This is a genomic window from Leucobacter chromiireducens subsp. solipictus (assembly GCF_016758195.1).
GTDB lineage: Bacteria > Actinomycetota > Actinomycetes > Actinomycetales > Microbacteriaceae > Leucobacter > Leucobacter solipictus.
On record NZ_QYAC01000004.1, the window covers coordinates 327,158 to 422,159 of the forward strand.

The following is a 95,002-nucleotide window of genomic DNA, read 5'->3' on the forward strand; positions in this document are numbered from 1 at the left end:
GCATCACCGCCTCCCGCTGGTCAGCCCGCACCGCCACATGACCCCAAATCCGGCGGCATGGCTCCTCCATCTTCGACATGAGCAAGACCTCACGCCACGGCAGCGGGAGAACATCGATCGCTACATCCCCTGCTGGCAGCTGGCACCGCGGGAGGTCGAGTGGTGGCGAAACCTCCGACGCGCACGCCGATTCGTCGAGCTACGCCACCGGCTCCCGATAGCTACCGAGAACGACGACGACCGGCCGGTGCTCGGGCCGTGGGTGCGAGCGCATGTGCTCACGGCGAGCCTCGGGACGCACACGCAGGATCAGTGGGAAGCGGCGCAGCATGTGTTGTGGCGGACGGGGCGGCTATGAGACGTTAGTAAGGAAAGTCGTCAACGACCAACCCAGGCTGGTCGGGCAAACTGCCCGTATTGATGACCTGGAAGACACTGCCGAACTGCTTTTCTATGGTGTCAATAAGAGGGAAGATCTCAATCTCCCTACCCCCTAGCTCAACTGCGAGCTTAAGAGGAAGAGGCATATGCGACTCCGCCCAGGCAATAGGTGAGCCAGTATTGATCCTAAAGACCGGCTGCCCCTTCCGAACCGGTGAACCGTCAGTTAACCATTCCTCAGCAGGCCGAGACTCATGGACGGTATTGGTGTAGCCCTCCTCTAGCCGGAAACTCGTGTATGTCGTGGCCCCTTGGCGTACTAAGACGCTGGCTTTCACCTGTCCCTTGTGCTTGTCTGCGATGTCGAGGCGGTGCAACGATACAAGCACGCCTTGCTCAACCGGCTCAGCATGAAATGGCTGAACAGCAAACAGTCGCCTAAGGATGTAGTGCGGCACAGATGCTAACGGCCCCTTTGCCTGCTTTTCCCATTGAGTCTTAGACGTGCAGATTGGGAAGTAGATGCGCGCTTCATCTTGTGGACGCGGTCGCTTCCCATCGAGATGTGCCATCTCCCATGCGAGCGCATCAAGTGCAGCTCGATAATTGTGAATCACGTCGGCAAACAGAAGAGACCACTCGTGGATCGGCTTTGGTGCTGCCTCACGGACTGAGAACGTAGCAGAGAGCTTGTCCTCTGAGATATCGACATCGAGCCCAGCCCGTGAACTTGCCGATTGCAGACTCACCGAGTGAAGTAGCTCGCTAGCCAATTGTCGAGCCCGCGCCCATTTCATGTTCGGCCAGAGTGAGTAGTCTTCGCCAGGCCGCAAGATTCTAGGTGCGGTGGTCTCAGTCATGTCTGCCCTCAGTAGTTCGAATGAATTCAACTATCCGAATCCTACGAGATAAGTCGGGGCAACGTGACTCTGCAGAAGCCCGAAGTACGCCCCGCCTATTCCGGCCAGCTCGAGTAGCACCGGGCGCAGCGCATTCAAGCGGTTGTGAGCGCTACTCCTCCGGCCACTCGTAGCCGGGCTGCAAGTAAGGCCGGCGGAGCTCATATCCCTCGGGAATCCAGCCTCGCCGAAGCCAATTGAACGCTAGGGAGTAAGCCTGCTCCCGACTGAGGATCTCGTCCGCGAGGCAGATCGTGGGCTGCGGCAAGCCCTCACGGACATAAGTGACCGGGAAGTGCCGGTACTCCGGGCTGTGCTCACCCCCACGCGCGACCATCCAGGAGTACTGGTGATCGCTGAGCTCGACGATGAGCTCGTCAGTCTCTGCGATACCGCAGATCATAGCGTCTCGGAATCCCGGTTGATCGCCCCAAGGCCGGTTACGAATCCGACTGTACGGCCAGCGATCCTGCCACCCGTCGGGCGACGCGATCAGCGCGCGCAACTGGGTACGACTATCGAGCGGGAGCTCTTCGGTCGTCCCAGCATCCTCGTCAACTAGATGGGCCGCGACCCAGAACCAGCCGAGGGAGCGGCCCTGTGTCCGCGCGGGCTCAGGTGCCGGCTTGGGGATGGGTGCGATCAGCGAGGCAATCAGCTCTGGGTCAATTTCTGGAAGCTCCATGCGTTGAACAATGCGCGGTCTGCCTTCAACTCCTGCGGACGCCAGTCTGCGCCTCCCGTGATCTCGGAGAGGTACTCGAACGCCGCGTCGCGGTAGGCGGTTGGGCACTGCCCAGAGAGATAGTAGACCTCGGTGCCCGGCGGTAAGGCGGCCTGCGTCGAGCAGTCCGCGATGGCTTCCAGGGCGAGCCACTGATCGCGAAGTCCGCTGTCCAAAAGCGGCCCCGCCCAGCCGCGGTCAGCCTCGGTGATCTCGAATACATCGCGCGGCGGGGTGCCGCCATCCCAAAAAATCGCGGAATGCGTGAGCTCATGCACGCTGAGAGCGAGAAGTCGCCTCCGTTCACCGAATCTCACCGATGCCACAAACTCACGATCCAGCCGAACAACGTCGGGCCGATCCACAGCCACGAAGCCGGCGAGGCGCTGGTGCGAGCCGTTCGGGAGCTCCCGCCCAGCGGAGAGATCGGTGATTTCGAGCGTCGCCCGATCACCGAAGGGCAGGCTCGGCCACAGATCGGTAAGCCATGTCTCTGGATCCCACTGAACAGTCTGCTGCGTGGCCTGCACTGACGCAGCGTCTACCGGCCCCGCCTGCGCGGGCGCACCAGCGCCGAGCACAATCGCGGCGAGCGCAGCAGCGGCCAACGCCGCACGTACAGTCCGGCGCTTCACTGCGCACCTCCGAGCCGTTGCACGGTCGCACTATGCTCACGAACCAGCGCAGCGACCTCCCGCTCCGCCTCGCCCAGCGCATCAGCAAGCGCAGAGTACCCCGCAGCGAGCGATGGGTTCCCGGCCGTTAATGCAGCTGCCGCGCACAGGGTCGCCTCCGCACCGCGCAGCCCGAACTCCTCGCGGAGATCGATTACAGTGCTGAGCGCCGCCTGCGCGAGGTCGACCTGGGTGTCGGCAAATTCTGTCATGTCTCTACTCCTATGTGAGGTATGAAGTCCTGTGCGGGGCGAGTTCTCCCCCGCCCGCTGGTTCGGCTACTCGGCTTCGACCGGCTCGGCCTCGGCGGGCGCTTCGTCTGGCTCGCTGTCCGGCGTATCGGCCTGCTCCGCGTCGGTATCGGTGCTCTCCGGCGGGCGCTTCACGGTGAGAGCGAGTCCTGCGTAGGCGGCGATGGAGCCGAGCACGGCGACGACGTAGGCAGGCCAGGCGAGACCCGCGAGTGCTGAAGCACCGAGGGTCAGCGCGGCGGTCAGAGCACCTGCGCCGATGGCAACCGGCGAACGAAGGCCTGCGACAAGAGCCTCCTGCGACTCGTGGGCATGCCCCCCGCGGAGACGAGCGGCGTAGACGTATAGTGTGGCGACGCTGAACAGGGCGACAGCGCTGGCGAGGATCGGTTGCCAGACCCAGACGAATGGGGCGGTCGAGACGGCCGCAATCGATAGGGCGAGCGACGCTGGTGCAGCGACGAACGCGATGGCGGTGCGAGCGATACCGGCGGGCGTAGTCAGCGCAAGACCTCGGGCTCTGCGAACGGTGAGGCTGAGGATGGCGAGCACGGCGGCGATGCCGGAGAGGATTGTCGAGGTGACCATAGCGCCGAAAGTGAGCGCCTTGCTGGATGCCTTTTTCTCGGCGACCTTGTCTCTCGCGGTCGAGGTAAGATCAGAAGCTTTCTCCTTCGTTGAATCCCAGGCTGATCCAGCTTTCTCCTTAACCTTGGCCCAGGCCGCACCGGCTTTCTCGGTATCTATCGGCTGCGCATCGCTCGGTGCGCGGAGCCACTCGCCGTCGCTCGTCAACGCCCAACCGGCGACGGCACGAGTCGTCTCGAACGTCTCGCCGGCATCGACATGGCGCTCTGGGCTAGCATCCGTCGGATCAGCGTAAAGCGTGTATCCGGCGCCGTCGATTTCGATCTCTGCGAACCGGTCGTCGACGGTTGGGAGCGGAACCAAAAATTCAGACGCCATCCATGCCACGACACCCCGGTGCTCGATCGGCTGCCAGGAGACCGTGCCTGCGAGCGCGGACTGCCCGACGGTTCCGAGGTCGAGATCGCCGGTGGAGCGGTAGACCGTCCCCTCAGCCATGCCAGTCTCCAGTGGGCCATCCGAGAATGGACCTGAGGCAGCAGGGAGAGCGAAAATCCCGCTTGAAGCACCGCCGAGCTTCCCGACCCAGTTCTCGGGCATCTCCTCCGAGGTCGGGATCGCAAAGAACGCGTCGAGCTGCTCGAGCGTGACCGAGGGGTAGGCAGCCACCTGGAAGTCTTCGATCAACCCCCGCTTCCCCTTGTATTCGACCTCGAAGCTCGGCTGCGCGGTATTAACTACTGGCGGTGCGGTCGCTTCCCCGGTGACAGCGCAGACCGGGGCCGTTAGCGATCCGAGCGGGGTGCGGCCGTCCATGTCGTAGACGGTCAGGCCGGTCGAGACCGGTGCGACGATCCGGCCGGACTCGCAGTCGAGATCGGTGGCATGTGCGGTCGCCGGTACGGCGAGAAGAGCTGCGCCAGCAATAACGGCGGTGGCGAGTGCCGCGCTGAGGCGGCGGGTTGGCTTGTTCATAGGTTCCTCCTGTGGGCGAGGGTCGTGCGGCTACTGGGGTGGACGTGGGTGTAGGCGGCGACGGGCGAGCACGGTAGATCGTGGCTCGCCAGGCGCGGTGCGGACAAACTCAAAGTCGGGGTCGTCGCGTCGCCCGGATAGCGAGCGCCACGCACGAACTCGGGCCGTGCCAATATGAATGCCCTCAGCTCGCGCGTACTCGGTCAGGGGCATCCAGTCGGCGAACGGCGAGGCGGGTGGGGTGTGGCGGGTCATATCTGGGCTCCTATCCGAAGAGGTCATCAAAATTTGGTTTTGCGCGGTTGCTTGTAATTACTGGCGGCTGCTCTAGCTGAGGTGCCTGTGCCGGGGTGTCGTAGGTGGTGGGCGCGGGCTCCACGGCATGCACCGGTGGCAGCTCGTCGGGCGACGCGGTGGTGAAATCTCCAAGATCAAGATCGCCAAAATCGATCTCACCCAGGTCGATCTCCTCCTCCGCGGCCTCGATGATCTGACCGAACTGCGGGCGCCCGGCAGCACTCTCGCGAGCCACCAGCTGTTCAACCGATAACAGCGGGGTACCGTGTGGAACACCTCGCTGCTCGAGCAGTTCCACGACCTCTCGCATCGGGGCGTACGCGACGCGGACACCGGCTACTCCCCCGCCATCGCCCGCTATAACCCCGAGACCGCGGGACTGCCCGTCATCGAGCGCGCGGAGAGCGTCGTAAGCCTCCTGCGCGGAGTCGCCCGGGAAGACCATCCTGATCGCGTCGAGCGTGGGCGGGCTGCCGGGCTTCGCGAGCTGGGCGGTCGATGTGAGATTCGAGCGTAGCTCTCCGCCGAGAATCGAGGCGTCGGGGCGCTGGGTAGCGAGGTCAAGGAAGATGCCGACGAAGCGCAACTCGCGGGCAATCTTGCCGATGTAGAGCTTGAGGAGCGCTTTCTGCCCAGCGAGTTCTTCGAGTTCGAGGCGCTCGGGATCATCCTTGGCCAGTGATCTCGGGATTTCTGGCTCGACTAGCAGCGAGCCAACCTCGTCGATGACTACGGTGAGCGGCGTGACACCCTCTCGCTCCCGCACATCGGACGGCAGGTCGGACCACTTCACCTCACCGTGCGTGAGCAGCAATTGCTTGCGGCGTTGGCCTTCTGCGTAGGCGGCTTTAATTAGCTCGACCGAGTCTCCAAAGGTTCGGGCGAAGCCGCTGGTATACGGCTCGAACGGCGCGAAATCGACGCCGCCCTTGGTCGGGTCGATGACGGCGATGCGGTGCCCGCGAACGAGGCGCTGAGCGAGCTCGGCGACGAGCGCAACGGTCTTTCCCGAGCCTGTCGGTCCCACGGTTAGCGCGTGCGGTCCGAGCGAAAGGTCAAAGCCCGCATTCTGGCCGGTCTCGCCGTGACCCACCGGGATCGTTGCCCAATCATCCGGTGCGAGCGCGGCGGGAAGCATGTCGGCAAGCGGCACCAGCCCGGGGAGCCGACGCGGCTCACCCCGGGTAAGCGTGATCGTGCCGCCGGTGTCCTCCTCCACGCCCCAGCCGTTATTCCCGCCGGGCAGCGAGAGGGCAACATCAGCCCAGAACGTGAGCCGGTCGGCGAGGCTGATTCCGCCGAGACCCGGCGGAAGCTTCCGGAGCACGATCTGGTCGATGCGTCCGTCAGCCGACGTAACGTCGGCGGCGAGTTCCCATGCGTAACGAATTTTCAAGACCTGAGCGAGACGCTGCCGTACCTGCTGTTCGTCTTGCGAGAGGACGCGAGCGACTGCCCGCGATTCGTACGGTTCCCACTCGACGAGCGCGCTCTCGGCACCGAGTATGGTGCGCGCGTAAGCTTGAACGCGCTCCGCCTGTGAAGGCGCGGTACCGGCGGCGAGCGTCATCGAGAGCACATCACCGTCGCGGCTCTGCCCGATAACGAGGCCATCCGATGCCGCGATCTGCGCGCGGCGGTCAGCCGTCTCAAGCGAGGCCTCCTGGATAACAAGGTCGCGCCCGTCCAGCACGATCTCGTAGAGGGGCATGATTGCGGCCACCGCCGCATCGACGCCCGCGGGATCACTAGCAAGCCGGGCCCTCGCAATCATGGGCGAGGGAGACAGACTCCACGAGCCAGCCTTGAATTTCAGTGACTCTGCGACCTCGGCATCTGAAACACCGCACGCCACGCGCAACATGGCAGCAGCTTCGGACGCGCGTGCTCGCCCGCGCCCAGCATGGCGAGCGGAGATCAGGAGAGCGACCCAGTACAGCACGCCTCCAATAGCGATCGCTGCTACAGGCATCCACCATGTAAGCGGAACGCCGATCTGCGCGAGCAGGTTACGGGTCGCCGGGATAACCGGGAGTAGGGCGATAGTGAAGGCGAGCAGCGTCGGGACCAAGAGTGCCGGGATCTGCCAGAAGGCTGGAATAGTAAGGCGGGTGGTCACGGCCGCCTGGTCGAGGTAGCGGAGGCGCCGGCCGATGAGGACGACGGCGACGAAGGTTAGGGCGATGGTGAAGATCTGCGGTGCTCCGAAGTAGCTGGCCACACTCGGAAGGAAAGCCCAGAGCGCGGCGCCTGCGATCTGGCGTGCCTCCTGGGCAGAACTCCGCGGCCGATGGCCCGAGACCTTCTCGTAGCGGGGTGAATCGGCCAGGACGGTGACTACGCCTGCCAGGAGGTAGGCAGCCCAGCGGATCGGTGTGAACAACGTGTTGAAGATCGCGCGCAGGGCGGATCGCTTGGCCTGAGCTACGGCCATGTCGCGCATTGATACTCCCACGGACTCTCCTCCTCCTTCGTTATCTACTGCTACACATACGGGTCATTTGATGGCGCTACGCCGCTAGTGCCCGCTCGCTTACCAGCGCATCGATAAGGTCAGGCCTGTAGCCACCCCACGCCTGCTGTAAAGCTCCGGCTCCGTCGCGCACGAGCACGAGCGGCGCCTGGATCGCGGCCCCGAGCGCCGCAGCCTGCTCGCGCAGTTCGTCGGACAGCTCGTCGGCGGGGCGAGCGTCGTAGGCGAGGTCGAGTGAAGCGAGGTACCTCTCGGTGAGGCGGCACTGCATGCATGATGTGCCGGCGATGAAGACGGTGATTTGGTGGGGCATGAGCGGGGCTCCTTATATAGAGGTGTGGGAGGTGGAGCCAGGGCGACGGGCGGACACGACTACGCCCGTCGCCCTGGCGGTCTTTGAACGAGTTAGCGGGCGACCACCAGCTCAGTGGTGCTCGACGGAGCGAAAGGAAGCGGCTGCATCGCGCCACTCGAGAGGCCAACGCTCGGATGAGCAACGCCGCCTCCGATAGCTGGGCTGACGGTCAGCTCCCCCCGGCTGTCGGTTACGACCTCGCGGACCTCCCGTGCCTGTGCCAGCATCTCTTTCTTTTCGACAGAGAGCGCCTGCGATGCCGCGCGGGACTCGGCCGCGAGCGGCGTACCGTCGTAGCACTTCTGGATCTCACGCATCTCCGCACTCTGAGCAGGCATCGTGGCGAGCCACTGCTGTGCAGAGCCGGTACCTGCGAGGTAGCGCTGGTATGCCTGGTCGTAGGCACGCTGCGCGGGGCGGTCCTGCGCGGTGAAGTAGGCGGCATCAGCGGCCTGCGCGCGGTCGTAGCGGGCCTTCGCCTGCTCGTAACTCGCGCTTTCGGTGTTCGACGCGAAATCCGAGCCGCCCGGAAGCAGCTCGGGCCACGCAGCGTCAACGAGAACGGTCTCGCCGGCCGCCGGTGCACCCGCCTCGGTGACGGTGATTGAGGCTTCGGTGGTCTGTGCGCCGGTGTCGGCGGCATGGGCGGTGGTCGGGATGAGAAGCGCGCCGAGAACGGCGGCTGAGGCGATACCTGCGGCGGCGAACCACTGCTTGATCTGGGGTTTGGTCTGGGTGGACATGTAGACTCCTAGTCTCTCTGGGATATGGGCGGGTGAGGCCGGGACTCCGGTTGTGGGACTTGAGATCCCGGCCTCGTAGGACCGCGGTGCTGGCCGAAAGTGGGTACCCCTACCCGTTGATTCCAGCTCCGCGGTACTTCTTAGGCGCTCCGGCGATGGATGCGGCGCAGCAGCGGACCGCTCGCGAGAACCCCGCCCGCGGCAGCGAGGATCGCGCCGAAAGTCAGCGGGGTGGTGAGATCGGTGCTGCCGGTCTGGATCAGCGGCGTCGGTGGCTCGACTGGCTCCTCAGGGTCTTCAGGCGTGTTCACGACCGTCACCGTCCAGCTACCGTCGTCGAGTTGCTCGGCTGTGTGTGGCGTCTCATCGAGCTGGAACCCGGCCGGGGCCTCAATCTCGGTTACGACGGGGGCGGTGATGTGAGCGAGGTCCTGGGCTCCAGTCGCCCCATCGGTGCATGAGGCGTAGCCGACAATCTCGACAGTCGCCTGTCCGCTTTCGTCGGTGGTCACAGTGCTATCGGTCACCTGCTCGTACGCGTCAATCATGATCGTCTCCGTCGCGCGAGCGGCGGTGATGGCTTCCTGATCCGCCGCGTCGTACTCGGCTGCTGCCTCCTCGGCTGCTGCGGTCGCAGCGGTCAGGGCCGTACGCGCGTCGGCGATCTCGTCAGCACTCGGCCCGGCGGCGATCAACGCATCGATCTCGGCGCGGATCTCGACGAGCACGGCCTCCGCGTCGGCGACAGCCTGAGTAGCGGCGTCGACCGCTGCCTGGGCCGCTGCGATCTCGCCGGCGTCACCCCACTCGGCGGCGGTGAGGTGTTCCATTGCAGTGGCGAGGACGTCCTGCGCGTCGCCGAGCTCGGTGTTTTGCGCATTCTCCTGCTCGTAGAGCGCAGCGAGCTCGGGTGACTGCGCACCTGCCTGGTCGAGCAGATCAGTGAGCGACTCCTGTGCAGCGGTCTGCGCGGCCTGGGCGGCGTGGAGGGCCGTACGGGCATCGTCAGCAGCTTGGCGCGCCTCATCGGAAGCAGCAGAGGCGACGGCGTAGTCGGTGTGGAGGGGGTTCTGATCGAAGCTCTTGCTCAGCGGGCTGTTGACCTGCCAGTGCTGGGCGTCAACCTGGAAGGTAGCATCAGCGAGAGGCATGCCATCCGGATCAGTCTTCTCGATGATGAGCGTCGTCGGGGCTGCGGTGCAGCCGCCAGCAGCGGCCTGCGCGGGGGCGGGCTGGGCGATGAGCGGGATGGTGATGGCAGTCGCTGCGACTGCGAGAGTCGCGAGGCCGAAAGCGGTACGGCGGGCGGGGGTGGTAGTGATTGACACGATGCGTGTCCCCTCTCAGGATCAGTGCCTGCAAGCCGCTTATCCGTCTGAGGTATGGTGTGAAGTTCTTGAGCCTGCCTAGCCGTCGTATTAGGGTTGTTACCCCGGGGCGCCGCGGCTTGCAGGCTTTGTGGAGCGCCCCGGGGAGTTTTAGTACTTCGCTTCGTACTTCTTTCGGAGCGCGTTAATGCGCTTCTTGAGCTGCGCACGCTTCTCGCGGCAGCGCTCGCTTGACTTCTGGCCGGGGATGTCGATCCCCACGAAAACCGCAGCGGTTGGGATCAGGTCGATGATCTCCGCGTCACTGACGCGAGATTCGCACTCGCCGAGCTGGAAACGGATCGTGCGCTCGCTATCAAGCAGAACCCGCTGCGCAATCGACATATGCTGGCGCTCATCGAGGTATGAGCTTCGCGAGTTCCGCGATGCGGCGATAATCGCGTGCGCGTCTGGGCCATGGACACCCACTACGCGACCTAGGTCGATGACATCGGCGTCAGTCGGATCGATGCCACTGAAATGGCGGACAGCTTTGCTGCTTGTGAGGGTGATAGTCATGGTGTCGTGTCCTATCTTTACACCTTGTTGCTTATGATTACATAATAACACGCACGTGCTTGACTTGCTAACTGTAAGTGAATGAACTTTGAGGTATTTACGCCACTTCCTTAGACTCACAGCTAGGACCCAGCTGTGCCGCAAAACCCGCGAGAGCAATGGTGTCGCCGCGGCGCACCGCATCGAGGTACGCGGCTGGCACGTAGAGCTTCTGCCGCCCAATTCGAATTGCCGGGACCTCCCCCTCGCTGACGAGATTCCAAAGAGCTCGCTTCGACATGCCGAGTAGCTCGGCGGCTTCTGCTAGATCGTAGGCGGCTCGCTCCCCCGTATCTTCGAGGGAATGCTCGCTAAGCAGGACTTCAGCGAGCTTTGGGTTGAGGTGTGCGTAACTGGACATCGGGATCCTCCTTAGAATCCGGCATCGGGGTCGGTTGAAAACGCGAGTGCACTGGAACCCTCGGTTGGGAGTACAAACAGGCCGGCGACCTGAGCGAACTGATGTGTCGTTTCTGCAGAAATGGCTGGAGTTGACTGAGCCCCAGACTGTGCAGTGCGCTTTGTAGTGATCGGTGTCACATTCGACAGAACGCCCTCTTCGAGCAAATTCTCGGCCATCTCCGCCGCAGACTCGATGCCAAGCAGAGAGGCACTTACGGTGTATCCATCGGTGCGAGGCGCTTCAGGATCGAAGTGCTTGCTGCTTGGCTTAGAACTCCATCCGGGCGTGATCTTCTTCTGTCGCTGAGACGGGGTTAGGGCCTCGTAGCGGTCGCGCGCTTCTACACGCTGGGCCAGGAAGCTCGGCTCGAGGAATTCACGCATCGCGCGCTCAAGGGACTCATCATCGACTGGGTGCCCGAGGGCCTTCGCGGCCTTCTTTACCGAAGAGCTCTTGATATGCACGAACCGAGCATCGGCAGAGACGATTCCAATGGGGATCACATCTGAGCCCTGTGTGGTCTTCAGATATGCATGGTCGCCATCGAGGTACCAGCCGTAGTCGGTCCAGCGAGTGTCTAGGGCCGTAGGGGTGAACCCTTTTCGATCTGGACTCAGGTAGGCGCGCTTGTCGCCCATGCGATCTCGCAGGAGCCCCAGAATTTGAGCACCGATCGACTCCCCACGGACAGCAACTAGCGCCTCACGCGCGACGTTCAGCAAAGCTCTACGGCGATCTTCACGCGATGGCAGCTGCGGGGCCAGCGATTCACCGAGAGGTGTACCGGCGAGTGCGGCCACGGCGTCTTCGAGAAGGTCCCAGCCAACCTGGCCGGAGCAGGCAATCGTCAGAACACGGTCAGCGCCAGTGTCGCTCGGCACCTCGATCAAGTCTGCGTCCAACTGCTTGCGCCAAGCTGCGCGCTTCGCGCGGAGCTGATCGATAACAGCTGCATGCCCGAATTCATCCATCAGGCGAGCGAGGCGCTGCACTACGAGAGCACTGAGCTGGCGTGCGACGTCATGTTCCTCGACCATACGGGTCCAGGCGGTCAACGGTGAGTTCTGGTCGTCGCCCAAGCCAGTGATGGTTGCTCGGTCGAACTTGAGCAGAACCATTCGGGTCATAATTGCAGTTCCAGCGCTCACAGGTGGCACCTCAGCAGTGAAAATCGCGTTACCCTTGGCGCCAGCCTTGCGAGTGACGCCGCCTTCCTTATTTGACTGCGCGCCAGTGCCGCCATCGTATGTGCCCTGCAGAATCATGGTTGCGTGGCGAATGACTTGCTGCGATTTTTCGCGGTCACCGTCAAGACGGAGATCGTCGACAGTCACGGTACCGTTACCGCGCCATGCCACCGCGTTCGCCACTCCTGCGTCGGTGTTGCGGCGCGGCAGGGTGATGTCAAAATCATCCACGGTTGAGGCCAACCCGCTGAAAAACGAGCGGACAACTCCCGACAGGAACGGCGTCTTGCCGCTGTTTGGCGCGCCTACGAGAGCCAACGAGCCTTGGTGGTCGAGCGGCGAGAAGCCAGCAAGCACGTGCCCTACCGTCGAGAGAAGCATCTCGGGCTTTGCCACAGTCTGCAGCACACGAAGTGCTTCACCCAGACGCCGGGCGTTCGCGGCATCATCATGCGCAGGGCACGACGGGAGGCCGATGAAAGTTCGGGAATCCTGGATCTCTGCCCCCGATTCGCCGATGTCGCGCACATCAAAGCCCTCAACAGCACCTCGCGCTGCAATCGCGCCTGCTGGGGCAATGTACGTGTAGCCAGCCTCGGTCTTGAGCCAGCCGCACGAGGTGTATCCCGTATGCTCCTGCTGCTCAAGCAGGCCGTACTGGGCAACGCTCAGCATGTCACGGAGCTGGAGCAGCTCCGCACCTGAAAAACCCTTGGCGATTCCGAAATCCAGGGCGTCAAGGAAGGTGCCGGGATTCAGTGCAGTGTCCGAATCAAGGTCTGCCATCAACTTCTGGCGTCCATCACGGCGAACGACTCGCACATCGTGGCGACCAACCTCAGCACCTTTCTTCGTCTTGATCGGCTCAGCATTGAACTCTTCGTCGATGCGCATCACCATCTCGCGGCGCTCGCGGAACGCGATGAACGGAATCGTTGGTGTTGCTGTGGAGTCAATGGGGCGCGAGTAGTGGAACCCGTGCTGCGGGTCACCCGGATCGCAGATCAGGTAGCCGGCACGAGCACCGTACTTTGTGAGATCCTCGCTCGCGCGAACGCCGCGAGCGAGCGCTTCGGCGAAGCTGAGCTTGCTCGGGTCCACCGCTTCGGCGTCCTCACGCCGTTCGGCATTTGCGGCAGCTGCCTGCTGTTCAGCAACAGCCTGATCTAGCTCAGCTTGCACCGCAGCCTGCTCAGCCGCGCGGGCTTCCTGCTCGACCTTCGTCTTCTCCATGCGCTTCTCCTCAAGCACTGCCTCGCGATCAGCGAGTTCCATATTCACAAGCTCTTCCAGCAGGTCGAGATCAAAGCCATCAGGGGTATCAATCGCCTCAATGAAGTTGCGGAGCTTCTTCCAGTCGCGTGGAGCGACCGCGACACTCAGCAACTGAGCGCTGTCGAGTTGTGGAAACGTCATTGAGGTTGCAGGCTTTTCAGCCGCCAATCGCTTCGCGTTCATCGCCTCGTGGCGCTCGTACGGGTCATCAAGTAGGCCATCAGCGACGACCTCATTCAGCCAACGGTCGCCGTAGAACACGACGCGGTCGCGGTCCTTGCCTTCGATGGTGTCCCGCTTGATTTCAAAGCTCGGCATGTCGCCGTACGACCCATCCTCGCGAGGGAAGTTTCCGCTATCCTCGGTGAGCATTTGCGCGGCGTGTGCGATTTCAAGGACAAACCCGGGGTCCACGGTCTGAGCGAAACGAGTAACTGCTGAGCCCTCGTATTTGTTGTCGCCACCCCCAAGGCTCATTGCGCCAGCAGCGCCGGCGACGCGATTTCGCTGGGCGACCTTTGGCTGTGGCCTCGGGTATAGCTCCTCAAGCGTCGCCAGCAACTGCTCAGCATCGTACTGCGGGCCGGCATCCTGCACCGGGTAAACATCGACCGGCGAGGCCTTGCGATTCAGCGAACCCGGCACACGGCCAATGCGGGCTGGGTCAGTGGTTGGTCCAACGTCTGCGTGCCGCCCCAGCTTCTCAGTGAGTTCAACCAGGAGTGCGCGGCGCAGAGAGTCTCGCAGACGGGTCGCCGTCTCAGAGGGAGCGTCAATCGGCTCAGCCAGCGTCCAGTAAAGGTGCAGCCCGCCGCCAGTATGGAATGCTGCGGTTGCCTGCGGGAGCGTGGCGAGGAGTGTCTGCACCTGATCTTGTGTCGGGTTTGGCTTGCGGCGCGCCTCGATCTTCGGGTCCGTCGAAGGGCGATCGGTTGAGTGGCGCTCCGGATCGAAAAGGTCGAGATCCACAAAAAGCATGCGCATCTGGTCTGCGCTGGCGACCTTGCGGCGGATGAAGTTGTTGCCGTCTTTGTCCTCGTCAGCTTTGTTGAGCTGGAATGTTGAGAGGGTGAAATACAACCCCTTGGGGTTATTCCTCTCGTACTCCTCGCACTGCGCAACAAGTGCTTCAACGTCGCCTGCTGAGTGCCAAACCACATTCTCCGCAGCGATCGGTCGATCACCGAAAAACGGGATGACCGCCACAGAGCCAGTAGTTGACTTATTTAGCCCCATTGCGTGGAAGCCAGCACGGGCAGCATCAGCGTTGAAGCCGCCGATTGCGGGGCGAGGTGCGAAAGCCTGAGGGTGCGTCATACCCCAAGCTTACCAAATGACTACTAAGGCATTACGTTGCTGTAAGTAAGTGGAGCGTTTTCACAGGTTCACGCTTTCCTTGCGAGCGCCCATCGCTCCGCTTCACCCCTGCGAACCCGGCCCGAAGCGTCACGCGCAAGATCACCGCGGCGGGCGGCATAAATAACAGCGGGCCTAGACACCCCGACGAGTTCAGCGACCTGCTGATCCGTCAGGAGGTCAGGATCTGCGTCTGCTTTGCGCTCAGCATCAAGCTCGGCCTGCACCCGGGAGAGCTCGTCGGCACCAATGCGCCCCGGTGCAGCCTTCGGGTCGCCGCCATCTGCTATTGCACCAGCGAACACGGCGGGGGTCACCCGCCCTGCGCGAATCCAGCGATCTACCGTGGTGCGGCCTACCCCCCACCTTTTGGCGGCGTCCTCAATGGAGTGCGACTCCGACAGGAATCGATCCACGTCGCGCAGTGAATCGGAGGTCACCTCCCCTTCGTGATCCGCGTGCAGGTAGCCCGCGGCGCGCAAGCGCGCGTATGGCTGGTCCGCAATGTCCAAATAAGCCTGCGCGACATCGGCCGGCACGGTGGGAGGCAGGCCTTCTTCGCTCACCCGGTACTGAGCCGCAAGCTCCTCGACCGGCGGGGCGTTATGGCGCGCAAGGTACGCGGCAATCGACTGAGAAGTCACGGCAGCTCGGCCAGTCACCTCGTTCGCTACCTCCACAAGCTCGCCAGCGGCGATCAGGGCAGCGATCTCCCCCACCTTGAGCCCAAGCCTCGCGGCGGCTTCCGCGGGCGTTACCGGGCCGATCTGCGCACCTTGAGGCGCACCCTGCTCTGCAGCCCACTTCATGTGCCGATGCTGCAGAGCCCGTTCGTCCAGACCTGTCACAAAAGAAATCTCAGCCCATTTCATCTTCGATGAACGAGCTTCGGCGATCACGCGGTTCAGCAACTCAGTTGCGGCGTCGAATTCCGCGCGCTTGATCTGCTCGTGGGTGATTGCGTCGCGCAGACGATCGCCGATGTCGTGGGTCATGATCCGATCCTATCCAGGTGAGTTGCATGATGTAACCAGTGAATGCGCGGCGGTCGAAAATGGTTTGTCCTGTTTTGAAAACAGGGAAAATACCTGATCAGAATAGTACTTTGCTCACGCGATCGGAATTCTGTCCTACTCTGTCCTAGCATCAGGACAAGCTAAAACCCCTGTTCAGAGCGAAGTTTTGAGCGAAAATTCTCGATTTTGTCCTACTTTCAAACACACACACTTCATGCGTGCGTGTGCGAGCGCGAGCGCGAGCCGTTTCGAGAGTGACAAATAGGGAGGGTCGCGCACGTAAGTGTATGGGTTTGAAAGTAGGACAAAATAGGTGTTTTTAGAACAAAAGAAGAAGAAGAAGGGCCGTTTAGCCGCGGAATCATGCGGTTTTTGCTCCTCAAAAATTCTGTCCTAACCCCAGGACAACGCAGGACAAACGGCACTTTTTTAGGACAAATGACCTCGTTTTGTCCTGATTTTGGCTGGAATTTGAGGTGAGCTGAGGCGAAGCTGCATCTGCGAAGGCAAATGCAACTCCCGCACTTTCAGCGTCTGCGACTTGATTAAGGACTTGAGCCAGGACAAACCAGGACAGAATCGCGACCTGATGAGCCCTCGCGTAGCATCAAATCATGTCTGCACCTCCGCCCAAGCCCACTGCGGGCACTTCGCTTTTTCCAGTTTTTCTCACCGACTGGGAGTCGGGTCGTGAGTATTACACGCCGGAACTCTATGGCGTTGACGAAGATTTCCACCCCGACTTGGAAGTCTCAGTGAATGGCAAACTCGCGATTAGTTGGGAGGAGTCTGGATACATCGGAATCGGTATTAGGCGCGCCTTGAATGAAACCACCGTCGGTTCGCTCCGCATTGCGCTTCAGATGATGGTTGAGCGACGTGACGTTGATGAGAGGGTACTCCTCACTGACCACTCAGAACTGATCCCTGAAGAAGCCCGAGAAACAGACAGGCACGTCAGTCTCCTCTCGAAGGATGATCTTCTGATTGCCCAGGCATCTGCTTCATGCTCGTTGGAGCCGAACATCTCCCACTTGGACATGCTTTCTCTTGTATCTCCATTAGCTGCCGCCCACGGCGTGACTATTCATTCGCTCGGGCAGAGCTATTTCCTGGAAGAATATGACGGCGGGGATGTCTCCTACTGGAACGTAGATTCCTCGCAGCTCGGTTTTGAGGAGCACGACTACCTGCCTGAACCGGTCTTAACTGATTTCGACGGGGCATTTAGGCACGTTCGCTTATCTGCTCCTGATGAGATGCCTCTAAAGAACTTCCTGGATGTAGCGCACTCAATCTCGCTGCTCATGGGGGCGTTTACCGGCGGTCAACCAACGGCCGAGGGAGTCCTGCACCTCGTCAAGAACAATCGGGCTGACTTGCTGGTTGGCCTCCCTGAGTCCAACTGGTTCGAGATCAAAGAGGGGCTTTACCAGTTCACTCATCCCCAAGTTCCTGAAAAGACGAAGCTTGCGCAGAAAGTCGAGTTCGCTCAAGACGTCGCCTCGTTCGCAAACAGTGGCAAGTCCGCAGTGATCGTTCTGGGCATCAAAGAGGCCTCCGAGGATCTTCCAAACCTGTTGGCACCGCAGAAGGTTCCACCTCAATTTCGAAAGAGCGCTTTCGATGTGCTCGACGCGCGGGTGTACCCGCCACTCGAAGGCGTGCAGATCGAACTTTCGTCAACTCAGGGTCGGCAATTCGTGGCTGTCTATATTCCAGCTCAAGACGAGACCAAGCTGCCATTCCTCGTCCGTGGCACCGTTGTCGCAGACCTGTATGAGGACACATTCATCAGCATCCCGCGGCGACGTGGTGAAACGAAGATCTCGCAGTCGGTCGAAGAATTCCATTCTCAGGTTCAGGCTGGCAGAGCGTTCCTGCATTTCCAGGAGTCACGGCAGTAGCCGCCAACACGAAAGGCGCCCCCGCCAGGCCACCTAGACCCGCCGGAGCGCCTTCCCGTCTCTAACTCGCGTCACTCCCCCGCGTGCGTCGCGACCAGCGCAGTGGCTTGCTCCAATAGCACCTGGCGCGCGATGCGCTCCGCACCTGCGAGAGCACCTTCGGGGTCGAGGCCTTGCCCAGCCAGTAACATCCGGATAGCCATCTCACGAGACGAGATCTCCACCAATTGCTCGACGGGTTCACCAGCGTCGATCACAGCAGCCAAACTCTCAATCCGCATCGCAAGCGCTGCGTTAAGTTGCCCAACGCGCGGCGCTACTCGTGCACGGTTCAACGCATGCTCCGCAGCCTCGACACGCTCATCATGCTCCGCCGCAGCACGCCCCCACTCCGCGTCCGTGCGCCGCTCAACCACCTGCGACACCGCGGCACTCAACCGATCCCTGAGCTCTACCCACGCCTCCGCGAGCGACACACGCCCTTCGTCAGATTGACGGGTCTGCCGGATGAGCAGCCCGCTCCACTCCGACACGAGCCACGCCGCGACCGGTGGTTCGGCTGAAGGGTCGTGCCACACGGAGGCGATGCTCTCGGCGGCTCGGGTGATGCGGGATTCGTAGATGTCTTCTGCCATGCAGTGAGCAATGCGCGGTGGGGGCAGAAACCAGACGCCACGCCACCTTGCCACCTCCCCAGATAGTCATTGCCTGCGCATAAGATCAGGGAATGGCGCAAAAGAAGTTCCCACCTTTTGGACAACTTGAATTCGGAATGCTTGACGCAGCATCAGAGGCTGCTCACTCTCCTGAACTGCTGATTGGTGGCTATTACGATTGCAAATCCGCTGCCAAAGACATTTCAATGATGCGAGGTTGGGTTCTGGTCGGAGCCAAGGGCGCCGGAAAGAGCGCCGTGCTCGAGCATCTAGCGCTTCAATGGGCAGGTAGCCCGATGAACTTTATTTCCAGGTGGGCGCTAACAACGTTCCCAATTGCAGATGTGACGAAGCTACAGGTCGGGTCAACGCCTGGACCTTCTGCAACATGTGCCGCATGGCAGTTTCAGCTCCTACTAAAGGTTTTTGCCTCATTGATCGGTGACCAAGGCGCATCCTACGGCGGGCAAGTAACTACTTTCCACAGAGACTTAGTTCGACTAGGCCTGCTTGAGGGTGAAGATCTGCGAACCAAGTTCTTCGACTGGTCGAAAACGACGGTCCGGTTCCAAGTCCAAGGCATTGGAGCTGAGGGTGGTTTTGGCGATGCAGGGGCGACTGCTGTTCAACTTATCGAACTCTTGAAACGTGCAATTTCAGAAATCAGCACCGACTCTCAACATCTCCTTGCGGTTGATGGCTTAGATTCATTCTTCGCTTCTTCAGATGATCAGTGGAACTCGTTTGGTGGACTCTTAGATGCCACCAATGAGGTAAACGTCTTTCTTCGTGGTACCAGCCTGCGAGCCACTGTATTGATAGCCGTTCGGGAAGACATGTTCACTTCTGCAGAAAGCTTTGACTCAGCAAAAATGGATGATCAAACCATTCGGTTGAGTTGGAGCCAAGATGACCAAGCGGAAGGCGAGTCGCTCTGGGGAATGATCTCGCAGAAGGCACGAGTGTCTGTCCGCAACCCCAACGACTGGCTCACCCTTGGGGACATCAGGAAGGCATATTTGAGCGAAATGGTGAATCGCCACCTATCGGTGGCCGACTATCTGCTTGGCTACACCCGCTACCTTCCACGGGACATGGTCGCTTTGATGAACGCTGTCAAAAAGGTTCATGGAGGAAGCGGTCAAGTGCGGGTCGAGCAGGCGCGTCGTGCGGTGCGAAGTTACTCCGAGGGGTACTTCTTGGCGGAGATCAAGAACAACCTCACAAAAGCCTTCACAAGTACGGGCGGCACAAAGACCAATGATTTCCTTGAAGAGCTCAGCACACTTGATTCCCCATACTTCACTAGCGCTGAACTTGAGGAATCGCTTGAGGGTGTACTCACATCCACTGAAATACGTCAGTTGCTGCGCCAGCTTTACCGCGCCGGTGCAATTGGCGTTATCACTCGCAGGAACTCTGTCCAGCACACCAACTTTAGCTACCGGCGAGCCGCTGGTGGTGGCTTCAAATACAAAGGCAGGTTCCTCCTGCACAGGGCTCTGATTGAAGCATGGAACATCCCGAGAGCATGACAAACGATGGCGGCCCACCTCCCGAAGTGTTCGACACATTTCGCTCCCAACTTGAACCTGCCTACCGTCACATCGGCGTAGCTGCGGTATCTCATGCTGCATTCGAGGCGCGTATGAACCAGCTGCTGGAATCGCTCGATCCCGACGGCAAACCGCTCCCAACCGCTGATGGTCGGCCATATCTCCCACGCCGCAACATGGAGATGTCGAAACGTCTTGAAACCTTGGTTGCCGCCAATTTGGTTACTGGGAACTTGCAAGCGCAGCTCATGCAGCTGCAAACCGCTGAGCGTGAACTCCGGAACCTCCGGAACTCTGTCGTGCATTCATTTGTCTCCGACCCTGATCCGGCCGATCCCGCTGTTGTCTACTTTGAGGATGCTCGCACCGAGTTGGGACCCGACCGCGTTCGACGCAGCGTTCAGGAGCTATGGGAGGCCACAGTTCGGATCGCGGATGAAGCAGTGATCCTTGGAGCGATCGCTGGTGTGATCATCGACAGGATCTTCGCAACGTTCGAAGAGGAGGCCGACACCGTTGCACCGGCGGTCGGCGTGAACTCTAGCGATCCAGACTTCGCAAGGAAGTTCCTCTCTTACGTCAAGGAAGGGCGATGGCTCGGATGGTCCAATGGCGGCGACGAACCGGATCCAGCTTGGTGGCGCTCCTAACCCCGCACCGCCACTCCGGAGCTGCCGAGCAGCTCAAACAACTCCACTGGCTCCCTAGGCTGCGTCACTTCACGCACCAGCTCGCCAGCCTTTGCAACCGCGCGTTCCATCTTCTCGCGGCTGATCGACCGCCCCGTGGGCACCGCGAAGAGCTGCATGCGGCGATCTCCTGTTGTCACGCCTCCTGCAGCGACCACGTCGACGATCATGCCGCCAGCGTCGACCAGCACGAACCCGCCGCGCTTCTCACGGTTTGCCACGCGCACCAGCTGGCCGACCGGGTCGTCGAAGTCCGGCTCCGGCACGACCGCGCGTTTCACTTTCGCGGGCACCACCAAGCGCGGTGCGGGCTCTGGTGCGGCCGCGAGTTCGGCGCGGTACGCCGCCCACTCCTCGTCAGTAGCTGACAGATCCCGGGTCTTCATCCCACCGAGCGCCACAGCGAATGCGGCGGTCTGAAAGTCACCGCCAGATACCCGGTTCAGCGACAAGTCAGGATCGACCGAAGCGGCCATGCGTTGCTCCACGAGGTTGCGCTCGTACGGGTCATCGAGCGGGTCTCCGGTGACAGCGAAAACCCGCGTCGTATCCAGTGCCCGGAAGGCATCAATTGACAGGATCGACGACTCGGCATCACCGAATATCAACCGATCAAGAGGCTTCGATTTCGACCAGTGCGCCCGTATCCGTTTCGTCACGTCCACGGATTGCCCGACATAGAGCTGCCGGTAGCCGTCGAGCACCATCACATAAATGCCCGGCTCGCCTGCGACCGTGCGCAGATCCGTAACCTCGCGAAGCTCAGGGTGTGCGGCGAGCAGCTTCGCGACCTCGTCATTGAAGCGCAGCTGGTTGAGACGGCGAAAGAACAACATGTTCAGGTCGAAGTTCCTGAGCGCTGCTTCGCGCTGGGACGCTACCCATTCAGGCGAGTACTCGACGCACGTCTCAGGATCCACGAATAGCTCTGCCATACGCGCCGCCGTGATCTTCCCTTCGGACGCCATCTCCAAATACACCCACGGCTGCGTGGCCTTGGTCGAAGCCTGTACGAGGTACTCGCTGCGCACGAGCATGGGCGAGCGCTTGCTTGTCCTGACTGCTACGCCGAAATGCTGAATCGAACTCACGCCGCCCGCACCTCCCCCACCATCCGCCCGCGACACAGTGGGCACTCGGCCACCGTAAGCTCCGCTCCCGGGGCGTCTTTGATCCTGCGCGGAGTCATCGCATTGAACACCGGCTCTTGACCAGCTTCGACCCGGTGCTCTTCTAGAAAGCCGCACCCGCCGCAGGTCATCGAGTAGGTCTGTGCGCCGGTCACTCCTGCTCGTCCTCCGAAAGCCGCAGCGCCTCATGAACACCGTGGGCTTCAAGCGGCAGATACTTACCGTCCACAATTCCGCCGCCACCGTAGACTCTCACGAGCTCAGCTACCAGCTCCGGATCAGCGGAAGCAGCGCCTGCTTCGATCTGCCGGTTCACATCGGCGATCATCGCCGGTGACTCAAGCGCTGCACGCAGTTTCTCGACTTCGAGGTAGTCGTCCGGGGCTTCGATCCGCGCGTTCTGCAGCTTCCGCAGACGTTCGGCAGCGTAGCCCACCGCCGTCATCATTTCGAGGTAGAGGATCAACGCATCCTCATGGCTAAGTGTCTCAATCTCCTGGCGCACCGCGAGTTCGACTTCGGTCGAGGACGCAGTGGTGACCAGTTCCTGCTCCGTCTGCTGGGTGGCGAGCGCCGCGCTCTTCGGGCGGATCCGCGCCATGATGCGCTGCCGTTGCGTCTCAATCACCGGGGCGACCTTCTCACCCCACAGCCGCTTAACTACCGGTGCGCTCTTTATTACTCCGTAAGTGACCGCAGCAGAAGCGAGGGCAACCAACAGATATTTCGACGCATCGGAGTTAGTGGCGCCACCGCCGTCACCCTCAGGTGCTTCATCGCGTTCGTCATCGTCATCGTCGTCATCCTCGACGATCCTCAGATCCTCAACGAGTTTTGAGATCGTGCCATTGTCGCGCCGCGAGCCGCCGGCGCCGAGCGTCTCGTTTGTGATCGCGTTCCCGTCGAGATCGACTTTTGGCATCCACCCGAGTACCCACTGCCCGTCTTCAACTTCGCCCATATCTAGATCGTAGACGCCGCACAGACGAACTACTCGCACGGCTCAGACGTACCGCCACGACAGGAGCAGGCCGAGCCTCTGTTGCAGCGCCCGCACAATCACCCGCCACGCCTCTCGCCCGCCATACGGCTCATTCCCGTCAGCAGCCCGCGCCGCGTAGAGCGCGCCGACGCACTGATCCGCCGCCCGCCGTGCAGCGTGTTCGTGGCGTGCACGGTAGACGAAAGCGACATCGGCTGTCACCTGCCGCAGCGTCCGCAGCTCGTGCTCGCCAGCGCCGGCGCATTGCTGCTCGTACTTTTGGCGCTCGTCGCGCATTGCGAGCTTCCAATGCTCGAGCGTGAAATTCTCGTCACGCCAGCCGTCCGCGCGGTGCTCAGGGAACGGCTCCGCGGAATCATAGTCGGCGGCGGCATGTTCCTCCGTCCAAAGACGCAGGGCGTCTCGCTCCCATTCGATGTCGCCCGGGACTACCTCCGTCTGCACCCGCCGCCCGCGCAGTTCGGCCTTCGCGTCACGCTCGTCGGCGAGTACCCACGCTGTCGCACGCAGCTGGCCGCGGAGTTCAACTTGGCCACCGGCACCCCACCCTGCAAGCGTCTGCGACCAACCGGCGAGCAGCTCCTCAACCACTGCCGGCGGCTCTGCAACACCGCGAGCAGGCCAGCAGCGCGAGATCGAGATGGCGACCGACTCGAGGACGATCTCCCGAAGGCCTTTAGACGGGATCATTTTGCCATCACTCACAACGCACCGCCCTCGACCGCAGGTACGTGCTCGATCCCAACCACCATCGAAGTTTTTCGTACGGTGCCGGCGTAAATATCGCCGGTGCGCTGCACGCGAATCCGGCGCTCGTCAGACCAGTAGACAAAGACCGCGCCAGCGTCGCGACCCAGGCGTGCACTCCACGAGACCAGATTCAGCTGCTCCCCGTCGCCATGCAGCGCAATCCCCGGCAGTCCTCGCTCCGGATCCACCGGCGCCTCATTACGCCCGCGCACCATCGTCGCACTGCCGTCCTCGGCCACCGTCACGCGATATACGCTGCCCGACACCGTCGTTACGATCCACAGTCCTGGCTCCGCCTCGCAGCCTTCAACAACTTGAATCGGCTCACCCATCACCATCTCCTCACACCGCCGGACGGCCCGACCGCAGATAGGCAATGCGCGGTGGGGCTGTGTTAGAGCCGCTCTTCCGCCGCGCGGCGTGCGCGAACTTCGGCAGCCCATTCACGGGCGGCTTGCGCTTCCCAATCCTGCTCGCGGTCATGTTCCACCTGCCAGAGCCGCAGATCCTCGCGGGCGCGCTCACGGGCGGCAGGGAGATTGGCCAGGAGTGCCGACTCAAGTTCGGGGTCGCGACTACGGACGATGGCCCCAGCGCCCTCCCGCACCTCGTAGAGAATGTGTGACGCCAGCCACGTCCCCATCCACGCCAAAGGCAACTCTTCGCGGAGCCACGCCGCGAGCGCGTCGCCCCAGTCGCGAGCCAGTTCTTGCACGGCGGCGGGCGTTGATCGATGGCGCTGCGACCAACACGTGGCGAGCGATGCGGCGACGACGTCTAGCTGCGATTGAATTTCGTGTTCAGCGATCATGGTTACCAAATGCGCGGCGACCGCGCCCTACGCCACCGCCCGCTCGGCCGCGATCTGCGCGCGTGCCTGATCCACTCCGGCGCGCTTCTGCAGCACGCCAGCGACGCCGCTCCGGAGCGCCGACTTCTGCGCCAGGCTCGCGCGATCTCCGATCTGTGCCCATGCACCAGCCACCTGCCCGAGCCATGCCTTCGCATCACCCTCAGTCTCTGGCGCAGCGCCGACCCGCTGCAGCACCGCTACGGCGACCTCTTCTGGAGTCTTGTACGACCTGATCTGGCCGGTGACTCGATCTGCCTCCCGCCGGTTGGCCCGCCGCGCCGCGTCAGCCGCCAGCTTCCGCTCATCAGCCGCCGCGGCAGCGCCAGTCGCTTCTGCCACTCCGGCCAGCCACTCGACCATCGGCTGCTCGGCTGGTCGATCCGCAAGCCACGCTCGGGCGGCGGCGGGTCGGGCAGGTGAGCCGAGCATCTTCGGCCAGGCCTGGAACAGCTCCAAGTCTGACGCCAGCGCACGGCGGCGGCGCGTGGCCTGTTTCGGGTGGCGCAACTCCTTGGCGATCTGCCGGGCTTCGCGGGCGCGCGGGGTCATAGCGTCGCGCAGCGCCGTCAGCCATGCGCCGTGGACGGCAGCACCGGGGTGGGTGAACACAGGCGAGCCAGCGGAAGCCAGCACGTCTGCGAGACTGCCAGGCGTTGGTGCCACACCCTCCGTCACCCACGCTACGAGTTGGTCAGCATCAGCAGCCCACGCCAGCTCGCCTGCGAGGCGCTCGGGGCGGTAGAGGTGGCGGAGGCGGTAGGCACGGGTTCTACCGTCGCGAAGTTTTTTCTCGCCGACGAGGATGCCCTCTTGGCGGAGGATCTTAATGACGTTCAGAGCATTCTGCTGGCTGGTGCCGAGCTGACCAGCGAGCCAGCGGCTGGACACGATCACGTGGGTCATAGTTTCGCAGCGCGCGGCTTCGGCGATCCAGGTGAGACCGATCACAGTGATCGCTCTCCTGACGATCTCCTGGCGTCCTTTTGCCACCATGTTGTGGGGCACGATTGCCAGCGCCACCACGCGCCGCGCCGCGCGCGCCGGGGCAGGGAGCGAGTGGACGGAGCTCCGCTCCGCGGCCAGCCGGGCGACAGCAGCCCTGACGCTAGATAGGGAGAACGCATCGCCTTTCAGCACGATTTTCTGCGCGTAGTACAGATCGACAGCAGAGAGGTCAGGCATCCGAGCGCCAGCCCAAGCGCAGGCGGCGTAGAGCAGCGCCTCGCGAGTGGAGTAGCGGTGCGCAGCACCAGCGAGCCAGGTGCGAAACGGGGCGGTGTCCATCGGAAGTCTCCTCCAGGTTTAGGTAGTCGCAGTTGTCGAACATACTTTTGGCGCGTGCGGAGCGGAGCGCCAAAAGGGTTTAGTTCGTATTACGTGCGGCGCTCCGCGACCCGGGCGGTGCTGCCGGGGCACGCGAGCAACCAGGTCGGCAGACCGATGATCTAGATGGCAGCGAGCTCCCGGGCTTCGCCCTCCCGCTGCGCCGCAAGCGGATCGACAGCAGGCGCGGGCGCGGGCACAGCAGCGAGGTAGCCGTAGCCGTACCGGCGGGCAGACCGTAGACGAAGCGCCCGACAAGCGGTGGCTGTAGTTTGCGACGGCGGGGTGACCTTGGGCCGGCGGTGCCGGGGCTGGGTGGTTGCCGTAGGCGTAGGTACGGGCGGCGGGGTGGCGGACATCTCGATACTCATACTGTTTCTCAAGTAGTTCACTACTCCCCCACCTCTCCTACTCGTCACCCGCCGCCGACGCCACACGGCCGTACCTCAGAACCGCCACGCAACGGCGTGGAACCCTACCGGCGGCTGCGGTGTCCAGCTTTCGTCTGCGCTCACCAGCCCGGATCCGCCGGGGTTGTTCGACTCCACGATTCGCAGCGTGCCGTCGCCGTTCAACCCGGTCACCAGCACAGTGTGCACACCGACCGCCCACGCGCCTTCAGCCCCGTCGGCGTGGTACTGGATCACGTCGCCAGGCACGGCTTCGCTGACACCGTGCCTGCTCGCCGCTGCATAGTTGTCGAGCACGCTACCCCCGCCGTCCCAGCCTCCGCCCCCAGCGTTCACCCAGCGGCGCGCGCTCTCGATGCACTCGCCCGGCGCAGCCCACCCAGTCGGCCGAGCGGTACCAACCTCGGCGTATGCCATCTCCACCGCCGCTCGCCAGTCGTAGTCCGGTTCGACTAGCGCCACGGTGGGCGTGGACAACGGCACATCGGGCGCCGATGCGTCGGCCGTCGTGAGCGTTTGGCGGAGCGGGATGTCGAGGCACTCGATCCCGAGGTTAGGCTCCGCCGCGTGCGCCGCTTCGGCAACGCCAGTCGGGAGGAGCAAGCCAGCCACAAGGGCGATGGCTACGGGGATGGTCTTCATTTACGGCACTCTTCCTTTTGTCGTAACGGCTGGCTTACGCCGCCAGGGCTGGCTGGTCGGTGGCCTCAGCCGCGGCGCGCTGCTTCAACCGGGTCTCGATTTTGCTCCGGGTTGTCCCCGCCAACTCGGCCGCTTTGCGCTGGCCGTAGCCGTGTTCAAGCAGGCGCATGGCGTAATCGAGGTCTGCCTCGTCTGCCAGCCGCTCCGGCAGATCAGCGGGCGGCGTAGGCTTCGGCGCGGCAGCGGCAGCGGGTTTTGGTGCGGCGGGCTTGGCTGCGACCCCGCCCGACGTACTGGTATGCGCAGCAGTGGGCGCAGGCTTCTGTGCCGCACCAGCGTTCCGGCGTGCACTCCGAGAGCGCTTCTGACGGGGCGGGGTCAGCGTGCGGATCGCTGCGTGCGATGCGAGCAGGACAATTACCGGCGCGCTACCGAGGGCGGCGGCAATGATCACGGTGCGCGGCTCCCACACACCGCCCTCAATCTGCCACGCGTGCACGACCTGCGCGCACACAGACACGACGACAGTCAGCAGCAGTAGGGCTGTCTCAAGCGTCGCGCGCTGTCCCCGGGTGTGACGCACGATAGCAGCCAGCGCCGCCGCCACTGCACCGGCGTCGAGCACGACGGGCAGCAGTGCCGCTACACCAGTCGGGAGGCCCGCCCACTCCTGTGCGATCGAGATCAGTGGTAGCGCGCCGAGGACAAACGCCGAGACGGCAACGATCATCAGCGTGATGGTCAGTGCGACCTGCACACCGCGACCGGCGTGGTCGAGCGAGAGGGTTTCCGCGCCGGCGGTGCCGGTGGTCATGTGTTGCCTCCTCAGGGCTGGGTATTGACTGGTTCCACAAGTGATCCACTCTCCTTGCGACCTTATAGTTGCAAGCTTAGTCAACGTTCGGTAATCTTGCAACTATAAGGTCGCAAGAAAGCGGCCCCAAGCCGACCCAATCCCCAACCTCGAGGAGATTTAAGCCATGCCCACCCTCACCCCCACTTTTGACGCCGAGACCGCGCGCAACCAGGTCGTCGACCTACAGTGCGCCCTCGCCGACCTCGTCAGCTTCGAAACCGGCACCCCCGCCACCGTGGCTCGCGAAACCCTGCCGGACGCATCCACGCTCGAAACCTGGCTCCGCGACCGCGACCAGCATCCACTCGACGAAGCCTCGGCCGAAGTCTGGCTCGACCGCATCGTCGAGGCAGGACTCCTCCCATAACCGCCACCAACAACCGGTGGCCTCGCCGATTCGCTCCAAAGCCACCAAAAAACCAGAAGCCCTCCCGGCAAACCAACCGAGAGGGCTTCACAATTCTCCGCGCTACTTTTTCTTCCGCGGGGCGCGCACGACTTTCGCAGCCTTGAATTCGTCGGCGATGGCTTCGAGGGCGGCACGATCCCAAACGAGCGTGCGAAATACTTCGCCCTCGGGCTCCGGAAGCATCCCGGCGCGCACACTTAGCGGCACCTCGACCTCCCTGTCTCCCTGCACGAATTTTCGCCCTCCCTTCGACTTCTCCGAGCGCAGGCGCTTCAGCGCCTCGGTCGAATCAAGACCGAGGATTTCGGCCGCTTCAGCCGAGCCGACATAGCGCCCGTCCGTGAGTTCGCCCACCTGGAGCGCATCGGTCGAGCCATTTTGGGCGCGCGGATTCTGATTGGCAGTGGTCATGCACCGATTTTCGCACACTCCTCGCCTAATTGCGACCATAAGGTTGCAAGAAGTTAAATGACGCCATATTCTTGCAACTATAAGGTCGCAAGAAGCACCGCCTCCGATACGACACCAGGAGTCACCATGAGCATCATCACCCTCTCCGAGATTCGCCAGTCTCTTCGTTACTACGCCGGCCACCGCGTCACCCGCGGCATCGCTTACGCCGCCTCCGCCTCGCTGATCGCGACCGCCGCCATCGGCATCCCGCAGTTCGTCGACGCTCACGCCACGCAGACCGAGCGCGTCGCCACCGCCCACCGCCTGATCGACGGCCAGCTCGATGCCACCGCGACCATCCGGTCGGAGCTGGTAGACCAGATCACAGCAGCGGAGAAGGTGGCTGCGCAGGCAGGCAAGGAGGGTGCGCTCCCTGAGAAGTACAGCCTCGCCGATCTCCGCGACGCCATCGCCGGCGCTGAAGCCCAGCTCGAAGCACTCGACGCGCAGGCCACAGTGACGAAGAAGGCCGACGCTATGGAAGACAGTGACAGCTGGCTCCCCCACGTAATCGGCGCACAGGCCGATAACCTCGGCGAGGCTTTCAATGATCTTCGCGTAGAGACTGTCACCGCGGGCAAGATCAGCCTCGACGTGATCACCGGCACCGTGCGTGCGGAGATTGACGAGAAGGCCGCTGCCGACAAGAAAGCCGCAGACGAGAAGGCCGCAGAAGCCGCCGCCGCACTGGCAGCCGAGGAAGCGGCCGCAGCCGAAGGCGCAGCCCAGTCCGCATACGCCCCGAGCGCCGAACCCCAACAGCAGACGCCGAACCCCGGGCAGGCTACCGGTGGTAGCTGCCGCGCCCAGGCCGAGGCACTGGTCGCGGCACTCTCCGGGGCACCCGTTATCTGGGTAGACCTATACGGGGCACGCGGCATGACCGGCGGCGGACAGGTGACGCTCGGCGACGCAGCGGCCGGAGTAGCTCTGTCGAGCGGCACAGACGATGCCTTCTGGTGCACCGGACATGGCCAGTATGTCGCCGCTCACGAGGCAGCCCACGCCGTGCACAACGCACACCTCTACCGGCTCATGGACGCCGGGTACCGGTTCGACTGGCAGCTCGCCCGCGCCGAGCAGGCCGGCGACTGCATCGCACACCAGTGGGGCTACACGGCCGGCGCGACCTACGGCTGCGACGCCGGCGGTCAGGAGCTGGCTCGCTTGATCCTCGGCTAGCGCTGACCCGAATCCATCCACCGCCGCGCATTCACACACAGGAGGTATTCATGAAAACCAGGACGCTCGTCGCTACCGCCGTTACCGGTGCGCTCATCGCCGGGGCGGTGGCGACGAGCGTGATCATCCACCAGCACAACCAAGGCGTCGCGGCGTTCGACGAGGCCAGCGACAATCTCGCCGCGAGGATCAAAATCATCACCACCGCGCGCGACACCGCTACTGCAGACCTTGCGGAGGCACAGAATCTCCTCGACCGCGCCAGGCAGCCCGGCGCGCTCGCCCGCACCTATGTGCTTACCGACCTCGACGCTGCGGTCAGCCTTGCCACAGAGCGCATGTCTGTATATGACGAACTACTCGCAGGGCCACAGAAGACGCTGGCCGAAGCTGACTCGGAGCGCGACAGTCTCTTCTGGCGTTCAGACCTCGACGAGGCCACCGCGGCCATGCGCTCACAGGTTAACCTAGGCAGCGCCGCCGGGGTGCCGGGGCTAGATCTAGAGGAGGTCGCCGCGGCGACAGAGGAGCTAGAGCGAACCAGCGAAATCGTCGCTGCCGAGAAGCGGATCGCCGACACCCCCGCAGCGCAGGACAGCTCCGGCTCATACCGGCCCGCCGTCGAAAAGCTCATAGCTGACGCCGGTTTTCACGTCCGCCACACCACCACCGAATCCGCAGCTTGCGGCGATCGACCGATACGCGGAGCAGCGGCCGCTTTCGTCTGCCCGGGCTCAGACGACGTTTGGATCGTCACCGGAACTATCCCCGACGACGACCCTTACCTCGACGCGGCGGTGCGCCATGAACTCGCCCACCAGATGATTTTCCGTCGATGCGGAACTCCGGACCCCGCCGAAGCCGGCAGCCAGCATGAGGCTGTCACCAGCTCATACGCCGTCCTCTACTTGGGAGCCGACCGGGCTGAGCTGGCTCGCCCCGGCGAGGTGGATCCCGCCTACAACATGACCTCCGAATCCGACGCCGCCGCCCGCACCATCCACGACCAGGGCTGCGCCGCCTAACGAGAGGACTCACTATGTGCCAATCCAAGAAGCATGGCGGTCGCCGCTGCACGCCGCACACTGCGCAGGCAGTCACCGCTGCTACCGACGCGATCTACGCCGCCATCGCTAGAGACACCGGCAGCCTCAATCAGCGCGGCGCGGCACTCGATGCAGCGCTCGTTCGAGGGCGACTCGCCCGCCGCGCGATGGCTGACCGTGAGGCTGAGATCGCCGGCGAGCTGGGTAGCCTCGCAGATGCTAATGCGCCACCGCCAGCTGCTCCGTGAATCACAGGAGCCGTACGAGGAGTCCGTGCGCGAGGCTGAGGCTCGGTACGCGCTACTCATGGCAGAAGCGCCAAGCGGAAAGCAATACGACCTGCTGCGGGATTTCTCGACTGGCATCACCGCACGCGAGGCACTCGCGCAGCGGCTGCTTGAGGAGCACCCGGAGTGGTCGAGGCCGGGCGCGAAGCCCACCCCGGAGGTTCGCGCAGCGCAGGAGGCGGAGCGGATCGCTCACGAGCGGGCGATGGCAATTGCGCCGCTCGTAAATCCTGCGAACCTGGAGGCGCTCTCCGCCGCTCTTGCCGGTGCCGGGATGTCGCCCGCTGAGACCGCACCGCATGACCGCGGGATGTGGCTCCACCGGCAGACCATCGCGGCCGAGGCTGAGATCGCGAAACAGGGTAAGCGCTCGGCACAGATCGGCAGCACGTTCGTCATCCGCCCGCCTCATGGACGAGGCACGGTCACGCTGATCCGCAGGCCGAGCGGTTGGGCGCTATGCGACTACGCCACCGAGTTCGACTCGCGCGCGCCGATCCTCGGCCTTCACTCGGCGCCACGGTTCGAGCGCCTCACGTCGGCAGACGCGACAGCACCCGGATTCTTCGAACAGCTTTTCGCCACCTAGACAAACCACCTACAGAGAGGAGACATCTTGTCTCGATCGTCCCGTCACCTACCTACTGCAGCGGCACTTGCAGCCGGAGTAGCTCTGCTGATTGCCGGATGCTCGTCCGGCGACACTGAGACATCCGGCACTCCGGATAAGCCAACGGCTGAACCTTCAACACCGCCCGCGCATCCCCAGGGAAACTCCGGGCGTACACTCCACACGCTCACAGCAGACGACATCGCCGCTTTCGATGCCGCCGTAAGCGCGAAACTCGAGGAGTGCGGCGGCGCGTTCGACTTCGCCGGCCCGGGCGAATTCGACATCGGCTGCGCTACCGATCCTTCGGCTGCCGATTTCGCTGGCTCTCTGACTGATGCGCCCGTTGTCACCGACGCTGGGGATGGCTCCGACGAATACTTCTCGGTTGCCCCTACCCGTGAAACCGGCACTGAGCTTTACCTCCCAGAGCCGGATGTTGTGGGCTGGAAGGGCGGAATCTTCCTCTTGGGTGCTGGTCAGAGCGGGGAGGCAGCCGGCCTCGTAGATCTGAAATCGGGCGAGCTCATCAACATTGCACTCAACTACTGATCTATTTCTTCCCGTATGAACCCCGCAGCTCCTCTTGAGTTGCGGGGTTCGCTGCTTCAAACAGCGGTACGGCAGGAACGCGTCATAGCGCGTGAGAGCTTTCGGCCACAGCTCCGGTTCATTACCCCAGCTAGGCTTATAGACATGGTGAGTCCGTTCCTTGCTGAGGCAAGTTGTGCCTGCTGATGAACGCATCGAGCGCGCGCTCGGCCTGCTCGCAGGTACTGTCGCAGCGGTTGCCGTGTTCCTCGCGAGCTTCTTCACCCTGTTCGGCAGTGAGGCACCATCGGGCATGTTCCCGGTCTTCGTGACCGTTACCGTGCTCGTCGCATCGATCCCCGGCATCACGGCCGCTGTGCGGCTCGCAAAGGGTGTCAGCGCAACAAAAGGCACGCTTTTGGACGCGCTCAACACGTCCGCAGTTGTCACCCGATCAATCTGGAGCGGGATTGTGATCAACGCCGTTTTCGCGGGCCTCGGCATGGTCGCGTCGATGGGGATGCTCATTGTCTTCCTTTTGCCATATCTTCTCGTAGGTTCAGCGATCGTCGCTGCGGTGGCGGCGCTCATGGGGTGGGGGTCGACGCGAGTAACAGCCCGGAAGCTCGCGGGTTAGCAAGAGAAGGATGGCGAATGGGGTCGCAACGGCATTCACCACCGAGGCCGCGTTTTTGGGCGCCTGATACGGTTGATCTGTTGTTCGTACCGGTGGTTTGAGACTTTTCTCCTACTCAGCGACGACTTTGGCGGCTGGAAACGATGTGCGTATCGTGCCCTGTGTTGCCGATCTGCTTGGTCTGAGATAGGCCCGTTCTGCCCGAAGCGAGCAACAGGCTACGAGATGAACTGAGTGAGGAATATTACTTGAGCGAAAAACAGAGAGTAGCAATTATCGGGGCTGGTCCGAGCGGCATGGCTCAGCTTCGCGCGTTTGAATCTGCGGAGCAGGCTGGTGCTGAGATCCCGGAGATCGTGTGCTTTGAGAAGCAGGCGGACTGGGGCGGCCAGTGGAACTACACCTGGCGCACCGGCCTCGACGAGCACGGCGAACCAGTGCACTCCAGCATGTACCGCAACCTGTGGTCGAACGGACCAAAGGAGGGACTCGAGTTCGCGGATTACTCGTTCGACGAGCATTTCGGCCGACCGATCTCTTCCTATCCCCCGCGCCCGGTGCTGTGGGACTACATTGCCGGCCGTCTTGAGCGTACCGACGTGCGCAAGTACGTGCGCTTTGAAACCGTGGTGCGCATGGTCACGTTCGACGAAGGTACCGCGCTGTTCACAGTGATCAGCGAGCACCTGCCGACGAAGGCCACCACCACTGAAACCTTCGACAAGGTGATCGTGGCGAGCGGGCACTTCTCTTACCCGAACATGCCTGAAGTGTCTGGCATCGAAACGTTCCCGGGCGCGATCATGCATGCACACGATTTCCGCGGCGCTGAGAGCTTGAAGGATCGGAACGTGCTTGTCATCGGTTCCAGCTACTCCGCTGAGGACATCGGCAGCCAGGCCTACAAGATGGGTGCCGCGTCCGTCACCGCGTCCTACCGCACCGCACCGATGGGGTACGAGTGGCCGGAAGGCTTCGAGGAACGTCCAGGCATTGACCATTTCAACGGCAGCACTGTCGTGTTCGCAGACGGTTCATCAAAGGACATCGACGCGGTCATCTTCTGCACGGGCTACCAGCACAAATATCCCTTTCTCCCGGAGAATCTCGCACTCAGCGGCCCGAATACCGTCTACCCGGAAGGGCTGTACCGGGGCGTCGTCTGGCAGGACAACCCGTCACTGTTCTATGTGGGTGCGCAGGACCAGTGGTTCACCTTCAACATGTTCGACGTGCAGGCATGGTACGTGCGCGACCTCATCCTCGGTACCGCCCCGCTCCCCGACGCGACAGAACGTGAAGCCTTGATCAAGTCGTGGCGGGAACGGTTCCTCGCGATCCCCGATGCTGAGGCCGAGATCGCGTTCCAAGGCGACTACGTGCTCGACCTGCTGCACCAGACGGACTACCCCGAATTCGATGTCGCCGAGGTGGTGAAGATCTTCGTCGCCTGGAAGCATGACAAGAAGCAGGACATCATGGGCTACCGCGACCGCTGCTACCGATCCGTCATGACCGGCACGCTGGCGGTACAGCACCACACTCCGTGGATCGAGGAACTCGACGACAGCCTGAAACGCTACCTCTCCGAAGATGTGACACCTACTCCAACAGCCTCATCACGCTGACGGGACAATGAGTTCTCATACCGGCGGGGCCGGCCAGCATATCTGCTGATCGGTCCCGTCCGACGGGCGCTGCCTCAGTGAGCACAGCTATGACAGAGCCCGGCGCGGCGGTACCGTGGTCGGCAGGACTAGGGTCGAGTTGAAGTAGTCGAAAGGTTCGCGACAGGTTGGAGCCTCTGATGCGTTTTCAAGAAGCAAAGGGATTTGCGGTGTTCGCTGGCTCAGGTCTGGCTGCGGTTTGCCTTGGACTCGTTGCCTTCGGCGCGCTCCCGATTGGCATAAACGACCCTTCGAACAGTGCGGAGGTCTCTTCAGCCCAGGAGCAGAACCCCTGGGATCCTCCGGCTGAACCCTGCGCAGATGCATCGGTCAAGACCGCCGCGCAGGAACGCAGAGCGGCCGGGTTCGAAAGTCTCGACAACTCGACCCTGGCCCATCCTGACGAGGTATCGAGCGAGCGAAGGACCTATCAAGAGCAGGCCTGGCGCTCGCTCCAACCCCACGAACGCGAGGTACAGCACTGTCTCGCCGCGCTCGGAGCAGAGGGGTAAGCGACTCGCCCCGGGTGCGGACTATGATGAGGCCATGAGGATCCGTTCAACACTTGTCGCGGTCGCCGCTATCTCACTGTTCGCTATTACAGGCTGCGCTGTCGCCTCCGATTCCCAGCAAGCGGTGGATGTGCAGCCGCGAGACGTGGATGCGGTGTTGCCGATCCTCGAGGAAAGCACAATCAATTTCGATGTCGATTCGGCTCGCCTCGTCTGGGAAGGTGAAGACGCCTCCTTCTATACCGCCACCGACACCGATAATCCCGACTTCACTTGCCTCTTCCCGGTCTCCCCCGAGGGGCGGGACCTCGTTGGCGGTTGCTCCACCGACACGTACTTTGCGGTCAGTATTGGTGAAGAGTTCTATGCTTACGGAACCAAGCCAGACTTCGATGACGAGGACTGGAAAGAAGTCGCCACAGACTTTTGGCTTCGGGACGCCTGATCCGCTCAAGACATGACATTGATTAAGATTCCCGCCGCGCTCACAACATGCGTCCTGGCCGCGGTGGCGCTCTCAGGTTGCGCTCCTGAGCCTGGCGCCTCGGTTTCTAGTGACAGCACTCAGCCCTCCCCTGCACAGACCAGTTCGCCAGCGACACAGAACCGCACAGCAACTGGCATTCTCACCTCTGTTGACAGGCAAACGACGGGACGGGTTGAGGTGCAGATCGAAGAAGTCACCGATGACTCCGGGATCACGACTCCGCTTGCGACGGTGGAGTTCTTTGATCTTGTCACACCATACGACCATTTGACGCCCGGCGGTGCCCTCGCTCCCCGAGGCGACGACCCGTGCTTTGACACCGGGATCCGGTCAGCCGGTGGAACAATCACTCCCGACGGGGACGGCTTCGCGACCGCCACCATGCCTGCAGCGGACAGCGATTACTCCCTTCACGAGATCGTGCTGCATCTCGACTGGACCCAAATCGATGCCGAGACTGAGGCGTGCATGCAGCCGGTCGTGGCCCGCGCTCCGCTAACCTGGGCTGAGTAGTCAGCCAGGAACAACTGACCGGTTTCCGCCGCAGGCGCGATTGGTACAGTACCGAGATGGGTGAGCAATTAGATTTCGTCGAGACGACGGTTGAGCGCCGGCCTCTCAACCGGTCGAGGGTGCTGGTCACCGTTGCTCTTTCTGTCGCCGCGATCCTCGCTCTAGTCGGGGCAGGGAGCCTAGCCTGGAACTTCTTGGTGTATCACCCGACTGAACGCGGCTCATGCCTCATCTCCAACCCTCAAGAGTGCAAGAGCCTCACCGTTGAGACGATCGAAGACATGGGCCACGTGTCGCTGCCCCAGGATGCGCGAGTGCTTAGATCGGGTTCGAGTAAGACGCTGAAGTCGGCGACCTCGTACGCCGTCGTCGAGCTTCCCGGTGACTCGGAGCTGATCTTGAATAGCAACTATCGAGAGACCAAATCGGATGGCACCGCTCCTGCGTACGTTCGCGATGCGGGCCTTGTCTCCGTAGATACTGCTGCCGCGTTCACGGAGAGTTCGAATGTCATCCGCAAGGTGTTTGTCGGCAGCGGCGAGGGCGGGGAACGACTGGCCTACATCGAGGAATGGCGAGACTTCTGATTCTGCATGGCACCACACTCACCGAGGCGCAGTCGAGGTGTCGCGCCTCTCCGCGGGAAAATTGGCAGTCCTCTGCCCGAGCAAGTCTGGCACGCTGATCACCGAAGGAGACCTGATGGCTGATCTGCCTGACGTTACCCGTCTTCCGGTGAAGCAGTTGCTGCGCCTGGAGGCCAGCATCGTGACCGAACTGCGACGCCGCGACCTCGTGCGCACCAACAATAAGCCCCTCGGAGACATCGCTGAGCACGTCGTCTGGTTGGCACGCGGCGGAGTGCTCGAGCCCAACTCTACGAAGTCGCATGACATCACAACTGGGGCAGGTCAGCGCATCCAGGTCAAGGCAATGGCCAACCGGGCAGCCGGAGCCGGGGCGCGGTTCAGCCCGTTCCGTAGCGCGGACTACCACACGGCCGTGTTCCTAGTTTTCGACGCGGAGTTCGAGATAGTAGAGGCCTACGAGGTCGTGGCTGACCACATCGAGCAGCACGTCAGGTTCGTGCCTCACGTTGCTGGACGGCAGCCAAGCCTGACGCAAGTCCGATCCCTGGGGACGGACGTAACCGCCGAGATGCAGGCAGCCTATGCGCGTATCGATGGAGCATCACCCCAGCTGAACTCCCCCGCGCTGTGAGGTTGGCTTCACAGCTCTCTCTACTGCTTCTACGCCCGTAATCGGCACCCCGCCGACAATAGCCGCCGTCACGTGCGGCAGCGTCGATCCCGTGCTCCGCCCGGCCAACCATCCCTGCACCTGCGGCGAGCGCAGCGTCTCAAGCAGCGTTGCCGCATCAACACCATCCCTAGGCCGAACCCGGATCACCGATGTCCCGTAGACAGCGCCGGCGTGCTCTTCACCGACGAAAGCCACCCGGTTCAGCCTCCCCCGCCGAGCGATCAGCACATCCCCTGGTACGACCCGATACTTCGCCAGCCGTTCCGCATCTTCAGCAGATACCCGGCGCATCTCTCCTATAACCAGGCCGTCAAGGTTGCGTGCCTCCACGACGGCCACGCCTTCCTCTCCCTCCGGTAGCCAGTGCCGCGACCCCAGAATCTCGCCGCTCGGCGACGGCTGCACGTCCGCTACGTCGCGCAGCACCTGCTCCGCCGGTGTGTCACCCGAGTACGTTGCCGGATTCAGCTGCCATCCGCGTCCGCCGATCTCCTCAGCGCTCACAAGCACACCAGCGGGTAGCACTCCGCCTTCCCAGTTGCGCGCGTCGACCATCAGCACGCCGTCCGCCGGAGCGCCGCGTTCGATCACCCAGATCACGCAAGGCGTAGCGGTGCCCCTGAATTGGTCTCGCGGGAGAGCAAGGACTGCCCGGAGCAAGCCAGTAGAAACCAGGTTCGCGCGATATTCCGTCCAACAACCCTGCTGATCGGTGCATACGCTGGCCGGCAGCAGAAGCACTGCGCGGCCGTCGGCGGCGAGCGCAGAGATGCAGTGCTCGACCCACGCTCGGTTCGTCGCCCGCTTCCACGGCGGGTTCGCCAGCACCAGGTCCACTGCGAGCGCATGGTGCTGTGGCTCAGAGAGAGTGTCACCCGGGCGACCGAGGTTGATCTCTACGCCTGCCAGTTCGGCACTGATGAGAGCGGCTGCATGACTAATCGGGTCGATCTCCTGCCCAACCAGGGTGGTGGCACCAGGGTGACGCGCGGCGGCCGCGAGCAGCAGACCACCGGTTCCAGCCGCACGGTCGTACACGGTTCCTGTGACCTCACCCGCAAGGTCGAGCATGAGCCAGACGAGCGCGGGCGGCGTGTGATGGGTAGTCCTGTGCGCGCGCCGGCCTTCGAGAGCTTCGATCGCCCAGGCCAGCGGGTCGTCGTGGCCGGAGGGCAGGTGCCGATCGAACAGGGCGTCGAGTTCTGAACGGCAGGCTGCGGAGAGCTGCTCTGGGTGCAGCCCTGCCACCGCGGCTGGCCCCGGCACACCGAGGTCTCGGACGAGCCGCTCAGCCAACGCGCCGACAATCTGCGCGCGGGGTGCGCGGTGTCGCTCGGCGAGCAGGTAGAGCTTTCGCGCGGGAGACGGGGCAGGCATCTGGCCAGCGTATCGAGGGACCGCGCATTGGGTACGGCATGACACGAAAACGATGCACCCCTCGCTTCACCCCGGTAGACAGCTCCGCCCCGCCGGAACGGCACACCGTACCGCGTGGACGACTTACGCTCGTCGCTGACGGTGGTGCTGCCGTAGTGCCTGACTATGACGACTGGCCACCGGATTACGAGCGCTTGGGGTTCGACCCTGACGAGATCGTACCGCGACCGGAGCGCGCGCAGATCGTGCGCGAGGTCGTTGGCGACGACGACGCAGCGTTCTTCGAGGCTATGCGCGGCTGGCAGGCAGACGGATGGCGGCGAGGTGATGCGCCATTCTGACTGGGGTCAGCTCCCGGTGAGCGAGGCCCAGTCCTGCGCAGCAGCAATCTGTGCTTCAGAAAGCAGCTTGTATCGCCAGGTGCCGAACATGTGTGCCTCGTTTACCCGCTGAATCCACAACTCTGCATCAGCAGCCTTCTCTTGTACGTCAGCGGAGTCCTGAGCATCACGGTTGCTCTTCGCTTCCAATACCCAGTACACGTCATCAGAATCAACGACGACGAAATCGGGGTAGTAGTTGCCGCCCTTTGATTTCGGGATCTTCGCTGCGCCGTGCACGTAGATGCGCTGCCACCGGCGAACTTCGTCGAAGTCATCGAGCTTCTGAGCAAGCGAGTACTCGCCGGACTCGGAATCGAATTGGGCGTATCGCTCGATGGACTTATCCCACAGGCCAATCCACGCTCCGGCTGTGAACCCGGCCCACCTATCTAACGGGTTCGCAGGCAGGGGCTTCGGTGCCGGGATCTCAGTCGGTGCCCACCGGTATGTGGTGACCGTGTCCAAGCCCCGTCGCGCAGCCTGCAGAATCTGCAGCAATGCTGCCTGCGCCCGGGAAGCATGATCGACTGACCACGACCAGTCGCTCTCATCGTCTACATCAGCACCACGCAGGAACGCGTCGACAAGGTCGAGTGCCCAGCCCTGCTCAGACACATCCGGCTCGACAAGCCCCGAGCTCAGGATGCGACGCAGCAAACTCTGCCTAATCTCCTTCGCGCTCCATGTGACGCGCGTAGCTTCATCACTCTCAACCGCTTGCTCACTGACAATGATCTCGCCGGTGGTGTCACGCTGCACGGCGAGCGCACGCCGCTTGAGGACAATCTTTGGGTCGTGCTTGAATAGCCGTCCTTGCTCTTCCGCGAGCAACGGCTTTACCACCGAGAGAGTAAACTTCGCCGCCTCGATCTGCGGGACCATCGTCGGGAACGTGATCTTCGGCAGGCTCTCATTCAGCGGCATCGACTGTCCCAGCATCTGTGCGCTGCGCTCGATGGCTGCTTGTTGCTCCCCCATCTCCTGCGCGAGCAACAGCTCCGCGGGTCCCACACCGTCGAGCGCGGTATCGGCCGTTGTGCCGGGCGGCGGCGTAACCGCCCAGCTAAACCCTTCCGTACTACCGCCGCCCACAGTGCTGATGATGTCCAGTTCCACGGGAATACTGGATTCAGCGCCCGGCTGTGTTGGCTGCCCGGCGAGCTTCTGAAGCAGCACGTCACGGTTTCTCAGCAGCGTCTCATATGACTCATGAGCAACAATGTCCACCATATCGATCGCCGGCACACCGACCCGGCGTCCGAACGGCAGACGCAGCCCACGGCCGAGAATCTGCTCGGTGAGCGCTTCGGATGCGAGTGCCCGGTGCGCCATAATCACCGCGATGTTCTTAACGTCCCAACCTTCTTTGAGTTTGTCCACGGAAACGATGGCGCGCACTGGTGATTCAGGCCGCTCAACGTCAGCGAGCATGCGCAATGCTTCGTCGCTTGACTCAGAGGTAATGAGTAGCACCTCGCCGTCACCGGGCAGCATGTCGTCGCGGCGCAATGTAGTGGCAACAGAATTCGCGTCAGCGATCGACTGACAGACGATGAAAAGCACTGGGTGCACCTCGGGCACACCAGCTGCTTCGGCGTACTGATGCCATAGCGGCTCACGGTTCGCTCGGAGTAGACAGGCATCTGCCAGCTGCGTCTCCAGATCGCGCCGGCCGTCGCTGCGGTAGACCACGGCGGGCACCTTCACGTAGTGGTCAGCGATAGCCTCGGCGAGCGAATACGAGAAGACCACCTTCCCCGCGTCCACGTCTTTCTTATCTGGCGTCGCTGTCAGCCCGACGACGGTGCGAGCGCCAAGATCGCTAATGGCGGCGTTGAACTTCTTCGCTGACTCACGCACGACGTGGTGCTCATCTACGATGACCACGAGGTCATCCGCAGATTGCAGGTGCTCGTACAGTGCACCACCAATTGCTTCGTTCTCTAAGTACGTGCGCCGGTTCGCTTTCACGGTCGGCTTAATCAGCGTCTGCACGTTGAACACAAACAGCTTCAGCCTGTTGGGGTCGTGGAGCGCATCGCCGACCTCACCTCGGTTGAAGTTGTCCGCAGTCACAAGTAGCGGGCGCGCGACAGCGCCACTCACGTACTTAGAATCACCTGGCGTAAAGTTCCGAAGCGTCTTCTCAAGGACCGTCTTACCCGGCGTGACCAGTAGAACGTTTCGTACCCCGGACTGCGCAAGGTAGTCGATAAGGGCTGCCGCCAGGTAAGTCTTGCCCACCCCGGTCGCCAGGTCGGCGATAACCTCGCGGCCGTCGCCATGCGACACCTGCTTCGCGAGCTCATGCAGTGCCAGCATGTTCGGGGTGCGCAGATCCATCTGCTTCCCAACGGCTTCGGCAAGGTCTTCCTGGTACGGCAGCCAGTCGCTCATCGAATTACGCCGCCCTTCGGGAACAAATCGTTCGGGATGCTGATGATGCGTGAACCCTTGCTTTCGGACCGAAGCGCAGCCCTGGCGTCGTCAGCAACGGTCGTCGCAGCAATCACCACGGTCTCTTGCTCGTCAATCTGCGAGAGAACTCCGGCGACCGCTTTCGCGTCAACGGTGCCATCAATCACCGCAAGCCGAGACTTCCCGAGTGCACCGACAATCGGCCCTTCGAGCGAGTCCGCAAGTCGGTAGCCGAGCTGTGCAGCGACAGAGCGCGCGAGCTGCTCGTAGCTGGTGCCAGGCGCGACCGACATGATGGTCATCCCCGCCAGCTCGCTCACTTGGAAAGATGCCGGGTCAACGACGAGTTCACGGAAGCCACCACCACCGGCCCAACGGGGCGCACCGGCTTTGCTTATCTTTGTCAGCGCCTTCAGAGAACGAAGAGTGTCTGCATCGAGTTCGTCTTCCACTTCGAGCTCTGAAGCCGCTGAAATAACCCGTTTCAGGAGATTCTGGAACTGCTTTGCGTCCTCCGCTGAGATATCGAACTCCTCGAGCCCTCGCTCAGTCATTGGTGTCGCAGGCCCCGAAATTCCAGTGGTATCCGAGCCATCAATTACCTTTAGCAAGCGAGGTCGTATGAACTTCTCAACTGTTTCAGTTTCGATTTCAGTCGTCACCCACCGACGTCCCATCTTGTGCGCTACCGCGGCCGTAGTTGCTGAGCCGCCGAAGCAATCAAGGATGAGATCCCCCGGATTTGAACCGATTTCCAGCACCCGTTCGATGAGACGTTCAGGCTTGGGTGTCGAGAAAGCCTCATCGTCTGCGAACACTGTGAGGTGCTGCTTCTTGGCTTCATCATTCGTGCCTGTCTCAACAGCCGGCCAGAGCGTGAAGGGAACCAAACCGTCTACCTCATCCGGGTAGCGCTTTACACGAGGACGACCGTTTCCATTACTTGGCCAATAAATCCGTCCGGCGGCAACAGCTTCCTCGAATCGTTCCTCAACCATCCCCCAGCAACGTCCTTTGGGCGGGAGATGACGCGCACCAGTGGGAGTGACTATCTCGTACATTTGATTCGCTCGGAATCCCTGCGCGGTCATGGGGATCGAGCGCCACGGCCCCTTTGGATCGTTATCGGGGTTAGAGAATCCGCCTCTGTCAGCAAGGCGGTTTCTTGTATCGCGCCACGCTTTGCCGTTCATCGCGTACACAAGAATGAAGTCAATGCTTGAACTAAATGTGGCACGATTCTCGCGAGTAGTTCGCTTTTGCCATACTACGGTCGTCACATAGTTCGTCCGGCCGAAGATTTCATCCATCAGAACTTTCGCGTAATGGACTTCTGAGTCATCAAGGTGTACCCAGATGGAGCCTTCCGGCAGCAGGAGTTCCTTAATCTGCACGAAGCGCTCACGCATCAACCCGAGCCAGACTGAATGCTCAACCCCATCCGCGTAATGGTCGAAAGCTTGCCCAGTGTTGAATGGCGGGTCGATATAGACCATTTTCACCTTGCCGCGATACTTGTCGGCAAGCTCAGGAGTACGGTTCATCGCTATGAGCGCATGGACGCTGTCGCCTTGGATCAGCAAATTATCCCCACCGTCACCGTTCACGTCACCGTGGGTTGCAACCTCATTAAGCGTACGCACCTCCGCGGCGCGCGGATCGCTCGGGTCGACCCAGAGGTATCCACCTTGCCCGTCGCCAATGAGGGCTTGGTCTTTGTTGCGCCACGAAAGTGTAAGTCGGCCGGTCATGGTGCCTTTCGGTCGGGGCGGTGTTGCTTCATACATCGTATCTGTGGCCTCAGCCGGTTCGTGCTTTCTCTCCTTCTTATGCTGTGTCGTCATCGCGCCGTAATGCGCAGCCGCGCGTGTCACCGGTAGTTACTACAGTGCGAGATGTGAGCTTCCAAGATCCCGCTGATGAGCAACCCGCCGCCCAGGACGGAAAGAGTGTCCTGCATCAGCTCTGGTTCCACACGTCAACGCAGCCTGATTGGCCGAGCAATAACTGGGATCCGACAGCCGGCTGGAACTCTGAGAGCTTCGAGCGGATGGAGAAGATATGCGGAAGTGGTTCCACTGAACGCTGGCGCGTCAACCAGCTCATAAAGTGTCTGCACGTCGGAACGCTCACCTCTGCGCTCGAAAACATGGAGCGCCGGCGCCGTAAGCAAGCCGATGACGACAGAATGTTCTGGCTGTACCGCGTGAAGCTCTCGCCACTGGTAGCGGTTCGCGCAGATAAAATCAGTGACCCCGGCGGGATGGTCGGCGACGTGTGGCCTGACGACGTGATGCGGCCTGCGGAGTCAGTCGTGAAATACACGAATGATCACGAGGATCGCGGCTCCGTATCGCTCGCCCTCCGCCGAAGTGCGATTGCTGCAGTGCAGCGAGTTCCTCTTTCGGCTGACTACGACGAAGCCGCATTGCTTGCGGCGCTCGATGCGGCGGAGTGGGAAGACCGATCAGTCTGAGGGTCCCAAGTGTCGCCGGTCGCCGGTAGAGTCCGAATCATGAGCACTACTGATGCCGAGTCGCTACGCGCGCTGCTCGACGAGCTTCTGGAGATGTGGGAGGAGCACGGCGACCCGCGTGACCTGGCTCAGCCAAAGGCGCGTCGTGGTCAACCGATCACTTCCATCGATGTCGCTCGGATGGAGTGCGTGCTCGGTCTAAGCCGCCACACCTACGAAACGGCCTACGCAATCCGACTCCTCCTTGACAATGCGCACGTGCTCAGCGCAGTTCCTCTCATCCGCTTAGCTTATGAGTGCGCACTCACATCGGTGTGGCTCGTGCAGAGTGAAGGTACGGAGGCGGTCAAGGCGTTCATGCACGAGTACGCGCGGAGCAATCGCAGCATGCAGCTCAGCCTCCGAAAAGCAATGTCGGCAACGTTCCGTGAGAACGCTGACTCAATTGCAGATTCAGATGTCGCGCCCTACCGTGATGCTCTTGACAATGCCCAGCGCTTCGACCTGATCTGTGAGGATCTCACGCCTGGCGGCGCGGACGCTTATGTGTACTACCGCGCTCTGAGTGCGTTCAGTCATGCGGGTGTTCGCTTGCTTGACCTCTACTTCGAGCCTGATCCAGCCGGGGGCCCGATGCCAGCAGTTCGACCTGCACCTCGTGAGCCGTTCGGCGATAACTACTTGCTATTCATGACGTGCGCTTCGCTGGTCTGGGCTGGCAGGCCGATCACGTACCTCGCCGAAAACAAGGTCTACCGGAGTTTCCTTCGCCGCGTTGGGAACCAGATCGGCGTGACCTCAGAACTCAAGCTGAGCCAGAAGTACTATCAACGCCACGCGACCGCGAAAGCTCGTAACCCGAAACACTGACGCTTATCTACAGACCCGTTTCTCCCGCTTGACAGCCCTCAGTTCGTCCGTGCGATCATCAGCTCATGACCGCCGATGACGCTGATCTTCTAGAGCTGCACCTCGCCGCCTGTGTTGCCCAGCTCGCCTGGTGCCTCGTCCCGCATGAAGAGCCGCCTGCTGATCTTGCACTTCTTGCTCGCGCCATGATCAGCGACGCAGCGAAAGCGTTCTCTGTACCGACAGAGGAACTGCCTTCAGTCGCCCAGTTGCTCTATGAAGCGCGGGCTCAGGCTGTCTGGCGCGGCGAAGTGGACGCCTCGGAACGCGCGGAATGGCAGGGCGAGCGCATCCAGGAAGCGTGGGCGGAGCTGCTGGCATATCGAGAACTGGCGGCGCGGAAGTAGACCGCGCATTGCTCATCCGGCCACGGTGAGAGACGCTGCGGCCGAGATTGGAGCAGCGCTGATGACACGACCCACACCGGAACAGTTGGAAGAGGCACTCACCAGCAACTTCCAACACATCCGCTCCCAACCGCGCACGGTGGTGAGCGTTGGCGCTGGATGGTTCCCGCTGCTTCGTGAACTCGACCGAATACTCACTCAACTTTCATGCACACCGGAGATGTATTCCTACGAGCAGGTCAAGGAAAAGTTTGGTGCCCTCCGCTGCTACGCCTCTATCAGCAGCGATCTACCCGAAGACACCCGCGGTCAGATGCACGCCGCCATCTTGGACGCGGAGAATCGTTCGCTCACGATCTGCGAGGAATGCAGCCACCGCGGAAAACTTCGCAACGAGACGTGGCAACGGACCCTTTGTGATGCATGCTTTCAGGAGAGTAACGCCCGTCACCGGAGCCAGCAGTGAGCCTCATCACCGTCCGCATACCGCCCCGCCACCGGACGTTTCACCGGACTAGCTATACGGACACGTCACCGCGAGTCACCGACTCAACCGCCCGAGCGCTCCCCCATCGTCCGTTTGGCGATCGGCTTACGGACGGCGGTGTCACGTGCTGATCGGCTACGCCCGCGTCAGTACAGCTGACCAAGATCTAACCGCGCAACGTGAAGCGCTCGCGCAGCTCGGAGTTTCGCCGGGTGATGTTTACACCGACCACGGGCTAACCGGTACGAACCGCGAGCGGCCAGGACTCGCGAAGGCTATGGCAGCGGTGCGCGCCGGCGACACTCTCGTGGTTACGAAGCTCGACCGCCTAGCTCGCAGCGTTCGCGACGCATCCGACATCGCCGCCGAACTCGGTGCGCGCGGAGTGGCGTTGTCGCTAGGTGGTGCGAAGCATGATCCCAGCGATCCTATTGGCAAGCTGCTTTTCAGCGTGCTGGCCATGGTCGCGGAGTTCGAGGCTGACTTAATCAGGCAACGCACTCGCGAAGGTATGGCTGTTGCGCGTGCGAAGGGGAAGTTGCGTGGGAAACAGACCAAACTCACACCGGCGCAGGACCGCCACATCGCAGGGCTGCGCACGGGTGGGATGTCCATCACTGAAGTAGCTGACCTCTTCGGGATCGGTCGAGCCTCCGTCTACCGTGCCATCGAGCGGGCGGAGGCGGCAGAATGAATAGGAATGCGCAGAAGCAGCACATCACCGGCGTGCACCGCGCCGCCGCGGTGGTCGAGATCCTTCTGGCTACCGGGGTTACAGATGACGGGGTGTGTACGGGCATGGGAATCAAGCCCGAGGAGCTTGAGTACCTGCGTGAGGTGTGTGAACGTTATCGCCGGCAGGTTGATGCTGCGCATAGGCAGCTCACTGATACTGAGAGACAACAGGAGGACGCGTAGTGGCGAAGAAGATAGTGGTCCGCGACCGCGGCGTGGTCATCGGCTCCGTCACCGAGGGTGGCACCTGGCTTGACGCGCCGGGCCACCGCTCCACCGACATCCTGCTCGCTGGTGGAAGCTACGCCCAGATTGAGCAGTTCTTCTACCAGCGGTCGCAGTACCGCAGTCCTGAGGTCTCCGAGGGGCGCACGTATCAGGACGAGTACTCGTTCCACTTCAGCGACGTGTAGCCCGCCGAGCGCACGACGCGACGCGGATCGCGTGATCTGCGTCCTCCAGCTCCCAATCGGTGCCCAGCTCGGCCACGCCAGCCCGCCAGTCAGCGCCGAGGAGTTCAGGGTCGACCAGGTGCCGGCAACCGGCGCGATGGCCGACGCCATAGCGGTCTGCGTCGACGTCGTCCATCTCGATAGCGAACTGTGTGGCCATGGCGCTCCTCCTTTAGTCACCGCACTGTGCGATGGCGTAGGGAGGTTATGCGCGGTGACGTTGCGAAGCCTGATCGAGTACTCCTACTCAGAATCGTTGAACTCTTTGGAGTAACCGAGGATTAGAAGCCACTTTCACCTCTCGCAGGAATGGAAGGTGGGTGAGATTTGTTCAGTTATGTTGGTACCCCCGTAAAGGAGCCGTTCACCAAAGCACCCAGACGAGCCGCTTGTCGTGGGTGACTGGCCAGTATCCGCGCTGACTACCGGCCGCAACCAGCACTAGACCGCTCAACATAATGAACGATGGTCTGGCGCGGCCGGTAGTGAAAACAGGGTAGCTGTCACAGCCAAAGAGAACCGCATGAAGTCATATGGCCCCGGCATCCGGTTCTTCGATCCGAGATGTCTAAATTGCGTTCTCCAGTATCATTCACCCTCGTCTTCAGCCAACACGTAAGTGTGGTCAGGTGAGCATCATCATTGTGTCGGCCTAGCGTCGTAGGTCACCCAAGTGGTTCGGGTGGCGAGGGTGTCGTATAGAGCTTGGGCCTGGTGGTTATCCTCCGCTGTCATCCACTGCACCCCCGCGCGCCCCTCTGCGGCTGCCATGTCGGTGAGGCGTCCGATGAGTGCCCGACCGACACCGCGGCCGCGAGCAGCGGGAACCGTGAAAAGGTCGTCGAGGAATATGTGACTCGTACCGGTGTAAGGCGAGGAGAATCGGCGGTGGTGGGCGAAGCCGAGGATCTCGGCGCCTTCCACGGCCACGATTGCCTTGCATTCATGGGTCGGATCCATGAACCAGCCCCACGCGCGGGAGACGACTTCTTCAGATGCTTCGAGCTTGTAGAACTCGCGGTAGCCACGGAACAGGGCGCGCCACTGATTTTCGTCTGCAGGCGTGAGGAAGCGAACGGTGGGTGCGATCTTGGTAGTCATTGAGGTGTCCTTAAATCTTAAGAATTGGAGAGCCGGTGTTGCTGCATCCCACGGAAGGTCCCCGTGGTGTGCGACGGCTCTTCGAAGTGGCAGGGTGGACGCTTGCCTATGAGGTCACGACGGGCTCCTCTCTCGCGGATCTGCTGGACATTTTCCGGCGTGGGGCGAGTGAAAGGTATACGGCGGTGCCCGCGAGCAGGCCCCAGAACGCCGCGCCCACGCTGAGGATGACGACGCCCGACATGGTGACTGCGAGAGTGGTGACCGCGGCGAGGCCAGTGCGAGGGTCACCACTCATTGCGCCGGTGAGCGCCGTGAGTGATGACCCCAGCAGCGCGACAGCGGCAACGACAGCGACTGTTTCGCTAGGGATCGCTTGGAACCCAGCAACCAGGATGCCGCCGAACGAGCCGACCAACAGATAGGTGAGGCCGCCTGAGACGCCAGCGATGTATCGTTTGGTGCGGTCGGGATGAGACTCCGGGCCGAGCGCGATTGCGGCAGTAATCGCCCCAAGGTTGATGCCGTGGGCACCCAATGGCGCCAACACTGCCGACACTGCCGACACTGTGCCCACGATCAGGCGGTCATGTGGTTGATAACCCTGTGCATGAAGCAGTGCGAGACCGGGTGCATTTTGTGACGCCATCGTGACAGTGAACAGCGGTAGCGCGATACTCACCAGCGCGGCAGGGGTAAAGACCGGCATCGTGAACACCGGCACACCCAGGGTGATCGAGGGCGTGATTTCGTGAAACGATCCGGTTGCCCAGGTCGTTGTGAGACCCGCGATAAGCGCGCCCAGAACTGCGAAGCGGTCAAAAAAACGTTTACCGAGGAAGAACGTGACCACGATGCTGGCCGCGATCAGTGGAGCGCTCGCGAACGCGCCAACTGCGGTCATCACAAAAGGAAGCAAAATGCCAGCAAGCAACGCCTGCAACACCGGGCCGGGCACCTTGGAAAGCAGTAGCCCAAACCAGCCCGTGAACCCCACAATTGCTGCAGCAACCGACGCCACGAGGAACGCGCCCACGGCCTCGGCGAATGAGAAACCCCCCAGGGAAGCGATGAGCAGCGCAGCTCCAGGCGTCGACCATGCGACAACGACCGGGATACGGGTGAAGAGGCTCAGCACGATGCTGCACAGGCCGTTGCCGATCGACAGCGCCCACACCCAGGAAGCAGTCTGTGCTTCGTCAAGGCCCGCTGCTCGGGTCGCCTCGAGCACGATTAGGAACGGTCCAGCAAAGTTGATGAGCGCCGAGAGGAACCCGGCGACCACAGCAGAAACGGACACGTCCTGCAGAACACCAGTTACCCGGCTCATGCCCGCGCCGCTTCAACGACTAGATCCAGACAGGACCGTAACGGGCTTGCAAAAAAGAGAGTAACGTTATCTACTAGCTTCATGTCCAATGATAACAGAGCGTCGGAGATTGCTGCTCGGCTGCATCACCAGGTCGCAGCAGCACCGGCTGGAGAGAAACTGCCCGGAGTTCGGGAGCTGTCCAAGGAGTTTCAGGCAAGCGCTGCCACCGTTTCCGCTGCGCTCTCGGAGCTCAGCGCCCTGGGCTTGGTGCGCGCCGAACCAGGCAGAGGCACCTTCGTTGCCAAGCGCGGGCGACTCGCCGAACCGGACTATGCTTGGCAGACGCAGACCCTCGGCCCCGCCCGTGTGGATTCAGATCGTGCGTCACGCCTCGGCGGTTACGGAACCCCCGAGCACATCCCCCTCTCATGGGGGTACCTCGCCCCTGAACTTCTACCGAACGAAGAGCTGCACCGGATTGGCTCACGCGCTGCCAAGGGCAACCGGGCCTGGATGATGACCCCGCCCGCAGGATCACCAGAACTTCGTCGTGTAATTGCCGCCGAGTATCGAGCTGATCCTGGTGACGTACTCATCGTCTCTGGTGGACAGCAGGGTCTCGTGTTCACGATGCGTACCCTCGCCGAACCGCGTTCTACCGTGATCACTGAGAGCCCCAGCTACCCCGGTGCAATCCTCGCTGCCCAAAGCGCTGGCCTCACCATCGCGTCCGTGCCTGCCGACAAAGACGGAATCATCGTTGAGCGTCTCGCCGACGAACTCGAACGAACCCACGCCCGCGTGATTTACCTGCAACCCAGTTACGCAAACCCGACCGGCGCTGTCCTCAGCCCAGAACGCCGCACCCAGGTACTCGAACTCGCAGCCAAACATGGTGCATTTATTATTGAGGACGACTGGGCCAGGAACCTCGGCATCGACGGTCGAACCCCACCACCACTTATCCTCGAAGACCCTAATGGCCACGTCGTCACCGTCACCACGCTCTCGAAGCCTGCCTCGCCAGGTCTCAGGCTCGGCGCGGTGATCGCACGCGGGCCCGCCGGTGACCGGCTCCAGGCCTCCCGCACCGCCGATGACCTCTGCGTTGCTCCGATGGTGCAAGAGATTGCCCTGAGCCTGTTGACCTCGAACATCTGGCCACGGCATCTGAAGCGCCTGCGTGCTGAACTCGCTGAGCGTCGCGATATCCTCGTCGCTATGATCCGCCAGGCCTTGCCGAATGTTCGTATTCAGGACGTACCGAGCGGGGGCATTCACCTTTGGGCACAGTTACCTCACGGAGCCGATACCAGGCAGATCAGCGCCGATGCCTACGCCGTCGGGGTACTCGTAGGTGACGGACGACACTTCTTCGTCAACGAGCCTCCCGCACCCTTTCTTCGTTTCTCCTACGGCGCAGCCACCCCCGCCCAGATCTCCCAAGGCATTAGACAACTTGCCCGCATAATCTCCTAGCGAGACTCTAGGCGCGTATCCACTCGGGGAGCACGGCTAATGCGCGACGGGCCGCCTTTCTAGAGAGTTAGAGCCCGAAGCTCGTACTCTAATGAGAACCAAACGTTCAGCAATGGCTGAAAGCTGGGCTTGTGCCATTGCTGAACGGCCTCGAAGTAGCGTGATGTCTACCGCGCATTCGTCACCTATGAAGACATTGACGCCCTTTACAGAAATCCCATCCGTTGACGAGTTCATTGATCAGGTGTTCCCGGACTCCCCCGTACATACGCTTCCGCTCGACCCTGAGACCTTCATCCTCGACCCTGTTGAGCGGTGGGCTGTGCAGCAGGCTTCCGCAGCTCCGCCGCTCCCCGCGACTGCAGAACGCACGATTGTCGGGCTCATGCGTCAGCACCTCTAACGCTGCCCTGCTAACCTCACTTTTGGCCGATGCAGGGTAATTCCCCGACTCATCTGTTTGGCGGTTAGTCTCCCCGGAGACGGCGACCAGGTGTGTGAGGGAGGCGTCCCGCATCTGCTGATCGGTGTCGGGCGACACGAGTGTGGTGTCCCCGACGGCCAGTCCCGGCACGAGCTCCGCTCCCGGCGTCGCGACTGCCGCGGCCCGGAGCCCTTCGCGCAGCCGCGCAGCACCGGCGGCGGCGCGGCTCCCGCCGCGCACCGCCTGCACTTCGTGCACCCGGATTCCCCACGCCGCGCTCCCGCCAGGATCCAGTGCGGCGACCTCGCCGATCAGCGTGACGCTGCTCCCCGGACCCCACCCCGATCCCCCACACCGCGAACTCGGGGGCGCTCGGGTGCGGTCACGGGGCTTCGGCCCCGAGGCCCCCGATCCTGCGGTGTCTTCGGGAGCGCCGCACCAGACCACAACCGGGGCCGGCCCGCTCGGCTGTTCTGTGCGTGCGCTCATCCAGGGCTGCCCGTTCCGATCGATACCGGGGTAGCTGGTCACGGTGACGGTGAGGGAGATCGGAGTCCCGTGGTCCGCGGCCACCCGGAGTCCCGGGGCGGAGCGTGCGCGGTCGACGCTCTCCATGCGCACTCCGAGTGCGATGACCAGGCCGGCGAGGAGCAGCACCGGCCCGAGCAGACTGTGATCCGTCAAACCTGCCCGTTCGGACGAGGCTCCTCCACCCGAGGTGCCCGGCCGCAGTGCCCCAGCCCGCCGGCGGCGCACCGCAGCGATGCCCAACGCCGAGGCCCCCACGAGCACCCCGCCGCAGGCCACCAGGACGCCACTCCCGGGTACGTTGACCGCGCCCGCGACGAGGGCCCAGCTCACGAGCGCCGGAGCGAGGAGCCGCCAGGTTCCCGGCGGCCGGGTCACGGGCTCACCCGGTCTCGGAACCCGTCGAGCGTCTTCACACCGATGCCAGGCACGTCCGTCAGGGCGTCGACCGAGGAAAACGGTCCGTGCTCGCCGCGCCATTCGATGATGCGCTCCGCGAGCGCAGGGCCGACACGCGGCAGCGTCTCCAGCTCTGCGGCGGTCGCGGTGCTGAGGCTGAGGGCTCCGGGGGCTGGCGTACCCACCCCCGCCGGAGCGGGGCCGGCACCCGCGGCGTCCGGACCGGGGCCAACCGCACCCGACTCGGTGCTGTCGGGGACGAGGATCTGTTCGCCGTCCACCGCGAGCCGCGCGAGATTGACGCCGCCCAGCGCCGCATCGTCGGCGGCCCCTCCGGCCCGTTCCACCGCGTCGACGACGCGCGATCCGGCGGGGAGCTCGACGATGCCCGGGGCGCGCACCGCACCGGCCACATGCACGATGACGGTGTCACCCTCGGCCGGCACCGCCGCCGCACTGTTCTCCTCGACGCCCCCGGAATCCGCGCTCGTCTGCTCGCCGCTGCCCGCACTGGGCAGCACGTTCGCGGCGGCCTCAGGCAGCTGAGCGCCACCCGCTCGCAGCATCGCCACCACGATCGCCACCAGCACGGCGATCACACACAGCACCACGCCCACGGCAATCGGTGCCCCCACCGCGCGACGGAGGCGTCCGGCCTGACCGGGGTGGGCGTCCCGTGCGAGCGCCGTACGGCCCGACCGCAGGCTCCCGGCCCGGCCGTCCCCGGCCCGCGCCCCGGGCTGATCGACGGTGCGCCACACGCCGGGGGCCGCGCGCTTGTCCGCGTCTGCCATATCCGCAGCGTCTGCCGTCGCGGCCGCGTGGCTTGCGCGCTCCCGCAGGAGGCGCGCGTGCTCCCCGGCATGTTCCAGCACCCGTTCCGCGCTCAGCGGCGCGGGGCCTGGGGCACCCGTTCCCGAGTCCGAGCCGGGCGTCGGCGCACCTCGAGGAGCGTGGACAGCGTGTGGTGTGGGAAGCGGAGACATGCCCACACGCTACGCGCGGGCACCAGGCGCACCGAACGATCCAGCAGGCCTGTGGACAGACTGCGGACCGGGGCCGCCGCTTACGTCCTGTGCACTATTCCGCGCACATACTCCCACGCGGGCCCCTCGTGCCGGGCCGACAGCCGCGCGAACGCCTCCGCGCTCTCCCGGCCCGGCCAGTCCGCGGGGAGCAGGGCCGCCGGCAATCCCGGATCGGTGTACGGGATCGGCCGCCACCGGTCCACCAGGTGCACGTAACACGCGAACGACGCCGCCGGATCCGCACCCTGCGGGTCTGGCGCAGCCCCGGGCTCCCCCACGTGTCTCAGGAACGCCCGGTGCGCTTCCGCGAGGGCGTCGAGATCCCACCATCGCGCCACGGCGTCCACGAGGGAACCGTCGACGTCGGGTTCCGCGACCCGGAACAGCGTCGCGTCGCCGCGGGCCCCCAGATCGTCAAGGATCTGCGCGGCCTCGCCGGCAAGATAGCCGGGACAGATCCACAGACCCGGGGCGACGATGCCGGCACCAATCCACTGCAGGCGACGCCGCAACCGGCCGCGCACATCGCGTCTCGCCTCCGCGATCGAATAGGACACGAGGCACCAGGGATCGTCCTCCGTCATGCTCGGGCGCGAGAAAATGCGCCGATCGCCGCGCTCCAGCATCGGGATCGCGGCCGGATTCACGAGGTACCCGGCCGCGTCGCGGCGCTCGGCGACCAGGAGCCCTTTCTGTCGCAGCCGGGCGATGCCGGTGCGCGCCTGCGGTGCGTCGACGCCGAGCGCCCCGAGCAACCGGACCAGATCGGCCGCCGAAATCCAGCCGCCCAGGCGTCGCAGGGTGAGCCCGACGACGGTGCGCAGGAGCGAGGCGACGCTGCCCGGGCGGGCATCGATGTCGTCGAGAATCGGGAGTGCGGCGGACACGGGTGCCTCAGCTCAGGGCGTCACGGATCGCGAGCACGCCGCGCACCGTCTCGACGTGGGTCGTGCTGAGCGGGGAGAGCCCGATCCGGATCCCGTCGGGGTGCCGGAAATCGGGAATCACCCCGAGCTGCCACAGCTCCTGGACCACGGCCTGGAAGCGCGGGTGTCCGACGGTGACGTGCCCGCCGCGCTGCTCGGGTGCCCGTGGCGTGAGCAGGCTCACCCCGAGCGGCGCGAGCAGGGCGTCGACCGCGTCGAGCGCGAGCCCGGTCAACGACAGCGACTTCGCGCGAATCGCCGGCATGCCCGCCTCCGCGATCAGATCGAGCATGCCCTGCATCGGGACCATGCCCAGCACGGGCGGGGTGCCGCTCAGGAAGCGGCGCATCCCGGCGGCCGGCGCATAGGCGTCGCGCATCCCGAACACGTCGCTGGCCCCCATCCAGCCCCACACGGGCTGCTCGGCGCGCTCCTGCAGCGCCGTCGCGACGTAGCCGAACGCCGGCGCGCCGGGTCCACCGTTCAGGTACTTGTAGGTGCAGCCGACGGCAAAGTCCACGCCGCAGGCGTCGAGTTCGATCGGGATCGCGCCGACCGAGTGACAGAGGTCCCAGAGCACGAGCACGCCTCGCGCGTGCGCCGCCGCGGTGATCGCACGCATGTCGGCAATCGCGCCGGATCGGTAGTCGATGTGGTTCAACACGAGCAGCGCGGTGCGCTCGGACACCGCGTCGGCGACCTCCGCGGCGCTCACCCCGGTGAGCGCGTTACCGGGGAGCTGGCGCAGTTCGAGGCCGTGGGCCGCGGCGATCCCCTCGGCGACGAAGCGATCGGTCGGGAAGTTGGCGGCCTCGATCAGGATCTCGGTGCGGCCGGGCTGCAGCGCGACGGCGGCGCTCATCAGCTTAAAGAGCATCACGGTGGTCGAATCGGCGACCACCGTCTGGCCGGGGGCCGCACCGAGCGTCAACGTCCCGATGCGGTCGCCGAGCGCGAGCGGCAGCTCCATCCACTGTTCGTCCCAGGACCGGATCAGCCGCGTGCCCCAGTCGTCCCGCACGAAGGCGGAGAGCCGGTCCGCGGTGTCGCGCAGCGGCCGGCCGAGCGAGTTCCCGTCGAGGTACGCGGAGACGCCGTCCGCGGGGGCGAAGCGGTCCACATATGCGGCGAGCGGGTCGGCGCGGTCGAGGTCCGCGGCGCGTGCACGCAACTCGGTAGAGGCCTGCTCGGCAGCAGTCAGCTCGGCAGAGGTCGGTTCGGTGGAGGTCATCGCTGCTCCTTCGCTGCGGGTCGGGTGGGGTCAGTGGGGTCGGTGGGTTCGGTGGGGCCGGTACCGCCGGTGGGGTCAGTGCCGTCAGTGGGTGTGTGGCCGTCGGCGGCCGAGGCGCGGGGGACGGATCCCAACGGGGAGCCTGCCGGGGGTCCTGCCGGGGATCCCGACGGGACCAGATCAGGAGCAGCGAGCGGCCGTGCCGCGGCCACGTCGAGCCGCGCGGTGTCCGGGCCCGGGACGAACACCAGGCGCGTGTCCGGCAGTTCGGGATCCGCGGGGGTGAGCGCGGTCAGCATGTCGCGCGGGGTGAGGCCCGCACCGGCAAGCGCCGCGAGCTCCCGGGGGTTGAGGCCCACCGGCAACGGGCCATTGCCGAGGTCCGTGCCGTACCGCACCTCCCCGCCGAGGGCGTGGAACCCGGCGAGGTTCTCGCGCGCGGTCTCGAACGCGGCCCCGCCGGCACCCCAGCCGTGGACGTCGAGCGTCGAGATCCAGGTCATCGTGTCCGCGTGTGCGCGCAGCTCCGCGGGCTCCAGGCGCTCCGTGAACGGCGTATGGGCGAGCATCTTGGCCCCCAGTCGCCGCACGCGCGTGGCCTCCCCCGCGCCCTCGGCGTGGGCGACCACGGGCAGTCCCGCGGATTCGGCGGCCGCGACCACCGCACGGAAGAGTTCGTCACTCAGCACCGGCCCCGCGTCCGCGTTGCTCGCGACCTTGATGACGCTGGCACCGTGCGCGGCCATTTCAGCGACGGCGGCCGACGCGTCCGCGGCGTCCGCGAGCTCCCGGAAGGATCCGGCGGGGGCCCAGTCCCGGTCGCTCGGATAGCCGCCGGGTGCCGTGAGAAAGGCGCCCGCAAACTCCACGCGGACACCTCGCGGCGGGGCGGCGCGATGCGCAACCACGCGCTCGGGGTGCGCGCCAAGGTCGAGTACGCGTCCGAGCACGCCCGCGGCGAGATCCCCCGCGTCGACGAGCTGCAGGTGCACGTGCCAGTCGGTGAACTGGCCCACGACGACCCCGTGGAAGGGCGCGTCGGCGGTGCCCCGCTGATCCGGCGCTGCCGCGGTCAGCCGCCACTGGCCGTCCGCTGCGGCGGAGACGGTGCCGCGCCGGATCTCGCCATCCCGGTCGCGGAACCACACGGTGCTCACGCGGGGATCCGGGTGCGGACGGCGAAGAGCTCGGGGAAGAACGTCAGTTCGAGGGCGCGCTGCAGGAACCCCACCCCGCTGGACCCGCCGGTGCCGGTCTTCATGCCGATCGTCCGGGAGACGGTGCGCATGTGCCGGAACCGCCAGAACTGGAAGTTGTCCTCCAGATCGACAAACTCCTCGCAGGCCTCGTAGAGGTCCCAGTGCTCGGTGTGGTCCGCGTAGATCGAGACGAAGACGTCGACGAGTTCCTCGTTCATCTCGTAGGCCTGGGTGACGTCGCGTTCGAGCACTGCAGCGGGCACCGGCAGGCCGCGCCGCGCCATGAGGCGGAGGAGCTCGTCGTACAGGCTCGGCTCGTGCAGCTCGGCTTCGAGAAGGGCGTGATCGGCAGGTGCCGATTCGAACACCTTGAGCATGCGCGCGTTCTTGTTGCCGAGTGCGAACTCGACGGCGCGGTACTGCACGGATTGGAAGCCGGACGAGTTGCCCAGGCTGCCGCGGAACTGCGCGTACTCGCTGGGGGTCAGCGTCGCGAGCACCGCCCACTGCTCGGTCAACACCTCCTGGATCTTTTTCACCCGCGCGACGGCTTTCAGGGCACCGGTGAGGCGATCTGCGCGGAGCTCCTCGCGCGCGTGGCGGAGTTCGTGGAGCACCAGCTTGAGCCAGAGCTCGGAGGTCTGGTGCTGGATGATGAAGAGCATCTCATCGTGATGCTGCGGCTGGCTGATCGGCTGCTGCGCGGCGAGGAGCGTGTCGAGCTGCAGGTAACTGCCGTAACTGAGCTTCTCTCGGAAGTCGGTCACGACGTCTTTCTCGATCTCGCGGGTGTTGCGCTCGACGCTCATGGGTGCTCCTCTTCGAGTAGGCGGAATCCCAATATAACACCGAGCGAACGATCGGCCACAAGATGATGCAAGCGGGAAACATCCGATCTATATCATCTGATTAATGTAAGGTGAGACTCACTTGTCAACTGTCCCGAGGTGTCGATGTCTCTGCTTGCCCTGCGCCCCGCGCTCATCCCGGACATTCCGCGCACGGCGGATCGACCCGCGACCGACACATCGCTTCCCCCCACGTACGACGCCCCCGAATACTCCGTTCGGGCCCCGTACCTCCTCACCACGAGCGTGCACGAACCGCGCCGAGCCGTGTCGTGGCCCGCGCATGCGCACCCGGAACACGAGCTTCTGTGGACCGATCGCGGCGTGGTGACCATGTTGGCGGCGGGACGCCAGTGGACCGTGACACCCGGGATCGGGCTCTGGATCCCCGCGGGTGTCGAACACGAGGGGGCCACGCGCGACAACACCGAGGCACGGGCCACGTATTTCGCGCCCGCCAACTGGAATCGCCCCTGGCACGAGCCCGTCGCGGTTCGAGTGATCCCCGCGGCGCGCGAGCTGCTGCTCCACATCAAACGAGCGCGCATGACCACGGAGCAGCGGTTGCGCGCCCAGCAGGTCTGCGTGGACATGCTGGAGCTCACCCACTCGGCACAGCTCGACGTCCCGGTCCCGAAGGACACCCGGATTGCGCTGCTCGTCGAGATGGTGTTGCACGATCCCGCGGACGATCGCTCGCTGGAGCAGTGGGCATCACTGCTCAACATGACTGCCCGCACGCTGACCCGCATCTTCACCGCCGAGATCGCTCTCAGCTTCGCGCAGTGGCGGCGCCTCGTACGCATGCGCGCCGCCATCGGCGAACTCGCGGATGGATCCAGCGTGAAATCGGTGGCGTATCGCGTGGGGTACAGCACCACCAGCGCGTTCGTCACCGCGTTTCGCAAGACCGTGGGCTGCACGCCCGGGGAGCTCGCGGGGCAGCTGTAGTGGCGCACCGCTCGGCCTGTCCCGATCGCGACATCGCCTGTCCCCCACCCGCCACTCGCGCACCGTAGCGTCGATCCGGGGCCGTGCGCCCCGCACGCACACACATGCCCAGGAGGGTGCCACACCACATGACAACCACCGCTCGGCCCCCGTCACCGCCCTCCGGCATCACCGGCCGCACGCCCGGCGCGCGCACCCCGCCCGCCGCCAGCGACCGCACGCCCGAGCCTCGGCCGGGCCTCGCGCGCGGAACCGGGGCGCGGCTCGCGTGGCTCGGCGTCGCCGTGGTCGCCCTTGTGGGGGTCGCCGTGGTGAGCGTCGTCGTCGGGGCTCGGGATCTGCCGCTCAGCACGGTGTGGGAGGCGGTGTTTGCGCCCCGAGATACCGAGACCCACTACGTCGTGTGGGATCTCCGGATCCCGCGCACGCTCGTCGCCGTCGTGGTGGGCGCGGCGCTCGGAGTTGCCGGGGCGCTCGTGCAGGCGCTCACGCGCAACCCGCTCGCCGACCCGGGCATCCTGGGCGTGAATTCGGGGGCCGCGTTCGCGGTCACGGTCGGCGTGGGCGTGTTGGGCGTCTCCTCCGTGTCGGGCACCCTGTGGTTCGCCTTCGGGGGTGCGCTGATCGTCACCATCGCCGTGTATGCCATCGGGGCCGCCGGCCGCGGCGGTGCGGACCCGCTACGCCTCGTCCTCGCGGGCGTGGCGCTCGGGGCCGTGCTGAGCGGGGCAATGAGCACGCTCACGCTCCTCGACCCGAGCGCATTCGACAAGATGCGGAACTGGGGTGCCGGATCCGTCGTGGGGCGCGAGCTCGCACAACTCTGGCCGGTCATCCCGTTCATCGCCGCCGGCCTCGTCCTCGCCGCCTGCATGGCGCACGCGCTCAACGCGATCGCGCTGGGCGAGGACCTTGCCGCGGCGCTCGGGGCGAACGTGCTTCGCACCCGCATCATCGTGATCATCGCGGTCACCCTCCTTGCGGGCGGCGCGACCGCGATCGCCGGCCCCATCGGGTTCATCGGACTCATGGTGCCGCACGTCGCCCGCTGGATCGTCGGACCCGACCAGCGCTGGATCCTCGCGTTTACCCTGGTCCTCGCCCCGATCCTGCTCCTGCTCTCGGACATCGCCGGCCGGATCCTGATGCGTCCGGCGGAAATCCCGGTGGGGATCGTCACCGCGTTCATCGGGGCGCCCGTGCTGATCGTGCTGATCCGTCGCCGCCGGGTGAGCCAGCTGTGAGTCGAGTCGATGCTGGGCGCCACGTACGCCGCGTGCGGCTGGGTGGCGCGTGGCTTCGCGTCGATGTTCGCACCGCGGCGATCGGGCTCGTGCTGCTCTTCAGCTGCATCGCTCTCGGCCTGCTCTCCCTCGTCAGCGGGGACTATCCGCTGAGCCTGGGCGAGGTGTGGCAGGCGCTGTTCTCGGGCGTTGACGACTTCACCCGGACCGTCGTCGTCGAATGGCGGCTGCCCCGGATTCTCGCCGCGATTGTGTTCGGCGCCGCCCTGGGCGCGAGCGGTGCGGTCTTCCAGTCACTCACCCGCAACCCCCTCGCGAGCCCGGACATTCTCGGCTTCTCCGCGGGCGCCTACACCGGCGCACTGATCGTCATCATTGTCCTCGGCAGAAGTTACCTCCAGGTCGCCGCGGGCGCGCTCATCGGCGGGATCGCCACCGCCGCACTCGTGTATGTGCTCGCCTTCCGGCGTGGCGCGCAGGGCTTCCGCCTCATCATCGTGGGGATCGCGATTTCCGCGATGCTGAGCTCCGTGAACACGTGGCTCACGCTGACCGCCGATCTCGATACCGCGATGGTGGCGGCCGTGTGGGGTGCGGGATCCCTGAACGGCGTGACCTGGCAGCAGACCGGGCTCGGCAGCGTGCTCGTTGCGATCCTGCTGCTCGCCGTGCTTGTGCTCGGCCGACCGCTCCGCCAGCTCGAGCTTGGCGATGATGCGGCGCAGGCGCTGGGCGTGCGGGTTGAGGCCAGCCGACTCCTGCTCATGCTGCTCTCTGTGGGCCTCATCGCCGTGGTCACCGCGGCGGCGGGCCCGATCGCGTTTGTCGCCCTCGCGGCCCCGCAGATCGCACGCCGCCTGACCCGCAGTCCGGGCGTCTCCGTGGCCTCGGCTGCCCTCATGGGTGCGGCAATGCTGGTGTCGTCCGACGCCATCGCTCAGCACGCCCTGCCCGCCATGCTGCCCGTCGGGACCGTCACCGTCGTGGTCGGCGGCGGGTACCTGATCTGGCTCCTGATCCGCGAGGCTCGGCGCCAGCCGTAGCCCCATGTCCACCGCCCACCCCACCCCGGAGGCCTCATGACCCCGCTCGCTTCTCCCGCCACATCGGACTTCTCCGATGCCGCGCTCCGCGTCACGCACGCCACGATCGGCTACGAGCGCGCCCGCATCTCCGAGGATCTCTCCGTCGAGATCCCCGATGGCTCGTTCACCGTCATCGTCGGGCCCAACGCCTGCGGAAAATCGACGCTGCTCCGCGCACTCGCGCGGCTCCTGAAGCCGAGCGCCGGGGACGTGCTGCTCGACGGGAAATCGATCGCGTCGTACCGCCCCAAGGAGGTCGCCCGCCGCCTCGGGCTGCTCCCGCAGACCTCGATCGCGCCCGACGGGATCACCGTCGCGGATCTCGTCGCGCGTGGACGCTACCCCCACCAGGGCATCATTCGTCAGTGGACCGACGCCGACGAGGCGGCCGTACTCGCGGCCCTCGCGGCGACCGGCACCACGGAGCTCTCCCCCCGCCTCGTTGACGAGCTCTCCGGCGGTCAACGGCAGCGTGTGTGGGTGGCGATGGTACTCGCCCAGCAGACCCCGCTGCTGCTGCTCGACGAGCCCACCACCTTTCTCGATATCGCGCATCAGTACGAACTGCTCGAGCTCTTCACGGATCTCCATCTCGCGGGAAACACGCTGGTCGCCGTGCTCCACGACCTCAACCAGGCCGCCCGCTACGCCACCCACCTCATCGCGATGAAGGACGGAGCCATCGTCGCGACGGGCACGCCGGAAGAGGTGGTCACCGAGGCGCTCGTCGAGGAGGTCTTCGGGCTCCCGTGCCGGGTCCTCCCGGATCCGGTGACGGGCACCCCGACCGTCGTGCCGCTGGGCCGAGACCGGGGCGGTCGATCCGCCGCGGCGTCCGCCGTGCCCGCCACGCATCCCACGTCGGCCGCGCGTCCCGATCGCGATGCGGATCGTCCCCCTCGCGCAGTTCCCGCTGCCTAGCGTGGAGGTGCGGGGCGCACGCCCCGTGCCACCCGCGGCACCGGCTTCGGTCCGCGCTCTGATCCCAAGGACACACATGCCCGTCACGCACGCCCCGTTCCCCCCGACCCCGGCCGCCGCAGCGCGCCCGCGCCGGCACCGCCGGCTGGCCGGGTGGACCTCCGCGATTCTCACCGTTGGTCTTCTGGCCGGCTGCGCGCCCACGACCGACACGGCCGCCTCCGACGCGCCGTCAGGCACCGCCGGGGAGACCATCGACTTCTCGTATGAGGGATACGACGCGAAGATCCCCGCGAACCCGGAGCGCGTCGTGGTGCTCGACAGCCGCAGCGGCCTGGAGATGGCGCTCCTCGCCGAGTACCCCATCGTCGCCACCGCGTACGGCACCGACAGCCCGCTCTCCCCGCTGATCGGCGACGACGTCGCACACCTGAAGAACAGCGCGTTCGACCTGAATCGCGAGGAGATCGCCTCGTTCAGGCCTGACCTCATCGTCGTGGGTGTCGGCTGGTGGAACTACTACGACGGCGAGGACTTCAAGCTCGACGAGATCGCCCCCGTGCTGGCGGTGAACGACGGCATCGACGTCGCCGGCGCCTCGATCGAGGAACCCTTCGCCGCGATGACGGATCAGCTCAGCCTGCTCGGCCGGGAAGACCAGGCCGACGCCGCGATCGCCGACTACGAAGCGGCGGTCGCGGCGGCCAAGGATCGGATTGGGCACTACACCGAGGGCAAGACTGCCAGCGTGATCCACTCCCCGGTCGACAACTTCACCGTGATCTCGGGCGACTCCGTCTACCAGGTGGTCCTCCCCGCACTCGGGATGGAGATCCTCGACAACGCGGAGATCGCGAGCGCGCCGCCGAACCCGAACGGCGCCGGCCACATGCTCAGCTACGAGAGCGCCGTGAGTGCCCTCGGCGACGCGGATCTCCTGTTCGTGTTCAAGGCGGACGCCGGGGCCGAGCTCGAACCCCTGCTGAAGCGCGTGCCCGCCGTGGAGCGCGGCGATTGGATCGACGGCAACCTCGCCGAGCGCTTCGGCTTCGCCCTCACCTACACGAGCTTCGTCACCGGCGTCGCGGACGCGGTCGAGCAGTTCCCCGACTTCACGCCCGCCGCGTAGCCCGGCACCCGTCTCGCGCGCAGACGACAGCGCCCCCGGAACCTCGCTGGTTCCGGGGGCGCTGTCGTCTGCGACCCGTGACGTCGACGGGTGCGAGCGCGGCTTAGGCGGGCTTGGTCGCGATGCTCACGATCTTCGGAACGCGGACGATCATGTTCACGATCACCCGATCCCCGATGGCGCGCTGCACGGCGGCGGACGCCCGGGCTGCCGCCTCGGCCTCGGCCTCCGTGACCGCGGCGGGCAGAGTGAGCCGGTCGCGCACCTTGCCGTCGACCTGCACGACCATGGTGATCTCGTCCTCGACCAGCAGCGCCGGATCGGCCTTCGGCCAGGTCGCAAGCGCCACGGTCGGCTCGTGCCCGAGCTTTGCCCACATGTCCTCGGCCGCGTACGGCGCGAACATCGAGAGGATCATCGCGATCGCTTCCGCGGACTCACGGACCGCGGGATCGGCCGCCCCCGCGCCCGAGTCGATCGCCTTGCGGGTCACGTTGACCTGCTCCATCAGGCGTGCCACGACCACGTTGAACTTGTACGCCTCGACGAGGCCCGGGGCATCCGCGAGCAGGTGGTGCGTGGCACGGCGCAGCGCCGTGTCGCCGCTCGCCGCGTCGCCGCCGACCGGGGATCCGGCTCGCTCCACGTCATCGGCAACGCGCCACGCGCGCGCCAGGAACTTCGCGGAGCCCTGCACGGACACGTCGGCCCAGTCGATGTCGTCCTCGGGCGGGCCGGCGAACGCGAGCGTGACCCGCAATGCGTCCGCACCGTGCGCCTGCAGTTCGCTCGCGAACTCGACGAGGTTGCCCTTCGACTTCGACATCTTTGCGCCGTCCTGCAGCACCATGCCCTGGTTCAGGAGCGCCGTGAACGGCTCCTCGAAGCTCAGGTAGCCCAGATCGTGCAGCACCTTCGTGATGAAGCGCGAGTAGAGCAGGTGCAGGATCGCGTGTTCCACGCCACCGGCGTACTGATCGATCGGCCCCCACTGACGGGCGAGCTCCGGATCGAAGGCCTGCGTGGAATCGTTCGCGGACAGGAAGCGCAGGTAGTACCAGGAGCTGTCAACAAACGTGTCCATGGTGTCGGGATCGCGCGTCCAGGTCTCCCCCGTCGCGGGGTCCGTGACGGTACCCCACTCCGTCGCCGCGCCGAGCGGCGAGCTGCCCTTCGGCTTCAGGTCGAGCCCCTCGGAGGCCGGCAGCTCCACGGGCAGATCCGCCACCTCGACGGGGCGCATCTCGCCGTCGGCCCCGTGCAGGATCGGGATCGGGGTGCCCCAGTAGCGCTGGCGCGAAATCAGCCAGTCACGCAGCCGGTACGTCGTGGCGGCGCGGCCGGTGCCGCGGGCCTCGAGCACCTCGATAGCCTTCGCGATCGCCTCGGTCTTGCCGAGCCCGTCGAGCTCGGCGGAGTTGACGAGCACGCCGTCGCCCGCCGTGGCCACACCACTCTCCGCCGGATCCGGCAGCGCTGCGCCGTCCTCGTCGCGCACGTCGACCACCACGCGCACCGGCAGGCCGAACTTGCGGGCGAAGTCCAGGTCGCGCTGATCGTGCGCGGGGACGGCCATGATCGCACCGTGGCCGTAGTCGGCCAGCACGTAGTCGGAGGCCCACACGGGGATCCGCTCCCCGTTCACCGGGTTGATCGCGAATCGGCCGAGCGAGACGCCGGTCTTCTCACGCTCGGTGCTCTGCCGCTCGATCTCGGTCTGCTTCTGCGTCTGCTCGAGGTACGCCTGGAACTGCATCCGCACGTCCGCGTCGGCATCCACCACGAGCTCCGCCGCAAGATCCGAATCCGGGGCAACGACCATGAACGTGGCGCCGTGCAGGGTGTCCGGGCGAGTGGTGAACACGGGCACCTTCTCCGCGCGCCCCTCGATCTCGAACTCGACCTCAGCGCCGCGCGAGCGTCCGATCCAGTTGCGCTGCATGTTGAGCACCTTGGTCGGCCACTGGCCCTCGAGCTGATCCAGGTCGTCGAGCAGCCGGTCCGCGTAGTCCGTGATGCGGAAGTACCACTGCGTGAGCTTCTTCTTGACGACCATTGCGCCCGAGCGCTCCGAGGTGCCGTCCGCGAGCACCTGCTCGTTCGCGAGCACGGTCTGATCCACCGGGTCCCAGTTCACCCAGCTGGCCTTGCGGTACGCGAGACCCTTCTTGTACATCTCGAGGAACAGCCACTGGTTCCAGCGGTAGTACTCGGGATCGCTCGTGTGCAGCACCCGGCTCCAGTCGAAGGAGGGGGCGTACTGGCGGAAGCTCGTCTTCTGCTGCTCGATGTTCGCGTACGTCCACTCGCGCGGGTCGATCCCGCGCTTGATCGCCGCGTTCTCGGCGGGCAGGCCGAAGGAGTCCCAGCCGATCGGGTGCAGCACGTCGTACCCCTGGCCACGCCAGTAGCGGGCCATCACGTCGCCGAAGCAGAACGCCTCTGCGTGGCCCATGTGCAGGTCGCCGGACGGGTACGGGAACATGTCGAGCACGTACTTCTTCGGGCGATCCGAGGCCTCCGCCCCCACCTCGAACGGCTTCAGCTCGTCCCAGACGGGAAGCCAGCGATCCTGAATCGCCTGAAAGTCATAGCCCTCGGCTTCTTGGCCCTGCTGCTCGGTCACACACACCTCGATCTTGGTTCGGCTCGCCGCGCTCGGGCACGGCACATACCCTCCAGGATACCGGGTTCGCGATGCCCGCCGGGCCGCCGATGCCACGCTCCTCAGCCGAGACCGCCGCGCGGACCCCGGCTCCGAGCTCATCGGCGTCAGGTACCGGCTGGTGAGCGAGGAGCCCCTCCGGTGGCCTCCGCCAGCCGCGCGAGGATGGGCGCGGCCTTGAGGTGCTTTTCCGCGACCTCGAACGTCTCACGAGAATCAGCCGTGATGCCGCCGCCCGCCCCGACGAACGCGTGCCAGTCGCAGGCACCGCCCGATCCGGCACTGCCCGATCCGGCACCGCCCGGTCCGGCACTTCCCGATCCTGCATCGCCCGATCCTGCATCGCCCGATCCGGCACCACCCGATCCGGCACCTCGCAGCTCCACACTGCGCAGCTCCACACTGCGGATGGTCATCGCGAGCTCCGCGTCGCCGGCCCGGTCCACCCAGCCGAAGCACCCCGCGTACAGACCGCGCGGCCCGGCCTCGAGGGCGGCGAGCAGCTGCACGGCGCGACGCTTCGGAGCACCCGTCATCGATCCGCCGGGGAAGCACGCGGCGAGCACCTCGGGGAGCGCCTGGCCCGGCGCGAGCTGCCCGGTGACCGTGCTCACCAGCTGGTGCACGTGCGGGTGAGTTTCGACCCGCAGGAAGCCGTCCACCGCGACGGTCCCCGGGACGCACACGCGGGACAGGTCGTTGCGCATCAGGTCCACGATCATGAGGTTTTCGGCGCGCTCCTTGGGGTCCGCCGCGAGTTCGGCCGAGAGCGCCAGGTCCTTCGCCGGGTCTGCCCCGCGCGGCCGGGTCCCCTTGATCGGGTGGGTCGCAACACGGTCGCCCCGGATCGACAGGAACCGTTCGGGGCTCGCGCTCACGAGCGCGCGGCCGGGCGTCGCGATGACCCCGCCGCGCAGCGCGGTGCCGCCGGCGCGCAACCGCAGAAACAGGTCAAGCGGTGAAACCTGCGTCGTCGTTTCCGCCGTGTCCGTGAGGCAGAGCACGTAGGCCTCGCCGTCCCGGATCGCGCGTTTGCAGGCCGCCACCTCGGCGGCGTACTCGGTGTCGTCGCGTCGCCAGTGCACCGCGGCGGAGTGCTCGGCAGGTCCGGGCGGAGCTGTGTCTGTGTCTGTGTCTGTGTCTGTGTCTGTGTCGGCGTCTGCGTCGGTGCCGGCATCTGCGTTCGCGTCGGATCCAGAACCTGCGGGTCCGCTCACGGGAGCGCCGAGCAACCGGCCGTACCGCGTGAGCCACGCGTCGAGTGCCGCCTCGCTGTCCGCGCGGAGCTCTCCGAGGACACCGTCGGCACCCCCCTCGACACCGCCCTCGCCCGCCGCCGCGGGGCCCGCCGCGGGGCCCGCCGCGGGCGCGTCGATCGCGAGCACGGCGTCGAGTCGGAGCGCCAGCCCGGGTGCCGCGCTGTCCGGTGCCGGAGTCTCGCCGAGCAGGGCGACCCCGAGCTCATACCCGAGGGCCACCACCCAGCCCGAGGTGAACCCCGCGCGGCGAGGCTCGCCGGATCCCGCGGGCGGAGTCGTGTCGGGCGGAGTCGTGTCGCCGAGCCCGCGCACGAACTCCTGCTCGCGGCCGCGCGCGGCGAGGCGGGTCTCCGCCGCGACCCCGAGCAGGCTCGCGCGCGGTTCACCGGGGGCCGCGGAGTCCCCATCCAGCCAGCACCACGACGCACCCTCGGCCGCCGCGCGACGCGCGAACCCCGCAGCACCGCCCGCGACGCGCACCGCCCGGCGTGCGCCCGCCGCTGCCCCACTCTTCACCTCGCCAGTGTAGCGGCGCGGTCACGCACGCTCCCCGTCCGCGCACCCTCGCGGGCTGCTACGCTCGCGGCATGCCCGCACCCTCCCGCACGCTCCGTGTCGCCGACTCGTTTCGGGTCCGCGACACCGACGGGGTCGCCGAGGTCCGCGGTTTCGCACATCACCTTGATCGATTCACTGCGGCCGTGCTCGCGGTCTGTGACGAGCGCGCAGACGTCCCGGAGTGCACGATCGATGATGAGCCGGACGGGGTGCACGCGATCGGGCTCCCCGAGTACGGGGTGCCCGAGATCCGAGCGGCGCTGCCCGTGTTCCTGGACGAGGCGCGCGAGCGGATCGCGGACTACGGCCAGGGCTTTCCCCGCCTCGAGCTCTGGCGGCTGCCGAATCGTGAACTCGCGCTCGACCTCGCGCTGCGCCCGCTCCCGACGCTGACGGATACCATGCTGATGCGGAGCGCCGGGGCCTTGCGGCTTCAGCACGCCGACCGCAAGGGTCCCAACATTGCGGTGCTCGGCGCGCTGAATCGTGAACTCGGTGCCGAGGCGCTGCTCCAGGATGCGGCAGGCAATGCGATAGAGGGCGGCACGACGAGCATCGTGTACTGGCCCGCGGCGGTGGGTTCCGGGCCCGCTGCGCCCTCTGGCGGAAGATCGGGGCACGTCGTCGCGACCGCCGCGCGCGTGCCCTCGATCACGGAAGCCCTGCTGCGCGCGGAGGCCGGGCGGCCCGGCGCGCCCTACTCGCTCACCGCGCGAACCCCGAGCATTCCCGAGTTGCAGGCCGCCGAGGTCTGGGCCGTCAACGCGCTCCACGGAATCCGCCCCGTCACCCACCTCGACGGCGTCTCGCTGCCCGGGCCCTCCCCCGAGCGTCTCGCGTGGTTCCGTGCCGCCCTCGACCGCCGCTGGTCCCCGGTGCTCGGCAGTCCGGCCCAGGATCCGGCGCAACCCTAGGCCCCGACCCAGGATCCGACGCAGCCCTAAGCCCCGGCCCAAGATCCGGCGCAGCCCTAAGCCCGGCGTCAGTCTCGGCCCCCGCGCACGATCCGGCACCCCCAAACCGAGGGAATTTCGCTAGCCCGAGCCATTTTCTCGCTTATTTGGCTCGGGCTGGCGAAATTGCCTACGTTTGGACGACTTGCGGGCGGGCCACCACGCCGGAACGCCCGCCGGCCCGGGCCAGCAGGGCGGGAACTACTCCGCGGGCGGGGCCACGAGCTCGAGCCGGGCCGCGTCGATACCCGCGGGCAGCTCCGTGTGGGTGATGAGCACCACGGCCCGGTCGGCGGGCACCGCGCCGACGAGGTCGGTGAGGAGACGGTCGGCGAGCTCCCGGTCGACGCCGGCGGTCGGCTCGTCGAGCACCACGACGGGGAAGTCCGCGAGGAGCGCGCGGGCCAGCGCGATGCGCTGCGCTTGGCCGCCCGAGACGAGCGCGCCGTGCTCCCCGACGGCGGCGTCGAGCCCGCCCCGCGACCGCGCCCAGTCGCCGAGGCCCACGCGGTCGAGGGCCGCCATGAGTTCGTCGTCCGTGGCGGTGTCGCGCGCAAACTTGAGGTTCTGCCGCAGATCCGAGTTGAACAGGTGCGGCAGTTGCTCGCACAGCCCGACGGTACGCCGCACCTCGGAGATGGGGAGCGTGCTCGCCTCGACGCCGCGCACTCGGTACGAACCGCCATAGTTCAGGAAACGCACCAGCGCGAGCGCGAGCGTGCTCTTGCCCGCGCCACTCTCCCCGGTCACCACGAGGGTGTCCCCGGCACCGAGCGCGAAGCTCAGGCCGCGCACCGCGTCGCGGCTGGCACCCGGATGGCGCACGGACAGCTCACGAACCTCGAGGAGCGGGGCCGCCGGATCGCCGGGAGCTCCGGCCGGTTCCTGATCCCCGACACGATCCGGCGATTCGCGCGGGATCTCGGGGGCGAGCTCGACCTCGGTGAGCTGAGCGACCCGATCGGCGCTCGACTGCACCGCGCGGCGTGCCGCGAGCGCGGCCGGGACCTGCGCGAAGATTTCGAACACCGCGGCGGGGACCACGACGGCTGCGGCGAAGAGTGGCGCGGAGAGCCCGGCGCCGAGCGCCGGCAGCAGTACGAGGAGCGTGCCGATCGAGGCGACCCCGGACGCCGCCGCGAGAATCGCGCCGGTTACCCCCGCGGAGCGCGCACGGCGCAACTGCACCGCGGACAAGCGCGCCTCGGCGGCCGCGATCCGGTCCCGCTGCTCCCCCACCGCGCCGAACGCGGCGAGCACCTCGGCGGCGGCAAAGCGTTCGAGCAGGGCGTCGATGAGTCCGGCGCGCGCCGCGCTCAGCTCCCGATCAGACGCCCCGGCGCTGCGCTGGGCGAGCACGACCGCAAGCGCCCCGGACAGTCCGAGCACCGCGGCGAGCACCACCGCAGCGAGCGGCGAGATCAGCGCCACCACCACAATGCTCAGCCCGACGACCACCGCGCTCACGAGCAGCGGCTGGCGCACGCGCAGCGGCTCGTCCTGCAGTTGGTCGACGTCGTCAACGAAGGCGGCGAGCACCTCGCCGCGGCGATGCGACTCGATCGCGCCGGGAACGCGGGGAACCAGCGCACTGAAGGTGTCCGCGCGCAGGGTCGCGAGTTGTGCGAGTGCGGCGTCGTGGCTGAAGAGCCGCTCCGTGTACCGGAATGCGGCGCGTCCGATCGCGAGCGCGCGCACGCCCACGATCGCGAACGTGAGGTGCAGGATCGGGGGTTGCTCCCCCGCCCGCACGATCAACCACATGCTGAGGCCGAGCAGCGCGACGACGCAGGCGTCGGCGAGGATTCCAAAGGCCAGCCCGGGAAATCGCCGACGTCGCGACGGCATCGCGCGGTCGAGCACCGCACGTCGCGCGTTGGGAATCCCGCGGGCGGTCGCGGCGGGGTACGCGCCCGTGTCAGTGCCCATGCCCGCGCCCGTACCCGCGCCCGCGCCCATATCCAGGTCCGTGTTCATCGTGCGACCTCCGTCGCCTGTGCCGCGGTGATCGAGACGACGCGGTCTGCCGCTTCGAGCACCGCGGGCCGGTGGCTGACGACCAGCACGGCGCGCCCGCTCGCGGCTTCGGTGCGAAGCAGTGCGCAGACGCGCGCTTCGGTGGCGCGATCCAGCGCCGAGGTGGGTTCGTCGAGCACCAGGGCCGCGTTCGGTCCCAGGCTCCACGCCCGGTACAGCGCGCGAGCGATGGCGATGCGTTGCGCCTGACCGCCGGACACCCCGGCACCCGCGGCCCCGAGCTCGCGCTCCAGGGGCATCTCGGGCAGCTCGGCCGCGTCGAGGGCGCGCCGCACGAGCGCATCGTCGCGGGCCTCCGCGCCGAGCGCGACGTTGTCGGCGATGCTGCCCTGCAACAGCCCGGCCCGCTGCCCGGCCCACGCGATCGCCGCTGGGCGCACGAGCACGCCCGAGCGGGGCCTCACGAACCCGAGCAGCGCCGCAAGGATCGTGGACTTGCCCGCTCCGGACGGCCCGGCGAGCGCCACGCACTCGCCCGGGGCGACCTCGAAGCCGACGGGCCCCACCACGCTGCGCGCGCCCCGCGAGAGCTGCACCCCCGTGAGCCGGATCGCACCGTCGACGGACTCGGTCACGCGCGCGTCGCTCGCCTCCGTGTCGGCGGCGCCCGCCTCATCGATCAGCGCGAACACCTCGCCGGAGGCCGCAAGGCCCTCGGTGGAGGCGTGGAATGCGGCACCCACCTGGCGGATGGGGATGAACACCTCGGGCAGCAGGAGCAGGACAAACAGCCCGAGCGCGAGCGGAAACTCGCCGTTGACCAGCCGGGTGCCGACGGTCACCGCGACGAGCGCGATCGAGAAGGTGCCGGCGAGGTCAAGTACAAAACCGGAGAGGAAGGTGACGCGCAGCACCTTCATGGTGCGCGAGCGGTACTCCTCGGTTTCGGCCGCGATGCGCGCCGATTGGCGTCCCTCCCGACCAAAAATCTTGAGTGTGGCAAGCCCCGCGACCGCGTCGAGGAACGAGGTCGACAGGCGCTGCAGTTGCGCCCACTGGCGATCCTGCACCGCCTGAGTCGCCATGCCGATCAGGATCATGAACACCGGGATGATCGGGAACACGATGAGCACGGTGATGCCGCTGACCGGGTCGGCGAACAGCACGGCAACGACGAGGATCGGGGTGGCCACCGCGGTCAGGATCAGTTGCGGCACGTAGCCGGAAAAGTAGCCGTCGAGCGCGTCGAGTCCGCGCCCGAGGGTGGTGGCGAGCTCCGCGTCTGAGCGGCCACCCGCGCGCTCCGGCGAGCGGGTATCGAAGGCGTCGAGGGCCGCGGCCCGCAGCTGCGCCTTGACGCGTACCGCGCCGCTCGCGGCAACGGTGTCCATCCCCCACGACGCGGCGGACCGCACACCGAGCGCGAGCAGCACGCCCGCGAGCAGGAGCGGCAGCTGATCCGGTGTGGGGGCGCCCTCCGCGATCCGGCCGGGGCGCTCCCCGTCGTTCCCGAGCATCGGCAGCGCGACCGCCACGATTGCATGCGCCAGGAACCAGCACCATGCGAGGATCGCGAGCGTGCGGATCAGTCCCAGCACGCCTCCCAGGGCAAACACGCGGCGCGAGGCGCGAGCGTATCGCAGGAGCCTCGGATCAAAAGGTTTCACGAATATCCTGAGCAGATCGGAATGGGCGTGGCCAGTCTAGTGCGGGCGGGGTGCACGCCCCGGAGGGACGCGCTGGCGTGCTCGCACACGCCAGCGCGTCGCCCTAGTGAGCGGCTGCGGCGATCGAGGCCCGCGACAGCCGGCGCCGGAACACCCAGTAGGTCCAGGCCTGGTAGGCCAGCACCAGCGGCAGCGTGAACACCGCGACCCAGGTCATCAGTTCCAGTGTCTTCTGCGAGCTCGCAGCGCCCTCGATCGACATGGAGAATGCCGGATCGATGCTGGAGTGCATCAGGTTCGGGAACAGCGCCATGAAGATCGTCAGCAGCGCGAACGCGATCGCCACCGCGTTCGCCGCGAAGGCCCACCCCTCGCGGCCACGCAGGTTCGCGAGCCAGCCACCGATCAGGGTGACCGCAGCGAGTGCGGCGCAGGTGACGATCAGCCAGAGGCTGTCGCTTTCGAGGTGCTGCAGGATCGTCCAGATCAGGAACGCGGCGCCGGCCACGATCGTCACGATCCCGACCTTCGTCGCGAGCGCACGGGCGCGATCCCGCATGTCCCCCTCGGTCTTCAGCGCCACGAACACGAGCCCGTGGGTGAAGGTGATCAGCAGCATCGTGAGGCCGCCGAGCAGCGCGTACGGGTTCAGGAGCGTGAGCAGCGTGCCCTCGTAGAGCCAGCCGCCGTTGTCCATCTTCGTGATCGGGAGCCCCTGTGCGAGGTTGGCAAACGCGACGCCCCAGAGCAGCGGGGGAAGCACCGAGCCCCAGAAGATGAACTGGTCGAACCAGCGCGTCCAGTTCTTTCCCTTGCCCTGGTGGCGGTACTCGAAGGAGACACCGCGCAGGATCAGCGCGACCAGGATAAGCAGGAGCGCGAGGTAGAAGCCGGAGAACATCGTCGCGTACCACTCGGGGAACGCGGCGAACAGCGAGGCACCGGCGACGATCAGCCAGGTTTCGTTGAGGTCCCAGACCGGCCCGATCGTGTTGATCAGGAGCCGGCGGTCAGTGTTGTCCTTCCCGAGGAACGGGAGGGACATGCCCACGCCGAAGTCGAAGCCATCGAGCACGAAGTACCCGATCAGCATGACCCCGACGATGAGGAACCAGAGTGTGGTGAGTTCCATATTCGTGTTCCTCCTAGTAGACCGTCGCGAGCGACTGCTGGTCGGGCTCACCGTCGGCGGTCTTCTCCAGCTCCGGTGGCCCCTCCTTCGCCGCCTTGGTGATGAGCTTGAACTCGACGACCGCGAGGGCCCCGTAGACGATCGTGAAGACGATCAGGGAGATCAGCACCGCCCAGGCCGGGACGCCGGGCGACACGCCCTGTTCGGTGGTCATCACCCCGAACACGATCCACGGCTGACGTCCCATCTCGGTGAACACCCAGCCCACGAGCGACGCGAGCATCGGGATCGGCGCGGTCCAGATCGCGACCTTCCACACCCACGCGGGGAGCTGCGTGTTCTTGCGGGTAATCCAGAGCCCCACGGCCGAGACGAGGGCGGCAAGTGCGCCGAGCCCGATCATCCACCGGAACGCCCAGTAGGTGACCCAGATGATGGGCGCGAACTGGCCGTCGCTCGGGCAGGTGAGCAGCGCGTCGCCACCACCGCAGTACATCGCGGTGTAGTCGGCCTGCAGGTCGCGAATGCCCTCGACTTCGCCGTCGAACGTGCCGGTCGAGAGGAACGAGAGCAGGTACGGCACGCGCACCGAGAAGATCTCGTGCGCGCCGTCCGGGGTGCCCAGGCTGAACAGCGAGAAGGACGCGTCCTTGCCGGCGGCGCTCTCATACAGCGCCTCGGCGGCCGCCATCTTCATCGGCTGCGTCTCGGTCATGACGAGGCCCAGGGAGTGTCCCGTGAGGCCCACGCCGAGGAAGCCGAGGATGTTGGTCCAGGCGCCGAAACGCAGCGCGGTGCGCATCTCGTCGACAAACTGGTTGCGCTTCAGGTGCCAGGCCGCGACAGCGACCATCACGGTGCCCGCGAACATGAGCGCCGCGAAGATTGTGTGCGGGAACTGGGTCACCGCGACGGGGTTCAGGAGCACATCGCCGATGTTCTCGAGCTCGGCGCGGCCACGCTCCTCGTTCAGGGAGTAGCCAACGGGGTTCTGCATGAATGCGTTGGCCGCGAGGATGAAGTACGCCGAGAGGACAGTACCGATCCACACGAACCAGATCGTCATGAGGTGAATCTTCTTTGGCAGCTTGTCCCAGCCGAAGATCCACAGGCCGATGAATGTCGCCTCGAAGAAGAAGGCGATCAGGCCCTCCATCGCGAGCGGGGCCCCGAAGATATCGCCGACGAAACGCGAGTAGTTGGACCAGTTCATCCCGAACTGGAACTCCTGCACGATGCCGGTGACGACGCCCATCGCGAAGTTGATGAGGAAGATCTTGCCGAATAGGCGCGTCAGCTTCAGGTACTTCACCTTGCCGGTGCGGACCCACACGGTCTGCAGGATCGCGACGAGCAGGCTGAGCCCGATCGTGAGCGGCACGAAGATGAAGTGGTACAGCGTGGTTAAGCCGAATTGCCAGCGAGCCAGCGTCACGGCGTCGAGAAGTTCGTTCATGTATCGCTCCTGAACGACAGAGTGCGCACCCCACACGGAGGGGACACTCCCGTAGTGAGATCCGCCACGAGATATCATTCTCGCCGGAGCTACCGGTCGGCGACCGATTACCGTCAGACTAGCAATATCTGTGAGTTTCCTGCGAATGAATTTCGACGTGAAGCAATTTTTTCCTTCGCATCAAGAAAGTTTGCTGACACCGGCGAGAATCCGGGCGTCCACCGCACGCAATCCCCCGCTCAACGACGACCCAAACCGTCAGCAATTCCCCGGATTCACGGCGTTCGCCATTACTACACTGTGAGCCATGACAGAGCTGCTCGACACTCTGATCGCGGCGCTGCGCGATCTCGATCCGACGCTGCGCATCCTCGTGGCGGGCATCGGCATCATGCTCGAGACCTCGGTGTTCATCGGGCTCATCGTCCCGGGCGACACCATCGCGATTGTCGCGGCGATCGGGACCGAGACGCCGGCGCAGTACGGCTGGCTCGTCGGCGCGCTCGTGGTGGGTGCCATCATGGGCGAGAGCATCGGCTACGCCCTGGGCCGCTGGGCGGGACCTCGGCTGCGCGTCAGCCGGCTCGGTCGTCGCCTCGGGGAACGGAACTGGCAGCTCGCCGATCACTATCTCGGGGAGCGCGGCGGCGTCGCCGTGTTCCTCTCGCGGTTCCTCCCGGTGCTGCACTCTCTCATCCCGCTCACGGCAGGCATGGCGGGCATGTCCTACCGGCGCTTTCTCGCGTGGACGGCCTCCGCGAGCGTCGTCTGGTCGTTCATCGTCGTCTCGCTCGGGGCGAGCGCCGCGGCGGGCTACGACCAGCTCGCCGGGAAAGTGAAGGGCGCCGGCTATATCTTCGTCGCCGCGGCCCTGCTGATCGTTCTCGTGCTCTGGGGGCTGAAACGCGCATTCATGCACCGCGAGCGCGCGCATCTGCAACTCGAATCGGACGCGCCAGAGTCAGCGGCCGGACAGGGCAACGCTCTAGACTAGGCGGGTGACTGCCCCCGACCAGCCCGACGCCCGTCCCCGCTTCGCGGCGCGACTCGAGGACTGGATTCACGTTCGACGTTCTCGCCGCGCCATCACGCGGGGCAAAGTCCCCTCCGTGATTCCCTACATCGGCTATGGCGGCACCGACTGGGTCCGGGTGCTGGGCCGCGTGCTCTATCTCAAACCCGAAACGCGCGAGCACACCCGGTTCCGACCCGATGTCGCCCAGGTCTCGCGCGTGCGCGGCTGGCGCACCTTCACGAGCCTCTCGGTCCCCCATCAGCCGGTGCGCGTGCACATCGACGGCCGATTCGTCGCCGAGGTGACCGCGGATCGCGGGGGCGTGATCGACTCGATCATCCCCGTCACGCTCACGCCGGGCTGGCACACCGTCACGCTGCGCGCCGGGGACAGCGAGGCCGCGGATGCGCCCGTGAACATCGTCGATCCCGCCGCGAAGTTCGGCGTCATCTCCGACGTGGACGACACGATCCTCATTACCGCGCTCCCGAAGCCTTTTGTGGCCGCCTGGAACAGTTTCGTGCTCGATGAGCACGCGCGCTCCGCGACTCCCGGGATGGCCGTGATGCTCGATCATCTCATCGCCCGTCATCCCGGCTCCTCCGTCGTGTACCTCTCCACCGGGGCATGGAACGCCGCGCCCGCACTCAGTCGGTTCCTCGCGCGTAATCTGTACCCGATGGGCCCGCTGCTCCTCACCGACTGGGGCCCGACGCATGACCGCTGGTTCCGCAGCGGGACCGAGCATAAGCGCCGGGAGCTCAAGCGGCTCGCGGCGGAGTTCCCGGATGTCCGCTGGGTGCTGATCGGCGACGACGGACAGCACGACGAGTCGCTCTACCACGAGTTTGCCACCGCGCACCCGGAGAACGTTGCCGCGGTCGCGATCCGGCAGCTCTCGGTCGGCGAAGCGGTACTCGCGGGCGGACGGTCCAAGGCGCGCCTGAACCGCAGCACGAGCGGCGTGCCCTGGGTCTACGGCCCGGACGGCGCAAAGCTGCGGGAGGAGCTCCGAAAGCTCGGAGTCCTGTGAGCGGCCCGGCCACTCACCCGTGGCGACGGTTTGAGCGGGACCTGACCGGCCGGTTCACTGTCGCGGTGCGACCCTCGTGGTTCCAGCTCGCGAAGGGTGCCGCGGCGGCGATCCTGACCTGGTTCGTGTGCCTGCTCGTGTTCCCCGAGCAGCTCCCGATCTTCGGCGCGATCGCCGCGTTGATCGTGATGCAGGACAACGTTGACCAGTCCCTCACCCGCGGCATCGAGCGCGTCGTTGGGGTGCTCGTGGGAATCTCCGTTGCGCTCGGTGCCGGTGCGCTCTTTGGCCCCCAATCGTGGCTGTTCATCGCCGCGATCTGCGTCGCGATGGCCGTCGGCTGGCTGCTGCGCATGAGCCCGTCGTCGACCAACCAGATCGCGATCACGGCGCTGCTCATGATCGCGCTCGGCGGCCTGGAGCTCGACTACGGTGCCGAGCGCCTGATCGAGACCGCCATCGGTGCCACGATCGGTGTCGCGCTCAACGCGCTGGTGGTCGCCCCTGTCCGCACGTCCTCCGTCAACGAGGCGATCATCGATCTCACCGATCACACCGCGCGCGTGCTGCTCCGGATCGCGGACGCGCTCGATGCGCCGCGTGATCGCGCCTGGCTCGCGGGCATGCTTGCCGATGCCCGCACGCTGCAGGCCGAGCGTGGTCGCGTGCACGACCTGCTCCGTCAGGCGCGAGAGAGCCTGCGCTTCAATCCGCGCAGCCGTCGCTATCGGGAGGGGCTCGCCGAAGACGACGAGCTGTTCCAGCGCTTGCAGCGGATCGTCACCCAGGTGATCGGCATGGCTCGGGCGCTCGCCGATCTCTACGATCCGGCGCTCGTGACGGATCCCTCGGTGATCGGCATGGTCGAAGAGATGCGCCGGGCCGCGCACGATCTCGAGCGCCTGGGGCACATCACCGCGGATGTCCCCGTGCCGGTCGAGCCGCCCGCGCTCACGCAGCCGTACACTATCCCGCAGCCGCACCCGGAGCACTGGGTGCTCATCGGCTCCCTGATGGAGGATCTGCGCCGCGTGCGGGGCCGCATCACCGGCGAGCTGGAGTAGTCCGGGACGCGAAACGGCGGGCGGGGCCGAAGCCCCGCCCGCCGCGGTTCCGCGCCGTGCCGACTCGCGGCGCGGCCAGGCAGACTAGGCCTGGAGGGCAGCCTGCACGTCGATGGAGATCGTCACGTCCGAGCCGAGCAGCAGCCCGCCCTTTTCGAGGGGTGCGTTCCAGGTGAGACCAAAGTCCTCGCGCTTCACCACGGTGGTGGCGGTGAAGCCTGCCTTGTAGTTGCCGTAGGGATCCTCGCCGAAGCCGCCGAACTCGAAGTTGAAGCTGACCGGCTTGGTGATGCCGCGCATGGTGAGGTCGCCGTCGACAACAAAGCTGCCATTCTCCTCGCGGGCGCCCGTCGAGGAGAAGGTGAGCTGCGGGAACTCGTCTGCGGCGAAGAAGTCGCCGGTGCGGAGGTGCTCGTCGCGGTTCTTCTCGTTGGTGGTGACCGAGGCCACCTCGGCGCTTGCCTGCACGGAGCTGTCGAGCGGGTTCTCGCCGGTGACGAACGTCGCGTCGAAGTTCTCGAACTTGCCCTTCACCTTGCTGATCGCGAGGTGGCGGACGGAGAAGCCCACCTCCGAGTGCGTCGGGTCGATGGTCCAGGTGCCTGCGCGGTAGCCGGGGATCTGCTCAGCGGTAATTGCCATGGTGTTGCCTTCCTTCACGGTGTCGGTATGGGAAGTGCAACAGATACATGCAAGTGGATATTCCTGACCTGGGGAAATTTCTTTTTCGGCGTGTCGCGGCGCATGCTGGGCAAGGTGTGCGGGGCGCGGGGTGCGGGGCGCGTGCGACGAACTAGCGAGGGCGGCGCTTCGCGCTCTCGCGGGCGCGACGGACCGTTTCCCCGGTCTCCGCGCGCGGCGCAAAGGCGCCATAGCGCCGCCGGGCGGCCTCCCCGATCAGAAAGTCGCTGAGCGCCGGGTTCTTGGGGAGCAGGGAGCCGTGGAGGTAGCTGCCGATCACGTTGCCCGTGCGCGCCCCCTCGACCCCGTCCGTCGGGTTGTTCCCGGCCCCCTGGGTGACGCGGCCGAGCGGCTGCGAGCCCGGACCGAGCGTCGTGACGCCGCTGTGGTTCTCGTAGCCGATGATCTCGCCGAACTCCGGGGAGTCCAGCACAATGTTCCCGATCATGCGCTCGCTACCCCCGCGCGTCTCGACGTCGAGCACGCCGATGCCGGTCAGCTCCTCGCCGGTGTGCGTGATGAAGCGGTGCCCGAACAGCTGGTACAGGCCGCAGATCATCAGCATGGGGGTTCCGTCTGCCGCGAGGGCGCGGAACTCCTCGGCGCGCTGCGCGAGATCCGCCGCCACGCGTCCCTGCCCGGAGTCCTGTCCGCCACCACCGATCACGAGGTCGACCGCATCCGGCAGCGCGTCGCCCGGGTTGAGCTCCACGACCCGCGGCGCGAAGCCGTGGGCCCGCGCGCGGCGCTCGAGCGCCAGCACGTTGCCCCGGTCGCCGTAGATGTTCATGTCGCGCGGGTACAGCGACAGGATGACGAGTTCTTGCGGTGCCACAACTGCGTCGTTCACCAGATGTCCTCCACGTCTGTCAGTTCGGCGAGGGCCCGGCGAAGCTCGAGCATGGCCGTGTAGGTGCAGTAAATCCGGCGCGGCTGCCCGGGGGTCGCCTCGCGGAAGGCGGTGAGCGCCCGGCCGAGGTCCTCCTCGACGGCGGCGACCGGCACGTCATCGTGCTCGAGCCGCAGCGCCATGTCCCAGGCCCGCGCCCCACTCACCATCGCCACACCGGTCTCGGCGAGCGAGGAAAAGTCGACGTCCCACAGCCACGACATGTCCCGGCCGTCGGCGTACTGGTCGTTGATCGCGATCATCGCCCCCACGCCCCCGGCCGCGAAGGAGGCGAGGCCCAGGCGGAAGCCCGCCGGGTTCTTGACGAGCACCAGTTCGAGCGGCTGGCCGTCGAGTTCGAGCTGCTCGCCCCGACCGAACGCGGGACGCACCTCGGCGAGGGCCGCGACGTGCCGCGAGGTGTCCGCGGCGATGGTGGTGGGGGCCAGGTGGCCGGGCAACGGGCCCGCGGCGGCGATCTGCCGCACGGTCACGAGCGCCGCCGCGGCGTTGAAGGTGTTGTAGAGGCCCTCGAGCTTCAGCGGAGTGCGGTATCGCTCCCCCTCGATGAGAAACTCGGCCTCGTGATCGCCGAGCGCAACGAGCGTCACGTCGGCGGGCGCGCTTCCCGCGGCGGCGGCCGGCGCGACGACACCCGCGTGGAAATCGTCGTCGCTCGGGAAGGTCGCGAGCAGATCGTCGGACAGGCCGAACTCGCGGACCTCGACGGCGGCCCCGGCGCGCTCGCGGGTGCGCTCCCCGATCGCGCGGATCAGGCGGTCCTCGCGGTTCACCACGAGCCCCTCGGAGGTGGCGTCCGCGATCCGCTGCAGCAGGCGCGCGGTGGCGTCGATCTCGCCGAAGCGATCGAGCTGGTCCCGGAGCACGTTCAGCAGCAGCGTGAAGCGGGGCGGCACCCGGTCGATGAAGTACATCGCGTGCGCCTCGTCGAGTTCGAGCACGGCGATGTCGGCGTCGAGCCGGCCGCGCCAGGAGCCCTCGGCCACCGCCGCCGCCACAACACCCCGGGAGAAGTTTGAGCCGGTGCGGTTCGTGAAGACGCGCAGCCCCTCGGCTTCAAGCATCTCCACGATCATCTTCGTGGTGGTGGTCTTGCCGTTGGTGCCGCTCACCGCGACGACGCCGTAGGGGAGGCGGCCGAGCACGCGGCTCAGAAATCCGGGGTCGATCTTCTCGACCACGAGTCCGGGAAGGGCGGAGCCGCCGCCGCGCAGGCGGGCGACTTGCCGTACGCTCTTGCCGACCAGAGCGGAGATCACATCACGCATGGATCAAGCTTAGTGGCGCGACCGTGCCGCGTGCGCCCGGCCTATTCCGCCGCGTGGCGGGGGCGGGTCTCGCCGCGCTGCTCACGCGTGAGCAGTTCCGGGCGGACCCGACGCGTACGCTCGACGCTCTGCTCCTGGCGCCACGCGGCGATCGCGGCGTGGTTCCCGCTGAGCAGCACCGGGGGCACCTCGCGGGAGCGCCACGACGCGGGCTTCGTGTAGCTGGGGTATTCCAGCAGACCGTCCTCGTGCGACTCTTCGACCAGGCTCTCGGGGTTGCCGACAACGCCGGGAACGAGCCGGGCGATGGCCTCGACCATCGCGATCGTGGCGACCTCTCCCCCGTTCAGGATGTAGTCGCCGATACTCACGAGTCGCACCCGGCCCCGGGCGGCGTACTCGTCGAACACGCGCTGGTCAATGCCCTCGTAGCGGCCGCAGCCGAAGACGAGGTGCGATTCCTCCGCGAGCTCGCGCGCCATGCGCTGGGTGAACACCTCGCCGGCGGGCGAGGGGAAGATGATGAGCGGCTCGGTGTCCGCTGCGGGGTCGGCGTCCGCGAGGATCCCGTCGAGGGCCTCGCCCCACGGCTCCGGCTTCATCACCATCCCGGCGCCGCCGCCGGCGGGCGTGTCGTCGACCGTCCGGTGCTTGTCGTGCGCGTGATCGCGCAGATCGTGCACGCGGACATCGATCAGCCCCCGCTGCTTCGCCTTTCCGAGCAGCGAGAGCTCGAGCGCGTCGAAGTAGCCGGGGAAGATCGTGACGACGTCAAGCCTCATGCGGGGGTGTCTCCTGCGGTGTTCGCGTCGAAATCGGTGTTCGCGTCGGTGGTGTCGTCGGAATCGGACGCCGGATCGGCGGGGGCCGTTCCCGGTCCCCCGGCGACTTCGGCGTCCTGCTCCTCGAAGAGCCCGGGCGGCGGGGTCACCGTGACCACGCCGGCGTCGATGTCGACGCTCGGCACGATGGCCTGCACGAACGGCACGAGCACGGCGCCGCTGGCGGTATTCACCACGAGCAGGTCCTGAGCCGGGAAGTGGCGTACCTCGGCGACCGTACCCAGCTTCTCGGAGCCGCGCACCACGTCGAGGCCGACCAGCTCGTGGTCGTACCAAGCGTTGTCCTCGGTCCCCTCGGCGACGGTCTGCTCGTCGATCCACAGGATCGCGCGCACGATGCTCTCGGCACCGCTGCGGTCCGGCACCTCCTCGAAGAAGCCGACGGGCGAGTCGTTGAACCAGCGCAGTTCGCGCATCGTAATGGTGCGCCCGAACCAGGGGGAATCCTCGGGAACCTGCAGGAAGAACTCTGCCCCCGGGGTGAACCGGAGTTCCGGGTTGTCCGTGAACAGTTCGAGCTTGATGCCGCCTTTCAACCCGTGGGGTTTTGTCAGGCGGCCAACACGCAAACTCCCCGCCCCGCTTGCGGGACGGGGAGCCTGCACGCGCCCGGAAGCGTCCGCCATCAGGCGTCGCTTCCGGGGGCGGCGGCAGGAGCTGGTGCCGCGTGGGCAGCGTCGTCGGTATCGACGACGTCCACGCGGACGCGCTCGCCCGCGGCGAGCGAGGACACGACGGTCCGCAGCGAGGAGGCGGTGCGCCCGCCCCGCCCGATCACGCGGCCCAGGTCTTCCGGGTGCACACGCACCTCGAGGATCTCGCCCCGGGCACCCCCGCCACGGGTATCGACGCGCACCCGATCGGGGTGGTCGACGATCCCGCGAACGAGGTGCTCGAGCGCGTCAGCCAGCGCCTGCTGTGCCAAGAGAATTAGGCCTCGGTGGTCTCGGCTGCGTCCTCGGCGGGTGCCTCGGCAGCGTCTTCGGCGGGCGCCTCGGCAGCGGCGGGCTTCTCAGCCTTGGGACGCAGCACGGGCTTCTTCGCGGCGTCGACCTCGAAGGGAACCTTCGCCTCGGGAGCCTTGACCTGCGACTCGGTCGAGCCCTCGCCCGAGAACTTGCCCCAGTCGCCCGTGAGCTTGAGGATCGCGGCGACCTGCTCGGTCGGCTGCGCGCCGACGCTCAGCCAGTACTGTGCGCGATCCGAGTCGACCTCGATGAAGGAGGGGTTCTCGGTCGGGTGGTACTTGCCGATCTCCTCGATCACGCGGCCGTCGCGCTTGGTGCGCGAGTCGGCGACGACGATGCGGTAGTACGGGGCGCGGATCTTGCCGAGGCGCTTGAGGCGAATCTTGACAGCCATGTGTGTCTCCTTGAATAGCGATGTGACCGGACGCCGCGGAACTGAGGCCGCGGCGCGAAAGCCTGGGCACGCGAATGCGTGAACCTGTCTATTTTCGCACAGCGCGAGCCAGATCGCAATTTTTGCTTTGACCTGGGGTTTATAGGGGACGGGATGCGGGTACGCCGCCCACACGGTGCTCGAGAGCGGTGAACAATCGCTCGGCGACGCCCTCGTGATGCACGCCATCATGCTCAAACTCGTTGGTCACCCACGCGTTCAGCCCCGCCACGCGCGCGACCGTATCCCGCGAGAGATCCGCGTCGACGTACATGTCGTCCGCGTAGACCACCGCCTCGACCGGCACCTCGTTCGCGGCGAGCCGCTCCCGGTCGTACAGCGGAATCGGCCACGCCGCGTCGGCAAGCGCGTGCACCCCGTCCCGGAATCCCCGGAGCGCGCGGATCTCGTCGAACATCCAGGGGAAGGCCATCTCCCCGGTAAAACTCAGCGGCCGCGCGGAGCTCACAAACTCCGGCCATCGCGCCCGCTCATGCTCGGCCGCCCAGGACGTCGGGCCCGGCCCGTAAATGCTCTCCTGCAACGCCATGTACAGGGGGTTCCCCGCATACCCGGTGCCGGATCCCACCTCGGCAAGGAAGGTGTCGCTCAGCCGCGTCTCGGCCTCGTCCGCGAACGCCTCATCGAACAGCCAGTGCACGCGGTCGTACCCCGGCCCCATCCCGAACGCGCTGCCCAACGTCTGCAGCCGGTGCACCGTCAGGCGATCCCCGTCCGGCAACCGCACGTCTTCGGCGGCGAGCAGATCGGCCACGCGCGCGATCCGATCCTGCAGTTGCGGGGTCCGCTCACGGAACACCGCGTTCTTCGCGACCACCCGCGGGAAGGTGCGCCGATACACCTCAGCCGGATCCGGATCGAGCGCGGGCAAGCCACCCGTGATCACCGAGGCCACGAGCGCCTCCGGCGCGACCGAGAGGTAGTGCAGCGTGAGGAAGCCACCGTAGCTCTGGCCGATGCTCCACCACTGTCGCCCCGCGTAGTGCGTCGCACGCACGGCCTCGAGATCCCGCACAATCGAATCGGCCCGGTGCAGCGAGAGTCGGCGCGCGGATTCCGCGGCGGGGAGCACCGCGAGTTGTGCCCCGGACACCGGGGTTGAGCGGCCAGTCCCCCGCTGGTCCGGGATCACCACCCGGAACCGGCGCAGCGCCGAACCGAGCCAGGCGCTGCGGGACAGCGGGCGCGTGCCCTTCCCGCCCGGGCCGCCCTGCAGGTGGACGAGCAACGGCAGATCGTCATGCCGACGCTCCGCCGCGACAAGCTCGCGCGCAAACACGCGGATCGTCTCACCCTCGGGGTCGGCCCAGTCCAGCGGCACCGTGGTCCACACATCGCGCGCAACGATGTCCGTACCGATCACGTATTCCGCTCCGCGGCTGGCCCGCGCATCCGAGTTCTGCATGGTTCCAGCGTAGCCCGACTGCCCCAGCTCAGGTGTGGTCCAGGATCCACCCCAGGACGAACGGGAAGCCCAGGAGAACACCGACGGCGACCGGCACGATCACCCAGCTCCACGATACCGAGCGTCGGAGTCGCAGCCCCGCGTCCGCAACCCGGACGCGGGGGCGAGACGCCCGCGGATCCGAGTATGTCACCACCTGGTGCGCCAGCTCCGCGCCGACGAGATCCGCGAAGCGCAGCAGCGCCGTGATCTCGGCGCGATCGCTCCGCGCCCGGACCTTGTTCGACACGACGATCATGCGATCCTCGACCACCTCGATATCCCAGTGCCGGCCCCGGTCGATCAGGCTCGCCATCACGTCCGGGGTGAGGAGCTCGCGGGCGTCACGCTGATAGCCGTCCGGCGCGTAGACCGCGAAGTAACGATCGAAATCGCCCTCGAGCGACACCCGCAGCGTCCCGGGCAGGGTGTTCCGGAGCCGCCCGTTGCCGAGCGCATCGATCATCAGGTGCGGCACCGGGCGCGGCACACGCAGCTGGAGGTAACGGAACGCGAGCGCCGGCCCCTTGGGGTCATTCTTTCCGCCCGTGTACCCGGCCACGGCCACCTGAAGGTCGGGCTCCCACGCATCCCCCGCGACTTCGAGGGAGAAATTCGCGCGGAATCGCGTATCGCTCCCCGGCGGCGGGGACCCCGGGCGGGGCGTCCCCCGACGCAGGCGTTCCCGCGCTTGCCGCCGGGCGGCGGAGTCCTGCCCCTCGGCGAAGAAGATTCCCCGCGCGGGTGGCTCGCTGCCGATTCTGGCGTATCGCAGCCCGCGGGATTCCGCAAAGGCTCGGAGCGCCAGCTCGCGCCGCAACTCCGCCGGTGCGGCGAGCAGGACCACGGCGAACACCCCGAGCAGGATCATCGCCCAGACCGCGGTAACCGTGAGCAGGCCGGGGGCCCAATCGAGCCATGCGGGAAACGTGAGCGGGGCGATGAACTCCCCCGCGAACGCCGCGAGCAACACCCCGAAGCCCGCGGCCGGGATGAGGAGCAGCCCGCCGAGCGCGGCCTTGCGAAATACCCTCGGGTCGGCGGCGCGCACCTCGGCCCAGGTGACCCGGTCCGGCCAGCCATCGCCCGGCATCCCGGCAGCAGCCGGGACGCGTGAACCGCCTATCGCAGGCCCTTGCCGAGCATCTGCTGCAGCTTCGCCATCTCCTCTTCAGACGGCTGCGCCCCGCCGGCAGCGCCGGACCCCAGCCCGAATCCGGACCCGGTGGGCGCGGTGGCCTGCTTCTCCGCGATCCCGGCGGCCTGCTGCGCCCGCTTCGCGGGGTTCCCCGAGCGCTGCTTGCCCTTGCCCTTCGCCTGCGCCTTCTTCTTCCCGCCGTGTCCGCCCATGCCCGGCATGGGACCCATCCCGGGGATCTGCGGCACGCCGCCACGCGCGACCGTCTTCATCATCTTCGCCGCCTGCTCGAAGCGCTGCACCAGCGAGTTCACGTCCGTGACGGTCATGCCCGAACCCTTCGCGATGCGAAGCCGGCGCGAACCGTTCAAGATCTTCGGGTTCTGGCGCTCTTCCATCGTCATCGACTGAATGATCGCCTCCGTGCGCACGATCTCGCGCTCATCGAAGTTGTCGAGCTGATCCTTCATCTTGCCCATGCCGGGGAGCATGCCCATCATCTTCTTGATGGATCCGGCCCCGCGCAGCTGCTGCATCTGGCCGAGGAAGTCGTCGAGCGTAAAGGCGTCCTTCGCGATCTTCTCCGCGACCTTGCGCGCCTCATCCTCGTCGAATGCGCTCTGCGCCTGCTCGATGAGCGTGAGGATATCGCCGAGGTCGAGGATCCGACTCGCCATACGATCGGGGTGGAACGGCTCGAAATCGCCGAGCCCCTCGCCGGTCGAGGCGAACAGGATCGGGCGACCGGTCACCCCGCGGATCGAGAGCGCGGCACCGCCACGCGCATCGCCATCGAGCTTGGTCAGCACGACGCCCGTGAAGTCGACGCCCTCCTGGAATGCCTGAGCGGTCGCCACGGCGTCCTGACCGATCATCGCGTCGATGACAAAGAGCACTTCGTCCGGGTCGATCGCCTTGCGAATATCGGCGGCCTGACGCATGAGCTCCTGGTCCACACCCAGACGGCCGGCGGTGTCGACGATCACGAAGTCGTGCTGCTTGGCGCGGGCCTCCGCGACGCCGCCCTTCGCGACCTTGACCGGATCGCCCACGCCATTCCCCGGCTCGGGCGCGTAGATCGCCGCCCCCGCCTGCTCCGCGACCACGCCAAGCTGGGTCACCGCGTTGGGGCGCTGCAAGTCACACGCGACCAGCAGCGGGGTGTGCCCCTGATCCTTCAACCACTTCGCGAGCTTGCCGGCGAGCGTCGTCTTCCCGGCACCCTGCAGGCCCGCGAGCATGATGATCGTCGGCGGCTTCTTCGCGAACTGCAGCCGGCGCTGCTCCCCGCCCAGGATCGCGACGAGCTCCTCGTTCACGATCTGCACGACCTGCTGCGCGGGGTTCAGCGCCTGGTTGACCTCGTCACCGAGCGCACGCTCGCGCACCTTGCCGGTGAAATCCTTGACCACGTCGAGCGCCACGTCGGCCTCGAGCAGGGCGCGTCGAATCTCGCGGACGGTGCTGTCCACGTCTGACGCGGAGAGCTTGCCCTTCGACCGGAGGTTCTTGAAGGTGTCGGTGAGCCGCGCAGAGAGGTTTCCGAAAGTAGCCATGATGGGTTGATTCTACCCGGTCGGGGCGTGCCGGGATCGCACCGGCACGCCCCCGCGAGCCTACGCGCCGCTGTAGTCGTAGAACCCGCGCCCGGATCCCTTCCCCAACCAGCCGCGATCGATGTACTCGCGCTTGATGTACTCGGCGAATTCGCGGGACTCCGGATCCGCCGAATCCTTATTCAACTGATAGGGAGTCATCATGCCGACCACGTCGTAGATTTCGAAGGGGCCCACGGGCGAGCCCGTAGCGATCTTCCAGGTGTTGTCGATGTCCTTCGGCTCGGCGACGCCCCGCACCAGCAACTTTCCGGCCGCGTCGAGGAACGGCACCAGCAGCGAGTTCAGCACGTACCCCGGCTGTTCCTTGTAGATCCGGATCGGCACCATCCCGATTTCTTCGGCAAACTCGGCAACCTGCTCGAAGACGGCAGGATCGGTGCCGGGGTGCCCCATGACCTCTCCGGTGTTCTTCGCCCAGACCTCGTTCGCGAAGTGGAGGGCGAGGAACTTCTCCGGACGGCCCGTGAAGGGCGCGATGTCGCTCGGGAGCAGCGTGGAGGAGTTCGTGCAGAAGATCGTCTTCTCGGGTGCCAGCTTGCCCACCTGCTCCCAGGTGCTCTGCTTGATGTCGAGCCGTTCGGGAACCGCTTCGATCACGATGTCCGCGTCCGCGAGCGCTGCCCCCAGATCCGAGGACGTACTGATTCGCGCCACCGCCGCGTCAAGCTTCTCGGGCGTCGCATCCGGGAGATCCCGCAGATACATCGGCTTCAGGTACTCCCAGCGCTCCGGGAGCTTCGCCAGGATCTCGTCGTTCAGGTCGTACGCCACGACCTGTTTGCCCGAGTAGGCCGCCTGGAAGATGATCTGGGATCCGAGCACGCCGGTTCCGAGCACGGTGAGGTTCTGCATTGTTGCCCTTTCTCGAATGCACCGACTGGTGACGGTGCTTTCGGTCCGGCGGCCGCAGCGTGTGGCTCGGCCGTCAGGCCTCACTGTCCACGCTAGCCCAGTTTCGCGCGCGGCGTGCGGGATTCGCAGCCGGCGGAATTCCTGGTCCGGGGCGATTCCGGGGTGTGCTGCTGTGGCGCATCTGCGACAGGCCGAGCAGCATTCTCCGCTCGCAGTCACACAGCCACGCAGGCGCCCCCGCCCAGGCACGCCACCCCAGGCATGCCTCAGGCACACCGACCCAGGCATGCCACCGCGTTAATCACAACCACGGAGATCCTGCGCCCAGGTCCGATTCTCGGCAGAAAATCTCCGAGGTTTCCGTGGAAATCCTCCTGTTTGGTCGCAGAGCGGAACGCGTGAGCCCCACGACGCAGCCACCCGGCCACACGGCCACCCGGCTACACGGCCACATCGCCCCGTGTCGGTGCCGCAGACGGACGGCCCCGACAAGCACCCGCGCATCCGTGCACCCCTCCATCCGCGCAGGCCTCCATCCGCGGACGCCTCCATCCGCGGACGGAAACCTCCGGGCTTCCCGGTCGGGCATGACATCCAAGAGGGAGCCCCGTGAGCGTTTGAGCGGAGCCGTGGGAGAACATCAACGTTCTGACCGCCGCCCCGAGCCCCGCGTCGGCGAGACCTAGCCGACGAGCTGCTGGGCGAACACGTGCGGGGTGAAGCCGGTGAGATCCCCGATGCCCTCGCCCTGCCCGACGAGCTTGATCGGCAGCCCGGTCTTCTCCTGCACCGCGAGCACAAAGCCGCCCTTCGCGGAGCCGTCGAGTTTCGTGAGCACGAGCCCGGTCACCCCGGCGTGCTCGATGAAGGCCTCGGCCTGCGCCAGCCCGTTCTGACCCGTGGTTGCGTCGAGCACCAGCAGGACCTCGGCGACCGGTGCCTGCTTTTCGATCACGCGGCGCACCTTCCCGAGCTCGTCCATCAGGCCGCCCTTGGTCTGCAGGCGGCCGGCGGTGTCGATGATCGCGATGTCGTACGATCCCTCGATCGCGCGCTGCACGGTCTGGAAGGCCACCGCGGCCGGATCCTGCCCCTGCTGCTGCGGCTTCACGATGTCGACGCCTGCGCGGTCGGCCCACGTCGCGAGCTGTTCCACAGCGGCGGCACGGAAGGTGTCCGCGGCACCCACGATGATCTTCTTGTCGAAGGTCTTCAGGTAGTTCGCGAACTTCCCGATCGTCGTGGTCTTGCCCACGCCGTTCACGCCGACGACCAGGATCACGGCGGGGCGCTCGGACAGTCGGAGCGTGGGATCGTAGGCGGCAAGCCGCTCCTCGACCGCGTCCCGCAGCATGCTGCGCATCTCCTTGACCTCGGTGACCCGGTGGCGTTCTACCTCGGCGCGCAGATTATCGAGGATCGCCTCGGACACGTCCGGCCCGAAGTCCGCCGTGATGAGCGCCGTCTCCAGCTCATCCCAGGTGTCCTCCGTGATCAACGCCGGGCCACTGAAAATGTTGCGGAATGCCTTCGAGAAGGACCACGATCGCTCTGCCATGCCGCAAGTCTAGCGAGGACGGGGCTGGCGGCGGGCCCGGCGACCCGGCACCGGTCTGCGCTGCTCCGGGCGCTGGTCATTCCGACGGCACCGGCTCCGGGGCGTCCAGGAGCTCCCTGAGTTCCGCGGCGGTGAGCGCCTGCGAGAACAACTCCTCGTCGTCGATCACGGCGTCGAACAGGGCGCGCTTGCGCTGCTGCAGCGCGAGCACCTTTTCTTCGATCGTGCCGAGGGCGATCATTCGGATCACGTGCACAGGTCGTTCCTGTCCGATCCGGTGAGTGCGATCGATGGCCTGCGCCTCGCTCGCGGGGTTCCACCAGGGGTCCAGCAGCACCACGGTGTCGGCCTCCGTGAGGTTGAGCCCCACCCCTCCCGCCTTGAGGCTGATCAGGAAGACGTCGGCCTCGCCCCGACGGAATCGTTCGATCACCGCATCCCGCTGGCGGGTGCTGCCGTCGAGCGTGACCGTGCGCACGCCCTCCGCTTCGAGCCGTTCCCGCGCGAGTGCAAGGAAGGACGTGAACTGGCTGAAGACGAGCGTGCGCCGTCCCTCCGCGGCCAGTTCGGTGGCGTGCTCGACGAGCGCGCCGAGCTTTGCGGACGGCAACGCGGCGTAATTGCCGTCGATCAGGGAGGCGTCGAGTGCGAGCATCCGCAACAGCGTGAGGGACCGGAACACCGTGAAGCGGTTTCGGTCGAGATCCGGGATCAGGCCGTAGAGTTTCTGCCGCTCACGCTGCATAAACCGGTCGTAGAGTTCCCGGTGTTCCGGATCCAGCTCGACCTCGAGCACCTGTTCGTGTTTGTCCGGGAGCTCGCTGGCCACCAGCGCCTTGGTGCGGCGCAGGAGGAATGGGCGGACCCGTTGCCGCAGTCGCGCCGTGCGCGCGGCACGCAGCTCGGCCTGGCTTTCGGGCCCGCTCCCGGCCCCCACGCCGACCGAAATCCCGAGCGCCGGCTGCTCAATCGCCCGGACGTACTCCTCCTCGAAGCGTCGCCCGGACGGGAACAGCCCCGGCGCGACGATCCGGCAGAGCGCGTGCAGCTCCCGCAGGGAGTTCTCGATGGGCGTGCCGGTCACCGCGAGCTTCCAGGCGACCGGGAGCTCCTCAGCGAGTTCGTTGCCGCGCGCCCGTGCATTCTTCACGAACTGGGCCTCGTCCAGGATGAGCCCCGCGATCCCGCGATCCGGATCCGCCGCGACCGCGCGATACGCGGCGAAGTCGAGCCGGAAGAGTGCGTAGCTCGTGATGACCAGGTCCGCCGCCCCGAGGTCGCCCGCGACACCACCGGCGCTCGGCTCGGCCGTGCGCTCGCTCGCCTCGGTCACCCCGCGCACCCGGACGCGAAGGCCCGGGGCGAACCGGGCGGCTTCGGCAGCCCAATTGCTCATCACGGAGGTCGGGGCGACGACGAGGAAGGGGCGGTGCTCCCCCGTCTCACGTGCGTGTTCGATCAGAGTCACACACTGCAGCGTCTTCCCCAGCCCCATGTCATCCGCGAGGATCCCGCCCAGGCGGGTGCGCCACAGGAACGCGAGCCAGTGGAAACCGTCCCGCTGATAGGGCCGCAGTTCCGCCGCGATTCCCTGCGGAACCGGCACCGCAGCCGGCGGCGCGTCCTGCACCGCGCGCACCTCACGGACCAGAGAGCGCCACGCGTGAGCCGCCTCGCTCTGCTCCGCAACGTCCTCGAAGTCGGCCCACTGCGCCGCCTGGTGGCGACTGATCCGCGGCCCGGTCTCCCACTCGTCGAGATCCCGGGCCTCCGCGATCAGCTCCGCGAGCGGAGCGAACGCCGGGTGCGTGAGCGAGAGGTAGCTGTTGTCGATCAGGAGCAGCTTCGTCCGGCCCTGCGCCAGCGCGCGGAAAAGCGGGGCGAACGGCACGCTGCGGCCGTCCACCGTCACGATGACGCCGAGATCGAACCAGTCCTCCCGTTCGCTCGGGACGACCGTGATCTCGAGCTGCGGGGTCCCGGCTGCCTCACGGTACTCGGGCGCGCGCCCCGTGCGGCGCACCTCGATGCCCGGTGTGCGCTCCAGCGCGGGCAGCGCACCGGCCAGGAAGGCGGCCGCATCCGCGCCGCGCAGCTCGGTGTCCGGCGGCAGCGCCGCGTCCAGCCAGGACTCCGGGAGCAGGTCTGCGCCGCGCAGCGCCGGGGGGATGATCTCCGAGAACACCGGTGCGGCGCTCGCCGATTCCCCCGCGCCGTCCCCCTCGACCGTGCAGCGCAGCGAGAGCCGGTGACCGCTGCGCCACGCGGCGGTGATCACCAGCCGGGCCGGCGGTGGATCCGGAATCACGACCGAGCCATCGACGCTCGTCAGGGTGAATCGCGTCCGCAGCTCGGGCAGCCCCTCCCCGAGAAACACGTCACGTTCGGCGGCGGGAACGGTGAGCAGCGTGGGCCTCCCGCGCGCGTGGGTGCTGGCATCGGAGCGCTCGGCGGGCGCGGCGGGATCGGCGGGATCGGCGGGATCGGCGGACTCGGAGCGCTCGGAGACCTCTCCAGCCGCGGCGGCCCCGGCACCCCAGCCGGATCGAGGCCCGGGTCTCGCATCAGCGAGGACGGCACGCTCCGCCTCGCTGAGCGAGCCGGCCACGGGGGCCAGCCAGATACCGGCCCCGCTCCCGGGCACGGCGTCCGGGTCGGCCCCGTAGAGCCCGTGATCAGCGATCGCGCGCACGTGCGCGAACGGCACGAGGAGTTCGTCCACGGTGACGCGCGGAGCGAACTGGATCCCGCCCTCCGGGGTCGCCGCGGCATCGAGGGTGAGTCGGGCCGCAGCGCTGACACGCACCGATGCTCGCGGCCCAGTTCCCACGAGCGCGATGCCGAGCGTCTCGGCCTGCGAGAGCAACGTCCACAGCGCCGGGCTCGCGAAGTCGTCCAGGAATACCCAGTTGGGGTCCTGCCCGACCGTGATCGTCTCCGCCGCGCGGTGCAGCGCCACGAACTGCCGAAACCACCGTTGCTGAGCCGGGTCGAGGTTCAGCCGGCTGCCCTGATGCCCGATGTTCGACCAGCTCAAGCCACCGCGCGCCCAACCTCGAGCCGTGCGCATCACCGGGCGAGTGCCCAGCTGAAAGATCCCGCTCCCCGGTGCTTGCCCCGCTTTCACGGCACGAGACGTCGGGCCGTTCCACCGGTCCGCGGTGCGCGGGATCATTTCCCGGAGTTCGAACTGCAGCGCGAGTTCGAGCCAGGTGCCGGGGGCCGACCCGGCAGTCCCGCCAGGATTCCCCGCGGTGCCCGATCGGCTCGGAGTACGCGATCCGGCACCCGATCCGGCGTCTGATCCGGCACCCGCAGGATCAGGATCCTCACGACCCATCATCCGGTCCAGCTGGGACCGCCACCCGCGTTCCGTCACGAGCGCCGCCCCTCAACGGCCCCGCTACGCACGCGCGCGGGATCACGCTGCGGGCCGTGCGCCGCGGCGTCCCACTTGCTGAGCACCTCATTCATACTTCGACCATGCTACGAGGGACCACCGACAGACCTGCGCAGCGGATGTGAACGGGCGGCATTGCGGTCACGAACGAACGGGTATATTTGAAGGTGTCATCCGCGGCCCTCGGGCTACGGCGCTCGGGACGGCCAGCGCTGCGGATAGCCGCACCGCACGCGGCGATCCCGCGCCAGACCGCGCCGGAGCTGAAGAAAGGCCAGATTCGTATGCCCGCGAGTGGGTCCCCCACACACCACGAGCCCGTTTCGAGTGTCCCCGGGGGCGCACGAAATGACCGGGAGGCCGCGGCAGCCCAGCGCGACATTGCGCCGGAGCTCGCCGAAATCGCCGACGCGGCTGTGTTCTCTGAGCGGAGCCGTGGCACCGACGCAAAGATCGCGTCACGCGCGGACGGCGACTCCCTGCGCGCCACGATCGCCCGCTACTATTCGCTGACAAAACCGGGCGTGCTCTACGGCAATGTGCTCACCGCCGCCGCGGGGTTCCTGCTTGCCACGGGCGTCGCACGGCACTTTGATGTCTGGCTATTTCTCACCACGATCGTGGGCACCACGTTCGTGATTGCCGCGGCGTGCGTTCTCAACAACGTGCTCGATCGCGATATCGACGATCGTATGGAACGCACCAAGAAGCGCGCCACCGTCTCGGGCAGCATCAGCGTGCGTGGCGCCGTGATCTTCTCGATCGTTCTCTTCGTGCTCGGAAACGCCACGCTCATCGCCTGGACCAACTGGCTCGTCGTCGTGACGGGGCTCGCCGGGTTCTTCACTTACGTGGTGCTGTACGGCATGCTTTCCAAGCGAATGAGCGTGCACGGCACCCTCGTGGGAAGCGTGTCAGGTGCCGCCCCGATCTTTGCCGGATACGTCGCCGTCACCGGAGTGATTGATGCCGGCGCGATCTTCGCGTTCCTCGCGATCTTCTTCTGGCAGATGCCCGAGTTCTACTCCATCGCGGTGTACCGTCGCGACGAGTACGCTCGCGCCGGCGTCCCCGTCATCACGGTCGTCAAGGGGATCCCGCGGGCGAAGGTCGAGATCCTGATCTACACGATCGCCTACGCCGTCGTTTCGGTGCTCCTCACCCCGTTCGGCTACACCGGCTGGGTCTACGCCGCGGTCATGGGCGCGCTCGGGCTCTGGTGGGTCATCATCGGCATCCAGGGCTTCCGCGCAACGGACGACAGCGCCTGGGCACGCCGCATGTTCCGGTTCTCGCTCATCATCATCATGGCGTACAGCCTGATGATCTCTGTGGGGCCGCTGCTCCCCTAGTTGCGAGTTCTCGCACGGCGGGCGCATCGAGCGGGTGCGGGTGCGGACATGGACTCCGCTGCGGGCTGCGGCTGTGGCTTCGCTTTCGGGCTGCGGCTGCGGCTTCGGCTTCGGCTTCGGCTTCGGCTTCGGCTTCGGCTTCGGCTTCGGCTTCGGGCTGAGGCTATGGCACCGACTGCAGATGCGGCACCGGCTGCGGCCTCGACCCGACTGCGACCGCGACCCGACTGCGGCCGCGACACCGCCTGCGCCTTCGCCTGCGGCCAGACTGCGGCTGCGGTCTGGATACGACCGCAGCGAGACTGCGGCTGCGGGCTGAATACGGCTGCGACCTGGCTGAGGCTGCGGCCAGACTGCAGCTGCGACACCGACTGCGCCGGCCCGACTGCGACTCGCTGAGCCCGGCTCTTATGCGGCCGTCCGAATACGCCCGGTGGCCACGCCTGTTCCGCCGGGATGACACGGTAGTCCGGATCGATTCCGGCAGCGGTTCTGCCTCAGATCTGTGCCCGGTGACACGGGTTCCGGATTGTCGGCAGATACGCGCATACGAGGTCGCGGTGCTGTGACTGCTCACGCACGGCGCGTTTTCTCACTTCGCAGCTTCCGACAGGCCGGTGTCCTTGTCGTGATTCGCGGCCGCTTTGACGGCACCGCATACGCATGCACCAGCTTCGGATGCCCAGATTCCTCATGCCCACTCTCGCGTGCGTCGTCAGCGCCATCGCGACCCTCGGACGAAGCATTTTTCTTCCTCACCCCAATTCGAACAGAGTTTCGAATCGTTACCTTTCCGTGTCCTCTTCGGAAACGTACTACACCCATCAGGACTTCCTCCCGCACGCTTCCCCGAGCGGACCAACTTCCCCGTGTTTTCAACGGTTTCGCGGGGTTCGTTGTCGGTGGTGTGTGCTGGAATTGCTGCATGACGTTCACCGGAGACACGCAGCATCCCGAACCCCTCCCAGAGGGTGGTTCGGGTGCGAGTTTTGGGTCGATGGTCCCTCCCCGGATCGTGCGCGTCGACGCACTATTGACGTCGCTTGAGGCGTGGGAGCAGGAGCAGCGGGGTCGTGACGCGGAGCGGTTGAGTATCCTCGCGGATCTTCACGAGGCCGCCCTAGGTGCAGACGCTGGCGCGGAGTCGGATACCGGCCAGGCCACGGGCTCTAGTGCTGTTGGCCTTGACGCAGGTGTAGGTGCTGGTGCTGGTGCAGGCGCAGGCGCAAATGCCGATGCCGGTGCCGGTGCCGGATCGAATGCGGAGTGCGCTCCCGGCGACGCGAACCTCCCCGATACTCACCCAGCAACCTCGACACCCGACGAGCCCAGAGCCCCCACCCCATGCACGTCGCCGCAGTCACAGTCCCCGTTGCGGGTATCGCCCGCGTTCCAGGGGAAGAACAGTGAGCTCGCGTTCCGTTCCCTCCGGGCGATGGTCGCGATGGCCTGCC

General features: G+C 65.8%; 89 protein-coding genes (1 of these 89 only partly in view). 35 read left to right on the plus strand and 54 right to left on the minus strand.

The annotated features are described in order from the left end of the window. Positions 1 to 358, plus strand: the 3' portion of a protein-coding gene (locus D3230_RS09410) for a hypothetical protein (RefSeq protein WP_237467252.1). 287 nt of this gene lie to the left of the window's left edge; only the last 358 of its 645 coding nucleotides appear in the window; its start codon lies beyond the left edge, outside the window; it ends in the stop codon at positions 356 to 358. 4 nt (positions 359 to 362) lie between these two features. Here the strand turns inward: D3230_RS09410 and D3230_RS09415 are convergent, their stop codons facing one another. The 13 genes from D3230_RS09415 to D3230_RS09475 form a co-directional block, all read right to left on the minus strand. Further along, positions 363 to 1,241: a hypothetical protein gene (locus D3230_RS09415; RefSeq protein WP_202344766.1), complete on the minus strand. Its 879-nt coding sequence runs from the start codon at positions 1,239 to 1,241 to the stop codon at positions 363 to 365. 151 nt (positions 1,242 to 1,392) lie between these two features. After that, the gene (locus D3230_RS09420; RefSeq protein ID WP_202344767.1) at positions 1,393 to 1,965 is read right to left on the minus strand and encodes a hypothetical protein; all 573 of its coding nucleotides are present in this window, start codon (positions 1,963 to 1,965) and stop codon (positions 1,393 to 1,395) included. Beyond that, a complete protein-coding gene (locus tag D3230_RS09425) occupies positions 1,935 to 2,534 on the minus strand; it encodes a hypothetical protein (protein WP_202344768.1) in 600 nt (199 codons plus the stop codon). The genes D3230_RS09420 and D3230_RS09425 overlap by 31 nt, the downstream gene beginning before the upstream one ends. A 101-nt stretch (positions 2,535 to 2,635) precedes the next feature. Next, positions 2,636 to 2,890, minus strand: a complete 255-nt coding sequence (locus tag D3230_RS09430) for a hypothetical protein (RefSeq protein ID WP_202344769.1) — start codon at positions 2,888 to 2,890, stop codon at positions 2,636 to 2,638. Positions 2,891 to 2,956: 66 nt separating this feature from the next. Continuing rightward, a complete protein-coding gene (locus D3230_RS09435; protein ID WP_202344770.1) occupies positions 2,957 to 4,492 on the minus strand; it encodes a hypothetical protein in 1,536 nt (511 codons plus the stop codon). Positions 4,493 to 4,757: 265 nt separating this feature from the next. After that, entirely contained in the window at positions 4,758 to 7,232 is a 2,475-nt protein-coding gene (locus D3230_RS09440; RefSeq protein WP_202344771.1) for an FtsK/SpoIIIE domain-containing protein, read from the minus strand. 67 nt (positions 7,233 to 7,299) lie between these two features. Continuing rightward, entirely contained in the window at positions 7,300 to 7,575 is a 276-nt protein-coding gene (locus tag D3230_RS09445) for a thioredoxin domain-containing protein (RefSeq protein WP_202344772.1), read from the minus strand. A 92-nt stretch (positions 7,576 to 7,667) separates the two neighbouring features. Continuing rightward, a complete protein-coding gene (locus D3230_RS09450; RefSeq protein WP_202344773.1) occupies positions 7,668 to 8,360 on the minus strand; it encodes a hypothetical protein in 693 nt (230 codons plus the stop codon). Positions 8,361 to 8,500: 140 nt separating this feature from the next. Then, positions 8,501 to 9,688, minus strand: coding sequence for a hypothetical protein (locus D3230_RS09455; protein WP_202344774.1), 1,188 nt, complete (start codon positions 9,686 to 9,688; stop codon positions 8,501 to 8,503). A gap of 150 nt (positions 9,689 to 9,838) precedes the next feature. Continuing rightward, positions 9,839 to 10,246: a hypothetical protein gene (locus tag D3230_RS09460; RefSeq protein ID WP_202344775.1), complete on the minus strand. Its 408-nt coding sequence runs from the start codon at positions 10,244 to 10,246 to the stop codon at positions 9,839 to 9,841. A gap of 97 nt (positions 10,247 to 10,343) precedes the next feature. Further along, positions 10,344 to 10,646: a helix-turn-helix domain-containing protein gene (locus D3230_RS09465; RefSeq protein WP_202344776.1), complete on the minus strand. Its 303-nt coding sequence runs from the start codon at positions 10,644 to 10,646 to the stop codon at positions 10,344 to 10,346. An 11-nt stretch (positions 10,647 to 10,657) separates the two neighbouring features. Beyond that, complete coding sequence (locus D3230_RS09470) at positions 10,658 to 14,467, minus strand: hypothetical protein (RefSeq protein ID WP_202344777.1); 3,810 nt, start codon at positions 14,465 to 14,467, stop codon at positions 10,658 to 10,660. Positions 14,468 to 14,535: 68 nt separating this feature from the next. Next, positions 14,536 to 15,501 (minus strand): hypothetical protein, encoded by a 966-nt coding sequence (locus D3230_RS09475; protein ID WP_202344778.1) that lies wholly within the window; start codon positions 15,499 to 15,501, stop codon positions 14,536 to 14,538. Between the two features lie 635 nt (positions 15,502 to 16,136). On the opposite strand from D3230_RS09475, the gene D3230_RS09480 reads away from it, so the two are divergent. After that, positions 16,137 to 17,429 carry an AlbA family DNA-binding domain-containing protein gene (locus D3230_RS09480; RefSeq protein WP_202344779.1) on the plus strand — a complete coding sequence of 431 codons (1,293 nt, stop codon included), beginning with the start codon at positions 16,137 to 16,139 and terminating at the stop codon, positions 17,427 to 17,429. 71 nt (positions 17,430 to 17,500) lie between these two features. On the opposite strand, the gene D3230_RS09485 is transcribed toward D3230_RS09480, so the two are convergent. Continuing rightward, positions 17,501 to 18,064 carry a hypothetical protein gene (locus D3230_RS09485; protein ID WP_202344780.1) on the minus strand — a complete coding sequence of 188 codons (564 nt, stop codon included), beginning with the start codon at positions 18,062 to 18,064 and terminating at the stop codon, positions 17,501 to 17,503. Positions 18,065 to 18,156: 92 nt separating this feature from the next. Here D3230_RS09485 and D3230_RS09490 point away from each other — a divergent pair, with 92 nt between their 5' ends. Then, positions 18,157 to 19,620, plus strand: a complete 1,464-nt coding sequence (locus tag D3230_RS09490; RefSeq protein ID WP_202344781.1) for a P-loop ATPase, Sll1717 family — start codon at positions 18,157 to 18,159, stop codon at positions 19,618 to 19,620. Continuing rightward, positions 19,599 to 20,291, plus strand: coding sequence for a hypothetical protein (locus tag D3230_RS09495; RefSeq protein WP_202344782.1), 693 nt, complete (start codon positions 19,599 to 19,601; stop codon positions 20,289 to 20,291). Before D3230_RS09490 ends, D3230_RS09495 begins: the two co-directional genes overlap by 22 nt. Here the strand turns inward: D3230_RS09495 and D3230_RS09500 are convergent. The 8 genes from D3230_RS09500 to D3230_RS09535 form a co-directional block, all read right to left on the minus strand. Beyond that, complete coding sequence (locus tag D3230_RS09500) at positions 20,288 to 21,421, minus strand: GIY-YIG nuclease family protein (RefSeq protein ID WP_202344783.1); 1,134 nt, start codon at positions 21,419 to 21,421, stop codon at positions 20,288 to 20,290. The genes D3230_RS09495 and D3230_RS09500 overlap by 4 nt on opposite strands. 190 nt (positions 21,422 to 21,611) lie before the next feature. Continuing rightward, complete coding sequence (locus D3230_RS09505) at positions 21,612 to 22,421, minus strand: hypothetical protein (RefSeq protein WP_202344784.1); 810 nt, start codon at positions 22,419 to 22,421, stop codon at positions 21,612 to 21,614. A gap of 42 nt (positions 22,422 to 22,463) precedes the next feature. Continuing rightward, entirely contained in the window at positions 22,464 to 23,153 is a 690-nt protein-coding gene (locus tag D3230_RS09510; protein WP_202344785.1) for a hypothetical protein, read from the minus strand. Between the two features lie 11 nt (positions 23,154 to 23,164). Further along, entirely contained in the window at positions 23,165 to 23,545 is a 381-nt protein-coding gene (locus tag D3230_RS09515; protein WP_202344786.1) for a hypothetical protein, read from the minus strand. 62 nt (positions 23,546 to 23,607) lie between these two features. Next, the gene (locus tag D3230_RS09520) at positions 23,608 to 24,024 is read right to left on the minus strand and encodes a hypothetical protein (protein ID WP_202344787.1); all 417 of its coding nucleotides are present in this window, start codon (positions 24,022 to 24,024) and stop codon (positions 23,608 to 23,610) included. A 27-nt stretch (positions 24,025 to 24,051) separates the two neighbouring features. Further along, positions 24,052 to 25,350, minus strand: a complete 1,299-nt coding sequence (locus D3230_RS09525) for a helix-turn-helix domain-containing protein (RefSeq protein WP_202344788.1) — start codon at positions 25,348 to 25,350, stop codon at positions 24,052 to 24,054. Between the two features lie 485 nt (positions 25,351 to 25,835). Beyond that, entirely contained in the window at positions 25,836 to 26,441 is a 606-nt protein-coding gene (locus tag D3230_RS09530; RefSeq protein WP_202344789.1) for a lipase, read from the minus strand. Positions 26,442 to 26,475: 34 nt separating this feature from the next. Then, positions 26,476 to 27,255 carry a DUF2637 domain-containing protein gene (locus tag D3230_RS09535; RefSeq protein WP_202344790.1) on the minus strand — a complete coding sequence of 260 codons (780 nt, stop codon included), beginning with the start codon at positions 27,253 to 27,255 and terminating at the stop codon, positions 26,476 to 26,478. 166 nt (positions 27,256 to 27,421) lie between these two features. Here D3230_RS09535 and D3230_RS09540 point away from each other — a divergent pair, with 166 nt between their 5' ends. Further along, positions 27,422 to 27,664, plus strand: coding sequence for a hypothetical protein (locus D3230_RS09540; protein WP_202344791.1), 243 nt, complete (start codon positions 27,422 to 27,424; stop codon positions 27,662 to 27,664). Between the two features lie 102 nt (positions 27,665 to 27,766). On the opposite strand, the gene D3230_RS09545 is transcribed toward D3230_RS09540, so the two are convergent. Then, positions 27,767 to 28,117, minus strand: a complete 351-nt coding sequence (locus D3230_RS09545; RefSeq protein ID WP_202344792.1) for a hypothetical protein — start codon at positions 28,115 to 28,117, stop codon at positions 27,767 to 27,769. A 126-nt stretch (positions 28,118 to 28,243) separates the two neighbouring features. Between D3230_RS09545 and D3230_RS09550 the strand changes: the two genes are divergently transcribed. The 10 genes from D3230_RS09550 (at position 28,244) to D3230_RS09595 (ending at position 36,852) form a co-directional block, all read left to right on the plus strand. Continuing rightward, entirely contained in the window at positions 28,244 to 29,341 is a 1,098-nt protein-coding gene (locus D3230_RS09550; RefSeq protein ID WP_202344793.1) for a hypothetical protein, read from the plus strand. A gap of 50 nt (positions 29,342 to 29,391) precedes the next feature. Beyond that, a complete protein-coding gene (locus D3230_RS09555) occupies positions 29,392 to 30,366 on the plus strand; it encodes a hypothetical protein (RefSeq protein WP_202344794.1) in 975 nt (324 codons plus the stop codon). A gap of 243 nt (positions 30,367 to 30,609) precedes the next feature. After that, positions 30,610 to 31,263: a hypothetical protein gene (locus D3230_RS09560; RefSeq protein WP_202344795.1), complete on the plus strand. Its 654-nt coding sequence runs from the start codon at positions 30,610 to 30,612 to the stop codon at positions 31,261 to 31,263. A 27-nt stretch (positions 31,264 to 31,290) separates the two neighbouring features. Further along, positions 31,291 to 31,836 carry a hypothetical protein gene (locus tag D3230_RS09565; protein ID WP_202344796.1) on the plus strand — a complete coding sequence of 182 codons (546 nt, stop codon included), beginning with the start codon at positions 31,291 to 31,293 and terminating at the stop codon, positions 31,834 to 31,836. A gap of 175 nt (positions 31,837 to 32,011) precedes the next feature. Beyond that, positions 32,012 to 32,452, plus strand: coding sequence for a hypothetical protein (locus D3230_RS09570; protein WP_202344797.1), 441 nt, complete (start codon positions 32,012 to 32,014; stop codon positions 32,450 to 32,452). A gap of 248 nt (positions 32,453 to 32,700) precedes the next feature. Then, positions 32,701 to 34,080 carry an NAD(P)-binding domain-containing protein gene (locus tag D3230_RS09575; protein WP_272929022.1) on the plus strand — a complete coding sequence of 460 codons (1,380 nt, stop codon included), beginning with the start codon at positions 32,701 to 32,703 and terminating at the stop codon, positions 34,078 to 34,080. Positions 34,081 to 34,665: 585 nt separating this feature from the next. Next, positions 34,666 to 35,076, plus strand: a complete 411-nt coding sequence (locus tag D3230_RS09580; protein WP_202344798.1) for a hypothetical protein — start codon at positions 34,666 to 34,668, stop codon at positions 35,074 to 35,076. 219 nt (positions 35,077 to 35,295) lie between these two features. After that, the gene (locus tag D3230_RS09585; protein ID WP_202344799.1) at positions 35,296 to 35,631 is read left to right on the plus strand and encodes a hypothetical protein; all 336 of its coding nucleotides are present in this window, start codon (positions 35,296 to 35,298) and stop codon (positions 35,629 to 35,631) included. A 56-nt stretch (positions 35,632 to 35,687) separates the two neighbouring features. Next, a complete protein-coding gene (locus D3230_RS09590) occupies positions 35,688 to 36,218 on the plus strand; it encodes a hypothetical protein (protein ID WP_202344800.1) in 531 nt (176 codons plus the stop codon). A gap of 115 nt (positions 36,219 to 36,333) precedes the next feature. Beyond that, a complete protein-coding gene (locus tag D3230_RS09595) occupies positions 36,334 to 36,852 on the plus strand; it encodes a DUF6998 domain-containing protein (protein WP_202344801.1) in 519 nt (172 codons plus the stop codon). Here the strand turns inward: D3230_RS09595 and D3230_RS09600 are convergent. Next, positions 36,823 to 38,271: an N-6 DNA methylase gene (locus tag D3230_RS09600; RefSeq protein ID WP_202344802.1), complete on the minus strand. Its 1,449-nt coding sequence runs from the start codon at positions 38,269 to 38,271 to the stop codon at positions 36,823 to 36,825. The genes D3230_RS09595 and D3230_RS09600 overlap by 30 nt on opposite strands. Before the next feature lie 155 nt (positions 38,272 to 38,426). Here D3230_RS09600 and D3230_RS09605 point away from each other — a divergent pair, with 155 nt between their 5' ends. After that, positions 38,427 to 38,612, plus strand: coding sequence for a hypothetical protein (locus D3230_RS09605; protein WP_202344803.1), 186 nt, complete (start codon positions 38,427 to 38,429; stop codon positions 38,610 to 38,612). Between the two features lie 6 nt (positions 38,613 to 38,618). Here the strand turns inward: D3230_RS09605 and D3230_RS09610 are convergent, their stop codons facing one another. Beyond that, the gene (locus D3230_RS09610) at positions 38,619 to 41,051 is read right to left on the minus strand and encodes a DEAD/DEAH box helicase (RefSeq protein WP_202344804.1); all 2,433 of its coding nucleotides are present in this window, start codon (positions 41,049 to 41,051) and stop codon (positions 38,619 to 38,621) included. After that, positions 41,048 to 42,916, minus strand: coding sequence for a site-specific DNA-methyltransferase (locus D3230_RS09615; RefSeq protein WP_202344805.1), 1,869 nt, complete (start codon positions 42,914 to 42,916; stop codon positions 41,048 to 41,050). Before D3230_RS09615 ends, D3230_RS09610 begins: the two co-directional genes overlap by 4 nt. Positions 42,917 to 42,969: 53 nt before the next feature. Between D3230_RS09615 and D3230_RS09620 the strand changes: the two genes are divergently transcribed. The 5 genes from D3230_RS09620 to D3230_RS09640 all read left to right on the plus strand — a co-directional run bounded on the left by D3230_RS09620 (position 42,970) and on the right by D3230_RS09640 (position 45,985). After that, on the plus strand, positions 42,970 to 43,548 hold the full coding sequence (locus tag D3230_RS09620; protein ID WP_202344806.1) for a hypothetical protein: 579 nt from the start codon (positions 42,970 to 42,972) through the stop codon (positions 43,546 to 43,548). Positions 43,549 to 43,587: 39 nt separating this feature from the next. Continuing rightward, entirely contained in the window at positions 43,588 to 44,418 is an 831-nt protein-coding gene (locus D3230_RS09625; protein WP_202344807.1) for a DUF5677 domain-containing protein, read from the plus strand. A 65-nt stretch (positions 44,419 to 44,483) separates the two neighbouring features. Next, positions 44,484 to 44,804, plus strand: a complete 321-nt coding sequence (locus D3230_RS09630) for a hypothetical protein (protein ID WP_202344808.1) — start codon at positions 44,484 to 44,486, stop codon at positions 44,802 to 44,804. Between the two features lie 61 nt (positions 44,805 to 44,865). Beyond that, on the plus strand, positions 44,866 to 45,270 hold the full coding sequence (locus D3230_RS09635; RefSeq protein WP_202344809.1) for a hypothetical protein: 405 nt from the start codon (positions 44,866 to 44,868) through the stop codon (positions 45,268 to 45,270). 145 nt (positions 45,271 to 45,415) lie between these two features. Beyond that, the gene (locus D3230_RS09640; protein WP_202344810.1) at positions 45,416 to 45,985 is read left to right on the plus strand and encodes a recombinase family protein; all 570 of its coding nucleotides are present in this window, start codon (positions 45,416 to 45,418) and stop codon (positions 45,983 to 45,985) included. Here the strand turns inward: D3230_RS09640 and D3230_RS09645 are convergent. Then, complete coding sequence (locus D3230_RS09645) at positions 45,949 to 46,167, minus strand: hypothetical protein (protein ID WP_202344811.1); 219 nt, start codon at positions 46,165 to 46,167, stop codon at positions 45,949 to 45,951. The genes D3230_RS09640 and D3230_RS09645 overlap by 37 nt on opposite strands. Positions 46,168 to 46,208: 41 nt before the next feature. Here D3230_RS09645 and D3230_RS09650 point away from each other — a divergent pair, with 41 nt between their 5' ends. Next, positions 46,209 to 46,439: a hypothetical protein gene (locus tag D3230_RS09650; protein WP_202344812.1), complete on the plus strand. Its 231-nt coding sequence runs from the start codon at positions 46,209 to 46,211 to the stop codon at positions 46,437 to 46,439. Here the strand turns inward: D3230_RS09650 and D3230_RS09655 are convergent. The 3 genes from D3230_RS09655 to D3230_RS09665 all read right to left on the minus strand — a co-directional run bounded on the left by D3230_RS09655 (position 46,426) and on the right by D3230_RS09665 (position 48,909). Next, a complete protein-coding gene (locus D3230_RS09655; protein ID WP_202344813.1) occupies positions 46,426 to 46,638 on the minus strand; it encodes a hypothetical protein in 213 nt (70 codons plus the stop codon). The genes D3230_RS09650 and D3230_RS09655 overlap by 14 nt on opposite strands. Before the next feature lie 479 nt (positions 46,639 to 47,117). Then, positions 47,118 to 47,579: a GNAT family N-acetyltransferase gene (locus D3230_RS09660; protein WP_202344814.1), complete on the minus strand. Its 462-nt coding sequence runs from the start codon at positions 47,577 to 47,579 to the stop codon at positions 47,118 to 47,120. Between the two features lie 106 nt (positions 47,580 to 47,685). Then, a complete protein-coding gene (locus D3230_RS09665; protein ID WP_202344815.1) occupies positions 47,686 to 48,909 on the minus strand; it encodes a benzoate/H(+) symporter BenE family transporter in 1,224 nt (407 codons plus the stop codon). An 81-nt stretch (positions 48,910 to 48,990) separates the two neighbouring features. Between D3230_RS09665 and D3230_RS09670 the strand changes: the two genes are divergently transcribed. Continuing rightward, positions 48,991 to 50,370, plus strand: coding sequence for an aminotransferase-like domain-containing protein (locus tag D3230_RS09670; RefSeq protein ID WP_202344816.1), 1,380 nt, complete (start codon positions 48,991 to 48,993; stop codon positions 50,368 to 50,370). A gap of 187 nt (positions 50,371 to 50,557) precedes the next feature. Next, on the plus strand, positions 50,558 to 50,773 hold the full coding sequence (locus tag D3230_RS09675; protein WP_202344817.1) for a hypothetical protein: 216 nt from the start codon (positions 50,558 to 50,560) through the stop codon (positions 50,771 to 50,773). A gap of 923 nt (positions 50,774 to 51,696) precedes the next feature. Here D3230_RS09675 and D3230_RS16010 read toward each other — a convergent pair. From D3230_RS16010 to kynA, 5 genes are all read right to left on the minus strand, one after another. Continuing rightward, complete coding sequence (locus D3230_RS16010) at positions 51,697 to 52,707, minus strand: ComEA family DNA-binding protein (RefSeq protein WP_237467254.1); 1,011 nt, start codon at positions 52,705 to 52,707, stop codon at positions 51,697 to 51,699. An 80-nt stretch (positions 52,708 to 52,787) separates the two neighbouring features. Then, complete coding sequence (locus D3230_RS09685; protein ID WP_202344818.1) at positions 52,788 to 53,636, minus strand: PaaX family transcriptional regulator C-terminal domain-containing protein; 849 nt, start codon at positions 53,634 to 53,636, stop codon at positions 52,788 to 52,790. Positions 53,637 to 53,643: 7 nt separating this feature from the next. Next, positions 53,644 to 54,906: a kynureninase gene (kynU, locus tag D3230_RS09690; RefSeq protein WP_202344819.1), complete on the minus strand. Its 1,263-nt coding sequence runs from the start codon at positions 54,904 to 54,906 to the stop codon at positions 53,644 to 53,646. Continuing rightward, the gene (locus D3230_RS09695) at positions 54,903 to 56,063 is read right to left on the minus strand and encodes an amidohydrolase family protein (protein ID WP_202344820.1); all 1,161 of its coding nucleotides are present in this window, start codon (positions 56,061 to 56,063) and stop codon (positions 54,903 to 54,905) included. The genes kynU and D3230_RS09695 overlap by 4 nt, the downstream gene beginning before the upstream one ends. Continuing rightward, a complete protein-coding gene (kynA, locus tag D3230_RS09700) occupies positions 56,060 to 56,914 on the minus strand; it encodes a tryptophan 2,3-dioxygenase (protein ID WP_202344821.1) in 855 nt (284 codons plus the stop codon). The genes D3230_RS09695 and kynA overlap by 4 nt, the downstream gene beginning before the upstream one ends. Positions 56,915 to 57,058: 144 nt before the next feature. Between kynA and D3230_RS09705 the strand changes: the two genes are divergently transcribed. The 5 genes from D3230_RS09705 (at position 57,059) to D3230_RS09725 (ending at position 62,283) form a co-directional block, all read left to right on the plus strand. Then, the gene (locus D3230_RS09705) at positions 57,059 to 57,904 is read left to right on the plus strand and encodes a helix-turn-helix domain-containing protein (RefSeq protein WP_202344822.1); all 846 of its coding nucleotides are present in this window, start codon (positions 57,059 to 57,061) and stop codon (positions 57,902 to 57,904) included. Positions 57,905 to 58,032: 128 nt separating this feature from the next. Further along, positions 58,033 to 59,148, plus strand: a complete 1,116-nt coding sequence (locus D3230_RS09710; RefSeq protein WP_202344823.1) for a FecCD family ABC transporter permease — start codon at positions 58,033 to 58,035, stop codon at positions 59,146 to 59,148. Then, positions 59,145 to 60,191, plus strand: coding sequence for an iron chelate uptake ABC transporter family permease subunit (locus D3230_RS09715; RefSeq protein WP_202344824.1), 1,047 nt, complete (start codon positions 59,145 to 59,147; stop codon positions 60,189 to 60,191). The genes D3230_RS09710 and D3230_RS09715 overlap by 4 nt, the downstream gene beginning before the upstream one ends. Positions 60,192 to 60,227: 36 nt before the next feature. After that, a complete protein-coding gene (locus D3230_RS09720) occupies positions 60,228 to 61,154 on the plus strand; it encodes an ABC transporter ATP-binding protein (RefSeq protein ID WP_202344825.1) in 927 nt (308 codons plus the stop codon). Positions 61,155 to 61,230: 76 nt separating this feature from the next. Further along, on the plus strand, positions 61,231 to 62,283 hold the full coding sequence (locus D3230_RS09725; protein WP_202344826.1) for an ABC transporter substrate-binding protein: 1,053 nt from the start codon (positions 61,231 to 61,233) through the stop codon (positions 62,281 to 62,283). 103 nt (positions 62,284 to 62,386) lie between these two features. Here the strand turns inward: D3230_RS09725 and leuS are convergent, their stop codons facing one another. Both leuS and D3230_RS09735 read right to left on the minus strand, forming a co-directional pair. Beyond that, complete coding sequence (gene leuS, locus D3230_RS09730; RefSeq protein WP_420029029.1) at positions 62,387 to 64,915, minus strand: leucine--tRNA ligase; 2,529 nt, start codon at positions 64,913 to 64,915, stop codon at positions 62,387 to 62,389. A gap of 140 nt (positions 64,916 to 65,055) precedes the next feature. Then, positions 65,056 to 66,723 (minus strand): anthranilate synthase component I family protein, encoded by a 1,668-nt coding sequence (locus D3230_RS09735; protein ID WP_337249143.1) that lies wholly within the window; start codon positions 66,721 to 66,723, stop codon positions 65,056 to 65,058. Between the two features lie 71 nt (positions 66,724 to 66,794). Here D3230_RS09735 and D3230_RS09740 point away from each other — a divergent pair, with 71 nt between their 5' ends. Next, positions 66,795 to 67,679 carry an aminotransferase class IV gene (locus tag D3230_RS09740; protein WP_202344828.1) on the plus strand — a complete coding sequence of 295 codons (885 nt, stop codon included), beginning with the start codon at positions 66,795 to 66,797 and terminating at the stop codon, positions 67,677 to 67,679. 240 nt (positions 67,680 to 67,919) lie between these two features. On the opposite strand, the gene cydC is transcribed toward D3230_RS09740, so the two are convergent. From cydC to D3230_RS09760, 4 genes are all read right to left on the minus strand, one after another. Next, on the minus strand, positions 67,920 to 69,695 hold the full coding sequence (gene cydC, locus D3230_RS09745) for a thiol reductant ABC exporter subunit CydC (protein ID WP_237467256.1): 1,776 nt from the start codon (positions 69,693 to 69,695) through the stop codon (positions 67,920 to 67,922). Further along, a complete protein-coding gene (cydD, locus tag D3230_RS09750; protein WP_202344829.1) occupies positions 69,692 to 71,362 on the minus strand; it encodes a thiol reductant ABC exporter subunit CydD in 1,671 nt (556 codons plus the stop codon). The genes cydC and cydD overlap by 4 nt, the downstream gene beginning before the upstream one ends. A gap of 103 nt (positions 71,363 to 71,465) precedes the next feature. Then, complete coding sequence (gene cydB / locus D3230_RS09755; protein ID WP_202344830.1) at positions 71,466 to 72,494, minus strand: cytochrome d ubiquinol oxidase subunit II; 1,029 nt, start codon at positions 72,492 to 72,494, stop codon at positions 71,466 to 71,468. 13 nt (positions 72,495 to 72,507) lie between these two features. Next, complete coding sequence (locus D3230_RS09760) at positions 72,508 to 73,950, minus strand: cytochrome ubiquinol oxidase subunit I (protein WP_202344831.1); 1,443 nt, start codon at positions 73,948 to 73,950, stop codon at positions 72,508 to 72,510. Positions 73,951 to 74,257: 307 nt separating this feature from the next. On the opposite strand from D3230_RS09760, the gene D3230_RS09765 reads away from it, so the two are divergent. The 3 genes from D3230_RS09765 to D3230_RS09775 all read left to right on the plus strand — a co-directional run bounded on the left by D3230_RS09765 (position 74,258) and on the right by D3230_RS09775 (position 77,062). Further along, positions 74,258 to 74,944, plus strand: a complete 687-nt coding sequence (locus D3230_RS09765) for a DedA family protein (protein WP_202344832.1) — start codon at positions 74,258 to 74,260, stop codon at positions 74,942 to 74,944. 4 nt (positions 74,945 to 74,948) lie between these two features. Then, entirely contained in the window at positions 74,949 to 75,998 is a 1,050-nt protein-coding gene (locus tag D3230_RS09770; RefSeq protein ID WP_337249144.1) for an App1 family protein, read from the plus strand. A 65-nt stretch (positions 75,999 to 76,063) separates the two neighbouring features. Continuing rightward, positions 76,064 to 77,062: an FUSC family protein gene (locus D3230_RS09775; protein ID WP_337249145.1), complete on the plus strand. Its 999-nt coding sequence runs from the start codon at positions 76,064 to 76,066 to the stop codon at positions 77,060 to 77,062. A gap of 84 nt (positions 77,063 to 77,146) precedes the next feature. On the opposite strand, the gene D3230_RS09780 is transcribed toward D3230_RS09775, so the two are convergent. From D3230_RS09780 to D3230_RS16225, 13 genes are all read right to left on the minus strand, one after another. After that, the gene (locus D3230_RS09780; protein WP_202344834.1) at positions 77,147 to 77,704 is read right to left on the minus strand and encodes a YceI family protein; all 558 of its coding nucleotides are present in this window, start codon (positions 77,702 to 77,704) and stop codon (positions 77,147 to 77,149) included. Positions 77,705 to 77,855: 151 nt separating this feature from the next. Continuing rightward, a complete protein-coding gene (locus D3230_RS09785) occupies positions 77,856 to 78,593 on the minus strand; it encodes a type 1 glutamine amidotransferase (RefSeq protein WP_337249146.1) in 738 nt (245 codons plus the stop codon). Next, complete coding sequence (locus D3230_RS09790) at positions 78,590 to 79,921, minus strand: Mur ligase family protein (protein WP_202344835.1); 1,332 nt, start codon at positions 79,919 to 79,921, stop codon at positions 78,590 to 78,592. The genes D3230_RS09785 and D3230_RS09790 overlap by 4 nt, the downstream gene beginning before the upstream one ends. 41 nt (positions 79,922 to 79,962) lie before the next feature. Further along, positions 79,963 to 80,703 carry a tRNA (guanosine(37)-N1)-methyltransferase TrmD gene (gene trmD / locus D3230_RS09795; protein WP_202344836.1) on the minus strand — a complete coding sequence of 247 codons (741 nt, stop codon included), beginning with the start codon at positions 80,701 to 80,703 and terminating at the stop codon, positions 79,963 to 79,965. Next, a complete protein-coding gene (gene rimM / locus D3230_RS09800; protein WP_202344837.1) occupies positions 80,700 to 81,389 on the minus strand; it encodes a ribosome maturation factor RimM in 690 nt (229 codons plus the stop codon). The genes trmD and rimM overlap by 4 nt, the downstream gene beginning before the upstream one ends. Next, positions 81,389 to 81,688: an RNA-binding protein gene (locus tag D3230_RS09805; RefSeq protein ID WP_202344838.1), complete on the minus strand. Its 300-nt coding sequence runs from the start codon at positions 81,686 to 81,688 to the stop codon at positions 81,389 to 81,391. The genes rimM and D3230_RS09805 overlap by 1 nt, the downstream gene beginning before the upstream one ends. A gap of 5 nt (positions 81,689 to 81,693) precedes the next feature. Beyond that, positions 81,694 to 82,125 carry a 30S ribosomal protein S16 gene (gene rpsP / locus D3230_RS09810; RefSeq protein WP_202344839.1) on the minus strand — a complete coding sequence of 144 codons (432 nt, stop codon included), beginning with the start codon at positions 82,123 to 82,125 and terminating at the stop codon, positions 81,694 to 81,696. 139 nt (positions 82,126 to 82,264) lie between these two features. Then, positions 82,265 to 83,590, minus strand: coding sequence for an alpha/beta fold hydrolase (locus D3230_RS09815; RefSeq protein WP_202344840.1), 1,326 nt, complete (start codon positions 83,588 to 83,590; stop codon positions 82,265 to 82,267). Between the two features lie 28 nt (positions 83,591 to 83,618). After that, the gene (locus D3230_RS09820) at positions 83,619 to 84,722 is read right to left on the minus strand and encodes a hypothetical protein (RefSeq protein ID WP_202344841.1); all 1,104 of its coding nucleotides are present in this window, start codon (positions 84,720 to 84,722) and stop codon (positions 83,619 to 83,621) included. Positions 84,723 to 84,751: 29 nt separating this feature from the next. Next, positions 84,752 to 86,323, minus strand: coding sequence for a signal recognition particle protein (gene ffh / locus D3230_RS09825; RefSeq protein WP_202344842.1), 1,572 nt, complete (start codon positions 86,321 to 86,323; stop codon positions 84,752 to 84,754). A gap of 60 nt (positions 86,324 to 86,383) precedes the next feature. After that, complete coding sequence (locus D3230_RS09830; protein ID WP_202344843.1) at positions 86,384 to 87,238, minus strand: 3-hydroxyacyl-CoA dehydrogenase; 855 nt, start codon at positions 87,236 to 87,238, stop codon at positions 86,384 to 86,386. A 682-nt stretch (positions 87,239 to 87,920) separates the two neighbouring features. Continuing rightward, the gene (gene ftsY, locus D3230_RS09835) at positions 87,921 to 88,796 is read right to left on the minus strand and encodes a signal recognition particle-docking protein FtsY (RefSeq protein WP_202344844.1); all 876 of its coding nucleotides are present in this window, start codon (positions 88,794 to 88,796) and stop codon (positions 87,921 to 87,923) included. A gap of 76 nt (positions 88,797 to 88,872) precedes the next feature. Continuing rightward, the gene (locus D3230_RS16225) at positions 88,873 to 92,175 is read right to left on the minus strand and encodes an SNF2-related protein (RefSeq protein ID WP_202344845.1); all 3,303 of its coding nucleotides are present in this window, start codon (positions 92,173 to 92,175) and stop codon (positions 88,873 to 88,875) included. A 305-nt stretch (positions 92,176 to 92,480) separates the two neighbouring features. Here D3230_RS16225 and cyoE point away from each other — a divergent pair, with 305 nt between their 5' ends. Together cyoE and D3230_RS16020 are read left to right on the plus strand one after the other, a co-directional pair. Continuing rightward, a complete protein-coding gene (gene cyoE, locus D3230_RS09845) occupies positions 92,481 to 93,548 on the plus strand; it encodes a heme o synthase (RefSeq protein ID WP_202344846.1) in 1,068 nt (355 codons plus the stop codon). 925 nt (positions 93,549 to 94,473) lie between these two features. After that, on the plus strand, positions 94,474 to 95,002 hold a 529-nt coding region (locus D3230_RS16020), incomplete at its 3' end, for a hypothetical protein (protein ID WP_237467257.1).

What these genes read in the sequence shown, in the direction of transcription:
- D3230_RS09415 (WP_202344766.1), bottom strand. Translation starts at nt 1,241, where the DNA reads ATGACTGAGACCACCGCACCTAGAATCTTGCGGCCTGGCGAAGACTAC.
- D3230_RS09420 (WP_202344767.1), bottom strand. Translation starts at nt 1,965, where the DNA reads ATGGAGCTTCCAGAAATTGACCCAGAGCTGATTGCCTCGCTGATCGCA.
- D3230_RS09430 (WP_202344769.1), bottom strand. Translation starts at nt 2,890, where the DNA reads ATGACAGAATTTGCCGACACCCAGGTCGACCTCGCGCAGGCGGCGCTC.
- D3230_RS09435 (WP_202344770.1), bottom strand. Translation starts at nt 4,492, where the DNA reads ATGAACAAGCCAACCCGCCGCCTCAGCGCGGCACTCGCCACCGCCGTT.
- D3230_RS09440 (WP_202344771.1), bottom strand. Translation starts at nt 7,232, where the DNA reads ATGCGCGACATGGCCGTAGCTCAGGCCAAGCGATCCGCCCTGCGCGCG.
- D3230_RS09445 (WP_202344772.1), bottom strand. Translation starts at nt 7,575, where the DNA reads ATGCCCCACCAAATCACCGTCTTCATCGCCGGCACATCATGCATGCAG.
- D3230_RS09450 (WP_202344773.1), bottom strand. Translation starts at nt 8,360, where the DNA reads ATGTCCACCCAGACCAAACCCCAGATCAAGCAGTGGTTCGCCGCCGCA.
- D3230_RS09460 (WP_202344775.1), bottom strand. Translation starts at nt 10,246, where the DNA reads ATGACTATCACCCTCACAAGCAGCAAAGCTGTCCGCCATTTCAGTGGC.
- D3230_RS09465 (WP_202344776.1), bottom strand. Translation starts at nt 10,646, where the DNA reads ATGTCCAGTTACGCACACCTCAACCCAAAGCTCGCTGAAGTCCTGCTT.
- D3230_RS09470 (WP_202344777.1), bottom strand. Translation starts at nt 14,467, where the DNA reads ATGACGCACCCTCAGGCTTTCGCACCTCGCCCCGCAATCGGCGGCTTC.
- D3230_RS09475 (WP_202344778.1), bottom strand. Translation starts at nt 15,501, where the DNA reads ATGACCCACGACATCGGCGATCGTCTGCGCGACGCAATCACCCACGAG.
- D3230_RS09480 (WP_202344779.1), top strand. Translation starts at nt 16,137, where the DNA reads ATGTCTGCACCTCCGCCCAAGCCCACTGCGGGCACTTCGCTTTTTCCA.
- D3230_RS09485 (WP_202344780.1), bottom strand. Translation starts at nt 18,064, where the DNA reads ATGGCAGAAGACATCTACGAATCCCGCATCACCCGAGCCGCCGAGAGC.
- D3230_RS09490 (WP_202344781.1), top strand. Translation starts at nt 18,157, where the DNA reads ATGGCGCAAAAGAAGTTCCCACCTTTTGGACAACTTGAATTCGGAATG.
- D3230_RS09495 (WP_202344782.1), top strand. Translation starts at nt 19,599, where the DNA reads ATGGAACATCCCGAGAGCATGACAAACGATGGCGGCCCACCTCCCGAA.
- D3230_RS09505 (WP_202344784.1), bottom strand. Translation starts at nt 22,421, where the DNA reads ATGGGCGAAGTTGAAGACGGGCAGTGGGTACTCGGGTGGATGCCAAAA.
- D3230_RS09510 (WP_202344785.1), bottom strand. Translation starts at nt 23,153, where the DNA reads ATGATCCCGTCTAAAGGCCTTCGGGAGATCGTCCTCGAGTCGGTCGCC.
- D3230_RS09515 (WP_202344786.1), bottom strand. Translation starts at nt 23,545, where the DNA reads ATGGGTGAGCCGATTCAAGTTGTTGAAGGCTGCGAGGCGGAGCCAGGA.
- D3230_RS09520 (WP_202344787.1), bottom strand. Translation starts at nt 24,024, where the DNA reads ATGATCGCTGAACACGAAATTCAATCGCAGCTAGACGTCGTCGCCGCA.
- D3230_RS09525 (WP_202344788.1), bottom strand. Translation starts at nt 25,350, where the DNA reads ATGGACACCGCCCCGTTTCGCACCTGGCTCGCTGGTGCTGCGCACCGC.
- D3230_RS09530 (WP_202344789.1), bottom strand. Translation starts at nt 26,441, where the DNA reads ATGAAGACCATCCCCGTAGCCATCGCCCTTGTGGCTGGCTTGCTCCTC.
- D3230_RS09535 (WP_202344790.1), bottom strand. Translation starts at nt 27,255, where the DNA reads ATGACCACCGGCACCGCCGGCGCGGAAACCCTCTCGCTCGACCACGCC.
- D3230_RS09540 (WP_202344791.1), top strand. Translation starts at nt 27,422, where the DNA reads ATGCCCACCCTCACCCCCACTTTTGACGCCGAGACCGCGCGCAACCAG.
- D3230_RS09545 (WP_202344792.1), bottom strand. Translation starts at nt 28,117, where the DNA reads ATGACCACTGCCAATCAGAATCCGCGCGCCCAAAATGGCTCGACCGAT.
- D3230_RS09550 (WP_202344793.1), top strand. Translation starts at nt 28,244, where the DNA reads ATGAGCATCATCACCCTCTCCGAGATTCGCCAGTCTCTTCGTTACTAC.
- D3230_RS09555 (WP_202344794.1), top strand. Translation starts at nt 29,392, where the DNA reads ATGAAAACCAGGACGCTCGTCGCTACCGCCGTTACCGGTGCGCTCATC.
- D3230_RS09560 (WP_202344795.1), top strand. Translation starts at nt 30,610, where the DNA reads ATGCGCCACCGCCAGCTGCTCCGTGAATCACAGGAGCCGTACGAGGAG.
- D3230_RS09580 (WP_202344798.1), top strand. Translation starts at nt 34,666, where the DNA reads ATGAGGATCCGTTCAACACTTGTCGCGGTCGCCGCTATCTCACTGTTC.
- D3230_RS09590 (WP_202344800.1), top strand. Translation starts at nt 35,688, where the DNA reads ATGGGTGAGCAATTAGATTTCGTCGAGACGACGGTTGAGCGCCGGCCT.
- D3230_RS09595 (WP_202344801.1), top strand. Translation starts at nt 36,334, where the DNA reads ATGGCTGATCTGCCTGACGTTACCCGTCTTCCGGTGAAGCAGTTGCTG.
- D3230_RS09600 (WP_202344802.1), bottom strand. Translation starts at nt 38,271, where the DNA reads ATGCCTGCCCCGTCTCCCGCGCGAAAGCTCTACCTGCTCGCCGAGCGA.
- D3230_RS09610 (WP_202344804.1), bottom strand. Translation starts at nt 41,051, where the DNA reads ATGAGCGACTGGCTGCCGTACCAGGAAGACCTTGCCGAAGCCGTTGGG.
- D3230_RS09615 (WP_202344805.1), bottom strand. Translation starts at nt 42,916, where the DNA reads ATGACGACACAGCATAAGAAGGAGAGAAAGCACGAACCGGCTGAGGCC.
- D3230_RS09625 (WP_202344807.1), top strand. Translation starts at nt 43,588, where the DNA reads ATGAGCACTACTGATGCCGAGTCGCTACGCGCGCTGCTCGACGAGCTT.
- D3230_RS09630 (WP_202344808.1), top strand. Translation starts at nt 44,484, where the DNA reads ATGACCGCCGATGACGCTGATCTTCTAGAGCTGCACCTCGCCGCCTGT.
- D3230_RS09635 (WP_202344809.1), top strand. Translation starts at nt 44,866, where the DNA reads ATGACACGACCCACACCGGAACAGTTGGAAGAGGCACTCACCAGCAAC.
- D3230_RS09645 (WP_202344811.1), bottom strand. Translation starts at nt 46,167, where the DNA reads ATGCGCAGCATCAACCTGCCGGCGATAACGTTCACACACCTCACGCAG.
- D3230_RS09655 (WP_202344813.1), bottom strand. Translation starts at nt 46,638, where the DNA reads ATGGCCACACAGTTCGCTATCGAGATGGACGACGTCGACGCAGACCGC.
- D3230_RS09660 (WP_202344814.1), bottom strand. Translation starts at nt 47,579, where the DNA reads ATGACTACCAAGATCGCACCCACCGTTCGCTTCCTCACGCCTGCAGAC.
- D3230_RS09665 (WP_202344815.1), bottom strand. Translation starts at nt 48,909, where the DNA reads ATGAGCCGGGTAACTGGTGTTCTGCAGGACGTGTCCGTTTCTGCTGTG.
- D3230_RS09670 (WP_202344816.1), top strand. Translation starts at nt 48,991, where the DNA reads ATGTCCAATGATAACAGAGCGTCGGAGATTGCTGCTCGGCTGCATCAC.
- D3230_RS09675 (WP_202344817.1), top strand. Translation starts at nt 50,558, where the DNA reads ATGAAGACATTGACGCCCTTTACAGAAATCCCATCCGTTGACGAGTTC.
- D3230_RS16010 (WP_237467254.1), bottom strand. Translation starts at nt 52,707, where the DNA reads ATGTCTCCGCTTCCCACACCACACGCTGTCCACGCTCCTCGAGGTGCG.
- kynU (WP_202344819.1), bottom strand. Translation starts at nt 54,906, where the DNA reads ATGACCTCCACCGAACCGACCTCTGCCGAGCTGACTGCTGCCGAGCAG.
- kynA (WP_202344821.1), bottom strand. Translation starts at nt 56,914, where the DNA reads ATGAGCGTCGAGCGCAACACCCGCGAGATCGAGAAAGACGTCGTGACC.
- D3230_RS09705 (WP_202344822.1), top strand. Translation starts at nt 57,059, where the DNA reads ATGTCTCTGCTTGCCCTGCGCCCCGCGCTCATCCCGGACATTCCGCGC.
- D3230_RS09710 (WP_202344823.1), top strand. Translation starts at nt 58,033, where the DNA reads ATGACAACCACCGCTCGGCCCCCGTCACCGCCCTCCGGCATCACCGGC.
- D3230_RS09720 (WP_202344825.1), top strand. Translation starts at nt 60,228, where the DNA reads ATGACCCCGCTCGCTTCTCCCGCCACATCGGACTTCTCCGATGCCGCG.
- D3230_RS09725 (WP_202344826.1), top strand. Translation starts at nt 61,231, where the DNA reads ATGCCCGTCACGCACGCCCCGTTCCCCCCGACCCCGGCCGCCGCAGCG.
- D3230_RS09740 (WP_202344828.1), top strand. Translation starts at nt 66,795, where the DNA reads ATGCCCGCACCCTCCCGCACGCTCCGTGTCGCCGACTCGTTTCGGGTC.
- cydC (WP_237467256.1), bottom strand. Translation starts at nt 69,695, where the DNA reads ATGAACACGGACCTGGATATGGGCGCGGGCGCGGGTACGGGCGCGGGC.
- cydB (WP_202344830.1), bottom strand. Translation starts at nt 72,494, where the DNA reads ATGGAACTCACCACACTCTGGTTCCTCATCGTCGGGGTCATGCTGATC.
- D3230_RS09760 (WP_202344831.1), bottom strand. Translation starts at nt 73,950, where the DNA reads ATGAACGAACTTCTCGACGCCGTGACGCTGGCTCGCTGGCAATTCGGC.
- D3230_RS09765 (WP_202344832.1), top strand. Translation starts at nt 74,258, where the DNA reads ATGACAGAGCTGCTCGACACTCTGATCGCGGCGCTGCGCGATCTCGAT.
- D3230_RS09780 (WP_202344834.1), bottom strand. Translation starts at nt 77,704, where the DNA reads ATGGCAATTACCGCTGAGCAGATCCCCGGCTACCGCGCAGGCACCTGG.
- D3230_RS09790 (WP_202344835.1), bottom strand. Translation starts at nt 79,921, where the DNA reads ATGCGTGATGTGATCTCCGCTCTGGTCGGCAAGAGCGTACGGCAAGTC.
- trmD (WP_202344836.1), bottom strand. Translation starts at nt 80,703, where the DNA reads ATGAGGCTTGACGTCGTCACGATCTTCCCCGGCTACTTCGACGCGCTC.
- rimM (WP_202344837.1), bottom strand. Translation starts at nt 81,389, where the DNA reads ATGGCGGACGCTTCCGGGCGCGTGCAGGCTCCCCGTCCCGCAAGCGGG.
- rpsP (WP_202344839.1), bottom strand. Translation starts at nt 82,125, where the DNA reads ATGGCTGTCAAGATTCGCCTCAAGCGCCTCGGCAAGATCCGCGCCCCG.
- D3230_RS09815 (WP_202344840.1), bottom strand. Translation starts at nt 83,590, where the DNA reads ATGCAGAACTCGGATGCGCGGGCCAGCCGCGGAGCGGAATACGTGATC.
- D3230_RS09820 (WP_202344841.1), bottom strand. Translation starts at nt 84,722, where the DNA reads ATGCCGGGCGATGGCTGGCCGGACCGGGTCACCTGGGCCGAGGTGCGC.
- ffh (WP_202344842.1), bottom strand. Translation starts at nt 86,323, where the DNA reads ATGGCTACTTTCGGAAACCTCTCTGCGCGGCTCACCGACACCTTCAAG.
- D3230_RS09830 (WP_202344843.1), bottom strand. Translation starts at nt 87,238, where the DNA reads ATGCAGAACCTCACCGTGCTCGGAACCGGCGTGCTCGGATCCCAGATC.
- ftsY (WP_202344844.1), bottom strand. Translation starts at nt 88,796, where the DNA reads ATGGCAGAGCGATCGTGGTCCTTCTCGAAGGCATTCCGCAACATTTTC.
- cyoE (WP_202344846.1), top strand. Translation starts at nt 92,481, where the DNA reads ATGCCCGCGAGTGGGTCCCCCACACACCACGAGCCCGTTTCGAGTGTC.